The sequence below is a fragment of the Stenotrophomonas sp. STEN033 genome, assembly GCF_056856655.1.
In genome coordinates this window covers 56,384-171,726 of record NZ_JBXFWM010000001.1, presented here as the reverse complement: position 1 = coordinate 171,726, position 115,343 = coordinate 56,384, and the positions used below count along the sequence as shown (strand labels likewise).

Genomic DNA, 115,343 nt, shown 5'->3' with positions numbered 1-115,343 from the left:
CAGATCCGCATCCTGGAGATCCTCTCGGCGCAGTTCGGCCGTGTCTCCAACGAGCGCCTGGTCTGCGGCCCCGGCCTGGTCAATATCCATCGTGCGATCTGCGAGATCGCCGGCACCGACCCGGGCCTGCTGCAGCCGGCCGACGTCAGTGCCCGCGCTGCCGACGGCGATGCATTGGCAAGCCGTGCGGTTGAAGTGTTTCTTGAAATTTTCGGCGCCGTCGCCGGTGACGCAGTACTGGTGCAAGGCGCCTGGGACGGCGTGTTTCTCACCGGCGGACTGGTTCCGCGCCTGTTGCAGCAGCTGCAGCATTCCGGCTTCCGCCAACGCTTTGAGAGCAAGGGCCGGTTCGCCGCGACGATGTCGCAGATCCCCTCGATGGCCATCATCCACCCCTGCCCCGGGCTGCTGGGTGCCGCCGCTTATGCGCTGGACATGCAGCGCGCAACCCCTGGAGTGTCCGCATGAACGCCGCTGTTTCCGACCGCATCACACTTGTCCGCCACGCTGACGAAGAGGCCTGGACCGAAAGTGTCGCCAAGGAAATGGCAGCGCTGTTGAGTGCGGAAATCGCGCAACGCGGGCGCGCCCGCATGTTGCTGTCCGGCGGCACCACCCCGGCTCCCATCTACGAAACCTTGTCCGACCAGGGCCTGGAATGGGCACGGGTCGAGGTGGGCCTGGCCGATGAGCGCTGGCTCTCCCCGCAGGACAAGGACAGCAACGCCTGGCTGGTGCGCGACAGCTTCCTGCGCCATGCCGAAGGCGCGCATTTCGACCCGCTGGTGCGCGTTGGCCTGCCCATCGCCGAGTGCGTGCATACCGCCAATCTGCTTGCCACCCATTCGCAGCCGGCTTGCCTGGTGGTGCTGGGCATGGGCAATGACGGTCATACCGCGTCGCTGTTTCCCGGCTCGGCGGATCTAGCTCAGGCACTGCAGAGCAAACATCCCTACGCTGCTTTGGATGCGACCGGCTGTCCCGTCGCCAAGCATTGGCCACTGCGTATCACCCTGACCCCGCATGGCCTGGCTTCGGTCAACCAGCGCCTGCTGCTGCTACGTGGCAAGCAGAAGCTCGATGTGCTAAACGCCGCGCTCGCCTCCGGCGATGTCCTTGCCTACCCGATCCTTGCCGCCATCAATGCGCCCGGCAACAAGCTGCGCGTGCATTGGGCACCGTAACCCGGCAAATGGCGACTCGGGAATTGGGAATGGATAGCCCAGGTTGTTCCCCATCACCAGCGGCCTGATCCGACCGCAAACCCATCGTCCGAGCACTACCAGCAACCTCCCCCCATTCCCAGCCATAAAGCCATGCATCCTAAAATCCAAGCCATCACCGATCGCATCCGCCAGCGCAGCGCCCCGTCGCGCGCGGCTTATCTGGCCGGGATTGATGCCGCGCTGCGCGAAGGTCCGTTCCGCGCACGCCTGAGCTGCGGCAACCTGGCCCATGCCTTTGCCGCCTGCGGCCCGACCGACAAGGACCGCCTGCGCGGTGACGTGACGCCCAACCTCGGCATCATCACCTCGTACAACGACATGCTGTCGGCGCACCAGCCATTCGAGCATTACCCGGAGTTGATCCGCAATGCCGCACGCGAGCTCGGCGCTACCGCCCAGGTTGCCGGCGCGGTACCGGCGATGTGCGACGGCGTCACCCAGGGCCGTGGTGGCATGGAGCTGTCGCTGTTCTCGCGCGACGTGATTGCACAGGCAACGGCAATTGGCCTCAGCCACGACATGTTCGACGCCACCATCTATCTGGGCGTCTGCGACAAGATCGTGCCCGGCCTGTTGATCGGCGCCCTCGCCTTTGGTCACCTGCCGGCGGTGTTCGTGCCGGCCGGACCGATGACACCGGGCATCCCGAACAAGAAGAAAGCCGAAGTCCGCGAGCGCTACGCCGCCGGCGAAGCCAGCCGCGAAGAACTGCTGGAAGCCGAATCCGCCTCGTACCACGCGCCGGGCACCTGCACCTTCTATGGCACCGCCAACTCCAACCAAGTCCTGCTGGAAGCGATGGGCGTGCAGCTGCCGGGCGCCTCGTTCGTCAACCCGGAACTGCCGCTGCGCGACGCCCTCACCCGCGCCGCCACTGCACGCGCACTGGAAATCAGTGCACTGGGCAATGATTTCCGCCCGTTTGGCCATCTGATCGACGAACGCGCCATCGTCAACGCCGTGGTCGCCTTGATGGCCACCGGCGGCTCGACCAACCACACCATCCACTGGATCGCCGTCGCCCGTGCCGCAGGCATCGTGCTCACCTGGGACGACATGGACGAGCTCTCGCAGATCGTGCCGCTGTTGGCCCGCGTCTACCCGAACGGCGAAGCCGACGTGAACCGCTTTGCCGCTGCCGGTGGCCCGGGTTTCGTGTTCCGCGAACTGATGGACGCCGGCCTGATGCATGCCGATGCGACCACGATTGCAGAAGGCGGCATGCGCGCCTTCGCCCAGGAGCCGCGCCTCACCGACGGCAAGGTCAGCTACGTGCCCGCCGCTGAGGTCAGCGGTGACGAGGAGGTGGTGCGCCCCGCCTCCAATCCGTTCGAGGCCCAGGGCGGCCTGCGCCTGCTGCGCGGCAATATCGGCCGCTCGCTGATAAAGCTGTCGGCAGTGAAGCCGCAGTACCGCACCATCGAGGCGCCGGCCGTGGTCGTCGATGCGCCGCAGATCCTGAACAAGCTACACGCTGCCGGCGCGCTGCCGCAGGACTTCGTCGCCGTGGTGCGCTACCAGGGCCCACGTTCCAACGGCATGCCGGAACTGCATTCGCTGGCGCCGTTGCTGGGCCTGCTGCAGAACCAGGGGCGTCGTGTTGCACTGGTCACCGATGGCCGCCTGTCGGGCGCCTCCGGCAAGATCCCCGCCGCCATCCACGTCACCCCCGAAGCAGCACGCGGCGGCCCGATCGCACGCATCCGCGAAGGCGACCTCATTCGCCTGGACGGTGAAGCCGGCACGCTGGAAGTACTGGTCGATGCCGACGAATGGGCTGCGCGCGGCGTTGCCGCCAACACCGCGCCGGCCGGCTCGGACATGGGCCGCAACCTGTTCGCGATGAACCGCCGCATCGTCGGTCCTGCCGATCAGGGGGCTATCTCCATTTCCTGCGGCCCGGCCCGTCCCGATGGCAGCCTGTGGGACTACGACGCCGAATACGAGCTTGGCCACGACCACGCCGCAGCCGCTGCCCCCCACGAAGCCAACGACGCCTGAGATCCAGGATTCGCGAAGACTTTTATCAAAGAGGACTCCATGAACATCGCCCAATACCAGGACCGCGCCGAGCAGCTCTTGAGCGCCGCCGGCATCCTGCCAGTCGTTACCGTGCACACCCTCGACCAGGCGCGCGCGGTCAGCGCCGCCCTGCTCGAAGGCGGCCTGCCCGCGATTGAACTGACCCTGCGCACGCCGGTAGCAATGGAAGCGCTGGCCATGCTCAAGCGCGAACTGCCGGATGTGGTGGTTGGCGCAGGTACTGTATTGACCGTCGAGCAGATGCAGCGCTCGATCGACGCCGGTGCCGATTTCATCGTCACCCCGGGTACGCCCGCGCACATGGCCGACGCCTTGGCTGCCGCGCCGTTGCCGGTGGTTCCGGGCGCGGCCTCGCCGACCGAGTTGCTGGAACTGGTCGCGCGCGGCTTCCGCATCTGCAAGCTGTTCCCGGCCACGGCCGTCGGTGGCCTGGCAATGATCAAGGGCGTTGCCGGTCCGATCCCGGAGCTCAAGCTCTGCCCCACCGGCGGCATCACCGAAGCCACCGCAGGCGATTACCTGTCGCAGAAGAACGTGGTCTGCATCGGTGGCTCGTGGATGGTGCAGGACAGCTGGATCCGCAACGGTCAATGGGACGAAGTGAAGAAGTCCGCCGCCGCTGCCGCCGCCATCGTCACGCAGGCCCGCGCTGGCTGACACAAAGCAGCTTCTTTTGTAGGAGCGGCGTAAGCCGCGAAGCCGACAGCATCGAAACCACCTGCATCCACTTCCCCAGGTTCCGACCAGGAAGCGGGTACCGTGCCGGGCGTGATCTGCACGCAGCATCAGCTTCGCGGCTTACGCCGCTCCTGCAAGCATTTTCCGGGAAAGCCCCTGCCGAGCATGGCTCGGCACTACATCATTGCTCCCGACCTTTGGCCGCAAGCCAACGGGGGCGTGTTGGTTTCTTTTTTCAGACCCGACGGAAGTTCTTCCTCTCCCTCTCGTCGACTGGCCTGCGCCTCGGTATTCGAGGCGCAGTTTTTATTCCTCAACGCTTGCTGCGTTCACTGCGACGCAACTCGGCGGGAATTTCGATCTCGACTTTCGCAGGCAGGCTGCCGACATGCAGCTCATTGCCCAGCCACTGTGCCGGTTCGCCATTGATCGTCGCCTCTCCAGGCGAGCCCTCATAAGGCCATTGCAGCAACAGCCCAGCCGCTGGCAGGCGCAATCCTTCCGACACCTGCAAGGTCAGCTGCTTGTCACTGCGCTGCAGCGTGTAGCTCAACATCCCGTGCGAGGTATTCAAATCCTCTATGGCGATGCCCTTGCCCGTCAGCCAGCTGGCGGGCACGCCCGCAGCGAGCACGATCGGGCCGTCGACATCATGCTCGTACGCGAACATATCCAATGCCGAACGCACGAAATCCGAAGCCACCCAGGCATGCGGCAGGTCACCGACAAAGAACGGCTGGCGCGGCGTCGATGACACCACTTCGGCCCACTGGTTCCATGCCGGCGGCGCACGGTCCTTGAAGAAGAACTCGGTGGCTTCCCAGGCCCGTGCACGCCAGCCCAGGCGCACGAAGGCGCTCACGTTGCGCCACTCGTAGGGCGTGTAGTCCTTCCATTGCCGCTTGCCGTCTCGGCGTTCGACGAAGTTCTGCCAGTAACGCTCGAAGGTATTGTCCAGGGCGGGCTGCGGCAACCTGCCCTGCTCCCCCCCTGGCGCCAAGGCAATCGTGGTGGAGGTGGCGTCGAAGTCACCCAGCTCCACCGAGCCGGGCAGATAGTCGATCTTGTGTGCCGCCATTGCCGCCCGCAGTGAATCATCCAGGTCCTGGCGGAACTGGTCACGCGACGCAGCCATGGTCAGCGCTTCGCTTTCCAGACCCAAAGCAGCGGCCATGTCGGCTGCGTCCTTGTAACCGCGCAGCGCCCAGAAGTTGTCCCAGTACGAATGCACCGGCTTGGCCGAATAGCCTTCGTGGCTGATTGAAGCCGGCATCATGCCGTAGAAGCCGGTGTTGCGTTCACGGTTCTCCTCGGTACGCTCGCTCAGCCGCAGCTGCTCCATGTAGTTCCAGGCCTTCTGCACATGCGGCCACATCTGCTGCAGGAAGGCTGCGTCACCAGTGTGCCGCCAGTACTCCGCAATGGTGTAGATCAGCTCGCCATGACTGTCGTTCTCCGGCACCGGGTCGCTGCCGCGTGCATCCACGCAGCATGGCACCATGCCGCTCTCGAACTGATATGGCGCATACCAATCCACGTACTGGCGCACCGCATCGGCGCGCCCCATCCGCAACAGGCCTTCGGAAATCATCGCGCCATCGCGGATCCAGCTGCGCGCATAGGAACGTGTCCCGGGCTGCAGGCTGGGTCCAACCCGTGAGATCAGCATATGGGCGAGCGCGGTCCGCAGCGTATTTGCCAACGGCTGACCCGCCTCGGGCACGCGCAGCTTGAGCTGGTCGAGCTTCTGCCGCCACATCGTAGCAACCTGTTGCTGCGCCTTGTCGGCATCGAACCTGGCCGGCATCTGCCAACTGCCAGTCTGTGGCAGCACCAGCACTACTTCGCGACGCTGGCCCGGCTCCAGTTTCCAGTTGTAGACCAAAGCACCCGAAGCCAAGCCGGTGGCGTCGCGAACCTCCTGCGTGGTTGGCAAGTTCTTGTCAGCCAGATGGGTGACATCCAGCTTGCTGTCGAAACTGCTGGCAAAGCCCGTATCTGCCGGAAGCGAGGTATACACGCGCGGCTGGCCATTGACGCTTATCTGCCCGGTCCGCACGGCCAGATTGTCGATACGACTGACGCCACCGACCGTGTTGAGAAACTGGCTGGGTGGATTGACCTGGAACGGCCGCACCGCCAGCGCCAACCGGTACTCGTGCGCGACCTTGTCCGTATTGCGCAGCTCGTAACGCGCCACCAGCTGCGCCTGCTCCGGCCGGCCCTGCACGAAACCGCTCACGTTCAAACCAAATTGATCGTGCTGCCAGGCCACCGCCGGCATCGGCAGATACCCGTCCTGCAGACTCTGGCTGGACTTCACCTCCGCCCAACCGAGCACCTTACCATCGAGCACCACGAACGGCTCGATGCTGAAGCCCCCCTTCACCGCCTCCAGTGCGCCGTCCTCGCTGATCAGCGCCTGCTCGCGGCCGCCATCCAGGCCCAGAATGGTCCAGTACGGCTGCTCCCCACTGAAGCCACGCGGCAAGGAACCGCGCGGCAGATCAGCGGCGATAGAGCGGATGAAATCATTCGGTGTATTGGCAAACGACAAGGGCTTGAGGCTGATATCGCGGATGCCATAACGCCAGTTCGGGCCATCGACCAGATCGAAGCGCAGGTAGCGCGCCTCGGTTTCCGGCAATGCCAACCAATCCCTGCCGCCGCTGCCGCTGGTGACTTCACGCAGCGTCTTCCAGTCGCGGCCATCCGTGGACGAACGCACCACGTAGCGCGACGCTTCCAGGCCCGGTGCCCATTGCACCACCGCCCCGCCGAACTCGCGCACCTTGCCCAAGTCCAGGCTGACTGTCTGCTGCTTTACGCCGCCACTGATCCACAGCGTATCGGGCTTGCCATCAGCGATGCGCTGCTGCAGGGCGGTCGCGGTATCGGCGATCACCGTGGTGGTCAATGCCGAGTTGTCTTCCTTCGGCAGCGGCTGCAGGGTCAGCTGGTCAAAGCAGACCGTGCCGCGGCCGCCGACCTTGCTGTAGATGGTGAACTCCACTGCCGCACTGCGGCGCAGGGTCTTGTCCTGGTCTGGCCCCCAGGCTTTCTCGATATGCCGCTTGCGGTAGCTGATGCGGGTCCAGTTCTTCGGGAAGGTGAAACCTGGCCGATTCACCCACCAGACATTGTCGCCACTTGCATCGACCAGCTTGAACTGCAGGTCGTTGGCCGGCGAGTCACCGCGCAGGTCGAAAGACAGCTGGTAATTTTCCGGCCAGGTCACATCCAGCGGACGGCGGATACCGACGTAGCCGGAAACCTCATGGAAGTCATAGTCCAGGCACAGCGCGCGGCCGTTGTTGCCGGCAACCGGGCGCAAGGAGCCACTGACCTGCGGCGAGGTGATCAGCTGCCACGCAGCAATATCGTCGAACTTGGCCAACACGGCAGCGCTGGCCGGTTGCACCCACGCCAGTAGCAAACACAGCAGACCGAACGCGTAACGCATATTCATCACCAGAATCCTGATTCACCACCGGCAACAGCAGCCGGATTTTCGCAAAGATCAACGCCATTCGCGGCGGTATGTTTCGTACGGAAGTGCGGCGCTACGGCCCGGTGGCAGCTCGCTCCGCATCAACCCTTGACGCTGCCCAGCAACAGACCCTGGATGTAATAGCGCTGCAGCACCAGGAAAAGCAACAGCACCGGCAGCACCGTGACCACGGCACCAGCCATCATCATTTCCACGTCCATGATGTGCTCGCGCGACAGGCTGGCCAGCGCGACCGGCAAGGTGTAGTGCTCCTGGTCGGTCAGCACGATCAGCGGCCACATGAAATCGTTCCATGCCCCCATGAAGGTGAAGATCGCCAGCGTCACCAGCACTGGCTTGAGCATCGGCAGCACGATCTGGAAGAAGATCCGCGCCTCGCTGGCACCGTCGATACGCGCCGCTTCCAGCAGTTCGTCGGGAATCGAGCGCGCGTACTGGCGCACCAGGAAGATACCGAACACGCTGGCCAGTGCAGGAACCACCACGCCACCAAAGGTGTTCACCAAGCCCATCTGCTTCATCAGCAGGAACAACGGCAGCATCGCTACCTGCGCAGGGATGACCAACGCAGCAAGCAGCATCTGGAACAGCCGCTCACGGCCGGCAAAGCGCAGCTTGGCAAAGGCATAGCCGGCCAGGGTATTGAACAGCAGCGACCCCAGGGTGATTGCAATCGACACCAACAGGCTGTTGACGAAGTTGTTGCCCATGCCAGTGCGGGCGAACAGCGCCTGGTAGTTGGCCAACGTGGTGTGCGCCGGCAGCAACGGCGGCGGAAACTGCGATGCCTGCCCGCTGGGCATGAACGACACCGACAGCATCCACGCCAACGGCGCCAGGCTGATCACAGCCAACAGCAGCAGGCCGCCGTTCACCCACCACGCGTGCCAACGCGACTGCCCGATCTCCCGGCTTATACCTACCCGGCTCATACCAGCTCCCTGCGTTTACCGAAGCGCAACATCAACGTGGTCACCGCCAGGATGATCAGGAACAACAGGAAGGCCACGGCCGAGGCCCGGCCAAGGTTCCACCACTTGAAGCCTTCCTCGAACATGAAATACAGCACGCTCACCGTGCTTTGCAGCGGGTCCCCGCGGGTCATCACATAGGGCTCGGCGAACAACTGGAAGTAACCGGACACGGTTATCACACCAACCACCAGCAGCACCGGCCCCAGCATTGGCAGGGTGATATGCAGGAACTGCTGCCAGCGCGAGGCACCGTCGATGCGCGCCGCCTCGTACAGGTCCTTCGGGATCGCCTGCAGGCCGGCCAGGAAGATCACCATGTTGTAGCCGAAGTTCTTCCACACCGCGAAGCCGATGATGGTCGGCATCGCCCAGTTCGGGTCGCCCAGCCAATCGATCGGATTGATACCCATCTGGCCCAGCCCCCAGTTCACCAGCCCGTAGCGGGTGTGGAACAGGTAGCGCCAGATCACCGCCACCGCCACCAGCGTGGTCACCACCGGCGCGAACAATGCGGTGCGGAACAGCGCCTTGAAACGCGCGGCCGGGGCATTGAGCAAAAGCGCCGCCCCCAGCGAAACGGCTATCGACAAGGGCACCCCGGCCACCACGAAGTACGCGGTATTGCCCAGCGACTTCCAGAACATCGGTGTCTGCAGCAGGTCGATGTAGTTACCCAGACCGTTGAAGCGCAGGTTGTGCGGGTCAGCCAGGACATAGAGATCGAAGTCGGTCAGGCTCAAGGCCAGCGCCGACAACACGGGTAAACCAAAGAACACACCGATCACGATCAGCGCCGGTGCGGCAAATATCCAGCCAGCCAGCGAGCCGCGCCTCATGGTGCCGCCTTCGCGGCTGCATCGGTCTGCTGCTCGACGATCCAACGGCGCTTGGCGAGGATGTCGTCCACCTGCTGATCCAATTGTTCGACCGCCTTGTCCTGCGGCAAACCACCACGCACCACCTGCTCGGTCACCACCCGCATCTGCTGGGCGATGCGCTCCCACTCCAGAACCTTGGGTGTGGGTTTGACGCGCTCCAGCTGGTCGGCGAATGCGGCGGTCAGTGGATCATCCTGCAGCTCCGGCGACTGCCAGGCGCTGCGGCGCGGCGGCAGGTCACCGATGATCTTGTAGAAGCGCTGCTGGATCGCCGGCCGCGACAGGAACTCGATCAGCTTCCACGCCGCCTCTTTCTTCTGCGAGGAACGGAACACCACCAGACTGGTGCCACCGGCAATGCCCGCGCCAAGCCCGTCAGGACCAGGCAACGGCGTGGCGCCCCACTCGCCTTCCAGGCCAGGTGGCTGGCGCTGGCGGAACTCGCGGATATTCCACGGGCCCGACAGATAGAACGCGGTGAAGCCACGGAAGAACTCATCCCAGACGTTGGAGATCTGGGTCTCGGACATCTTCGGCGCCCAGCCCTGCTCGAACATGTTGTCGTAGAAGGCCAGCGTGCGCCGGAAGCCGGGACTGCGGAAGTTACCGCGGGTATCGCCATCGCGCAGCAGAGAATCCTCCTGCTGCAAGGCGAATGACAGCTGCGGCTCGAATTCGTTCAAGGGCATCAGCACCGGATAGCCACGCGTGCCCATGATCTTCTTCAGCGCCGCGTTCGCCTGTTCCCATTCGGCCCAGGTCTTCGGTGGCTGTGTGTAACCGGCCTGGCGCAGCAGGTCCTTGCGATAGAACAGCAGGCGCGTATCCACGTACCACGGGATACCAACCAGCTGACCATCGACGATATTGGTGTCCCAGATACCGGCGAAGTAGTCGGACTGATCGATGACGGTGGAGGTATCGACCAGTGGCTGCAGCGGCGTCAATGACTGCAGGGTCGCGAATTCGGCGATCCATGTATTGCCCAGCTGGCAGACATCGGGAAGTCCGTCAGCCGCATAAGCCGTCAACAGCTTCTCGTGCGCTGCGGTCCACGGAATGTTCTGCACATCAACACGGATTCCCGGATTCTCCGCCTCGAACTCGCGCACCAGTTCGCCGACCACTTCCGCTTCACGGCCCATCGCCCAGAACCGCAAGGTCGTTTCCTGTGCAGGCTTGGCGCAGCCTGCCAGCAACAGCAGTGACAGCAGTGACAGCAGTGACAGCGCGCGGATCATTGCACGCGCTTCACTGCTTCTTGCCCATCGGCGCCGCCGGCTGTTGGCTGGCGGCCTTCTGTTCTGCCGCTGCCGCCGCACGCGACTCGGCAATACCCGCGGCCCGTGCAGATGCGGCCTGTTCGTCCTTCTGCAGCGGCTGGAAGCTGTCCTCCGGCGCCAACCAGCCGCCGGTAAAGCCAGCCCGTTCCAAGCCTTTGCGGATGTACGGGTTCTTCTTCATCACCTCCCATACGAACTCATCGCGGTAGTTGGCGATGCCGGCCAGGATCGGCCCTTGGTCGATGGCGATGTAGTCGCTGGCCACCCAACCACGCTCGGGAATCAGGCGCCCGGTCTTGAGCGGAATGTCGTAACCGAAGCTGGGATTGAAGGAATCCAGGAAACCGTAACTGGAGTACAGGTAGTCGCCGTAGCGCTTGTGCATTTCCACCGTGGCCGGGATGACGACCTCCGGCGCGAACGGCAACGAGGAGATCGCTGCCGATGGCACGATGGTGCCATCGTCGAAGTTCTCACGCAGGCCCGCGCCGCGCGCCGAGTAATGGCGGAACTGGCGCTGCTCGCCCTTGTACTCCTGGGTGGTGTTCTGCGGTCCATCACCTGCGGTCAGACCCCAGACATTGGCGCTGTAATCCTTCCACTGCATCGGGTTCTCGATCGCGTACTCGCGCTGGGCCAGGGTGGCGCGGCGACTATTGAGGAAATAGTCGATGCCGCGCTCGCGCATGTACGGGTCCTGGATATCGCGGAAGTCGATCCAGACATGACTGTATTGGTGGCCGAACAGTGGCCCGAACGACAGGTACTCCTGCCCTTGGTACACCCCCCAATCGTTGTCATAGGTACGCGACCACACCGTCCATGCGTCGGGCTCGACCGGATGCGTCGGTGAACCCAGGGCCAGCACGTACAGCATCATCGCTTCGTTGTAGCCCATCCAGTCGTGCTGGATGAAACCGCTCTCCGGGAACCAGCCCATCGACACCAAGGGCTTGTTGCGTTGCAGCCACTGCCAGTCCACGCGCTTGTAGATCGTGTCGGCAATCTGCCGGATCTCCTTTTCGCGCGGATCGTCCTGATCGTAATAACTCTGCGCAAACAGCACGCCCATCAGCAACAGCGCGGTATCCACGCTGGAAAGCTCCACCCAGCTGTCATAGCGGCGGCCTTGCTGCATGTCCAGGAAGTGGTAATAGAAACCCTTGTAGCCGCCCTTGCCGGTGCGCTGCGGACCACTGGGCAGGTCACGGAAGAACTTCAACGTCACCAGGGTGCGCTCCACCGCCTGGTTGCGACTGACCCAACCGTTCTCGATGCCGATCGGATACGAGGTCAACGCAAATCCCACCGAAGCGATGCTGGCGAACGGCCGCGATGGATAACGGTCCGGCGTCAGCCCGTTCTGTTCGTTGGTCGTGTCCCAGAAGAACTGGAAGGTACGGCGCTCGATGTCGTCGAACAGCGGCGGCAGTTCCGGCTTCATCGGTCGTGGCGGCAGATCCGCCTCGATCAGGATCACCTGCGGCAATACCTTGGGCATCGGCGGCTCCGGCGCCTTGCCACAGCCTCCCAACAACGCCAGCCCGATACCGGCGAGAACACAGGCCAACAACTGCGGGGTACGTGACTTGCTCAAGGCGACATCCATCTTGAAAACATTGCACCACGTTCACGTGGCGAAGGCTTGCTGCATATAGGAAACGTCCCGGCCAGGCATGTGCCAGCCGGGACGATGACGCTTACCAGTCCAGGCCAAACGACAGCTTGAAGGTGCGGGTCGCGTACTGATCCCAGCTGTTGACCACGCCATTGTTCCAGTTGATGCCGTAACCACCCCAGTTGGTCCAGTTGAAGACGTTGATGACATCGGCACGGACCTTGAGCTTCAGGTCGGTGCCGGTATCCCAGGTTTTGGTCAGCGACATGTCGAACTGCTTGAACGCGCTGCCGCTCGCCTCCCAGCTGTGCGGGCGCTCGTAGCCGCCATAGGCCGCGGTACCGTCGATATCCCAGCGCTTGATCTTGCTGGCCAGGGTCAGCTTGCCGGACGCACTCATGCCCCACGGCAGATCGGTGAAGCCGCTGACCACCAAGCGGTGCTTCGGTGCCCAGGCGCCGTCGAACCAGCCACCCTGCTGGAAGTACCAGCCGTAGACCGGATCCTTTTCGTGGATGTTCTGCTTGGCATCGGTATAGGTGTAGGCAAGGTTGATGTTCCACGGACTTTCAGCCGTATACGGCTTGTCCAGGCTCAGCAGCAAGGCGGTGTTCTTCGATTCGAAGCCATTGGTCGCCACGATCAGCGAGCCGAGGCCCGGCAGGCCGGGTGCACTCCAGGGGCTCCCATTGGGACCATAGGCAGCACCATCTGCATAGCGATTGCCACGCGAGATCAGCAGGCCATCCTTGTAACGGGTGTGCTGGAGCGTGGCCGAGCTGTTCCAGTCCTGCCCGATCATGTTGAAGCTGCTGCGGATGCCCAGGCTGAACTGGTCGGAGTACGGCGTCTTCAACTTGTTGTCGAACATCCACACTTCGCGACCGGCCTCGGTCGAATCGATCAACGACATCAGGTAATCGCGGTCAAGCAGCTGTGGGCTCCACTCCAGGCAGTCACCGCCTACCACGCAGGCATGACCCGGCGAGTTGATCTTGAAACGACGGGTCGGGAAGGTTGCCTTGCTGCGCTCCAGCTGCAGGTAGTCGAACAGGTTACGGTCATAGGAACGACCGACGCCGCCGAACAGCACCAGGCGCTCATCACCACTCAGGTCATAGGAGAAACCAAGGCGCGGCTGGATGGCGTTCTTGAACGGCTTGCGGTTGTTTCCGGTGCTGATGTAACGGTTGACGTCGATACCGCCCAGCGCAAGCGTCTGCGCGTAAGTCTGTCCGGCTGCGGCATTGGGGTCCTGGCTCGCCAACGAGGCCAGCACATCCGGCGCGGTGGCGAAATCCAGGTACGACGGAGTCTTTTCATAATCCCAACGCAGGCCGAGGTTCAAGGTCAGGCGCTCGGTGACATCCCAGTCGTCCTGGATGTAGATGCCGAACTGCTTGTTCTTGGAAGTGACCGAGCCGCCATCGGTGCCGCCGGCCGGACTGCCAAAGCGCACGAAGTACGGAACGACGCCGCCCTGGTTGATGTCGTAGTAGAACTGCGGGTTGTAGGGTTGCTGTTCGATGGTGTCCAGATCGACCTGCTTGTACTTCACGCCGAACTTCAGCGTGTGCCCTTCCCAACCGAAGAAAGTGGTGTCGTTCTGGAACGACCAGCCCTTCTGGCCCTTGTCCTGCAGGCCACCTTCGCCGGCGCCGATGCGATAGATCTGCTTGCCGTCATCGCCACTGCCATCGGTCAGCACGGCACCGTTGCCGAAATTCACCGGTGCCTTGGTCCAGAACGCCTTTTCATAGGTGAGGTGCGAATCGCTGAGCCAGTTGGTGCTGGAGTACTGCCAGCGCAGGTCGTAGCGATCCTCGGTTACGCCGGTATCGGTGCCGTAGCTGCGTGCACTCTGCCCACCCACGTTGCCGATCTCGCTTTCCTCGCGGCGCTTGTAGGTGAATTCGAGCAGGTTGGCATCGTTCACCGACCAATCCAGCTTGCCGAAGTACAGGTCTTCCTTGAACGGCGTTGCGGTGGCACCAAGCTGGTCACGCCAGGCCTGCGGCAGATCGCCGGGCGAACGGCCCTCACCGGGCTTCAGATCCTGCGGCGCGTTGTATTCCTTGGCCTCATAGGTGACGAAAAAGTGCGCCTTGTCCTGCACGATGGGGCCACCGAAGCTGGCACCGTACTGTTTTTCACCGGAACGGGTCTTGCCGACGCCGTTCTTCTCGCTCTCGCGCGGCTCGCGCCAAGCCTGGTTGGTGTAGTCCCAGAAGAACGAGCCCTTGAACTCATTGGTACCGGACTTGGTCACCGCGGTCACCGCCGCCGAACTGATCTGGTCGTACTCGGCCTTGTAGTTCGAGGTGATGACCTTGTACTCGCCGATGGCCAGCTGCGGGAACGGATTACCGCGGCTGGCATCCTGACCGGTGATACCGCCCTGGGTGACGTAGTTCTTCTGTCCGACGCCATCGATGTAGACGTTGACGTTGTTGGCGCTCTGCACGCCACCACGCAACTTGGTCGAACCGTTGGCAGGGTTCTGCTCGAACGCCATGCCCGGCACGGTGTCGGCGAACGCCAGGAAGTTGCGCGTGCCCTGCGGCAGCGCCTGGATCTGCTGCGGCGTGATGTAAGTGGCGATTTCCGAGGTCTTGGTCTCGATCGGTGCCTGCGCGGTTACCTGCACCGCATCCAGCGTGGTTGCCGCCCCGCCACCGGTTTCGGCGACGCCGCCCACGCCCAGGTTGACCGTCGCGGTCTGCCCGACCTGCACGGTGATGTTCTGGCTGCTGCTCTTGCCGCCGGCATTGACGTCGACCTTGTAGGTACCCGGCGGCAGGCCGGCCAGCGAGTAGCTGCCATTGCCACTGCTCTGCACGCTGCGGCTCAAGCCGGTAGCGATGTTGGTCGCAGTGATCTGTGCCTGTGCGGCGGGGGCCGAGTCAGCCATGACCTGGCCACGGATGGTGGCACCGGTGCTCTGCGCGAATGCGGGTGCAGCGCCCAGCAGCAGGCAGGCAGTCAGCGCGCTGCTGAGCAGCTTGCGTGCGGGGGTGGGTTTGCGAGCGTTGTTGTTCATTCTTTACCTCTCCCGAAGCGGCGGCATAGGCCGCAAGGAACGTTTTTGTGGGGAACCGTCCCGGTCTATCGCCGGGTCAAGGAAGGTCGCACACGGCAGTGGAGTCGCGTACGACCAAGGTTGGGACCAGGGTTACGGCTGGCACTGTCTGCGCCTGCCCGCTATCGATCATCTGCACCAGGTGCAGCATCGCCCGCTCGCCCAACTCGGCGATGCTGACCTGCATCGTTGTCAACGCGGGGTGAACAAAACGCGCCAGGGGTATGTCATCAAAGCCTGCCAGCGCCACTTGTGCGGGCACGTTTACGCCTGCCTGCGAGAACGCGTACAGGCAACCCAGGGCCATCATGTCGTTGGCGGCAAACACCGCATCGGGCAGTGCCGGGGCTGCCAACAGCGCCAATCCGGCCTGATGCCCGGAGGCTTCGTCGAAATTGCCGGGCAGTTCGATGGCCTCCACCTCGCCATCGAAAGCCGCCATCGCCTCACGGAAACCAAGCAGGCGCTGCTGCGCATCGTGGTTGTGTACGGGCCCGGCAATGAAAGCGATGCGGCGATGGCCGGTTTCCAACAGATACCGGGTCATGCTCAGTGCGCCGGCATGGTCGTCGATGCTGAACACCGGATACTGCGCCTCGGCCAACGGCGTGTTGATCAACACCGTCGGCAGCGCAGGGGGCAGGTTGTCGACCAGGAAATCGGAGTCACCTGCGTAAGGCGACAGGACCAGCAGGCCATCAACGCGTCCACGCATGGCCTGTAGCACCGAGCCTTGTTGTTGCTGGTCGCCGTGATAGCTGGACACCAGCAGATGCCGGCGATGGGCGCTGGCCACGCCATCGATGCCGCGCATCAGCTCGGAAAAGAACTCGCCGTAGAGGTCGGGAAGTACCACACCGACTGTCTGGGTAGTGCGGCTACTGAGGCTGCGAGCGGCCGCATGCGGGGTATAGCGCAGCCGGCTGGCCACTTCCAGCACCAGCTTGCGCACCGGTGCGGCGACGTTGTCATGGCCATTGAGGGCGCGCGACACGGTCGCGACGGAGACGTTTGCCTCACGGGCAACATCCTTTATCGTGATTGCCGACTTCACCACTGGCCTACCCTCCGCAGTACAGGGTCGGGCGGACTGTAAACGTTTTCAAACGCGTTTGTAAACAGTTCGTTAGTTCAATTTGACGCCTCCGGACAACGGCTGTCCTGCCGGCTTCGGCAGGCACCCCGCAGCGCCCCTGGCCGTTCAGCCGGCGCCCCCCCGCTCCTGCGGCGTCAGCGCCTTGATCGACAGTGCATGGATGTCGGTTTCCATCATGTCACCGAGCGCAGCATAGACCGCGCGGTGGCGTGCCAACGGCAGCTTGCCGGCAAAGGCATCGCTGACCACCGTGACATTGAAGTGCCCCCGCCCATCACGGGCACCGGCATGACCGGCATGACGGTGGCTGTCGTCCTCAACCTCCAACTGCTGCGGTGCCAGGGCGGCCTGCAACGCCGCACGGATCCGCTCGACCCGGTTCATGGCAGCACCTTGCGGAAGGGGCGCACATCCACGCGCAGATAGACCCCGGCAGCCACATAGGGATCGGCATCCGCCCAGGCGCGCGCAGCGGCCAGGTCCTCGAAGCTGGCAATCACCACGCTGCCGCTGAAACCGGCCGGACCCGGGTCTTCGGCGTCAATCGCAGGACAAGGACCAGCCAAAAGCAGCCGCCCCTGGTCAACCAATGTCTGCAGCCGCGCCAGATGCGCCGCCCGTGCCTGCAGCCGCGCAGCCAGCACATCCTCTCCGTCATAGCCTTCAATCACGTACCACACTGGCCTTTCTCCGCTTGTCTGCTGAATGGAAGGATGCCAAGTCTAGCGTCACAAGGCTGGACACCGCCCTGCCCGGGCGATTACTCTTTAGTCCATTGCACGCAGCCGGCCAGTAGCCGCTCGGTGCGGTGGTGGGCCCAGACCCTGCCACCCAACCACCGAAGCACATCACTTCCCGGACCGCGTAGACGACCTCCTCGTAATGACGTTGCCGCTGATCCTGCGGCGCGCCTTGTTGTTCATGTGTGGAAGCGCGCCGAACAAGCGCGAGTAGCTCGCTATACAGGTGCTGGAACCCTTCCGGGCGGGAACCCGGGCGCGTCCAGCTCGCAATACCCCGAATGTCGACCTGATGACTTCCGAACTCGCGCACGACGCGAACCCGCCAGCGCCGCATCCCCTACCTCAGCAGCAGGAAATGCCGCTGGCGATGGTGCATGGCCAGCCGGTACTGCAGATCCCCCAGGATCTGTACATCCCGCCGGATGCACTGGAAGTCATCCTCGACGCCTTCGAGGGCCCGCTGGATCTATTGCTCTACCTGATCCGCCGGCAGAACCTGGACATCCTGGATATCCCGGTCGCCGAGATCACCAAGCAGTACGTGGAATACATCAACGTCATGCAGGAGCTGCGCTTCGAGCTGGCGGCCGAATACCTGGTGATGGCAGCCATCCTTGCTGAAGTGAAGTCGCGGATGTTGCTGCCGCGCCCACCCAGCATTGAAGGCGAGGAAGCAGACCCGCGCGCCGAGCTGGTGCGCCGCCTGCAGGAGTACGAACGTTTCAAGCAGGCCGCCGAGGATATCGACGCCCTGCCGCGGCAGGACCGCGACACCAGCCTGGCGCACGCCTTCGTGCCGGAGCGGGTGCTGGTCAAGACGCCGCCGCCGGTGGAACTGAAGGAAATGCTGTTGGCGCTGCACGACGTACTCAAGCGCGCCGAGCTCTTCAGCGGCCACGCGATCAAGCGCGAGGCATTGAGCGTGCGGCAACGCATGGGCGATGTGCTCGGCCTGCTGGAAGGCGACCGGTTTTATCGCTTTGAAAGCCTGTTCACCGCAGAGGAAGGCAAGCTCGGCGTCCTGGTCACCTTCCTCGCGATTCTGGAGCTGGCCAAGGAACAACTGCTGGATCTCGTGCAGGAAGCCCCGCTCGCCCCGATTTACGTGAAGTCCCTGGCCACTGGCAACACCAACGCACCGCTGCAGTTTTCCAGCGAGTTCGATGACGCTGATACCCCCGCCTGAGCAACCGACCCAACGCATGGATCAACCGCTGATCAACCGTATTGTCGAAGGTGCCCTGCTTGCCTCCAGCCAGCCGGTGACCTTGGCGCAGCTGCAGGGCCTGTTTCCCGAGGATGCGCCGGCGCCGCCGGGCAGCATCGAACGGGCACTGGAATTGCTGCGCGAAGGCTGTGCCGGGCGCGGGGTGGAACTGGTCGAAGTGGCCTCCGGCTACCGCTACCAGATCACCAGCGAGGTGCATGGCTGGGTGTCCCGGCTGTGGACCGAGCGCAAGACCCGCTACACCCGCGCCACCCTGGAAACCCTGGCCCTGATCGCCTACCGCCAGCCCATCACCCGCGGCGAGATTGAACAGGTACGCGGCGTGGCGGTGAGCAGCAACATCATCCAGGCACTGGAAGAACGCGAGTGGATCCGGGTCATCGGTCACCGCGACGTCCCGGGCAAGCCGGCGCTGTTCGGCACCACCAAGGGCTTCCTGGATTATTTCGGGCTCAAGCGCCTGGACGAACTGCCGCCGCTGTCCGAACTGCGCGATATCGGCGAGCTGGAACCGCAATTGCCGCTGGATGGCGACGGCCAACCCGCAGCCCCGCTGACCGCAGCCGCCGCCGCGCCGCAAGGCCTGGATGCCGCCAACGACAGCGATCCGATACCCGCATCCGAATCCAAGGATTCGGGCGCAACCACACCCCATACCGCCCTCACCGGCGAACCCGACGCCGCGCCGGGAGAGCGCGCGGCGGAAGTGGAACAAACTGAAAACAACGCCGTCGCGACGACGACCGTGGCTGTTGACGTAGCCGATTCCGAACCAGAGGCCGACGCGGAAAACGCCGGCCGGAGCCAAACAGATGAGTGACACCCCCCGTAAACCTTCGTTGAACAAGCTCTCGCTCAAGCGTGAAGCCGCCACCGAACAACAGCCCAAGCTCGAAGAGCGCCTGCACAAGGTGCTGGCACAGGCCGGCCTGGGCTCGCGCCGCGCACTGGAACAGCGCATCGCCGACGGCCTGGTCAAGGTCAACGGCGAAGTCGCACAGACCGGCATGTCGATCAAGAGCGGCGACAAGATCGACCTTGACGGTCGCAGCTTCGTCGCCAGCGCGCTGACCGACCCGTCGCGCGTGCTGATCTACAACAAGCCTGAAGGCGAAGTCACCACGCGTGACGACCCCGAAGGTCGCCCGACCGTATTCGAAGCGCTGCCGCCGTTGAAGGGCGCACGCTGGATCGCGATCGGCCGTCTCGACATCAACACCACCGGCCTGCTGCTGGCTACCACCGACGGCGAGCTCGCCAACGCGATGATGCACCCGTCGTTCGAGGTCGAGCGCGAGTACGTGGTGCGCGTGCGCGCGCCGGAAGGCGAGGAGAAGGTCTCCGACGCCATCATCGAGCGCCTTGGCCGCGGCGTGCTGCTGGAAGACGGCGGCGCGAAGTTCGACGAGATCGAGCGCATTGGCGGCACCGATTCGCATGACTGGTTCCGCGTGGTCGTCAAGGAAGGCCGCAATCGCGAAGTGCGCCGCCTGTGGGAATCGCAGGGCTGCCAGGTCAGCCGCCTGAAGCGTACCCGCTACGGCAAGATCGAACTGCCGCGCGAGTTGCTGCGCGGCCAGTCCTCCGAATTGAGCACCCAGCAGGTTGACGCGTTGCGCGCCCAGCTCAAGCTGGAAGAAGGCACGCCTTCGGCCCTGACCCTGCAGCCGGTGATCGGCCAGCGCAAGGCTGCCAAGACCACCCTGCGCGTCTCGCGCGAAGGCGGCCGCGGCAACGCCTACGTCAACGGCCACAACAGCGCCGATGAAGGCCGCGAACTGCGCCGCTTCGACAACGTACGCGAAGACCGTGGCGGCCGTGGCCGCGGCGGCAAGAGCGGCGGCGGATTCAAGGGCGGCCTGACGGTCAGCGGCGAAGCCGCAGCCAAGCAGTCGCAGAAGCCGTTCAAGCAGCGCAAGCCCGCCGGTGACCGCAGCCTGCCGGACGGCAACCCGGCCGCGTTCCGCACCTGGTATGTGCCGGACGGTGTCAGCACCGGTCCGAGCGGCCACCGCAATGCAGGTCCGGGCGCAGCACGCGGCCCGGGCGGTAATCGTGGTCCCGGTCGCGGTCCGGCCGCCGATGGTCAGGCCCGCCCCTACGGCAAGCCGCGTCCGGGCGGTGCCCCGGGTGCCAGCCGCGGCGGCCCCGGCCAGGGTCGTCCGCAGGGCGCAGGCGGTCAGGGCGCAGGCCAGGGTCAGCGCAAGCATCCCTACGGCCATCCGGGCAATGCACCGAGCTTCCCCTCCGATCACGCCACCCCGAGCTACAGCCCGTACGGCGCACGCCCGGCCGGCGGCCGCCCGAGTGGTGGCAACCGCGGCCCTGGCGGTCCCGGCGGTCGCCCCTCGGGTGGTCCGCGTCCGGGCGGTAACCGTCCCGGCGGCGCAGGCCGTCCGGGTGGCGGTCGTCCCGGTGGTGGCAACCGCGGTCCGCGCGGCGCCTGATCTGCGGCTCAACTGACGCGCTTCACCGCGCAACGTAGGTAAACAACGCCCGGTGCACCCAGCACCGGGCGTTTTGCGTTCTGGAGCAGCCGGGCAACGACAGGTGAACCGGTAGAGGTAAAATTACCAAAAATGGGAAATTTGGTATATTTTCCACCCATACAACTGGATGCCGCCATGGACCTGTCCCTGAATCTGTTGGATCTGGAAAAGACGCCCGCCAGCGACGTCAAGGCAAAAGGCTGGCCGGACCTGATGCGCAAGGTCGCCAGGCTTGGTGCCGTGGTGGTTACCAACCACAACCATCCGCAGGCGGTGGTGGTTTCCGCCGAGGAATACCAGCGCCTGGTCACCCAAGCTGCCGGCGTCACCGAGGCGGCACAACGCGCACAGTCGCTCAAGCAGTTGCAGGCCGAATTTGATGCCCATCTTGCTGTGCTTGATGACGGCAAGGCCTTGGACAAGGCCTTGAGCCGCCCGGCACGTCGCGGCCTGAAAATCATCCCTGGCAAATCGCGCTGACCGATGGCGCGCATCCTGGTATTGGCCGGCGTCAATGGCGCCGGCAAGAGTTCGCTGCTGGGCATGATGCTGGCGCACGACGGTGCCACCTGGTTCAACCCGGACGCCTTTACCCGGCAACTGGTCGAACGCGACTGGCCACTGGCGGAAGCCAACGCCTGCGCGTGGCAGGAAGGCACCCGACGCCTGCGCGATGCGATGCAATCCAATCGCGACTACGCCTTCGAAACCACACTCGGCGCCAGCACCATTCCCCGGTTGTTGCGCGAAGCCTGCGAGCAGCATGAAGTAACCGTCTGGTTCTGCGGCCTGGATAGCGTAGACCTGCATCTGCAACGTGTTGCCGAGCGCGTTGCTGCCGGTGGCCACGACATACCGGAGGACAAGATCCGCCAGCGCTACGACAGCTCGCGTATCAATCTGATTGAACTACTCCCACACCTGACCACATTGCACGTCTACGACAACAGCCGGCCACCCGATGCCGATGGCCTGGTGGAACCCTTGGTGGTCCTGGAAGTGGATAGGGGGCGGATCCTCTGCCCGGTCAGCCAGGAAGAGTTTGCACAGGTGCCCGAATGGGCCAAGCCGATAGTGTGGGCTGCGCTCAAGGCATTTCCAGCAGCTGCGGAAGATTGAGGCGCAAGGCCAGAAGCTTGGTGACGTGCCCTGCGCTGTGCATGGCTTGAACCGCAACCGTTGCACGTCCATCGCCCCGCATGCAGGGGGAGCGGGAGCGACAGATCGGTAGTTTGCGACGGGGGCGGAGCCTATCGGCTGCACACGCTCCCTCACTGCAAGAGCTCCCCTCATCCGCCCCTTTCGGGGCACCTTCTCCCGCCAGCGGGAGAAGGAAGCAGCGCACAAGCACCACTCTTGCCCAGCGACTTCTGTGCCTGCTTCAACGGTATCAGTCGCTCGGCTTTGGCCGCTGATTCGGCCTTGGACTTTGCCTCGGCCTTGGACTTCGCCTCGGCCTTGGACTTTGCTTCGGCCTTGGACTTTGCTTCGGCCTTGGACTTTGCTTCGGCCTTGGACTTTGCTTCGGCCTTGGACTTTGCTTCTATGCTTTCCCTTCTCCCGCAAGCGGGAGAAGGTGCCCCGCAGGGGCGGATGAGGGCAGGCTTCTGCTCTGCCGCCAGCCACCCTCGATCCAGGAAATCAGCGCCGTTCGATCACGAACTTGCCGAAACCAATGCCAAGGCTCCAGCCACGCCCGGTTCCGGCCAACGCCAACGAGATGTCACCCTTGGTCATTGCCTGCGCATCCGTGGCCCGCGAAGCGCTGGCGTGCACCTCGGCCGCTGCATAGGTGCCCAACAAATCGTTGAGCGTATAAGCCCCGGTAAAGCGGCCGCGACCATCGGTGATGGTGGTGCGCCCCACGGTCAGGCCGCCGCCCTTGGCGGTGATCTTGACCGGGATGCTGGCACCGTTGTCACAGGTAATCGTGCCGGTACCGCTGGAAGTCTTGTAGAACGCCGACCAACCGCTCAGGTTGTAGCGCAATTCACAGTCGATATTGCCTGCTGCCTGCGCCGCCGGGACCATTCCCAAGCCGAGCAACGCCATCATCGCCATCTTCTTCATCGCGCATCCTCTGCTTGATTGAGCCCGCTCCGAGCCTGACAGCCAGCCCGCCCATTGCAAAGAGCGGACGGGCACGGCGCGCGGCCAGCGTTCAGCGAACCACCACCGGACCAGCCAGGGTGAACGTATCGGCATCCAGCATCGCCGGGAAGCGCTCGCGATGCGTCGCCAGCGCCTGCGCCGAGATCGTCGTGGTGACCACCTGCTCGCGCTCACGAATCTCCAGCTGCGGCTGGCCGAGGAAATCGATCACCGCGCTGTCGCCGGAATAATGCAGACCATTTCCGTCCACGCCAATGCGGTTCACCACCGCCACATAACAGAGGTTCTCAATCGCCCGGGCACGCGCCAGCGTCTGCCACGCATAGGCACGCGCCGACGGCCAGTTGGCGACGAAGATCTGCAGGTCGAAATCCATCTGCCCTGCCCGCTCCACATCAAAGCGGTTGCGGCAGAACACCGGGAAACGCAGGTCGTAGCAGATCTGCGGATTGATCCGCCACCCCTTCCATTCCACGCACAAGCGCCCGTTGCCGGCGGCATAACGCTTGTGCTCGCCGCCAAAGCGGAACAGGTGGCGCTTGTCGTAGTAGTGCAGTTCGCCATCAGGCGTAGCCCACAGCAGGCGGTTGTAGACGCTTCCATCAACCCGCAGTTGCACGCTGCCGGTCACTACCGCACCCAGCGCGCGCGCCTGTTCGGCGATCCATGCAACAGTCGGGCCGTCCATGTCTTCGGCCTGGTCAATGGCGTCGTTGGAGAAGCCACTGGTAAAGGTCTCCGGCAGGATCACCAGATCGGTGTTTCCCGCCAGCGGCGCCAGCAGCGCACCGTAATAGTCGCGGTTACCCGCAGGGTCGTGCCAGCGGGTGTCACCCTGCACCAGGGAAATACGCAGGTCCTGCATTGTCGTCATCGTCCTGAAAGCCATGAAGAAAGAACAGCGCTGGTCGCCATGGCCGCGCCCAGTACCGGCACCCACCATTGCAGCCGCGCGATCCAACGATTGACCGGCAGGCACCGCTCGACATCATCAAGCAACGCCAGATATTCACGGGTATAGCGACCAAAGCTGCCACGAAACGCCAGGCGCCCCTCATCCACCGACACGCCACGCGCATGCAAGCCGGGCTGAACCACGGAAAGGAACAAATAGCCCTTCACCGCAACCGCAAGCAGGAACGTGCCGAACGCCACGAGGAAAACGACCAAGCCGGTATCCATGTTGGTTTCAAACATCAGAGCGCGCGCAGGCGCTCGATGGCTGCATCCAGCGTCGCATCGTTCTTGGCGAAACACAGCCGCACCAGACGCTGGCCGGCCGGCGGGGTTTCGTAGAACGGCGACAACGGAATCGCGGTAACGCCCTTCTCGATGGTCAGCCAGCGCACGAACTCATGGTCCGGCAAGTCACTGATCGCCGAATAATCCACCAACTGGAAGTAGCCGCCCGGCACCGGCAACGGCTTCAACCGCGTACCCAGCAACTGCTCGCGGAAGCGATCACGCTTGGCCTGGTAAAAAGCGCCCAGCTCCAGGTGATGCTCGGGCTCATCGCGGATCATCGCGGCAAAACCGTATTGCGCCGGGCTGTAGGTGGTGAAGGTGTTGTACTGGTGGACCTTGCGGAACTCGGCGGTCATTGCCGGCGGCGCGATGGCGTAGCCAATCTTCCAGCCGGTGCAGTGGTAGGTCTTGCCGAAGCTCGAGATGACGAACGCCCGTTCGCGCAGTTCCGGGTAACGCAATGCCGACTCGTGACGCGCGCCGTCGTAAATGATGTGTTCGTACACTTCATCGGAGATCAGGTAGATGTCAGTGCCGCGCAGCACGTCGGCCAGCGCCTGCATGTCATCGGCAGTCAACATCGCGCCGGATGGGTTGTGCGGCGTGTTGACCATCAACATGCGCGTCTTCGGGGTGATTGCCGCGCGTACGCGGTCCCAATCCACTGCGAAGGTCTGCGGGTCCAGCGGCACGTGTACAGCGCGCGCGCCAGCCAGGTCGATCGCCGGCTCGTAGCAGTCATAGGCCGGGTCCAGCACGATGACTTCCTCACCGGCCCGTACCACGGCATGGATGGCATTGAAGATCGCCTCGGTGCCGCCGGAGGTGACGGTGATCTCGCTGTCGGGATCCACCTGCGCGCCATAGCAGTCCAGCGCCTTCTGCGCGATCGCCTGCCGCAACGGCGCAACACCGGTCATCGGCGCGTACTGGTTCAGGCCCTCACGCATGGCCTTGGCGGTTTCGTCGATCAAGCGCTGCGGGGCGGAAAAGTCCGGAAATCCCTGGCCAAGATTGACCGCGCCGTGTTCGGCGGCCAGCTGCGACATCACGGTGAAGATGGTGGTGCCCACCTTGGGCAACTTGGTCTGCGGATGCATGGATAGGTACGTGCCGGGGGAGAAAACCCCGAGTGTACGCAAAGCCAGCGCTCCCGGCTGCCAATCAGCAGCTCAAACCGTGCCTGCACGGTGCGGGGCAACGACGGCCCGGCGCTATACTGCGCGCCCCGATGCGCTGCCCAGCCTGCGCCACCTCCCAAGGACGGAAGCGCCCGATCCGATGATTGAAACCGCGAACATCCCGCCGCTGCTGGCCGCACGCGACCTGCGTTTCACCCGCAATGACGATCCGGTATTCGGCCCGCTGGACCTGCATGTCGACGCAGGCGAAGCGCTGCTGGTGCAAGGAAGCAATGGCGCCGGCAAAACCACCCTGCTGCGTGTCCTGGCCGGGCTGCTGCGTCCGGAGCAAGGCCGCATCGAGATCGACGGACGGCCGGCGAGCAGTACCGACCGCTCCCGCTACATCGCCTACCTGAGCCATCTGAGCGCACTCAAGCAAGACCTTGGCACCCTGGAAAACCTGCATTTCCTGTGCGGCCTGCAAGGCCGCCGAGCGCGGCAGATGCCAGGCAACGCCTTGGCCATCGTTGGCCTCGCCGGATATGAGGACACCCTGGTACGGCAATTGTCCGCCGGGCAGAAAAAGCGCCTGTCGCTGGCCCGCATCTGGCTGTCGCCCGCCCCGATCTGGCTGCTGGATGAGCCCTACGCCAATCTCGACCTGGACGGGATCAACCTGGTCAACCGGATGATTTCCGCGCACCTGCGCAGCGGTGGCGGCGCCCTGGTAACCACGCACGGGGCCTATGCGGCACCACCGGTGCGCAACCGCACGCTCACCCTGGCCAGCCCTGCAGCACAGGAGGACGCGGCATGAGCCTGCCCGGTCCGCAGCCAACCCTGCTCTCCGCTGCCCGCGCCTTGCTCGCCCGTGACCTGAAGCTGCTGTGGCGCCGGCGGGGCGATGCCGCGCAGCCAATCCTGTTCGCACTATTGGTGGTTGCCCTGTTCGCCCTGGCCCTGGGGGCCGCGCCCAAACAACTGCAAAGCGTTGCCTCGGCGGTGCTTTGGCTGTCCATCCTGCTGGCCGGACTGCTCTCGCTGGACACCTTGTTCCGCAGCGACGCCGAAGATGGTTCGCTTGAGCAATGGCTGTTATCGCCGGTGCCACTGGCCTGGCTGGTGGCGGTGCGCGTGTTCTCGCATTGGCTGACTACTGCATTCCCGCTGGTACTGGTCAGCCCCTTGCTGGCCGAGCTGATGCATCTGCCGCGTGCGCAGTTGCCCGTGCTGCTTGCGGCACTGGCACTGGGCACCCCCTTGCTGAGCCTGCTGGGTGCCGTGGTCGCTGCGCTGACCGTAGGCATGCGCAGGGCCGGCATCCTGCTGGCGCTGCTGGTGCTGCCGCTCTACGTACCGGTACTGGTCTTCGGGGCCGGCGCGGTCGCGGCAGCCGCACAGGGCTTCGATGCCAGTGGCGCACTGCTGATGCTGGCGGCCGGCTTGCTGGTCAGCGCGGTGCTCGCCCCGCTGACCGCGGCAGCCGCAATCCGCATCGCCAACTCCTGAGCGCAAAACAGCGCTATTCTTGACGGTGACTTCACAAATCACACCAAGCACATGGCTGAGCGGCCCCACACGGAAGTCCCGAGCGTAGACAAGCCTACCTTGCCCCCCCGTCCCGTGGTCGAGCTGCAACGCCGCGGTGAACTGCGCGTGGAGAAGTTCCTGGCGGCCGCCACCGAAGTCTTCAATGAAAAGGGCTATCAGGCCGCGCGCCTGGCCGACATCGTCAAACGCGCTGGCGGCTCGATGGCGACGCTGTACCGTGCCTTCGGCGACAAGGAAGGCCTGATCCATGCGTTGATGGAGCAGAGCATCAACGACTTCGGCCGCAGCCTGGATACCTTGCTGCAGTCTCCGTTGCCGCCTACCGAGGCTTTGGAAGAGGCCGCCAGCCAGATGGCCGAGGAAGTCCTCTCGCCCGCCCGCCTGGCCTGCCATCGCGTGGTCATTTCCGAGGGCATGAACCAACCGGGGTTGCGTGATTGGTTCCATGCCCATGGCGTGGCCCCCATGGAGGTGCGGCTCAGCCAATACTTCGCCCGCGAAACCGCGGCCGGGCGGATGTACATCGAGAACCCCGAGCAAGCCGCACACTTCTTCTACATGGTGGTGATCGGCGGCTTGATCCTGCGCTCGGTCAATGGCCGCGTGATTGCCAGCGACCTGCCCCGCGCGCAGGAGCAGGCCCGCGCGGCGGTGCGCCTGTTCATGGCCGGGGCCCTGCCGCGAAGCTGAGCCACCTATTCCGCGTCCGGCGCCATCGAAGGGCTGGCACGCCAGCCCTGCCACGCTGTCGCCAAGCGAATCATCTGGCAACTTGGCCCCCCTGCAAACACCTCGCAGGCGATTGCAGCATTACCTCTTCCACGGGGCAGCCCCCGCCGCGCGGCGCTGGGACGTGCGGAGAAACCCTCTTCTTCAACGAACTCCTGGCTACCCGCCCGTTGCCTGAATTTGCGGTATCTTGCGCTAGTCTGAAAACAGCAACGGTGGTGCAAGCCGCACCACCCAGCCGGCCGGGCCGCCAATTGCGGCCCGGTCATCGTCTTCCTCAGCGAGCGAGCGGATGTTCAAAGGTTTAGTTGGTTGGTTTCACAAGCTGGGCTCCCCGCCCTACTTCGACACCTTCGCCGCCCGTTGGTCCACCTGGTGTTACATCGCCGCACTACCGCTGTTCGGCTTCGGCCTTTGGCAGGCCTTGGCAGTGGTGCCTGCCGACTACCAGCAAGGCGACAGCTTCCGCATCCTCTACATCCACGTCCCGTCGGCGTGGATGAGCCTGTTCGTATTCGGGTTGATGGCGTTCTACAGCGCCATCGCGCTGATCTGGCGGATCAAGCTCTGCGAGATACTGGCCATGGCCTGCGCGCCCATCGGCGCCGCATTCACCCTGATCACCCTGCTCACCGGCAGCATCTGGGGCAAGCCGATGTGGGGCACCTGGTGGGATTGGGACCCGCGCCTGACCACCGAACTGATCCTGTTGTTCATGTACCTGGGCGTGATGGGCCTGTACGGCGCCATCGATGATCGCCGCGCCGCCGCCCGCGCCGCTGGCCTGCTGGCGATTGTCGGGGTGGTGATGCTGCCGATCATCCGTTACTCGGTGGTGTGGTGGAACTCGCTGCACCAGGGCCAGACCATCCGCGTGTTCGGCGAGTCCAGCATGGACAGCAGCATGATCCTGCCGCTGTGGATCATGGTGCTGGCCACCAAGTTCTGGTTCGTCGGCTCACTGTTGGCGCGCGCCCGCGCCGACAACCTGCGGCGCGAAGTCGGCAAGGCCTGGCTGCGCGAGAAGCTGGAGAAATCGGCATGACCTACTTCAAGTACGTGGCGCTGGCCTATGCCGTGTTCTTCATCGTGCTGGCCTGGGATTTCATCGTGCCGCGCCTGCAGATCCGCCAGCAGTTGCGCGAGGCGCGTGCGCGCCTCACCCGCGCCAGCCGCGGCAGCGCAGCAGCCGTTGATGAGGAACTGAGCCGATGAGCCCGACCCAGCGTCGCCGGTTGCTGCTGGTCCTGCTGGTCGTGCTGGTTGCCGGCGCAGCGGTGGCCCTGGTCAGCACTGCCTTGCAGCGCAACATCGCTTATCTCTACACGCCAGCCGAGGTCAAGGCCGGCCAGGTCGCACCGGACGCACGTTTCCGGCTCGGCGGCATGGTTGCGAAGGGCTCGTTCAAACGCGAACCCGGCGCGCTGCTCGCACGCTTCGAGGTCACCGACGGCGACGCGGTGCTGCCCGTCACCTACGACCGCATCCTGCCCGACCTGTTCCGCGAAGGCCAGGCGGTAGTCGCCACCGGACGCATGGCCAACGGCGTATTCGTCGCCGAAGACGTGCTGGCCAAACACGACGAGACCTATATGCCCAAGGAGCTGGCCGACAAGATGGGCGTGGCGCACGACAAGCATCAGGTCCCGGTCACCACCCCAACGACGGAAACGCCCTGAGTGCTTGGTGAAATCGGACAGGTATTGCTGATCCTCGCCCTGCTGGCAGCCCTGCTGCAAAGCGTCCTGCCGCTGATTGGCGCCCAACGCGGCATCCCGGCACTCACCGCGATTGCACGCCCGGCAGCGCTGCTGCAGCTGACCATGGTGCTCGCCGCCTTCGTGGTGCTGACGATTGCCTTTGTGCGCCAGGACTTCTCGCTGCGCTATGTCGCCGACAACTCCAACTCGCTGTTGCCGATGATCTACCGCTACTCGGCGGTATGGGGTGCGCACGAAGGCTCGTTGCTGATGTGGTCGCTGGTGTTGGCGCTTTGGACCGCAGCGGTTGCGGCGTTCTCGCGACAGTTGCCGCCCGAGGTGATGGCGCGGGTGTTGGCGGTGATGGGCATGATCAGCGTTGGCTTCCTCGCCTTCCTGCTGTTCACCTCCAATCCGTTCGCGCGCCTGCTGCCAGCGCCTAGTGAAGGCCACGACCTCAATCCGCTGCTGCAGGACCCGGGCCTGATCATCCACCCGCCCCTGCTGTATCTGGGCTACGTCGGCTTCGCGGTGCCGTTCGCCTTCGCCATAGCGGCACTGATTGATGGCCGCATCGACGTGCGTTGGTTGCGCTGGACCCGGCCGTGGACCAACGCGGCCTGGGGCTTCCTGACCATCGGCATCGCGCTGGGCAGCTGGTGGGCGTACTACGAGCTGGGCTGGGGCGGTTGGTGGTTCTGGGACCCGGTGGAGAACGCCAGCTTCATGCCATGGCTGGTGGGCGCGGCCCTGCTGCATTCGCAGGCGGCCACCGAAAAACGCGGCGTGTTTGTCGGCTGGACCTTGCTGTTGGCGATCGCCGCGTTTGCGCTGTCCCTGCTCGGCACTTTCCTGGTGCGCTCGGGCGTGCTGACCAGCGTGCACTCGTTTGCCGCCGATCCCTCGCGCGGCCTGTTCATCCTGATCTTCCTGGGCGTCGTGGTCGGCGGCTCGCTGCTGCTCTATGCAATCCGTGCACCCGGCATGGGTGGAAACAGCGCCGACCCGCGTCGGGCGTTCACACTCAACTCCCGCGAAAGCCTGCTGCTGGCCAACAACCTGCTACTCAGCTGCGCCTGCGCCATGGTGCTGCTCGGCACCTTGTATCCACTGCTGGCCGATGCGCTGGATCTGGGCAAGGTCTCGGTGGGGCCGCCGTACTTCGGCACGCTGTTCGTGGTGTTGATGGCACCGATGATCGTGCTGCTGCCGTTTGGCCCGCTCAGCCGCTGGCAGCGCGAGCAGGGCTTGCGCACGCTGGCGCTGTTGGCGCCATGGGCCGGTTTGGCGATTGTGCTGGGCATCATTGGCTGGTGGATGGCACCACAGGGCAAGTTCAAGACCGGCATCGGTATTGCCGGGGCTGCATGGGTAGCTGGCGGCACCGGCTATTACCTGTGGATGCGCCTGCGCAAAAGTGGTCGGCCCAATGCCGAAACCTGGGGAATGCTGATCGCCCACTTCGGCGTCGCCGTCTTCCTGGTCGGCGCCTTGTTGGTGGAAGCGCTGCATGTGCAGCATGAAGTGGCGCTGGCACCGGGCAAATCCATCGACGCCGGCGGGTATACGCTACTGTTCGAAGGCGTGGATGCCAGCGATGGGCCGAACTATCACTCCGACCGCGGGCACCTGCAGGTGTTGCGTGGCGACACGCTGATTACCCGCCTGCACCCGGAAAAACGCATGTACGCCAGCGGCGGCCAGCCGATGACCGAAGCTGGCATCCATCCCACCCTGGGTGGCGATATCTACGTGGCGCTGGGAGAATCACTGGGCGATGGCTCCTGGGCCGTACGCGTACAGATCAAACCTTTTGTCCGCTGGATCTGGTTGGGCGCGGCGCTGATGGCGCTGGGCGGTTTCATCACCGCCGTCGACCGCCGTTTCCGCAGGCTGCCTGAGAAATCGAAATGAATAGTCCTGCACCCGAATCCAACACCAAGCATCGCCTGCCGCCGGTCGCCATCGTCCTCGGGGCATTGTTCTTCCTCGGCCTGATGGGCTTGATGCTGTACGGCGTCAGCCGCTCCGGCAAACCCGACCGCGACAGCCTGCCCTCGGCGCTGATCAACAAGCCCGCCCCCGCCTTCTCCCTGCCGGTGCTGCATGACCCCAGCGTGCATGTCACCGACAAGCAGCTGCGTGGCGCCCCCTACCTGCTCAATGTCTGGGGCAGCTGGTGCCCGACCTGCCGCGATGAGCACCCCATCCTCACCCGCTTCGCCGAGACCAAGCGCGTGCGCGTGATCGGCTACAACTGGAAGGACGAGCCCAGCGAAGCATTGCGCTGGCTGGAGCAGTTGGGCAACCCCTACATGGTGGTGCTGGCCGACCAGGAAGGCCGCACCGCCCTGGACTGGGGCATTGCTGCCGCACCGGAAACCTTCCTGGTCGATGGCAGCGGCATCGTGCGCTGGAAGTACAGCGGCGCCATTACCCAGCAGGTGATGGACGAACAGCTGATTCCGGCACTGGAAAAAGTCGAAGCCGCCGCCGGTGGCAAACACGGTGCACCGGACCTCGGGGCCGCCCGATGAAAGCCTGGGCTGTGGTCCTGCTATGGCTGTGCCTGGTGTTCGCCGCCAGCGCGCAGCCAGCCGGCGACCCCAGCCCACTGCAATACCGCGACCGCGCCGAGGAAGTGCGCTTCCACGCACTCACCGCCGAACTGCGCTGCGTGCAATGCCAGAATCAATCACTGGCTGACTCCAACGCGCAGATCGCCCACGACCTGCGCCGCGAAGTGCTCAAGCTGATGCACGAAGGCCGCAGCGATGCCGAGATCAAGCAGTTCCTGGTCGACCGTTACGGCGAGTTCGTGCTGTACCGTCCGCAGCTGGAAGCCGGCACCGCCCTGCTCTGGTTCGGACCTGGCCTGTTGTTGCTGGCCGGCGCCGTGCTGTTGATCGTGCATGTACGGCGGCGTGGCCGCACCGTTCCTGTTGCCAGCAATGACGACGCCAGTCAGGAAGAGCGCGAATGGTGAATGCCGGCTTCATGACAGGCGCTGCAGTGCTGGCGGTAGTGGCAACCGGCGTCACCTTGTGGCCACTGTGGCGCGCCGGCAAACGGCGGATCTGGGGCAGTCTGGTTGCGATGGCGCTGGTCGCCACGCTGGGCCTGTACCAGTTGTTGGGAACTCCGGCGGCGATGCAGCCGCAACCTGAACCCGCTGCCGCGCCGCAGACCATCGAAGAAGGCATCGCCCAGCTGCAGGATGCCTTGAAGCAGAACCCCGAGCGCGTTGACGGCTGGGTGCTGCTGGCCCGCTCGCAGCTGGAGATCGGCAAGGTCGCCGATGCCGCTGCGGCCTACCAGCGCGCCGTGCAGCTGGCGCCGGAAGAACCCGGCCTGCTGCTCGAAGCCGCACAGACCCGCGCCCAGGCCGATCCCAAATTCCTGTTCGACGACACCGCCCAACAGTGGCTTGCCCGCGCCCGCCAGATCGCACCGGACAACGAGCGGGTGATCTGGCTCACCGGCATCGTGCAGCGTCAGCAAGGCCAGAACGAACAGGCCGCGCAGACCTGGGAAAGCCTGCTACCAAGGTTGGAGCCCGCCGCCGCAAACGCGCTGAAGGCGCAGATCGATATCGCCCGTGGCAAGGCGCCGACCTCCGCGCAGGTTGGCACAGCAACAACAACGGCAGCAGCAAGCACTGCCGGCGGCGGCATCACCATAACGGTTACCCTGGCCCCTGCCTTGGCCGAACGCGCCGCTGCCGGCAAGGAAACCATGTTCGTCATCGCCCGCATCCCTGGTGGCCCACCAATGCCGGTCGCCGTCGAGCGCCACCCTGCGCAGGCAGCGCCACTGACCGTCACCCTTGACGACGACGACAGCCCGATGCCCACGCAGAAGCTGTCGGCGCTACAGGAAGTGGAAGTGTTCGCCCGCCTGTCCGCCAGTGGCAATGCGATGCGCGGCGAAGGCGACGTCGAGTCGGTACCGATCAAGGTCAAATTGCCGACTGACAAGCCGTTGGCGATCATGCTGGGTCAGTAACCCGCTGCAAGCTGTCTTGTGGGAGCGGCGTAAGCCGCGAAGCGAGCATATCCAGCAGATGACAGAGATGCCATGTGCTTGGGCAACTTTAGCTTCGCGGCTTACGCCGCTCCTACAAACAACCCACTCTGGCCGGCACCGACAGCACTGCGGCCGTGGCCGTTCAAGTACCGCCCCGTAGCCCGGGTAAGCGCAGCGCACCCGGGGGAACTCGGCACCACGCGTGAAGCTCACGCCCTTCGCCGCATTTAAAGCGAATTTCACCGTCTTCGGCCGGCCTTGCCTCCCGGGTGCGCTGCGCTTACCCGGACTACAGGGCTGGTTCGGCACGCAGCCCCGGCACGCTCCGCTGGCGCGCCCACCTCGCCGGAATAGCGTGATAACCACTGGTTATCATCCATGCGAAGATGCGCCCGGCATCCCCGTTAAAATTGGCAGATGACTGAATTCACCCCCGTCGGCAGCCGCTTCCATGCGCTGTCTTCCCCATTCCCGATGAAGCGCGGTGGCAGCCTTGTCGGCGCCCACGTCGCCTACGAAACCTGGGGCAATCTGGCCGCCGATGCCAGCAACGCCATCCTGATCGTCACCGGCCTGTCGCCGGATGCGCACGCCGCCAGCAATGCCGACAACCCCGCCAACGGCTGGTGGGAGCCGATGCTTGGCCCCGGCAAGCCAATTGATACCGACCGCTGGTTCGTCATCTGCGTGAACTCGCTGGGCAGCTGCAAGGGCTCTACCGGCCCGGCCTCGTTGGACCCGGCCACCGGCAAGACCTACCGGCTGTCCTTCCCCGAGTTGTCGATTGAAGACGTGGCCAACGCCGCCGCCGAAGTCGTGCGCGCACTTGGCATCACCCAACTGGCCTGCCTGATCGGCAACTCGATGGGCGGCATGACCGCACTGGCGGTGTTGCTGCAGCACCCGGGCATCGCCCGCAGCCACATCAACATCTCCGGCAGCGCCCGCGCCCTGCCGTTCTCGATCGCCATCCGTTCGCTGCAGCGCGAGGCCATCCGCCTCGATCCAGCCTGGAACAACGGCGATTACGACGAAGTGCATTACCCGGAATCGGGCATGCGCATGGCGCGAAAACTCGGCGTCATCACCTATCGCTCGGCGCTGGAATGGGATGGCCGCTTCGGCCGCGTGCGGCTGGACTCGGACCAGACCGCCGAAGACCCGTTCGGCCTGGAATTCCAGGTCGAGAGCTATCTGGAAGGCCACGCCCGCCGCTTCGTGCGCCACTTCGACCCGAACTGTTATCTCTACCTCGGTCGATCCATGGACTGGTTCGACCTGGCCGAATACGCCGATGGCGACGTATTGGCAGGGCTGGCGAAGATCCAGGTTGAGCGCGCGTTGGCCATCGGCGCCAACACCGACATCCTGTTCCCGGTGGAACAGCAGCAGCAAATCGCCGACGGCCTGCGCGCAGGTGGCGCCGACGCGCAGTTCATTGGTATGGATTCACCACAAGGCCATGACGCCTTCCTGGTGGATTACGACCGCTTCGGCCCTGCCGTGGCACAGTTCCTGCGGACACTTCCGACAGCCACGTAAACACCGCCCCGAACTCGGATGCAGGTGGCCGCTGATGGCCCCCTGCCCACTGCGCACAGCACCCTGAAGCCTCCGACAACCGGAGGTCAGCCATGTCGCGCCTGTTGCTGTTTCTGCTGCTCTTGCTCTGCGGTTCGCTCGCCGCCGCACCCGCCGCCGCGCCACCGTTGATGCTGGCCAGCAGTTGGCAGGACGGGCCGGATGTATCCCTCTATCTGGTCAGCGAGAAACTCGACGGCGTGCGCGCACGCTGGGACGGTCACGCGCTCTGGACCCGCGCCGGTCACCGCATCCCGACGCCGGCATGGTTTACCCAGGGCTGGCCCAAGCAGGCGATCGACGGCGAATTATGGATGGCACGCGGTCAGTTCGAAGCCACCAGCGGGCTCATCCGCAGCAGCCCAGCCGATGAGCAGCAGTGGCGCAAGCTCCGTTTCATGGCCTTCGATCTACCCCATGCCACCGCTGGCTTCGCCCGGCGCCATGCCCAGCTCAGCCGGATCATCGCCAATCAAGCCAACCCCTATCTGCTCGCCATAGAGCAACGCCGTCTGCCAGATACCGAAAGCCTGCACCGACACCTGCGCAGCATCGTCCAGGCTGGCGGCGAAGGCCTGATGCTGCATCACCAGGACAACCGCTACAGCGACGGCCGTAGCGCTGGCTTGTTCAAACTCAAACCGTACGACGATGCCGAAGCACGCGTGATCGGCCATGTACCAGGCAAGGGCAAGTATGCCGGCATGGTCGGCGCGCTGCTCGTGCGTGCCGACAGCGGTGCACAGTTCCGCCTCGGCAGCGGCCTGAGTGATGCGCAGCGTGCCGATCCACCGCCGATCGGCAGTCAGGTGACCTATCGCTACAACGGCCTGACCGTGCACGGCCTGCCCCGCTTTCCGCGTTTCCTGCGGGTACGAGATGATCGCTGATCAAAGCAATCATTCCTTGTAGGACCGGCGTAAGCCGCGAAGCACATACATCATCAGATGGCACACGCACATGGGGTCTCAGCATTGCCAGCTTCGCGGCTTACGCCGTTCCCACAAAAGCAGACCCGGTGCAGGGCTTCACAGCCGCTCATGTTTGCGCTGCAATGGCGGCAACAAACAAGGGCAAGCTCGATGCGCTATCAAGGCCGGCTGCAGGATTGGAACGATGACAAGGGCTTCGGATTCGTGATTCCGAACGGCGGTGGTGACCGCGCCTTCGTCCATATCAAAGCCTTCGAGCAGCGCACGCAACGTCCGACTGACGGCATGCTGATCAGCTATGCGCTGCGCAGGGACGAACGCGGCCGCTTCAATGCCATCGCGGTGCGCTCGGCAAGCGCCACCAAAACCGTCACTTCCAAGCCAAAGCGTCCTCCGTTTACCGCGCGCCTGCCGCACGTCCTGCTGGGTGCATGCGCCCTGCTCTGCATACTGGGACTATGGATTGCCAAGTTGATACCCGAATGGACCTTGCCGGTGATTGGCGGGATGAGCGTCTTAGCGCTGGGCTTCTATCTCCACGACAAGGGCGCAGCTGCACGCGGTGAGCAGCGCACGCCCGAAAACACCTTGCACCTGATCTCCCTGCTCGGGGGCTGGCCGGGCGCGCTGATCGGCCAGGGGCTGTTCCGCCACAAGACCAGCAAGTCCAGTTTCCAGGCCATGTTCTGGCTGACGGTCGTGCTCAATGTCACCGCAATCTGGCTCCTTGCCAGTGGCAGACTAAGCCTTCCCCACTAAGCACGCAGCCGCAATGCCAGCGCAGCCCGGCTAAGCGCAGCGTACCCGGGAACTCCGGCCGAGCCCCCAAAAGCAGCCACAGCATCCTCAGGCTTGAAGGTGCAACGCTTTCTCCGGGCCAGGAGTCGCTGACCATGCCAAAGGATTCCGCGACTTCCAGCCCAAGGAACGATCATGGCCTGGCTGTGTAGCCGAGCCGTGCAGATGCCGGTCGCTTATCATCTGCGCTCCCAAGCTCCAGCACGGCATCATGGATCGAGCCATTTTGAAATCCGCACTCCGCCTCGCTTACCTGCATCTTGTCGCCCTCAGCGCCGTCCTCCTCGCTGCGATGCCGAACGCGCTGGCGCAAACCGCACGCAAGCCGTCGTCCTATGAGGTCAGACAGGGCACCACCGCAGCTGCCATCGACAATGCCCAAGCCCCGGCGCAGTTGGCGCGCATCGCCAGTCGTGACGATTTCATGCGCCTGGCGCGGATTTACAACCCCGGCACGGCGCTGGAAATGCCGCACCTGATCTTCACCATCGACCGCCGTGACCCGGCCCGTATCTATTACATCAATACGCCACGCTACGAACTGCACGAGAACTTCGTGCGCCGCGAACGGCTGCTGCCACAGCTGGACAAGGCCACCCTCAACGCGCAGTACAAGGACCCGCAGCGGCGTTTCCTGTTCGGCACCGTAAGCTGGCAGCGCGATCTGCCCGGCTATACCTACGAGTTCTGGGAAGGCGACCAGCTGACACCGGCACTGCTCAGGCAGACCGATCAGCTGGTACGGGGATCGTTCTACGAGGCGATCCGCTTCAAGACCAATTCCACGTTGCACGAACAGACCGCCCGCTCCGCCGGCCTGCCCTTCACCACCCAGGAAGCACTGCTGCGCGAGCAATCCTTCCTGCCCTTGAACACGGGTATCGCCAGTGGCCGCCTGCGCATAGTCCGCTCGATCGAACAGGCAAGCGACCTGTCGCCGCAGGACATCGTGGTACTGGACGAGGTTCCGATCTCGCTGCCACCGGTTGCCGGCCTTGTTACCCAACGCCCATCGACGCTGTTGTCGCACGTCAACCTGCTGGCCAAGGGGTGGCGTATCCCCAACGTCTATGTCCGCGACGCGCAGGCTGCATTGCGCGTCTACGACGGACAATGGATCGAGCTGGAAGTCACAAACAACGATTACAAGGTGCGACCAGCCCTGCGTCCAACCCGCACGCCTCCCGGAACCACGCAAGCCGGGGTGCGCAATCTGCCGCGGCCCGACCTGTCGGTCACCACGCTGAAGCCGCTTTCGGCATTGCGCGCCAGGGACAGCAATCATTGCGGCGTCAAAGCGGCGAATCTGGGCACCCTCAGATCCGCGCTGCCGCCTTCGGCCCGCGTTCCCGACGGATTCTGCGTTCCCTTCTCGCAGTACCAATCGGCGATGCAGAAGCTGCGCATAAACGAGCGACTGGCCGCACTACAACAGCAGCCGGGTTTCGCCACCGATGCCAATGTCCGCCGCACTGCCCTCACCGCACTGCGTGCCGAGATCGCCAACGCCGTGCCGGACCCTGCGCTGGCGCGCAGCCTGCAATCGCAGTGGCAGAGCCAGCTGCAGGGCCGTGGCGTATTCGTGCGCAGCTCCTCCAACTCCGAGGACCTGCCCAACTTCAGCGGCGCCGGCCTGTACACGACGGTGCCCAATGTCGTCGGCACCGATGCGCTGGTGCGGGCCGTGCAGACGGTATGGGCGTCGGTCTACAACTTCGAGGCCTACGAAGCACGCCGCGCTGCTGGTTTGGGCCAGGACGCAGTGGCGATGGCGGTACTGGTGCAGCTGGCCGCGCCCTCGGACAGTTCCGGGGTGATGATCACCCGCGATCCATTTGATGCAGCACGTCGCCATATCACCTATATCTCGGCCAAGCGCGGCCTCGGCATCCGCGTGGTGGAAGGCAAGCGGCAGGCCGAGCAGGTGATGTATTCGAACTGGTCCAAGGCCGTGCAGGTGCTCAGCCGTTCCGCGGAGGACACCCAACTGGTCGCCAATGCCAGCGGCGGTGTTCGCGAAGTGGCGCTGACCGGCTCCCGCCAGGTGTTGACCGATGCGCTGATCGCGAGGCTGGCAGCGGTTGGCAGCCGCACCAAGCAGGCGTTGGGCGGAGTTGATCAGGACATCGAATGGGCAGTGGTTGGCGATGACATACTCATCCTGCAATCGCGGCCCTATGTGGATGGAAGCAGCCGCTAGGGACTGCCCCATCTTCTCCATCGCCCAGTACCAGCCGATTCGGACGTGCCCGTGGACAAGATCGATCTCAAGCGCCAGCTGAAGCAGCTCTACCAGCCCTCGGCCAAGGCCATTGCCGAGGTCGACGTGCCTGCCTTCAACTTCCTGATGATCGATGGCGCTGGCAATCCGAACACCGCGCAGGAGTACGGGGATGCCGTGGAAGCGCTGTTCTCCGTCGCCTACACCATCAAGTTCGCACTCAGGAAAGCCGGGCGGATGGACTACGCCGTGATGCCGCTGGAGGGTCTATGGTGGGCTGATGACATGGCGGCGTTCCAGCGCGATGAGAAGCAGCATTGGCTGTGGACCATGATGATCATGCAACCTTCGGAGGTGTGCCGGCAGGACGTGGAGTCCGCGGTCAACGCCTTGCAGAAGAAGTCCCTGCCTGGCCTGTCAAAGCTGCGCTTCGAGACATTTCACGAAGGACGATGTGCGCAGCTGCTGCATGCTTTCATCGGCGAGCGATCCGCATTGCGCGGCAAGCACCATGAGATCTACCTGAGCGACATCAGAAGAGCAGCACCGGAGAAGTGGAAAACCATCATCCGCCAGCCCATGCAATGAATCACAATGATGACCAACCCCGCCCTCAGCCCGAGTAACAGGAGCCCAGCATGACCTTCTGGCTGGTCGCAACAGCAGCCAGCATCGGCCTGGGCTTGGCGGCCGGCGCCTTGTGCCGACGAACCTGGCTTGCCGTGCTGCTTGCCGCCCTGCTCGGCGGACTGCTCGCACCCTATCTTGGCCTGCGCTTTGTCTGGGATGTGACCGGCCATCGCGATGCGCAGGATGGCCTGGCTTTCCTGTTCGGGCCGATGATCACCGTACCTGTTGCCAGCCTTGTCGCCTATGGTTTCAAGCGCTTGCGTAGAAACAAACGCAGCTGACGACGCACGCTTGTTCGTCGCAACCTGGAGGTTTCCAAAGCCGGGCATAGCCCGGCTCAAAGCTCGCTATTGCTGGGTCAAGCGCCCCTGCTGCAACCGGTACTCGCGCTGCACCACACCTTCAGGCAGTCGATCATGGGTGATCATCAACAGGCTGCGCTGCCCCAGCGCCGCCGCCAGATCGAGCAGCAGCGCATGCGCGGTATCCACGTCCAGGCCTTCGGTCGGCTCGTCCAGCACCATGATCGGCGCGTTGCGCAGCAAGGCACGCGCCAAGGCCAAACGCCGCGCCTGACCCGCCGACATGGTGGCACCGTTCTCACCCACCCATGCGGCGAGCCCGCCTTGTTGCTGCGCCCAATCGCTCAAGCGCACCTGCGCCAGTACCGCCCACAAGGCGTCGTCACCGGCCTGCGGATCACCCAACCGCAGATTGTCCGCAATGCTGCCGGCAAACACCGGTGCCCCTTGTGGCAACCAGGCAATCTGCCGATACCAATCATCCTGGACGAACTCACGCAGATCGACACCACCGAAGCGCACTGCCCCCTGCTGCGGGTCCCATAGCCGCAGCAGCAGGGCGGACAAGGTCGTCTTGCCGCAGCCGCTGTCGCCACGGATGGCGATGCGCTCACCCGGCGCCAGCTGCAGATCCACGCCATCCAGCAGACGCCGCGTCTCGCCCGGCCAGGCAAACACCACCTGCTCGAACACAACCGCGGCGGCATCCGCAACCACGGCGCGAGGCTGGACCGGGTCCTGCACGGCTGGCGCCTGATCAACAATCTGCCGCAGACGCTTGCCAGCCACCCGCGCCGACTGCAGGGCCTGCCAGGCAATGCCACTGCCTGCTGCGACCTCCAGCAGCGCAACGGTCAGGAACACCAGCGTTGCGGCGAATGGCGCCTCCACCTTGCCAGCCTGGAACGCCGTCAAGGCCAACCACAGCATCGCCAACAGGCCAAGCCCAGCCAGTGCCGAATGCAGCACGTTGCCACCGATAAGACGGCCGCGACGTCGTTGATCGCTGCGCGCCAACTGCTGCGCCGCTGCATCCACACGCAGCGCCCAATCATCGCGGGCATCCAGGGCGGTGAGATCAGCCGCGCCTTCCAGGCCTTCAAACGCCAAAGTACGCAGGCTGGCGCGCTGCTGCGCGCGCTCGGCCTCGACCGCGTCGCCACGGCGCACCGCGAACACCGGAACGCCAATTCCCACCAACACCGCGAGCACCAGTAACAACAGTGCCGCCGGCCAGTAAATGAATCCGGCCGCGACCACACTCGCCAGGGCGGCGCCCGCCAAGGCCAGCAAGGGACTGATCGCCCGCACCATCAAGCCGTCGACTTCGCCGATATCGGTGATCAGCCGTGCCAGCAACTCACCGGTACGACTGCTTCCCAATCGGGCAGGCGCCAACGGCAATGCACGCTGGAAGAACCACACGCGCAGGTCACGCGCAATCCGCAAGGTCGCATCGTGGCCTACGAGCTTTTCGAAGTAGCGCGAGACGATGCGCGCCATCGTCAAGGCGCGGATACCGGCCGACGGCGAGAAGAAGTTGAAAGTGCCGCCCATGCCCAAGGCACCGGCCAACGCTGCGGCGGTGAGGAAGCCACCGGACAAACCCAGCAGGCCAATCCCGGCCAGCATGGTGGTGAACAGCAGCACCGTCGCCAACGCCAGCCGCCAGCGGTGGCGCTTGAATACATCACGCATCGTCTGCGGGCTCATGCGCGCGCTCCCTGCACTGCAACCTGCACGCTGCCCTGCAGATCGACGATCTTGTCGGCCCAGCGCATCGCCGCCTCGCTATGGGTGGCCATCAGCACCGTGCGACCACGCGTATGCGCGGCCAGGGCCTGCAGCAGATCCCCCTCGGTCTGCGGATCAAGGAAGGCGGTGGGTTCGTCGAGCAGGAACAGATCCGGCTCCAGCAGCAATAGCCGCGCCAGTCCAATCCGCCGCGCTTCACCGCCAGACAGACCAAAGCCACGCTCACCGATCACCGTATTCAAGCCCAAGGGCAGATGCTGGGCAAAGCGCATCACCTGGGCCACTTCAGCCACCGCCTGCAGGCGCACAGCGCTTACTGCCGGGTCGGCCATGCGCAGGTTGTCGGCAATCGAGCCGTGGAACAGATAGGGACGCTGGCCTGCGTAGCCGATGCGCACGCCGTCCCGAAGCACGATGCGACCTTCGCGCGGCGGCAGCCAGCCGGCCAGGGCTTCCAGCAAGGTGCTTTTTCCACTGCCACTGGGGCCGATCAGGGCCAGGCGCTGACCGTCGCCGATCTCCAGCGAAAAATCCTTCAACACATCGTGGGTGGCGCCTTGGGGGCGCAGCACGACATTGCGCACCGACACCAGCGGCGCGTGCAACTGCGCCGGCTCCGTCGCTACCAGGGACGCAGCGACGGAAGTTGCCGCAGCAGCATCCTGATCGTCAGCCAGCAGGCGCTCGACTTCGGCCGCTGCCGCCAACGCATTGGCACGGTCGTGGTAGTGCGCGGCCAGGCGCCGCAGCGGCGCGTAGAACTCCGGCGCCAGCAGCAGGCAGAACATGCCGGTGCCCAAGGTCGGCACCACCGAGTGCAAGGACATCAACCCCAGATAGCTCAAACCCAGGTACAGGGCCACCATCGCCACGCTGACCGAGGCGAAGAATTCCAGCACCGTGGAGGACAGGAAGGCGATGCGCAGCACCTTCATGGTGCGTTCGCGCACGCCATCAGCGGCGGCGGCAACGCCTTCCAGCTCGGCCTCACCGCGCCCGTACAGGCGCAACAGTCCCAATCCCTTGATACGATCGGCAAAGTGGCCACTCATCCGCGCCAGCTCGCCCAGCTGTGCCCGACCCGCGGCCTCGGCACCCCAGCCGACCAGCATCATGAAGAACGGCACCAGCGGCGCGGTGAAGATGAAGATCAGCGCCACCACCCAGTCCACATAGGCCACGGCGGCGGCAATCAGCAGCGGCACCACCACCACTTCCACCCGCACCGGCTGGAATCCGGCGTAATAGCCCTCGATGGCATCGCCATGCGACAGCAGCAGCTCGCCCAGTTCACCCGTGCGCTGGCGGCGCAGCCACAGCGGTCCGCGTGCCAGCAAACGCCGGTAGACCTGCTCGCGCAGGGCCAGTTTGGCGCTGTCGGCGACCTTGCCGGCGGCGGTCTGCGCGACCCCGCCGAGCAGGCTGCGCAGCACCAGCACCGCCGCCAATATCCAGAAACCGTGAATTACCTGTACCCAATTCAGTCCTTCCACGACTATGCTCTGGATCAACCAGGCAATGGCGCCAGCCTGCACGATCAGCAGCGCACCTGAAGTACAGACGGCCAAGGCCGCCAAACGCTGCTGTGACCGGGCCCCGGACGCCAGCGCCGCCAGCCACTGCTGCTGTACGCGGCGTTGCTGCTGCACCGCGTTGGAATGTGGAACTTCGCTCAAGACTGACAACTCAGGTGAAGGAGATCTACGTGATTGTAAGCAAGCCGTACCCCGCCTGCCGGCCCTGCACGATCGGCGTTGGACAGCCAGCCCACATTGATCCAGATCAAGGCATTGGCAGGCCTGAACGGGGAGTATCGCTGCCATAGAACCCCTCCCAGCCACTCCATGACGCCCAATTCCCACGAGGTAGCCAGGCCATGATCGACTCAACAGTCGTAGAACTGTCACGTCTACAGTTCGCGCTGACCGCGATGTACCACTTCATTTTCGTCCCGCTCACGCTGGGGCTCTCTTTCATGATCGCGATCATGGAGAGCGTCTATGTGATGACCGGCAAGGATGTCTGGCGCCGCATGACCCTGTTCTGGGGCGTGCTGTTCGGCATCAACTTCGCCATGGGTGTGGGTACCGGTATCGTGATGGAGTTCCAGTTCGGCATGAACTGGTCCTATTACAGCCACTATGTGGGTGACATCTTCGGCGCACCGCTGGCCATCGAGGGCCTGATGGCGTTCTTCCTGGAGGCGACCTTCATCGGTCTGTTCTTCTTCGGCTGGGGCCGCCTGTCCAAGGTGCAGCATTTGACCGTGACCTGGTTGATGGCGCTGGGCACCAACCTGTCGGCACTGTGGATCCTGATCGCCAACGGCTGGATGCAGTACCCCGTGGGTGCGGTGTTCAATCCGGAAACGATGCGCATGGAGGTGGTGGATTTCGCCGCCGTGCTGCTGAACCCGGTGGCCCAGGCCAAGTTCGTGCATACCGTCTCGGCCGGTTATGTGGCTGGCGCGATGTTCGTGATGTCGATCTCGGCGTTCTTCATGCTGCGCGGCAAGCACCGCGAAATTGCCCGTCGCTCGTTCGCGGTGGCCTCGGCCTTCGGCCTGCTGGCATCGATCTCGGTTGCCGTGCTGGGTGATGAATCCGGTTACGCCACGGCCGAAAACCAGAAGATGAAGCTGGCTGCCATTGAGGGCATGTGGCATACCCATCCGGCTCCGGCACCGTTCACTGCATTCGGTATCCCGAACCAGCAGGAACAGCGCAACGACTTCGAAGTGCAGATCCCGTACGTGATGGGCCTGATCGCCACCCGCTCGCTGGATGAGGAGATCCCGGGCATCCTGGACCTGGTCAAGCAGGCCGAAGGTCGCGTCAAGGGGGGTCAGATCGCCTACGCCGCACTGGAACGCATCCGCGCCGACAAGAACGACGTTGAAGCCCGCGAGGTCTTTGACCGTCATTGGCAGGATCTGGGCCACGGCCTGCTGCTGAAGCGTTACCGCGACGACATCGAGAACGCCACCCCCGAGCAGATTGCACAGGCTGCGCTGGATACGGTGCCGACGGTTGGCCCGCTGTTCTGGACCTTCCGCGTCATGGTCGGCCTCGGCATCTACATGATTGGCTTCTTCGCCCTGGCCTTCTACTACTCCTGCCGCAACAACTTCGAGGACAAGCGCACCTTCCTGCGGGTTGCCCTGTGGTCGCTGCCGGCACCGTGGATCGCCATCGAATGCGGTTGGTTCATCGCCGAGTACGGCCGCCAGCCGTGGGCTGTTGATGGTGTGCTGCCGACGTTCTATGCCGCCTCGGGCCTGGCCGTCTACGAAATCCTGGCAACGCTGGTCGGCTTCACTGCGCTGTACACGGTGCTGCTGGTCATCGAAGTCAAGCTGATGCTCAAGGCCATCCGCAAGGGCCCGGACGACATCCTGCCCTCGCTGCAGCAGTCGGCCGTCGCAACCAACCACGCCAATGCCGCCGGCAACGGCCAGGCATAAGGCAGGAGAACACACATGGAATTCATTCTTCTGGACTACACGACGCTACGCGTGATCTGGTGGCTGCTGCTGGGCGTGCTGCTGATCGGCTTTGCGGTGATGGACGGTTTCGACCTCGGCGTTGGCACCTTGCTGCCGTTCGTGGCCAAGACCGATGAAGAGCGCCGCCTGGTGATCAACACCATCGGCCCGGTTTGGGAAGGTAACCAGGTGTGGCTGGTGCTCGGTGGCGGCGCGATCTTCGCCGCCTGGCCGCCGCTGTATGCGGTGAGCTTCTCCGGCTTCTACCTGGCGATGTTCCTGATCCTGTTCGCCCTGATCCTGCGCCCGGTCGGCTTCAAGTACCGCGGCAAGATGCCCAGCCAGCGCTGGCGCAACAACTGGGACAAGGCGCTGTTCATCGGCGGCTTCATCCCGGCGCTGATCATGGGCGTGGCGGTTGGCAACGTGCTGCTTGGCGTGCCGTACCACTTCGATGACACCCAGCGCGTGTTCTACACCGGCAACCTGCTCGGCCTGTTGACCCCGTTCGCCCTGCTGGCTGGCCTGGTCAGTGTGGCGATGCTGGTGTCGCACGGTGCGGCCATGCTGGTGCTCAAGACCAGCGGTCCGGTCGCTGAGCGTTCGGCAAAGATCGGCAGCATCGCCGCCATCGCCTCGTTCGTACTGTTCGCCCTTGCCGGTGCCTGGGTTGCCTTCGGCCTGCCGGGTTACCAGATCACCTCGCAGGTGGTTACCGATGGTGCCAGCAACCCGCTGTTGAAGACGGCTGAGTTCTCGCAGGCCGGCGGCTGGCTGCACAACTACAGCACCATGCCGGCCACGATCCTGGCGCCGGTGGTGGGCCTGCTGGGTGCACTGGCCAGTGCGGTGTTGTTGCGCAAGCGCCGTGGCGGCCTGGCCTTCATCGCCTCCGGTGCCTCCATTGCCGGCATCATCTTCACCGTTGGCTTTGCGATCTTCCCGTTCCTGCTGCCTTCCTCCACCCAGCCGGGCTCCAGCCTGACGGTGTGGGACGGCTCCTCCAGCCACCTGACCCTGTGGGTGATGCTGCTGGCCACCGTGATCTTCCTGCCGATCATCATCGCCTACACCACCTGGGTGTACCGCGTACTGAAGGGCAAGACCACGCTGGAAGAAATGGGTGAAAACCCGAACGCCTACTGATCCGCAACGACAACATCAAGGAGACAACTCATGTGGTATTTCGCTTGGATTCTGGGTGCTGGCCTCGCTGCGACGGTCGCCATCCTAAACGGCATGTGGTTTGAAGCGCGCGAAGCAAACAAGATCGATGCAAAGCGCTGAAAAACTGCGTGAAGGTATTGCCAAAACGCCGGACTGAGCGTATCTTTCCGGCTCCCTTCGCGGGGTGTAGCTCAGTCTGGTAGAGCGCTACGTTCGGGACGTAGAGGTCGCAGGTTCGAATCCTGTCTCCCCGACCAAAGGGTCGAAACTAGCCTGGAACAACGGCAACGTTGTCCAGGCTTTTTATTCGCCGGTACATGATTACCGGCAGCCAACGCACCACGCCTTGCAGGCAGCGCTGGCTGAACAAAAGAACTTGCAGGGCACGAGGTTCACCGCTATCATAGGCGGCTCCTTCGGGGTGTAGCTCAGTCTGGTAGAGCGCTACGTTCGGGACGTAGAGGTCGCAGGTTCGAATCCTGTCTCCCCGACCAATTTGACAAAAGCCGGCCTCTGGTCGGCTTTTGTTTTTGGTGGGTTTCAAACGACGCCACCCACCGCGTCGGAGTAAGCAATGTCCACGTCCGCCCAGCCCCTTCCCCGGCACCCCCTGCTCAAGGGCCGCCTGCTGGCATTCATCGCCATCGTGCTGGTCTCGGCCAACCTGCGCAGCGCGGTCACCTCGCTGACGCCACTGCTGGACCGGCTTGGCCACATCTTCGATTTCGGCAGCACCATGACCGGTGTGCTCGGCATGATGCCGACCGCCGCCTTCGCCGTATTCGGCCTGGCCACCCCGCGTATCACCCGCGCCATCGGCCTGGAGCGCACGGCAGTACTGACCATGGTGCTGGCTACCATCGGCCTGCTGTTGCGCGCCTTCTCCGGCAACGTCGGCATGCTGCTGCTGGGCTCAGCCATCGCCCTGGCCGGCATGGGCATGGGCAACGTGGTGGTGCCGCCGCTGGTAAAGCGCTATTTCGCCGACCGCGTCGGCACCTTGAGCACCATCTACATCACCGTATTGCAGGCCGGCACCATGGTGCCTGCGCTGCTGGCGGTACCGGTGGCTGATCAGTTCGATTGGCGCATCTCGCTGGGCATGTGGTCACTGCTGTCGCTGGCCGCGTTGCTGCCGTGGATCCTGCTGGCACGCAGCGCCCCACGCGCGGAAGCAACAACCACCACCAACGCCGAGCACGCCGCTGGCCGCGTCTGGAAGACGCAACTCGGCTGGGGCATGGCGCTGATGTTCGGCATGACCTCGCTGGGTACGTATTCCCTGTTCACCTGGTTGCCGAAGGTGATGGTGGAAGCCGGCGCCAGTGAATCCTTCGGCGGCGTGATGGTGGCGGTGTATTCGGCCATCGGCCTGCTGCCCTCGCTGCTGGTGCCCGCCCTGGCGGTGCGCATGCGCAACCCGTTCCCGATCGCGATGATGGTGTTCGTGCTGAACATGATCGCCTTCGCCGGCCTGCTGTGGGCACCGATGAGCGCACCCTTGCTGTGGGCGGTGATCGCCGGCCTGGGCCCGTCCACCTTCCCGCTCGGCCTTACCCTGATCAACCTGCGCACCCGCAGCCAGGCCGGCTCGGCGGCGCTGTCCGGCTTCATGCAGGGCGTGGGTTACAGCCTGGCCAGCCTGGGCCCGCTGCTGTTTGGCTGGCTGCATGGCCTGAGCAACGGCTGGACCTGGTCGTTCGCCTTCCTCGCCGTATGTTCCGGCGTGCTGCTGACCGGCGCCTGGTTTGCCTGCAAGCCACAGCAGTTGGAAGACCACTGGAAGTGAGCTGCCGTTGATACAGGAAAGCCGCCGATGTGAATCGGCGGCTTTTTCGTATTCGCGCAAGCAACGTAGCCCGGGTAAGCGCAGCGCACCCGGGGATTGCAATGGTCGAAGACCTGCAGCACCTTAACGCTACGTGCTCCCGGGTGCGCTGCGCTTACCCGGGCTACGATGGGGACTTACTTCAGCGGATGCCTGACCTGGCCTTCGCCGCGCACCACGAAGCGCTCCACCGTGAGTGCCTCCAGCCCCATCGGCCCGTAGGAATGCAGGCGCGTGGTGGAAATGCCGATCTCCGCCCCCAGCCCCAGTTCGCCGCCGTCGGAGAAGCGCGAAGAAGCATTGACCATCACCACCGCCGAGCGCAGTGCACGCACGAAGGCTTCGCCATGGGCGGGATCGCCGGTGGCGATCACCTCGGTATGGTCGGAGGTATAGGTCTGGATATGGGCGATGGCCGCCTGCATGTCCGGCACCACGCGGATGGCCAGGATCAGGTCCAGGTATTCGGCCGCGTAATCCTCCTCGGTGGCCGCGGCGATGCCGGGCAGCAGCGCCTGGCTGGCCGCATCACCGCGCAGTTCGACACCCCTCTCGCGCAGCGCGGCCGCGGCCAGCGGCAGGAAGCGTGGCGCGATGGCCTCATGCACCAGCAAGGTCTCCAGCGAATTGCAGGCCGCCGGGCGCGAGGTTTTGCCATCCACCAGCAGGTCCACTGCCAACTGCAGGTCAGCGCTGTCATCGACAAACAGGTGGCAGACGCCCTTGTAGTGCTTGATTACCGGCACCCGCGCGTGTTCGGCGACAAAGCGGATCAGCCCTTCGCCGCCGCGCGGAATAGCCAGGTCGATAAGGTCGTTGAGCTGCAGCAGCTCCAACATGGTCTCGCGGCGCAGGTCTTCGACCAGCGTGAGTGCCGCATCAGGCAAGCCGGCCTCGCGCAACGCACGCTTGAGGCTGGCAGCAATCGCCGTATTGGAATGGATGGCCTCCGAGCCACCGCGCAGGATCACGCCGTTGCCGGCCTTGATGCACAGCGCTGCGGCATCGGCAGTCACGTTCGGGCGTGCCTCGTAGATCATCGCGATCACGCCCAACGGCACCCGTACCTTCTGCACACGGATGCCATTGGGGCGGTCGTAGTCCCGGGTCACCTCGCCCACCGGATCCGGCAAGGCAGCGACTTCGCGCAGCGCATCGGCCACACCGCGCAGACGTTCCGGGTTCAAGGCCAGCCGATCCAGCATCGCCGAGCCCACCCCCTTGTCGCGTGCCGCCTGCAGGTCACGCGCGTTGGCGGCGAGGATGCTGCCTGCATCGGCTTCCAGCGCAGCAGCCATCGACTTCAGCAGCGCGCTGCGGGCCTGACTGGAAAGCAGGCCCAGTTGCTGCGCGGCATCGCGGCACTGCAATGCAAGGGTGCGGATATCACTCATGTTCTGTCCTGCCGATGATCAAAGGAAAACTCACAGCAACACCAGGTCGTCACGGTGGACCACGTTGTCGCCGTAGTTGTAGCCAAGGATGGATTCGATCTCACGGGTGTGGTGCTGGCTGATGCGGCGGATATCGACTGCCGAGTACTGGCTGACGCCGCGCGCCACCTGTTGCTGGCCCCGCGCATCGAACAGCCGCACCTCCACCATGTCACCACGGCGGAACTCGCCCTCCGCACCCACCACGCCCCCTGGCAGCAGCGAGGCGCCCTTGTCACGCAATGCGCGTGCCGCGCCGGCGTCGATCAGGATCGCACCCGGCTCCAGCGGCGCATGTTTCAGCCAATACTTGCGCGCGGCAATACGTGACTGCCCGGCATGCAGGCGGGTGCCGTACAAGCGCCCCTGTGCCAACCCGCGCACCACGTCGGCGCTGCGGCCATTGAACAGGAAGGTGTCGATGCCGGCTGCGCCAGCCTTGGCAGCGGCCTGCAGTTTGGTCTGCATGCCGCCGGTGCCTACCGCGCTGCCGCTGCCGCCGGCCATTGCAAGGACGTCCGGGGTCAATTCGGCGACCTCGTTGATCGGTTGCGCATCGGGATTGCTGCGCGGGTCGGCGGTGTACAACCCGTCGATGTCGGTGGCGATGAACAAGGCATCGGCATCGACCAGCGCGGCGACGATGGCGGCGAGGTTGTCGTTGTCACCAAGCTTGAGCTCATCCACCGATACGGTGTCGTTCTCGTTGATCACCGGCAAGGCGCCCAGTGCCAGCAACTCATTGAGCGTTGCGCGCGCATTGAGATAGCGCCGGCGATTGCGCAGGTCATCGTGGGTCAGCAGCACCTGCGCCACCGGGCGCTCGAAGAAGCGCTGCCACAAGGCGATCAGCTGCGCCTGCCCCAGCGCGGCCAGCGCCTGCCGCGCGGCCATGGCTGCACCGGCCTCCGCGGCCTTGGGAACGATGGCGCGGCCTGCGGCAACGGCGCCGGAGGAGACGATCACCACTTCGCGCCCGGCCAGCACATTGGCCGACACGAACTGCGCCAGCCCGAGCGCGAAGCGCGGGGTCAAGCCGCCACCATCGGCAGCCAGCAGACTACTGCCGACCTTGAGGACGGCGCGGCGCCATTGCGGTAGTGCTTGTTCGGTGAACGGAGAGAACGACGTCTGGATCATGGGATCAGCGGGTGTTCCACTCGTGGATGGTCAGCTCGGAGCTGCCCTGGATGGCCAAAGGGTCGCTGGCGACGATGGCCTTGGCGGCTTCGAGGGTGTCGACATTCTTCAGCACGTAGGCGCCGCCGGTACCGTCGCTGAAGCCACCGGTCAGGTGCAGCTGGTCCTTGCCGCTGAGTGCATCGAGAAAGGCTTTGTGCGGCGCAATTACCGCGTCGTCGAACGACGGCTTCCGCATTGCCAATACCAGGTAGAGCTTCATTGAATTCTCCTTTAGCTGCGTATGACACCACGCCGAAGCGGAAGGTGGTGCGATTGCTTTCGCATGGAACTTGCTTTGGCTTTGGCTTTGGCTTTGGCTTTGGCTTTGGCTTAAGCCCCTCTCCCGCCTGCGGGAGAGGGGTTGGGGTGAGGGCAAGCTTCTAGCTAAGCGAAAAATCAAAAGCCCCCCTCATCCGCCCTTTGGGCACCTTCTCCCGCAGGCGGGAGAAGGGACAGCCACAGCCAAAGCCAAAGCCAAAGCCACAGCCACAGCCAAAGCCACAGCAAGAGCCGGGCAAAAACCAATACGGGCGCCATCCGGCGCCCGCATCAGAACATCAGCCCTGCAGCGCGCTCCAGCGCGCACCAAGCTCTTCCAGTCGTAGATCCGCGGCCGCACCGGGCGACACGCGTGCCGCCAAGCTGCCCTCGGGTGTACGCCCCTGCCCTGCCGTATCCGATGCCGCTGCTGCGGCCTTGTACGCATCACGGAACGGCACGCCCGCCACCGCGGCTTCCACCGCAACGTCGGTCGCATACATCCCCGAATCAATCGCTGCGCGGATGTTGTCATCGCGCCAATCCAGGTTCGACAACAAGGCCGGCAGCAGTTCCAGCGCGGCAAGGCCACGGCCAAAGCCGTGCACGATGGCGCCCTTGGAGTTCTGCAGGTCACGCTGGTAGCCGGACGGCAGCGACAGCAGCTGCTCGATCTCGGTACGCGCGGCGGCAACGCTGGCATGGGTGGCACGCATCAACTCGATCACATCCGGGTTGCGCTTGTTCGGCATGATCGAGCTGCCGGTGGTGTACTGCGCCGGCAGCGCCACGAAGGCGAACTCACCGGTGGTGAACAGCGACAGGTCCCAGGCGATACGACGCAGGTCCAGTGTCGCCCCACCCAAGGCTTCCAATGCGGCCAGCTCGAACTTGCCGCGCGAAAGCTGCGCGTAGATCGGGCTGATCTGCATGCGCGAGAATGCCAGCGCCCTGGTGGTGTGCTCGCGGTCCAGCGGCAGGTTGACGCCATAACCAGCTGCCGTACCCAGCGGGTTGGTGTCGATCAGCGCGCGGGTGTCACGGGCACGAATGGCATTGTCGATGAAGGCCTCGGCCCAGCCGGCCCACCACATGCCCGCCGAGGACACCACGGCGCGCTGGATATGCGTGTAGCCCGGCAGCGGCTGCAGCGTTTCGGCCGCAGCACGATCCAAGGCGACCTTGGCAACTTCGGCGCTGATCTGCGCCACACGCTCCAGCTTGTCCTTCAGCCACAGACGCGTGGCGACCAGGATCTGATCGTTGCGGCTGCGGCCGGTATGGATCTTGCGGCCGGCATCGCCAAGACGCTCGGTCAGGCGTGCCTCGATGGCCGAATGGCAATCCTCGTACTGCTCGTCCAGCACGAAGCTGCCACTGCGGAAATCCTCGGCCAGGATGGCCAGCTCGCGCTTGAGCGCGCCCAACTCGTCGGCGCTGAGGATGCCGATGTGCTGCAGGCCCTCGGCGTGTGCGGTGCTGGCCTGGATGTCGTGCAGGAAAAACTCACGGTCCAGGATGACGTCGTCACCGGCCAGGAAGGTCTGGATCTTCGCATCAACCGCAACGCCGGGCTTCTGCCAAAGCAAATTTGTCATGTCGATCTCTCTCAATGCAGCCATGTAGGCGCGGCGTAAGCCGCGAAGCGGACAACCTCTCAGCCGCCGCTGCCCACCAGAATCAGTACGGAACCGCCATCAGTTCATCCAGCCCCAACGCCCGGTTGAGGTTCTGCAATGCCTGGGTAGCCGCGCCCTTGAGCAGGTTGTCGATGGTAGCCACCACTACCACGCGCTTGTTGCCCGGCGCCATGGTGAAGCCACCGATCTGTACACCATGCTTGCCGGCAATGCGGCTGACCCACGGCGCCTCATCCACTATTTCAACCAAAGGCTCGTTGGCATAGCGCTGCGCGTACAGCGCGACGATCTCTTCGCGGCTGCGCGGCTGCTGCAGCCACAGGTTGACGGTCATGGTAATGCCGCGGAAATGCGGGGCCACATGCGGCATGAACTCCACCGGCACGCCGAGCTGGGTCGACACCTCGCGCTCATGCACGTGGTTGGTCAAGGCGTAAGGCATCAGGTTGTCGCGCAGCAGCTCGGGGTTGTTCTTGTCCGACGGCGTGGTGCCGGCACCGGACCAGCCGGAGACGCCAAAGCAGGTCGGCGGACCGGCGAGCTGGCTCAGCAGCGGCGCGATCGCCAGCTGCATGGCCGTGGCATAGCAGCCCGGGTTGCTGATGCGCTTCTGCCCGGCATAGCGCGCGCGGGTCAGTTCCGGCAGGCCGTAATACCAGCTGTTGTCGAAACGGTAGTCGGCCGACAGGTCGACGATCACCGTGTCCGGTGCCGCCGCATCCAGCGCCGCCACGAACGGTTCGCCCTTGCCGTTGGGCAGGGCCAGCACCACCGCGTCCACGCCCTTGGCCGCTACCGCGTCCGGGCCCAGGCTTTCATAGCGCAGCTCGCCGGTATAGGCGCTGTTGTGGTCGGCCACGCGCTGCCCGTCCAGCTCGCGCGAGGACACGAAGGCCAGCTCGATGCGCGGATGTGCGGCCAGCAGGCGGATCAGTTCGGCACCGGTGTAACCGCGTGCGCCGACAATGCCTACCGAGAATTTCTTGTCAGTCATGAATGCGAATCCAGAAGGAATTGCAGGTGGGCTTTCACCGCCGGCCATTCCGTATCAATGATGGAGAACACCACGGTATCGCGGCGCGATCCGTCGGCATGACGCTTGTGGCTGCGCAGCACACCATCCTGCTTCGCACCGAGGCGGGCAATGGCGTTGCGCGAAGCCTGATTGAACCAGCTGGTCTCGAAGCCCACGCTGATGCAACCCAGGGTTTCAAAGGCGTGATGCAACAACAGCAACTTTGCTTCGGTGTTCAAACCGCTGCGCTGCACGCGCGGGTGGTACCAGGTGTAGCCGATGTTCAGACGCGGCACATCGGCTTCCAGCGCATAGAAACGCGTGCTGCCAACCACCTCGCCACCGGCATCGCGGACCACGAGAGCCAGCACCCTGCCCTGCGACTGCGCTTCCAGTGCGGCAACCACGTAGTGACCGGCGTGCTCGGGCGTGGGCACATTGGTGTACCAGCAGCGCGCCAACTCGCCTTCACCCAGGGCACGCTGCAGCGCCGGCACATGCGCCAGCTGCAGCGGCTCCAGGGTCACGTGCCGCCCCTTCAGGACTGGCACCTGACCCCAGTGTCCGGCAGCGGCAAGATCCATGCTCATCCCTGCAGGCTCGGTTTGCGCTCGCCGCAGTGCGCGACGTAGCCCTTGATACTGTCGAAGTCGTTGGCGCCGAACCAGAACACCTTCCAGTGGTCCAGCTTGTAGCAGCCGTCGGACTCGGAATAGTAGAAATGGTTGACCGGGTTGCCGTTGCGCGAGCGCCAGAACAGCTGCGGGGTTTCCTCCAGCATCACGTTCCACACCGCGCGCCCCAGCCCTTCGCCCTGGGCGTCGTCGAGCACGGCGAACTTGTCCAGATAAACGCCCTCGGCCTCGTTGGTGAGGATCACCGCGGTGCGGTAGTTCTCGCTGACATAGGCGCGCAGCAGCTTGGTCTTCTCGAAGTAGTCCGGCACCAGGGTGCGGCCGAAGCTGGATTCGATCAGCGACTTCAAGCGCGTGGTATCCAACTGGTCCCACGATGTCGCCTTCAGCACCTTCTCGCCGCGCCGCACCAGGGTGCCCGAGCCCTTGTGGGTGAACAATTCCTTGGCCAGGTCGGCCGGGCGCGTGATCGACACCGAGGATTCTTCCGGCAGCTTGTCCAGCAGGTCCTTGATCTGCTCGATCTTGACCCGCATGCCGCCGTGGATCCACGGTTGCTGCATCAGCTGGTCATACTCGGTGGACAGGTTGATCGAGTCGATCAGCTTGCCTTCCTCGTCGAGCAGGCCGCCGGTGCCGGTCAGGAAGATGATCTTGTACGGCTGCAGTTCCTGCACCAGCTCGTTGGCGGCGAAGTCTGCATTGACGTTGAGGATCTGCCCGCTCGGGGTTTCGCCCAGGCTGGTGATCACCGGGATGGAGCCGGCACGCAGGCTGGCTTCGATGGGCGCCAGATTGACCTTCTTCACCTCACCGACCAGACCGTAGGTGTCGACGTCCAGGTACTCGGCTTCGAATACGCCACCGGTGATCGAGGTTGCACGCGCACCGTTCTGCTGCAGGGCTTCAACCAGTTTCAGGTTGGACTGCTGGAACACCTTGCGCACGATCGCCAGGGCTTCTGGCGAGGTCACGCGCAGGCCGTCGATGGTCTGCTTCTCGATGCCGGCAGCGGACAATTCGGCATCGAGCTGCGGGCCGGCACCGTGCAGCACGATCGGGGTCAGGCCAACTTCCTGCAGGAAGGACAGCGACGAGGTCAGCGCTTCCAGATCGTCGCGCAACACCGCGCCACCGACCTTGACCACGGCAAAGCGCTTGGCATCAAGCTGCGAAAAGCGCTTGAGGTACTGGCTGATTTCCTTCGCGCTGGCCATGCTCGAAAGCAGGCGGACGATGGTCTGGCGGGTCTGGCGGTGCGGCTGCATGGCTGGGGACATTACTTGTATCTACATGGCGACGTTATGCGTCGCGGGAAGGAGCCGGCGGCAGGCCGCCGGGCCACGTGCGGCTCAGGCACCGCGTTGCAGGATCTGCAGCACCGATTCGGCGTAGCGCTGCAACTGCTCCAGCGTCACGAATTCATCGGCGGTGTGGGCCTGGGCGATATCGCCCGGGCCGTACACCATGGTTGTATAGCCACCGGCCGAGAACAGCGAGGCCTCGGTCCAGAAATCCACGGCATTGCCGATTGGCAAGCCCAGTTCATCGGCGATGTCGCGCGCAGCCAGACGGCGTTCCTCGGCGCGGGCGATATCACCGGATGGCAGGCTTGGGCCGCGGAAGGTTTCCTCGAAATGCGCGGCCTGCGGCTCGGCAAAGCCGGCGAAGGTGGCCAGCAGTGCATCGATATCCATCGACGGCAGCGGGCGGAAGCCAAAGCGCAGCTCGGCCTCGGGCGCGATCATATTGGTCTTGATGCCGCCTTCGACGCGGCCGATGTTGAAGCGCAGGCCGGTCAAGCCGCCAAAGCGTGCATGCGCCAGCGACTCAACGTGGCCCAGTGCCTTGCCGCCCCAGCGCATGGCCTGGTGCAGGGCGCTGGCGGACGGATCCTGCTTGCCCGAGGCGTGGCCGGCGCGGCCCTGGAACTTCATCAGCACCGAGCTGATGCCACGGTGCGCCAGCACGGCTTCGCTCATGGTCGGCTCGGCAACGATCACCGCTTCGTAGGGGATGCCACGCGCCAGGAAGGCGGCGATGCAGCGCGGATCGTTGGCTTCTTCGTCACTGGAGAACAGGAAGGCGGCGTCGCCGTCGCTCAGGTTGGCAGCGGCCACCAGCGCAGCAGCTGCGCCCTTGATGTCGCAGACACCGAGGCCGACCACGCGGTCGTCCAGGCGGCGCATCACATGCGGATCGGCCGACCAGTGCGGGGAGTCCGGCACGGTGTCCAGATGCACGTTGAACAGGTATTTGGGTGTGCCGCGCACCGCGTAGAAGCTGACCGCACCTGCGCCGTGGTCGATCACCTCGACATTGAAGCCCGGCAGGTTGTCGCGCAGGTAATCAAAGATGCCACCGGTGGTGATGGCACGCGGCGGATTGCGGGTGTCGTAGGACACCAGCTTTTCCAGGTGGTCGAGGGTGGATTGGAGCAGCTTGGTCATGGTTGCAGGCAGGTCATCACAGCAATGATCGGGGGAGCATCCCTTCTCCCGCTTGCGGGGGAAGGTGCCCGAAGGGCGGATGGGGGGAGCTTCTGATTTGCCTTCTGCCTTGTGAGCGAACAACGACAGAAGCAAAAGCTGCCCTCACCCCAACCCCTCTCCCGCAGGCGGGAGAGGGGCTTCAAGCGGCGAGCGTCATGCGCTTAGCGGTTGACCTGCGCGTACAGCGTCGAGCTCATGCCGAACAGCTTGATGAAGCCTTCGGCTTCTTCCACGCCCCAGTCGGCCGACTGCGCGTAGGTCGCGCCCTTGGCGTTGAGGATGTGCTCCGAACGCACGGCCACCGCGTCAACGCGGCCACCACGGGTTTCCAGCACCACTTCGCCGGTCACCTTGGACTGCGAGGACTTCAGGAAGGCTTCGATGTCGGCCTTCAGCGGGTCGTGGTAGAAGCCTTCGTACACCAGCTCCACCCACTTGCGCGCCACTTCCGGCTTGAAGCGGTTCTGCTGCTTGGTCAGCACCGCATCTTCCAGCGCGCGGTGCGCGGCCAGCAGCGAAACCAGGCCCGGGGCTTCGAACACGATGCGGCCCTTCAAGCCGATCACGGTGTCGCCGGTGTAAACGCCGCGGCCCACGCCGTACTGCGCGAACAGCTTGTTGAGCTTGGCCAGGATCTGCTCGCCCGGCAGTGCCTTGCCGTCCAGCGCGACGGCTTCGCCCTCGACGAACTTCAGGGTCACGGTCAGCGGCTCCACCGGCCAGGCGCTGCGCGGTGCGCACCAGCCACGGGCGCCCTCGCCCGGGGCTTCCCACTTGTCGATTTCGCCGCCGGACATGGTCAGGCCCAGCAGGTTCTCGTTGATGGTGTAGGCCTGCTGCTTGGCACGCACGCCGAAGCCACGCGCTTCCAGGTACTTCTGCTCGTAGGCGCGGGTCTGGGTGTGTTCCTTCTGGATTTCACGGATCGGCGCAACGATCTGGTAGTCGCCCTGGGCCTTCACTGCCAGGTCGAAACGCACCTGGTCGTTGCCCATGCCGGTGCAGCCGTGGGCGATGATGTTGGTGCCCAGTTCGGCGGCGCGCTTGAGCGCGGCGTCAACGATCAGGTAACGGTCGGAAACCAGCAGCGGGTACTGGCCCTGGTAGCCCTCGCCTGCCCATACGAACGGCTTGACGAAGCCATTCCAGATGGCCGGGCCACCGTCGACGGTGACGTGGCTGGTGACGCCCAGTTCGGCCGCACGCTTTTCGATGAAGTCACGCTCGTCGGCATCCACGCCGCCGGTGTCGGCAAACACGGTGTGCACGTTGTAGCCGCGCTCCTGCAGGTAAGGCACGCAGAAGCTGGTGTCGAGGCCGCCGGAGAAGGCGAGGACGATGTCTTTGCTCATGGGGAAGGAATCTCTGCTTTGGTTCTTGAGCCCCTCCCCCGCCGGGGGGAGGGGTTGGGGAGGGGGTAGGCGTATATGAGGATGCATCTGGAGTGAGGAGCTTTGCCCTCACCCCAACCCCTCTCCCGGAGGGAGAGGGGCTAGAGCGTTACTTGCCGATTACTGCCGCCATGATCGCCTTCTGCACATGCAGGCGATTCTCGGCCTCGTTGATGGCAATACACTGCGGCGAATCCATCACGCCGTCAGTGGCCTTTACATTGCGGCGCAGCGGCAGGCAGTGGCTGAACACGCCGTTGTTGGTCAGCGCCATCTTGGCTTCGTCAACGATGAAGTGCTTGTACTGGTCGCGGATCGGCTTTTCCGGCTCCCAGTTGCCGAAGAACGGCAGCGCGCCCCAGCTCTTGGCGTAGACCACGTCGGCGCCGGCATAGGCACTCTGGATGTCGTGGCTGACCTGCAGCGAACCGCCGCTCTCGGCGACGTTCTGCTCGGCCCAGCCCATGTAGCGCTCGTCCAGGATGTAATCCGGGGTCGGGCACAGCAGGGTCACGTCCATGCCCATGCGAGTTGCAATGGTCAGTGCCGAGTTGGCCACGGCGGTGTTCAACGGCTTGGGGTGGTAGGTCCAGGTCAGCACGTACTTCTTGCCGCGCAGGTCACTGGTACCGAAATGCTCCTGCAGCGCCAGGATATGCGCCAGCTCCTGGCAGGGATGGGTGATGGTCTCCATGTTGATGACCGGCACCGGCGAGTACTTGGCAAAGCTCTTCAGCACCTGGTCTTCGCGGTCCTTGCTCCAGTCCACGAACTTCGGGAACGCGCGCACGCCGATCAGGTCGACGTAGCGGCCCAGCACCTTGGCCACTTCGGCAATGTGCTCTTCGGTATCGCCGTCCATCACCGTGCCGAGGTTGAACTCGATCGGCCATGCGTCCTTGCCCGGCTGCAGCACCACCGCGTGGCCGCCCAGCTGGAATGCGCCCAGCTCGAAGCTGGTGCGGGTGCGCATGGACGGGTTGAAGAACACCAGGGCGATCGACTTGCCCTTCAGGTCGTCACCCAGCTTGTTCTGCTTGAACAAGGCTGCCTGGGTGAGCAGCGCGTCAAGTTCGGCGCGGCTCCAGTCCTGGGTGTTCAAAAAGTGCTTCAGAGACATCGATCCATCCTTTATTGCGGAGATCCACCGTTGCCGGTGGGCGGATGCGCATGCGCGCGGCTCATTGCGTTTGAAACTTTTGCCAAACCAGAAACGAAAAAACCCAGCCTGGGCTGGGTTTTCCGAACAGACAGCACGAAGCTCCGGTCACCCAGCGAATATGTGGGATTCCGGTCGGCGGGCACGGGACGTCATGCCGGAGGCCATCCGGGCGGTGCTGGATTCGTGCTGGAAGCTGGTGGCTTTCATCATCGGGCATACTCGCACGCGGGTCAGGCCGGCGCAAGTGTCGCGGTGCAACATCAGGGAACGCTGGTCGCCGCTGGCGGTGCCTGGCCGATATCCGGGGTGATCGACACCCTCAACTTGAGCCGGTTACCCGGGTCTTCGGGCAGACGCGAGCGGAACTTGATGCCCTTGTAGACGTAGTCCACGTCATAGGCGATAGGCCGGCGGAACTCACGGCCTACCTCGACAATCTTGCACTCGGGGGTCAGCAACGCGGAGGAAGCACTGGAACCCTGCGGAGCAAGCGCCATTTCCTCTTCCTGCTCCTGCCCTTCGCGTTGGCTGAACATGCCGCGCACCGAATCCCAGAAGCGGCGGAACCCACCCTTGTCCTCTTCGCCCTTGACCTGCACCGGTGCCAGCGTGCGGGTGGACACCGGCTCGCAGTGTTCCTCGGTACGGCTGGCCCGCAGGGTCTGGAACACCGGCTCGACATTGAGCACCTGCGCGTAGTCGTAGCGCACGTTTTCCATGATCACCACGCGATTGCGCTGCTCCGGTTCCTGCGCAAATGCGGGCACAGCGGCGCCAGCCAGAAGGCAGATCATCGACAGCAATGGAGCAGGTTTCATCAAGATATCGGCTGGAGCATTGGGCGCGGGTGGCGGGTACTAGTGTAGGCAGCACAGCTGCCCCGGGCCTGAACATTACCCATCCGTACGCGTATTGCCCAGCCCGGGGGTGCCCGACCCGGCCCGGACCGCTAGAATTGACCGGTTCGCTCACCCCCGGATTGCCATGACCCTGCGCCTGCACAACAACCTGACGCGGCAGCTGGAGCCGTTTGCTCCGCTCGACCCCGCCGCCCCCACCCTGTATGTGTGCGGCCCCACGGTCTACAACTATGTACATATCGGCAATGCGCGCGGCCCGGTGGTGTTCGGGGTGCTGGCCGACCTGCTGCGGCGCCGCTACGGCAAGCTGCGCTACGCCCGCAACATCACCGACGTTGACGACAAGATCAACGCCGCGGCCAAGGACCAGGGCGTGCCGATCTCGACCATCACCGACCGTTTTGCCGCCGCCTACCGCGAGGACATGGCCGCGCTGGGCGTGGTACCGCCGGATATCGAGCCGGAGGCCACCGCGCACATGCCGCAGATCATCACGATGATCGAGCAGCTGATCAGCACCGGCCACGCCTATGCTGCCGAGGGCCATGTGCTGTTCTCGGTCGCCAGCTTCGCCGACTACGGCAAGCTCTCGCGGCGCGACCCGGAGGAAATGCTGGCCGGCGCCCGCGTCGAGGTCGCCCCGTACAAGCGTGATGCCGGCGATTTCGTGCTGTGGAAGCCCTCCAGCGACGACCTGCCGGGCTGGGACTCGCCCTGGGGCCGTGGCCGCCCGGGCTGGCATATCGAGTGCTCGGCAATGGCCGCCGCCCACCTGGGCCCGACCATCGACATCCATGCCGGCGGCGTCGACCTGCAGTTCCCGCACCATGAGAACGAGATCGCGCAAAGCGTCTGCGCCCACGGCGGCCAGACCTTCGCCCGCTTCTGGCTGCACAACGGCATGCTCAACTTCGACGGCGGCAAGATGAGCAAGTCGATCGGCAATATCCAGCGTGTGCACGACCTGGTCCGCCAGCATCCGCCGGAAGCGCTGCGCTATGCGCTGTTGTCGGCGCATTACCGGCAGCCGCTGGAGTGGTCCGATGCGCTGATCGAGCAGTCGGTGCGCACCCTGGACCGGCTGTACGGCACGCTGCGTGATCTGGCCGATGTGGAGGCTGTTGCCAGCATTCCGGCCAGCGTCGAAGCCGCGCTGGACGACGACCTCAACACCCCGCTGGCCCTGGCCGAAGTGGCGCGCATTGCCAGCGAGGCGCGCAAGGCCGAGTCCGGCGACGACAAGCAGCGCCTGAAGCGCGAGCTGCTGGGCGCCGGCCTGGCCTTGGGGCTGCTGCAGCAGGCGCCGGCCGACTGGTTCGGGCGCGGTGCCGCCGAGGGCGACGACGCACGCATCCAGGCCCTGATCGACGAGCGTATCGCCGCCAAGCAGGCACGCGACTTCGCCCGCGCCGACGCCATCCGCGACCAGCTGGCGGCGGAGAACATCGTGCTGGAAGACACGCCGCAGGGCGTGCGCTGGAAGCGCGGGTAAGGCTTCCCCTCACCCCAACCCCTCTCCCGTGAACGGGAGAGGGGCTTAAGCGGAAGCTGCAATTGCATACATAGCGCCGGCTCGCGGCGCACTGAGCCCCTCTCCCTCCGGGAGAGGGGTTGGGGTGAGGGAGAGTCCTCCCAGCACCCCACCCAAAGCCCCTCACCACCAAGGCGAGCGGCCAAGCACAGGACCCACAATGACCAACTCCCCCTTCCCGCTCGAACCCACCGCCGCCGACGCCCAGGCCGCCATTGCCGAGGAATTCTCTTTCTTCGGTGACTGGTCCGAACGCTACCAGTACCTGATCGACCTCGGCCGCAAGCTGCTCACCTTCCCGGAAGAGTGGAAGACCGAAGAACACCGCCTGCTCGGCTGCCAGTCCATGGTCTGGATCGTGCCCGAAGGCGATGCCGACAAACTGGTCTTCCACGCCATCAGCGACTCGGCGATTGTCTCGGGCCTGATCTATCTGGCACTGCGCGTGTACTCGGGCCGCTCGGCCGCTGAGATCCTCGCCACCGATCCGGACTATGTGTCCGCCATCGGCCTGGCAAAGCACCTGTCGCCGACCCGCAGCAACGGCCTGGCCGCGATGCTGGCCTTCATCCGCGACACCGCCCAAGCCCGCCAGTGAGCCCCCCCGGCTCCATCGGCGAGCTGCTGCGCCAACCCGGCTACACCCGGCTGCTGCTGTACCGCATCGCCGGCATGCTGTCCTACCAGATCGTCGCGGTCACGGTCGGCTGGCATATCTATGAAGTCACCCGCAATCCGTTCTCGCTGGGCCTGATCGGCCTGGCCGAAGTGCTGCCGTATTTCTGCGTGGCGCCGTTTGCCGGCTACCTGGTCGATCACCTGCCACGCCGCAAGCTGGGCATGACCGCCTGCCTGGGCCTGATCGCCACCGCCTTGATGCTGGTCGCCGTCGCCAGCGGCTGGCTGCCGGTCAAGGGCGTGTGGCCGATCTACCTGGCCGTCGCGCTGACCGGCATGGTCCGCGCCTTCCTGTCGCCGGTCTACAACGCCTTGTTTGCACGCGTGCTCAAGCGTGAGCAGTTCGCGCGCGGCGCCGGCTTTGGCACGGTGGTGTTCCAGGCCGGCATGGTGCTCGGCCCCGCGCTGGGCGGCGTCTTGGTGGCCGTAGGCGGCAAGGGCCTGTCCTACGGCGTGGCCGCGGCAATGGCGGTGCTGGCACTGGTCGCCCTCGCCTCGCTCAAGGTCAACGAACCGGCACCCCCGCAGACTCGCGCGCCGATCTTTGCCAGCATCGCCGAGGGTGCACGCTTCGTGTTGTCCAACCAGATCATGCTGGGCGCGATGGCGCTGGACATGTTCTCGGTACTGCTGGGCGGCGTGGTGGCGATGCTGCCAGCCTTCATCCAGGACATCCTGCATTACGGCCCGGAAGGCCTGGGCATCCTGCGCGCGGCACCGGCCCTGGGCTCGATTGCGGTCGGCCTGTGGCTGGCCCGGCACCCGCTGCGCCGCAACGCCGGGCGCGTGCTGTTGTTCGCCGTCGCCGGCTTCGGCCTGTGCGTGATCGCCTTCGGGCTGTCGCGCAGCTTCTGGCTCTCGGCCGCCATCCTGGTGTTCTACGGCGCCTGCGATGGCGTTTCGGTGGTGGTGCGCTCGACCATCATGCAGTTGGTGACGCCCGATGAGATCCGCGGTCGGGTGTCGTCGATCAACGGCATTTTCATCAGCTCATCCAACGAGCTGGGCGCGTTCTACGGCGGCAGCATGGCGCGCCTGCTGGGGCTGGTGACCGCCGTGGTGATCGGCGGTTGTGCGGTGCTCGGCGTTGCGGCCATCACTGCATGGAAAGCACCGCAGCTGCGCAGGCTGGACAACCTTCAGGACCTGTAGGCAGGAGAGCGCCGGGGCTGCGAGGCACCGGCGCCCTCCCTCACAACGACGTTCGGATCACGGTGCGTATTCGCGCTCCTGGGCCCTCTCGAATGCCTGCTGCACACGGATGTCGCGTGAAGAAGCGCCAACGCGCAGGCTGTAGCTGCCGCGATCGGCGACCCAGCGCCCGCGGCCACTGTCGAACGAGGCCAGGTCCTTGCCCTCGATCTCGAACTGCAGCACCTGCGATTGCCCTGGCTGCAGCAGCGTCGTCTTGCCGAACGCGCGCAATTCCTGGGCCGGCTTCTGCAGCGTGGCACCCGGCGCACTGACATAGACCTGCGCCACTTCCTGGCCGGCAACACTCCCGGTATTGGTAATCCTCACGCTTGCCCGTACTGGCCCATCAGCGCTGGCATCCACCGTCAATGCGTCGTAGTCGAACGTGGTGTAGGACAGACCGAAACCAAACGGGTACGCCACCTCCACCTGACGTCTGTCAAAGTGCCGGTAGCCAACCCAGATACCATCGCTGTACTCCACTTCGGCGGCGCGTGCGATCTTGCTGAAGGGAAACTTCGCATTCGGATCCGGCCCCAACAGTTCCTTGCCCGGGAAACCCTGGCTGGCAGGATAGTCACTCAAGTGCAATGCGAATGTATCGGCCAGCTTGCCGGAAGGGTTCACAGCCCCGGACAACACATCGGCCATCGCATTGCCGGCCTCCTGGCCGGGCAACCAGGCCAGCAGGATCGCATCGACAAGCCCGCTCCAACTGGCGGTTTCTACCACACCTGCGATATTCAGTACGACAACCACCTTCTTGCCTTGGGCATGGAACGCCTTGGCCGTGCGCTCCAGCAGCTGCCGCTCGGCCGCAGTCAAAAGGAAATCACCTTCGACAGCACGATCCACCGATTCTCCCGAGCCACGGCCAATGCTCACCACCGCCACTTCCTGCTCCCGCGCCAGCCGCTGCAACCGCGCTTCCTCTACCGCCAGCTCGGGAATAAGCGGGGTGACCTGGTACCACTCCGCCTTTGGCAGCTTGGCCAGCTCCTTGTCGATGTAGGGGACATACAACTTCTCCAGCTCATCGGCATTGCGGTAGCCCGCATTCGCCATTCCACGCTGCAGATCGACCGAATACGCCTTGTTCACATCACCGCTGCCCGTGCCACCGGTAATGACCTGGTAGCTGCCATGCCCGAGCAGCGCCACCCGCGAAGCAGGCGGCAGTGGCAAAACAGCCCCTTCATTCTTCAACAACACCATGCTTTGCGCGCCCGCACTGCGCGACAGTTCCGCGCTCGCTTTCAAGTCCGGCGCATCCGAATGCGGCAACTGCTTGAAGGCACGGCTGCGCATTGCCAGTTCCAGTACCCGCGCCACATTGCGATCCAATACGACCAGGTCCAATTTGCCGGTTTCAACCGCGCCCTGAATGGCCCTGCGTTGCTTGCCGGTGCCCGGCATCAGCAGTTCGTTGCCCGCCTGCATCTGCGCGACCGCGTCCTGGCCACCAAACCAGTCCGTCATCACCAGCCCCTGGTATCCCCACTGCGAGCGCAGCACATCCGTCAGCAACCAAGCGTTCTCCGAGGCGTATGAACCGTTGAGCTTGTTGTAGGCGGACATGACCGTCCACGGCTGGCCTTTGCGAGCGGTGATTTCAAAGCCCTTGAGGTATAGCTCACGCAACGCCCGCTCATCCACCTTGACGTTGATGGTGTTGCGATTCCATTCCTGGTTGTTCACCGCAAAGTGCTTCATCGATGCCCCCACTCCTCTTTCCTGCAGCCCTCTCACCAAGGCTGCAGCTGTCTCGCCGCTGACCAACGGGTCTTCGGAGTAGTACTCGAAATTGCGCCCACCCAGGGGATAGCGATGGATGTTCTGCCCCGGTGCCAATACGACATCCACGCCATAAGCGGCGGCCTCATCGCCCATTGCCGCACCGACCCGCTGGACCAGAGACAGATCCCAGCTGCTTGCCAGCGCCGTGCCAATCGGGAATGCAGTTGCGTGGAAGGTCCGGCCCGGCGCGTCCTTGCGCGTGGCGGAAATACGCACGCCTGCGGGCCCATCCGCAAATACCAGCGACGGAATACCCAGCCGCGGTACCGCGACCGTCGCTCCCGCCGCGCCGTCCACCTTGTTCTCGATGGAGCCGACCACCGGCGCCTGCATATCGTCAGGCAGTCCCGGGAACACCATGCCCTGGCCGGTGACCAGCTCCACTTTTTCCTGCAGGGTCATGGCTGCGAGAACCTGCTCCAACGGCGCCTGCCCGAGCTGCGGGGGGCCGCCAGCCACGGCCAACGGGGTCAACAACGGGCTCACGGCCATGCCAATCAGCCAAGGCTCGAGCCCGTGCATGCTGCGCTTCATCACCATGTCGAACACTCCGGTTTCGGCCCCTGTCTGGAAGGGGCACTAGGGGCTGGGAACTAGCGCGCCCTTGTACGGAACACGCCTGAGTGCGATCGCGCCTGACAGCAGGCAGCGCGCCGGCGGGGATACCCCCTGGCGAGGTTGCTGTCCTGCAACGGCACGAACATCCGGCCAGCTATCGCGGCCGGGGACGATCTAGAACGAGAACGTCAGCTGGCTTTGCAGGGTCATAGCATCCGGGTGTTGCTGGGTGATCACCGGATTGCGCGTATAGCTCAAGGTATTGACCCAATAGATGCCACGTAGCGCCCGCAAGGCATAAGACACCGAAGCGGTGCTGCTGAAACGCACAGGCTCCATACCCATCGAGCCAAGGTAGTTCTGCGCATCCTTGCTGATCTTGTTGTAGGTATAGCCGATGGAAATCATGTCACCCGGACGCTTGGCGAAAGGCGCCAGGCTGTACAGCGTGGCCGCATAGTCCGCGGTGAAGATGTTGTGCTCCGGCGCCGCATAATTGGTCTTCAGATTGAAATACCAACCGCGGTAAGGCATCGATATATCAGGCTGGGTGAATTGATGATCGGCAATCAGATAGAACGCACGGTTGCTGCCCTTCGCACCAGCTTTGCTGAAATCCTGGTAAAGCGTGCGGTTGTATAGCGTGCCCTGACGTATCCAGGTCATGCGGCTATCGGCACTGGAGGCCACGCGGTAGCCGATTTCGTTCACGTAGATGGGCTTGGTGTCCTCCACGCTCCACTTCAGCCCTGTCGGATTGGCTTTGCTGTCAGCCAGAAATCCATCGGGGTGCTGTGAGCGGGCGACACCGAAATGGTCATAGAAACGGCCGTTCTTCGAGTACAGCCGCACGTCGACACCGGGTACCGGCTTGAACGCTGCCATGCCGGCAAGATTCGGAATGATGCTGGTGGGCCCCAACGCCGAGGAGGCGGTGCTGGCCCCCAGAAACAGGCCGATGAACTGCCCGAGCATGCCGTAGTAGCCGTACTGCAGACGCACGCGCCCGTCCTTGAACTCCTGCTCCACCGACAACTGCGAAACCGCAGCGTCATCATTCATGCCCGCATCGCGGTACGTGGTGCGCCAACTGTTCGCCTCGAAGGTCAATTGCGACTTCCTGCCCCACCAACCCAGCCGCGACAGGTCATAGGTGGTGATGGTGACCAAGGTGCCGCTGAAGCTGGGTCGCTGCCCGTTGTACACCTGTGGGCGCGCCTCCTGCCCCCGCAGATCATAGGTTTCCGCAGCACTATAGAAACCCATGAACATCCAACCGTTGTCGTACAGCTTCGGCCGCAGGCCCAATAGATCCGGGGACAGTGTTTCGCAGGTGGTGATGATGGGGGATTCCGAACCCCGACTTACGAAAGCATCGTAGTCACGACAACCCGGAACCGCAGCCTGCGTTGATGCAGGTTCGCCGGACGGCGGATCCTGCAGGTCGGCAACGGACAACCCGTCCGGCAGTGGTGCGCCGGCAGCGCCCTCGGTCGGCTGCGCGTTTGCAGCCGACGTGGCTGCGCCAAGAAAAACAAACGACAGCAGCGTGCTGAAGATGCTGCCCCTCCCGTTACGACAGTACGTGCGCATTGCTTCTCTCTCCCAGGGTGATGAAGAGCGGTCAGCGTCGCGACATCAGCCGACCGCACGGACACAGCAACTCGGCATGCACTGCGTGGGCGATTTCTCCCCTGCTGGCATTCCGGCATCGGCGTTCCGGCACGTTCTTCCTCGGCTGGAGTCGACCGCTCCGCTGCCATCGCGCTGGCAATGCGATGACTAGACCCGACTCAAAGCAGCCCCTTCCGGAGGGTGTTGCGGCTCTACCCGCAGTGACCGTTACGGCGACGCGGCGGCAGTAAACCTATCACTCGGTAGGTTTGTCAAAAACTGTGACGTGGGTACAGATCGATGGACGACAACGCCTGCCGTCGCGCCAGATACACTCCCGCTCATGCCATCGCCGGATCGCACTTTGCCAACCTCACCCCAGAACTCGACCATCGCCCGCGCACGCCGTCGTTCGCCCAAGGGCGAGCAACGACGTCAGCAGATTCTTGATGCGGCAATGCACGTATTCGCACGTACCGGCTTCAGCAACGCCTCCTTCGCCGAGGTTGCAAACCAGGTCGGCCTGACCCTGCCTGGCCTGCTGCATCATTTCCCCAGCAAGACGGAGATGCTGCTGGCGGTGCTTGAGGTGCGCGACCAGCGCAGCCCACGCCTGCCGGATTACCCGCACGATTACACGCTGAAGGAAGCGGCAGCGGGCCCGCCGCTTCCCTGGTCGCGGGTGCTGGAGCAACTGCGTCTGGTCAATCGCGCCAATGCCGAGCTCCCCGGCGTGATCAAGGCGTTTTCGCTACTCAACGCCGAAAGCCTGAGCGAGGATCATCCTGCACAGGACTGGTTCCATCGCCGTTCCGGCTTGATGCTCCAGTACATCGCCCACAGCCTGCGTCATGCCCAGCAGTGCGGTGAGGTAACGCCGACGGCGGATCCGGACCAGATCGCCGCCGAACTGATTGCGATGATGGATGGCCTGCAACTTCTGTGGCTGCGTCATCCGGGCAAGATCGACCTCGACAGGTATTTCGAAGACTATCTGCAACGGCTGCAGCAGTCGCTGCAGGTCACCTGAGCTCACCGCGGCAGCGCTTCAGCGTGCTGCCGCCCATTCGGCATACAAGCCCTGCTCGCCCTCGGGGCGCAGCACACGGAGCCCCGACCCAGGCGCCTGCGGCCCCAACGCCAGACGCGCGTAAACCGCGGCCGTGGACAGGCCGAATGGCTCTCCTTCCTCGTTCGAATAGGCGAACCATGCCTGCTCGATGCCACACAGATACATGGCAGCCAGGCACATCGGACAGGGGTGGCCACTGGCATAGACCACACATCCGTCCAGACGTGGCGATGCCAGCACCGCACTGGCATGGCGAATGGCGCGCATCTCCGCATGATCGGTGGGATCGTGGCTTGCATGGATGCTGTTGGCCGCTTCGGCCAATACCTGGCCATCCTTGACCAGCACCGCGCCGAACGGGCGCCCGCCTTCGGCGATATTGGCCCGGGCCAGCGCAACAGCACGGCGCATGAAGTCTTGTTGAGTGGACATGACGTCTCCGGAAAAGGAAAACCCCGCCTTGGCGGGGTTTCCGTGGATCAATGACGGCGCGGGTATCAGTCGCCCTGCTGCTTCTGCAAGTGTTCCCAACGTTCCTGCGCATCAATCGTACGCTCGGCGGTCAGGCGCGCCTCCAGGCGGTCGAGGCCGATGTCTTCGCCGGTATCGACGCAGAAACCGTAGTCGCCGGCTTCCAGGCGCTTGAGCGTGCTGTCGATCTTGCCGATCAGCTTGCGGTAGCGGTCGCGCGTGCGCAGTTCCAGCGAGTTCTCCGTTTCGCGGGTGGCACGTTCGGCCTCATCGCCGATGTCACGTACTTCGTCGCGCAGGTTTTCGATGGTCTGCTTCGATTCCTCGACCAGGTCCGCGCGCCAGTTGAGCAGGCGCTGGCGGAAGTACTCCTGCTGCAGCGTGCTCATGTACTCCTCATCCGCGCTCGGCTTGTAGCCGGCCGGCAGGATCGGACGGCCAGTGGCCTCGTCGATGTCGTACTCGACGACCTTGTACTTGCTGCGCGGTGCCGGGGCGGTCGAACGCGCGGTTACGGCGACTGCAACCTTGCCGACCGGACGGACGGCAACAGGAGCGGTGGATTTGACGGGAGCTTGGACGTTGGATTTCGAAACAGGCACGGGATTCTTGGATTGCGGGGTCTTGGCTGCGGCAGCCGGCTTGGCAGCAACCGGCGCAGGTGCCGGAGCTGGGGCCGTCTTGGCGACTTCGACCGGGACAGACTTGGCCGCCGCCGGCTTTGCAGCTGGCTTCGGTACGGACTTGACCACGGGTTTGACAGGTGTCTTCTGCGTCTTGGCAGCCACTGGTTCGGCTACCTTTTTAACCACCGGCTTGGCAGTTGGCTTGGCGGCCTTGGCAACCGGCGCAGCCGCCTTCTTGGCAACTGGCGCGGCAACCGGCTTGGTCACCTTTTTAACTGCGGCCTTCTTGGCAACGGGGGTCGCCTTTTTAGCGACTACCGTCTTAACCGCAGCCTTCTTGGCGGCGGGTTTGCTGGCAGGCGCTGCTGGCTTGACCGGCGTTTTCTTTGCAACCGCCTTGGTGGCGGGTGCCTTCTTCGCGGCCGGCTTGGCAGCCTTGGCCACCGGCTTGCTTGCAACCGGCTTGGACACCGCCTTCTTGACTACGGGCTTGGCGGTTTTCTTGGCGACCTTGACGGCCTTTTTTGCAGGTTTTTTAGCAGCCACGAAACGCTCTTCCTTGTTTCCCCCGGGGCCCGGGAAAGCGGGCCTTTATAGCCTACCCGACCAGCAGCAGCAACCGCGCCGGGCACCGTATCTGAACGGATGCCCGGCCCGTGCAGTTCGGGTCCGGTGGCGTCACCGGACCGTTTCGCGCAGTTCGGAACGTAACCAGGCGCGTCATCGCCCCTGGCTGGCAGCGGAAAGCACGTCGTCTTTACCGGTGCCATCCCGCATCCTGCGACAAATCCTGCTCGCTTGCCAAGTGGCTTATCATTAAGCAGTGATCGGCCGACTCCTCATTGCCGTACTGCGCTGCTACAAGCGCTTCATCAGCCCCCTGCTTGGGCCGCGCTGTCGTTTCTACCCCAGCTGCTCGGAATACTCCATGGATGCGATCCGTATACACGGTCCGCTACGGGGGTGTTGGCTTACCCTGCGCCGGCTGGGGCGCTGCCATCCGTTCCATCCGGGCGGACTTGATCCGGTTCCGGAGCGCGCCGATTCCCCCTCTTGCCGCTGCACAGGAAAACACTGACATGTCCTCCACCCTTATCCGCAATGCCCGCATGGTCAACGAAGGCCGCACCTTCGACGGCGACCTGCGCATCGAGAACGACCGTATCGCGCAGATCGGCAGCGGCCTGACCCCGCGCGATGGCGAACAGGTGGTGGATGCGGGCGGGCGCTGGCTGCTGCCCGGGATGATCGATGACCAGGTGCACTTCCGCGAACCGGGCCTCACCCACAAGGGCGATATCGCCAGCGAGTCGGCGGCCGCCGTGGCCGGCGGCCTGACCAGTTTCATGGACATGCCCAACACCAACCCGCCAACCCTGGACTCGACCATCCTGGAAGCCAAGTATGAACTGGCCAAGGGCCGCGCCTGGGCCAACTACGGCTTCTACCACGGCGCCAGCAACGACAACCTGGAAGCGATCCGCGTGCTCGACCCGAAGAAGGCGCCGGGCGTGAAGGTGTTCATGGGGGCCTCCACCGGCAACATGCTGGTCGACAACCCCGAAACCCTGGACGCGATCTTCCGCGAGTGCCCTACCCCGATCATCACGCACTGCGAAGACACGCCGATGATCGATGCCAACATGAAGGCCTTCCAGGAAAAATACGGCGACGCGTTGACCCCGGACATGCACCCGGACATCCGCTCGCGCGAGGCCTGCATCAAATCCACCCGCCTGGCAATGTCGCTGGCACGCAAGCACGGCACCCGCCTGCACGTGCTGCACATCTCCACCGCCGATGAGCTGGCGCTGTTCGAGAAGGGCCCGCTGATCCGCGCCGACGGCAGCCGCAAGCAGATCACCGCCGAGACCTGCGTGCACTTCCTGCATTTCGCGCGCCCGGATTACGCCACCAAGGGCAACCTGATCAAGTGCAACCCGGCAATCAAGGAAGTATCCGACCGCGAGGCCATCACCGCCGCGCTGGCCGATGACGTGCTCGACGTGCTGGCCACCGACCACGCCCCGCACACCTGGGAAGAGAAGCAGAAGCCCTACGCCCAGGCCCCGTCCGGCCTGCCGCTGGTGCAGTACGCGCTGGTCGCCGCGCTGGAGCGCGTGCACGAAGGCAAGCTGACCCGTGAACAGGTGGTGCAGAAGTTCGCCCACGCCCCGGCGCAGCTGTTCGATGTGGAAGAACGCGGCTTCCTGCGCGAGGGTTACTTCGCCGACCTGGTGCTGGTCGAGGACGTGCCGTTCACGGTCAAGCGTGAGGACGTGCTGTCCAAGTGCGGCTGGTCGCCGTTCGAGGGCACCACCTTCCGCTCGCGCATCGCCTCCACCTGGGTCAACGGCCAGCAGGTATGGGACGGCAGCAAGCTGGTGGGCGCACCGGCCGGCCAGCGCATGACCTACGACCGTTGATGCGTTCGGTCCTGATGATGGGTGCGCTGCTGCTGGCAGCGCCCCTGCTCACCGCCCTGCCCGCGCAGGCCCAGGATGGCATCGGCAACCTGCTCGACAACCGGGTCGTGTTCCCTGCCAGTGCCTCGCAGGGCGCGATGGTGATCGGCAAGGTACCGGCGGGCAGCACGGTCCACTACGCGGGCCGACAGCTGCGGGTCAGCAGCTACGGCAGCGTGGTATTCGGCATCGGCCGCGATGAGAAAGGCCCGCTGCAGGTACAGGTGCAGCGCCCCGATGGCGGCAGCGAGAGCGTTTCGATTGCGGTGACTGCGCGCGACTGGCCGGTGGAACGGGTCAACGGCGTACCGCCGAAAACCGTCAATCCGCCACCAGCCATCGCCGAGCGCATTGCCCGTGAGCAGGCACAGGTGACTGAATCGCGCAAGCGCGACGACAACCGCACCGACTTCACCCAGACCTTCATCTGGCCGGTGCAGGGCCGCATCAGCGGCCGCTTCGGCAATGCGCGGGTTTACAACGGGCAGCCGGGCAGCGGCCATTCCGGCATGGACATCGCCGTGCCCACCGGCACGCCGGTAAAGGCGCCGGCGGCCGGCGTGGTGACATTTGCGGGCCCGGATCTGTACCTGACTGGCGGTACGTTGGTGCTGGACCACGGCTTCGGCATCAGCTCCAACTTCCTGCACCTGTCACGGATCGACGTGAAGGTCGGCGACAGGATCGAGCAGGGGCAGAACATCGCCGCAGTGGGCGCAACCGGCCGCGCAACCGGCCCGCACCTGCACTGGGGCATGAACTGGTTCGACACCCGCATCGACCCGTTGCTGGTGCTGGAGCGCGGCAAATAGAGCAAAGCGACTGTAGTGCCGAGCCATGCTCGGCAAAAGCTTCACCTGTAGTGCCGAGCCATGCTCGGCATAGGCCTTACCGGTAGAGCCCCAGCCGAGCATGGCTCGGCTCTACAGGCACACCCCAACCACGCTTGTGGGAGCGGCGTAAGCCGCGAAGCTCGTAGAGCAACAGCGCAAAGCTCCCCTCATCCGCCCTTCGGGCACCTTCTCCCGCAAGCGGGAGAAGGGAGAGGCTCCGGCAATTTGTGCTCTACCGGCTCAGCCCCGCGCCGCCCACCAGCTGCGCCAAAGCAGGCCCGCCGGGCTCGGCTGGTACTCACCGCCACGAATGCGCGCCTGCTGGCGCCCACGCGCCAGCACCGCATAGACACGGCGCGGGCGCGGACCGGCCACGCGCGACGGCCAGGCCGCCTGCAAGGCCTTGTCCCATTCCATCTCATTGCTGAAGGCCTGCGGCACCGCCGCGGCATTTTCCTGCAGCCGCAGCGCCAGCATCTGCGTGGTCAGCGCCTCGGCAGCCGCCGGTGAAGGCTTGCTGCCAAACATCGCCGCCTCCACCGCCGCAGCCGCAGTCGCGTACTGCGCCAACACCTTGCGCGCCTGGGCACCATCGGCCACGCGATCACGCGCATCGATCAAGCTCGGCAAGGCATCAGCCAACTGCGACCACGGCGCCCGCACCGGCTCCAGCAAGCGACCCAGCGGGTGCCGGGAGCGCTGGCTGTCCCAACTACGCAACTCTTCGCCCCACCAGGCCAGCTTGGCATCCTGCGGCGTGGTGTCGCCGCTGGCATTGAGCATGTCATCGAATTCCTGCAGCAGCGCAAACCACGCCACGCTGCGGGCACGATCGGCCTCGTCGACAAAACGCTCCACGAAGGCCCATTCCGGCCAACGCTCCCGCCACTTGTCCAGGAAGCTGTCCAGCGCACTGCTCACATCAAACCTCTTTGTTGAATCAGGCCGAAGCCGGTTGGGTAGCTGGCCATGCGGCGGGCTGCCAGAGTTGTTGCGGTTGCTCGTACTGGCAGTCGGCCTGCCAGCTTTGCGGGTCGTCCGTATCCAGGCGGTAACCCCACAGCGCGGCCACCGACGGCATGCCGGCCGCGCGCGCGGCGATGATGTCGCGCTCGTCGTCGCCCACGTAGACGCAGGCACTGGCGGCGATGTCGATCCGCTGTGCGGCGACCTCCAGCGGCAAGGGGTGCGGCTTGCGCTCGGCCAGGGTGTCACCACCGATCAGCACCGCACAACGCTGCTCCCAGCCGAGCTGCGGCAGGATCAGGCGGGCCAGGTACTCCGGCTTGTTGGTCACGATGCCCCAAGTGGTGCCTGCCTCTTCCAGAGCCCGCAGCATGGTCTCAACGCCATCGAAGAGCGTCGCGTACTGGCCGATCAGCGCCTCGTAGATTTCGAGGAACTCCGGCACCAGCGCGTGCCGTTCGGCCTCGGCCATCTGCGGGAAGGCGACCGTCAGCATCGCCCGCGCGCCCTTGGATACCGCCGGCCGCAGCTGCTCCAGCGTAACCTCGCCCATGCCGCGTGCCTGCAGCATGCGGTTGGCGGTGACGACGAAATCCGGCGCGCTGTCCAGCAAGGTGCCGTCCAGGTCAAACAGCACCGCGGCCGGGAACGAGGTGCGGGTCATGCCTGTTCCGGCTTGACCGCGTAGGCCAGGTAATTGATGTCGGTGCGGCTGCTCAGGCGGGCGCGGTTGCGCCACGGCTCGTAGGCCATGCCGCTGACATCCTGCAGCGAGAGGTCGGCGGCACGCAGCCACGCGCCCAGCTCGGCCGGCTTGATGAATTCCTGGTAGTGGTGCGTGCCCTTGGGCAGCAGCCGGGCGATGTACTCGGCGCCGACAATGGCGACCGCAAATGCTGCCGGGGTGCGGTTGATGGTGGACAGGAACAGCTTGCCGCCCGGACGCAGCAGACGATGGCAGGCAGCGATGATGGCGCCCGGATCAGGCACGTGCTCCAGCATCTCCATGCAGGTCACCACGTCGTAGCTGCCCGGCTGTTCTGCGGCCAGGTCCTCGGCTGCCTGCACCCGGTAATCAACGCTGACGCCGGATTCCAGACCGTGCAAACGCGCGACCTTCACCAGCTCCGGGGCCAGATCGATGGCGGTCACCTGCGCCCCTTCCTTTGCCAGCGCTTCGCTGAGCAGGCCGCCGCCGCAGCCGATATCCAGCACTTTGGCACCGCGCAGGCTGGCGCGGTCGGCCACGTACTTCAGACGCACCGGGTTCAGCGCATGCAGCGGCTTCTGCGGGCCGTCGGCGTCCCACCAGCGGGTGGCCAAGGCGGCGAACTTGTCCAGTTCGGCCTGATCGAAATTGGTGGAAGTGGAAGCTGCGCTCATATCGGTTTCCTCGTGCGGCCGCGTGGGGCGGCCGGTTGCGCACTCAGGCGCGGATGGTACGGATGCGGTCGCGCCACTGGCGCGCATTGGCGGTGATCGCGGCGATGTCCATGTCGACCAGCTGACGCTGGACCAGCTTGGGCTTGCCGGCAATCCACACGTCGCTGACCTGATGGCGGCCGGCGGCATACACCAGCTGCGACAACACATGATGCAGCGGCTGGGTTTCCAGCGCAGACAGGTCCACGCAGGCCAGATCGGCCTGTTTGCCGACCTCGATCGAACCGATGCGGTCGCCGAAGCCCAAGGCACGGGCGCCACCCAGCGTCGATGCGCGCAGGGTGGTGGCCGCATCCAGCGCGGTCGCATCGTTGGCCACGGCCTTGGCGAGGATGGCGGCGGTGCGGTTTTCGCTGAACATGTCCAGGTCGTTGTTGCTGGCGCAGCCATCGGTGCCGATGGCCAGGTTGACCCCGGCGCGCACCAGCGCGCAGGCCGGGCAGAAGCCCGAGGCCAGCTTCAGGTTCGACTCCGGGCAATGCACCACGCTGACGCCGCGCTCGGCGCACAGGTGGATCTCGGCCTCGGTCAGCTGGGTCATGTGCACGGCGATCAGGCGGTCATTGACCAGACCCAGGCGGTCCAACCGCGCCAGCGGGCGCTGACCATGCAGGGCGATGGAATCACTGATTTCCTGCGCGGTCTCGTGCGTGTGCAGGTGCACCGGGATATCCAGCTGGTCGGACAGCATCCGCACCCGCTCGAAATTGGCATCGTTCACCGTATACGGCGCATGTGGCGCGAATGCGGTGCCGATCAGCGGGTCGCCACGCCAGGCATCATGCAGCTCAGTGGCGCGGGCGAAGTACTCGTCGTCGGTCCTGGCCCAGGCGCTGGGGAAATCGATCACCACCGAACCCACCAGCGCGCGGAAGCCGTGCTGCTTGTAGACGGCCGCCTGCACGTCGGCGAAGAAATAGTTTTCGTTGGCGCAGGTGGTGCCACCGCGCAACATCTCGGCGATGGCCAGGGTGGTGCCGTCGGCGACGAACTCCGGGCCAATCACTGCCGCTTCCACCGGCCAGATGTGCTCGCGCAGCCAGGTCATCAGCGGCAGGTCATCGGCAATGCCGCGCAGCAGCGTCATCGGGTTATGGGTGTGGGCATTGACCAGGCCGGGGATCAGCGCCGCTTCCGGGCGCGATACGACCTGCTTGGCGGTGAAACGTGCGCGGGCCTCGGCACGTGGCAGCACCGCGACGATAACGCCGTTGCTGATGGCTACCGCGTGGTCCTCAAGCACCACCGCATGCGGTTCTACCGGCACCACGTAACCGGCTTCGATCAACAGATCGCACTGCTGGGGTTGGATATCACTCACGCCGGTTCACCTCTGGATCTGTTGCTGTATTCATCCAGCCAAGGCTGGATGCGAAAAAGGCTCCGGGCTTCCGAAAGGTCGCCCGAAGCCCAATGTTACCTGCGCCCCCATCCCTGCCTTGGCGGGGATGGCGCAACGACAAAAGCAAATACCGGAGCCAGAGCGATCTCCGCCTGCGCGGGGATGACGTAATGGCAAAGGCGTTTGCCGGAGCCAGAGCGATCCCCGCCTGCGCGGGGATGACGTAATGGCAAAGGCGTTTGCGTTGGCGCAAACGCGCCATTACGTCACTTGACGCGAGCCGAGTATTCGCCCGAACGCGTGTCAACGCGGATGATTTCATCCTGGTTGACGAACAACGGGACGCGCACCACGGCGCCGGATTCCAGGGTGGCCGGCTTGCCGCCGCCGCCCGAGGTGTCACCGCGCACGCCCGGATCGGTCTCGACGATCTTCAGCTCGACGAAGTTCGGCGGGGTCACGTCGATCGGGGTGCCGTTCCACAGGGTCACCACGCAGGATTCTTCACCCTTCAGCCACTTCTCGGCGCCGTTCATGCCGGCCTTGTCAGCCTGCACCTGCTCGAAGGTTTCCGGGTCCATGAAGTGCCAGTACTCGCCATCGCTGTACATGAAGTTCATGTCGGTATCGACCACGTCCGCTGCATCCAGCGAATCGGTCGACTTCATGGTCACTTCCTGCGTGCGGCCATCCTTGATCAGGCGGTACTTCACGCGGGTGAAGGCCTGGCCCTTGCCCGGCTTGACGTATTCGGTGTCGATGATGACAGCCGGTTGGTTGTTGACCAGGATTTTCATCCCGTTCTTTACGTCGTTCATGCCGTAACTGGCCATGCTGAAACTCCTGGATTGGCAAAACCGCCGCGTATTGCGGACGGCCGGATTAGAATGGAACGCCCGCCGTGTGGTGGGCCATCTGTTTTTCTGACCGCCAATGATAACCGCAGCCCCCGCCCTCACTCCAGAAAAAGCCATCCTGCCCCTGCCCGACGACCGCTGGCAGGCGCACTGGCGCCAGGCCGTCCGCGATCCGGCCGAGCTGCTGGCGCTGCTGGGGCTGGATGGCCAGGCGCTGGGCGTATCGGCCGAGGCGCTGGCCCAGTTCGCCCTGCGGGTGCCGCGCAGCTTCGTCGCCCGCATGCGCCATGGCGACCCGGCCGACCCGCTCTTGCGGCAGGTGCTGCCGATCAACGAGGAAATGCGCATCGTGCCCGGGTTCAGCTTCGACGCAGTGGGCGACGGCGCAGCCAAGAAGGCCACCGGGGTGATCCAGAAGTACCGCGGGCGCGCCCTGCTGGTGACTACCGGCAGCTGTGCGATCAACTGCCGCTACTGCTTCCGCCGCCACTTCGACTACGCCGGTGAAAATGCGGCCAAGGGCGGCTGGCAGGAAGCCGTCGCCGTGATCGCCGCCGACCCGGGCATCGACGAAGTCATCCTCTCCGGCGGCGACCCGCTGTCACTGAACACCTCCAAGCTGGCCGAGCTGACCGAGGCGCTGGCCGCTATCCCGCATATCAAGCGCCTGCGCATCCACAGCCGCCTGCCGGTGGTGCTGCCCGAGCGCGTCGACGACGCCTTCGTGCAATGGCTGGCCGGCCTGCCGTGGCCGGTGGCTTTCGTACTGCATGCCAACCATGCCAATGAGTTCAATGCCCAGGTGGATGCCGTGCTGGCACGCATCCGCGGCACCGGTGCACAGCTGCTCAACCAGGCCGTACTGCTGCGCGGGGTCAATGACGACCTGGACGCGTTGGCCGCACTGAGCGAGCGCAGCTTTGCCGCCGGGGTGATGCCCTACTACCTGTACCAGTTGGACAAAGTACAAGGCGCGGCACACTTCGAGGTCAGCGACGAACGCGCCCTGGCCCTGCATGCCGGGCTGATGGCACGGCTTTCCGGTTATCTGGTGCCCAAGCTGGTGCGCGAGATCGCTGGCGACACCAGCAAGCGACCGCTCTAGCCCGCGCAGCAGGCCGGGGGCGACGGCATCAACGCATTGCCGCCATCGCCCCCTGCTCCAGCAGCCCCACCAGGCCGGGCGCGTCCAAGGGGCGCCCCAGCCAATAACCTTGTACCAGGTCACAGCCGCGCTGGCTGAGCAGCTCGAACTGCGCCTCCTGCTCCACGCCTTCGGCCACCACCGTGATGCCCAATGCATGCGCCATCGCGATGATGGCGGTGGTGAGCGCCAGGTCGTCGGCATCGCGCTCCATGTCGGCGACAAAACTGCGGTCGATCTTGACCCCGTCCACCGGCACCTGGCGCAGGTGGCTGAGCCCGGAAAAACCCGTGCCGAAGTCATCCAGCCACACCTTCACCCCTGCCCGATGCAGCTTCTCCAGCAACGATACCGCCAGCATCTCATCGCCGATGACCGCCGTTTCGGTCAGTTCCAGGTGCAAGCGCGATGCCGCCAGACCGGAGCCATGCAGGCTCGCCTCGACCGCCTGCAGCAGATCGCCATTGCGCAACTGCTTGGGTGAGACATTGACCGAGATGAACAGCTCCTCACCATTCAGATTGCGCGGCCACTGCCTGGCCTGTTCGCAGGCCATGCGCAGCACCTTCGGGCCCAGCACCTGGATCAGGCCACTCTGTTCGGCCACGTCGATGAACAAGGCCGGCGGAATCGCCCCCAGCACCGGGTGATCCCAGCGCAGCAACACCTCCGCGCCGCACAGCATGCGGTCGCGGGTACGGAAGATGGGCTGGTAAACCAATCGCAGCTCGTTGCGCTCCCATGCGCCACGCAGCTCCTGTTCCAGGTGCAAACGCCGCTCCACCGCATGGTCCATGGCCCGGCTGTAGTAGCGGAAGCAGTTCTTGCCGGCCAATTTGGCCTGGTACATCGCGATGTCGCCATTTTTCAACAACGCAGTGGCGTCGGTGGCGTCTTCCGGGAACAAGGTGATGCCGATCGAGCTGCCCAGGAAGATCTCGCGCTGCTGTACCTGCAGCGGCTTGGCAAGATCGATCACCAGCCGATCGGCCAGCTGCTTGGCGATCTCGGCGGCACTGCGCGCGCCCTGACTGATCAGGATGACGAACTCATCGCCACCAAAACGGGCCAGCAAGGCGTCGTCGCCACCAATCTCCTCGACCGCGGCGGCAATATGCTGTGCGAACTGCAGCAGCGCATCGTCGCCGGCCTCGTGGCCCAAGGTGTCATTGACCCGCTTGAATTCGTCGATATCGATGAACAGCAGCGCCAGACCACGCCCGGCAGCGCGCGCGCCCAGCAGGCGGTGGTCCAAGGCCTCGCGGAAGGCGAGCCGGTTGGTCAGGCCCGTCAACGCGTCGGTATACGCCATCTGGCGTACATCACGGTCATGCCGGGCGATGCTTTGGCTCATGCGGTCGAAAGTACGCAACAGTTCGCCGATCTCATCGCCGCGTCGGGTCGATTGCGCCTCGATGAGGTAGTCACCGCGTTCGATGCGCCGCGCCGCCGCGCCCAGCCAGCGGATCGGCCTAACCAGCGTGTATTGCACATAGAACGCCATCACGCAGGCGAAGCCGATCAACAGCAGCATCAGCGCCATCGCCCAGCCCAGCTCGCGTCGCTGCGCATCCTGCACGCGCTGCTCCAGGGCCTGCATGGACCTGGCCTCCTGTGCGCGTACCGGCGCCAGGTTCATGCCCACGCGCAGGCCGCCCAGGCGCTGTTCGCCTATCGACAGTGGCACATCCACCTCCAGGATCGACGGCGATTCCTGCACCTGCAACTTGTCTGTCGCGACCGCAGCGGCAGCCAGCGGATCCTGCATCGGCTGCCCGTAACCGGCCACGTCGAAGGAACCGTCATGGATCAGCCGGCCCTCGGGGTCATACACCAATACATAGCTGACCGACTCCTGCCTGGCGGTATTGCGTACCAGCGTGCCAATGGCCGATAGATCGGAGTAATACAGCGGATTGACCAGGGTATCGGCCAAGGCATTGGCCAACGCCGTGCCACGCTCGCGCACGCCCTGGTCAAACACCTGGGCGAGCACCTCACCGCTGTTGCGCAAGGCCTCCCGCTGCGCCGAAGCCTGGCGCACCAACATCAGAGAAACGATCGCCAGCACCACCAGCAGCGCTGCACCACTGGCCAGCAGGAAACGGGCCTGCAATCCAAACCGGGGCCTGCTCATTCCACCTCCATCCGGATCCGGGCCAAACCCCGCCGCAACCGTTCGAGCGCGCGCAGATTGTCCGGGTCCACCGGGTGAAAACCGGTGGTACCGAAGAATTTGGCCAGTGCCGGACCGGCCAGCGGATCACTGCTGGCCTGCAACAGCACCTGCTGCAAGCGGTCACGCACCAGCGGATCCAGGTCGGCGCGCACCATTTCCACCGCGCGCGGAATGGGCTCGCTGCGGTACAGCACCCGCATGTCCTGGCGGAACGCCGGCGGCATGGCCTGGTTGTCGCTCCAGTCGATGCTGCTGATCACCCCGGCATCCACCACGCGCTTGTGCACATAGGTGGAGATATTCAGCTCCGAGCGCACAAACACATAGCCGACCGAGTCCTCGACCGGCGTGTCACGCGGGTCGAGCAGGATCTCGGGCTGCACATCATGGTCGAGCAGCTCCATCGCGGGCACCAGGTAGGCACTGGTGGACAACGCGCTCTGCATCGCCAGGGTGCGCCCCCGCAAACCTTCCAGGCTTGTAACCGGACTGTCGCGGCGCACGAAGAACACGCTGTGATAGCTGCCCACGCCATTGCGTTCAGTCAGCAGCAAAGGCCTGGCACCGGCCCGTTGGCCCAGCGCCATCGCCGTGCCGGCCGTCTCGGTAACCCAGTCCACCCGGCCGCGGCGCAGATAGCTGCCCATCTGCTGCGCGTCCTTGGCCATCAGGATGCGTCCTTCGACGATCCCGACTTCGCGCATGCGTGGCACCACATAATCCAGCAGTGGCTTGAGTTGGTCGTAGTGCGCCTTCGGATCATCACTGATCCGCCCCAATACCAACACCGAACGATCAACCGCCCCGACTGCCACAGGCTGCAGTGCAACCAGTGTCAGTACGGCTCCCCAAAGCCATCGCAAGACACCCAAAACGACACCCCCCGCTGATCCATCCCCACAGAGTACTGGTTTTTACAAACCGTGATGCGTTACTCAGTTTTTTTCTGTCCAGCCAATCGCGCCATACGCTGGGCATCCGACAGGATGCCACGCATCAGCCGCACCTCCTGCTCCGAGAGCTCCGCCTTCATGAACAGACGGCGCAACTTGCGCATGGCCGACTCGGGTGCGCGGCCCTTGTGGAAGTCGATCTGGTCCAGGGTGTCGCCGAACTGGCCGAACAAGCCCTCCAGCTGGGCATGACTGGCCGGGGCCTCGCCATGACCCAGTTCAACCGGCGCCGGCGCGGACGCCTCGGCCTCGAGCGCGGCCATCCGCACTTCGTAGGCCAGGACCTGCACCGCCGCAGCCAGGTTCAGCGAGCTGAATTCAGGGTCGGACGGGATATGTACGGCGGCATGGCAGAGCTGCAACTCCTCATTGGTCAGACCGGTGCGCTCGCGACCGAACACGAACGCCACTTCGGCCGGCTCGGCAGCCTTGGCCACCGCACGCTGGCCGGCCACTTCCGGCAGCAGTTCCTCCAGCTGCACGCGCCGCGCGCGCGCGGTGCAGCCCATCACCAGCCGGCAATCGGCCACCGCCTCCGCAAGGCTCGCGAACACCGGCGCATCCCCCAATACATCCTCGGCACCCGCCGAGCGCCGGAAAGCCACATCATCCAGCGGCTTTTCCGGGGCCACCAGGACCAGCCGTGCCAGCCCCATGGTCTTCATCGCACGGGCCGCCGCGCCGATGTTGCCGGGGTGCTGGGTGCCAACAAGAACGAAGCGAATATGAGCAGAAACGGACATGGCGTTAAAAAATCAGGAGCGAGACAGCTGTAGATGGTAAACTGCGCGGCCGGTCAATGCGCCGGACCCGCTCTTTTCCCCCGCCAATCCGATCTCTGCCTTCACGGGAGCCTTTCGCCATGCAGAAACCCGCCGTAACCGTCATGGTCAAGGCCGCCCGCCTCGCCGGCAACGTCCTGCTCCGCAACATCAACAAGCTTGAAGCCCTGAACGTCGTGCAGAAGGGTCGGATGGATTACGCCAGCGAAGTCGATGCCGACGCTGAGAAGGTAATCGTCAAGGAACTCAAGCGCGCCTATCCGGAATACGGCATCTTCGGTGAAGAGGGCGGTATCCAGGGCGTCAACCGCATGATGTGGGTGATCGACCCGCTCGACGGCACCAGCAACTACCTGCGCGGCTTCCCGCACTACTGTGTCTCCATTGCCCTGGTTGAAAACGGCGAGCCGACCGACGCGGTGATCTTCGACCCGCTGCGCAACGAGCTGTTCACCGCCTCCAAGGGCAACGGTGCCGTGCTCAACGACCGTCGCCTGCGCGTGGCAGACCGCAAGGACCTGGAAGGCACCATGATCCACACCGGCTTCGCCCCGCGCGAACGCAGCCGCGCCAGCACCCAGCTCAAGACCGTGGACACCCTGCTGGTGCAGGCCGAGGATGTGCGCCGCACCGGCTCCGCCGCGCTGGACCTGGCCTACGTGGCCTGCGGCCGCGCCGACGCCTACTTCGAGGCTGGCGTGAAGGCATGGGACATTGCTGCTGGCGTGCTGCTGGTACGCGAAGCCGGCGGCAAGGTCTGCAACTACCGCGGCGCCACCCTGGACCGCATGGACTCGCGCGGCCCGGAGACCCAGCAGGTCGTGGCCGGCAACATCAAGGTGTGCGAAGCCCTGCAGAAGGTCATCGTCAACACCGGCTACGCCGCCGAGTTCGACCCGAAGTTCTGATTCAGCTGCCATCGCAGTGAGTCATCCGAAAACCGATGCCAGCGTTCTGGCATCGGTTTTTTTGTGGGCAAAGCGCGGTGCACCGATTTTCCTGTGGGAGCGGCGCAAGCCGCGAAGCAGGAAATCCATCAGATGACACAGGCCGCCGGCGCCCCGGCAATGCCAGCTTCGCGGCTTACGCCGCTTCCACAAAAACGTCAGGCCGGCTCAGCCAGCGGATACAGCGGGAACCACCGCAGCGCCGACAACCGGCTGCCGGCCCCAGCCATATCGGCTGGCCAGCCAGATCTCCAGCAATACCAGCGCCATCACGATCAGCAGCGGCAGCAGCAAGCCAAAATAGATACCCGGCATCATCGAGCCGATCTGCGCCTTCAGCAGGCGGATCACCCCCTTGGTATGCAGCAACTCGCTCATGCGCATGCCCAGCGCTTCGCGGAACACGGCCTTATCCAGCCCGCTGCGCCCGCCCACCTGCTCGACCAGGCTGTCCTCCACCCACCGCAGCATCACCTCGCTGCGCAGGTGCTCGATGCCCTTGCGCGCCCAGCGTTGCGGCAGGCTCTCGCCCTTGAGCACGCTGACATCGGCCAGGCGGCGTTCGCTGAGATAGGACTCCACCGCAATGCGCGCAGCTTCGTGTGCGGAAACATCATCGCGCAGCATCGCCTCCAGCTCCGGCGTATCCAGCGAATTCTTGAAATCCACCAGCCAATGCTCGGTGGCGGCCTGCAGGTGCGGCTGGAAGTGATCGATCTGCTTGTACAAAGCGCGCTGGCCGCCCGCGACCAGGCCCAACTGCAGGCCGATGAAGGCAAACAGCAGCGGCAACACCACCACATAGCTGGCAATCAGCCAGTGATGCCAGCGCCGTCGCCGCGCAAGGCCACCGCGGCGCGCCAGCAGCACCCACACCGCCACTCCCAGCGCCAACCCCACCACCGTTCCCAGTACCGAGCCGCCGATCAAATCCAGCACGCTCAGCCCGTTCCAGAACTCCATCGCCCAATAGTGTGCGTCCTGCACTGCCCGCTCTCCGTTTGTCTGCAAGGTCCTGAGGGTAGCCACAAACCGGCGCAGGGTGAAGGCCACCGTCCGATTTCACCGGACAGAAAATCACCGAACCGCCTTCGCCCGCGGCCATCGGCAATACACATCCGTCCGTGCCATCCATGCAAAAAGACAACGCCCCTTGCGGGGCGTTGTCTTCGATCAATCCTGTACCAAGGGGGCCAGGGTGGCGGCACGATGCCGTGCGCCCACCAAGCCTCGCAGAACCCGGCTCAGGCCACCGTCGAGGCACGCAGCGCGGCGATGCGCTCATCCAGCGGCGGATGGCTGAGGAACAGCTTCTTGGCCGCCGAGCCGGCGATACCGAAAGCGGCAATCTGGGTCGGCAAGGTGCTCTGGCCATGATTGAGCTTCAGACGCTCCAGTGCGGCGATCATCTTCTGCCGGCCGGCCAGCGAGGCACCGCCCTGATCAGCGCGGAACTCACGATGGCGCGAGAACCACATCGCGATCATCGTCGCGAACAGGCCGAACACCATTTCCAGCACGAACACGATGATGTAGTAGGCAAAACCACGGCCGCCGCCTTCGCGGTTACCCGACAGCGCGCTGTCGATGACACCACCGACCACACGTGCCAACACGATCACGAAGGTGTTCAACACGCCTTGCAGCAGCGCCATGGTGATCATGTCGCCGTTTGCGACGTGCGCGATCTCATGGCCCAGCACCGCTTCGGCCTCGTCTTCGCTCATGTTGTGCAGCAGGCCGGTGGACACCGCCACCAGCGCGTTGTTGCGGTTGGCACCGGTGGCGAACGCGTTGATTTCCGGCGCGTCATACACCGCCACTTCCGGCATGCCGATACCGGCCGCCTTGGCCTGGCGGGCCACGGTGTCCAGCAGCCAGCGTTCGGTCGGGTTACGTGGTTCGGTGATGACGACGGCGCCCGTGCCGCGCTTGGCCATGAACTTGGACAGCAGCAGCGAGATGATCGAGCCACCGAAGCCAAAGATGGCCGCCATGACCAGCAAGCCGCTCATCTGCGAGGAATTCACGCCCAGAAGGGACATGACGACGCTGGCCAGGATCAGCACCGCGACGTTGGTCAGAAGAAACAGCCCGATACGGGTAAACATGGGAAACAGATCCGTGAGGATGGGAGATACAGTCAATTTGCGGCGCAGACAGCTTGAATTCAAGCATTAATCTGACCGACGATTCAGCTTCGATGCCAGCTACTCCCTACCTCGGCCGCTTCGCGCCCTCCCCGACCGGCCCTTTGCATTTGGGCTCCCTGCTGGCCGCCTTCGGCAGTTGGCTGCTGGCTCGCCATGCCGGCGGCCAATGGCTGGTGCGGATCGAAGATATCGACCCGCCGCGGGAAGTGCCCGGGGCGGTCGATTCGCAGCTGGCCACACTGGCCGCGTTCGGCCTGAACTCGGACCTGCCGGTACAGTACCAGAGCCGACGCAGCCATCTTTATCAAACCGCCATTGCGCAATTGTTGGCACAGGACAAGGCATTTGCCTGCCATTGCAGCCGCGCCGACCTGTCCAGCCAAGGGGGCATTCATCGCCGCTGTGTCGCCAGCCAGCAGCGCCCGCAGGCAGCGCTCCGCCTGCGCGTGGCCGATGGCAGCCATGTCAGCTTCGACGATGCCCTCCAGGGGCTGCAGCAACAGGACGTGGACCGTGAGGTCGGCGACGTGGTCCTGTTGCGCGCCGATGGTTATTGGGCTTATCAGCTGGCAGTGGTGGTGGACGACGCCGAGCAGGGCATTACCCATGTGGTGCGCGGTGCCGACCTGATCGAATCGACCGCACGGCAGATCCTGCTGCAGCAGGCCCTGGGGCTGCCAACCCCGGGTTATCTGCACCTGCCGCTGCTGCTGGACAGCGACGGCCAGAAACTCTCCAAGTCACAGGCTGCCGTACCCGTGGACAGTGCCCAACCGGTGCCCGTGCTGCGTTGGCTGTGGGCCGCACTGGGCCAATCGCCGACAGCGCTGGAGACCAGTACCAGCGTTGCCGAGACCTTGCAGCAGGCGGCCGCCGCCTTTGTGCCGGCGCGGCTGCAAAAAACCTCGGTGCGCGCGCCTCTGCAGCCCCCGGGCTGAGCGCAGTTTCATTAGAATCATGGGCTGCCCTGCACATCTGCCCTGGAGTTGAGCCCATGACATCGCGCGTCGCACTGGTCACCGGTGGTACCGGCGGCATTGGTACCGCCATCTGCCAACGCCTCGCCGACCAAGGGCACCGGGTCGCCACCAACTTCCGCAATGCCGAAAAGGCCCAGCAGTGGCAGCAGCGCATGCGCGAGAAGGGCTACGACATCGCCCTGTTCGAGGGCGATGTGGCTGACCCGGACAGTGGCCGCAGCCTGATCCAGGCTACCGAGGCCGCGTTGGGGCCGGTGGAGATCCTGGTCAACAACGCCGGCATCACCCGCGATACCACCTTCCATCGGATGAGCCCGGAGCAATGGCATGAGGTGATCAACACCAATCTCAACTCGGTGTTCAACGTCACCCGCCCGGTGATCGAGGGCATGCGCAAGCGCGGTTGGGGCCGGGTCATCCAGATCAGCTCTATCAACGGCCTGAAGGGCCAGTATGGCCAGGCCAACTACGCCGCCGCCAAGGCCGGCATGCACGGTTTCACCATTTCCCTGGCCCGTGAGAACGCCGGCTTCGGCATCACTGTCAACACCATCTCGCCGGGCTACGTGGCCACCGACATGGTGATGGCGGTGCCCGAGGAGGTGCGGGCCAAGATCATTGCCGACATCCCCACCGGGCGCCTGGGCAAGCCGGAGGAAATCGCCTATGCGGTCGCCTTCCTGGTCGCCGAGGAGGCCAGTTGGATCACCGGCTCCAATCTGGATATCAACGGCGGCCACCACATGGGTTGGTGACCGCCCACGCCATGTTGCACAACATGGCGATTCATGCTGCGCAACAAACCTAGAGTTCTCCGATGCTTGCAACCTGTACTAATGGCGGTTGCAAGCCCTGCTGCACTGCGCCATGCTGCGCACCTACCGTGACGAGTGACTGCTTAATGGCTGCGACCCGCATCATCAAGAAGTATCCGAATCGCCGGCTCTACGACACCGAGATTTCCAGCTACATCACCATCGAAGACGTGCGCCAGTTGATTCTTGACGGCGAGGAGTTCGAGGTCCGTGACGCCAAGAGCGGCGACGACCTGACCCGCTCGGTGCTGCTGCAGATCATCGCGGACAAGGAGCAGGACGGCGAACCGATGCTGTCCACCCAGCTGTTGAGCCAGTTGATCCGCTTCTACGGGGATTCGTTGCAGGGCTTCATGGGCAATTACCTGGAGCGCAGCATGCAGGTATTCCTGGACCAGCAGCAGCAGTTCCGCCAGCAGATGGGCAATCTGCTCGGGCAGACCCCGTGGGCGATGATGAACCAGTTGACCGAGCGCAACCTGGAGCTGTGGCAGGAATTCCAGCGCAACATGGGCGCCGGCTTTGGCGGCACCCGTCCGCCGGCAGGCGGCAGCAAACCGACGGAGCCACCGCCGCCCAGCAGCGGCAGCAAGACCCGCAGCGGTCGCTGAGGGCAACGAAAAGGCCGACGCATGCGGCGGCCTTTTGCTTTGGGGAGCCCTGCTTTTTTGCAGGAGCGGCGTAAGCCGCGAAGCTCCTGCTGCATCAGACTTCAGTGGCTTCGCGGCTTACGCTGCTCCTGCAACAAGCCAAGGCACTCAACGTTTGCAGGCGCTGCAGATCCGCTCGACCTTGTAGCCCTGCGCGCGCAGTTTCTCGACCACGCCATCGCTGCCCAGCAGGTGCAACGCCCCCACCACCACCAGCGTATTTCCGCGACCGGGCTGCAACCACTGCTGCAGGCTGGGCAACCAGGCGTTGTTGCGATCCACATTGATCCGCTGGTACAGCCCCGGGTACTCGCGCTTCATCTGCGCGGCCATGTCCCGCCACAGCATCACATCGTCACCACGACGCCAGGCATCGTGCAGTTGCCGGCTCTGTTCGTCGCCCTTGTCTACCTGCTCCAGGGCTTCACGCAGCAGCTGACGCTGCTCGTCGATGCTCATGCTGTCGAGCATGGTGATCTGCGACGATGCACTTTCCAGGCCGACGGCGGGCTTGTTGGCCTGCGCGGCACGATCCATCAGGTGCCGGTCCAGCCCGGACTTGGGATCCAGGCCCTGGCGGGTCATCTGCGCGATGCTGATGGTCAGCCCCACGAACCACGGCTCGAGCCCCGCCAGCCGGTCAACCGGCATGTTGTTGGCAGCACCCCAGGCCTCCAGTTGCTGCCAGGTCGCCGGGTCCAGGTCGTCCTTGAGCTGCCGGCCATCACGGCGCAGCGCCGCCTGCATCATCTGCGCTGCCAACTGCGGCGAGTTCATCTCCTCCGGTGACAGTTCGAACAACAGGCGCTGCGCACCCGCGAAAGCGCGGTCCACGTCAGCGGACAGCGGATAGTCATCGGCCTTGAGCAGATGAAAGGAGCCCAGCAGGTAGAGCTCACTGCCCTGCCCGCCGCTGACCTTCCACAGCAGCGGTACCGGCGGCTGCTTCGCTGGCGACTTTGGTGCTGCAGCGCCTGCCAGCAGCGGCGTCACTGCGAGCAGGCCGGCAACCAGCAGCAGGCCCATGCGCTTGATCCAGCTCATGCGGCCGGCTCCTTGGACTTGGCGTAAGCCTTTTCACCAGCCTCCACCGCCATGTCCAGGCGGTTCTCCGGCGGTGGCAACGGACAGGTGGCGAACGCGGTGAAGGCACACGGCGGGTTATAGGCCCGGTTGAAGTCGATCACTACCTCACTCTTCGCGTTCGGCACCTCGATATCGATATAGCGCCCGGCCGCATAGCTGCCACGGCCACTGGTGCGATCAGCGAAGATCACCTGCAGCGGGCGTCCAACATCGCCCAGCGCCTCCAGACGCCAGGTGCGTCCATCGCGCTCGAACTCGATTGCGCCGGCGTTGGCCAACTCGGTGGTCAATCCAGTGATATCGACAATCGGAATGGTCTTGTTGACGTCATGCGGCACGAAGCGCGCGGTGATGCGCCAGCTCGGATCCGCCGGCCAATATTCCAGATGACTGAAGTTCACCCGCGCCGGTGCGTCAGCATGCTTGACCCGCAGGCCGAAGCGTTCGCCGCGTTCGATCAGGCTGATGATGCCCTTGTCGTCGTCGAAGTGGATCAGCGTCGGTACTTCGGCATGGTCGCTATGCAAAGGAATCCTTCCCTTCACCACCTGCCCATCGACCTTGACCGAGACACCGGGCTCCGGCGCGAAAAACCATGCCTTGCCCTCGCGCGTCACCAGACCCATGCGCGGAGGCCCCACCGCCAAGCGGATTCCACTGGTGCTGCCACTGCCGATGTAATGCGCCTTCAGGTCCAGCCAATGCAGGCCGACCAGGCTGGTCCAGCCATCGGGTGCCAGCAGCTCTACCAGGCGCTGCTCGCGCCACAGTTCGTTGTCATGCGCGAACGTGGGGTCCGCCTGTACTACCGGCCCGGTGTTCTTCGCATCATCTCCGCAGCCACCGAGCAGCATCGCGGCAATCAAGGCCGCGCCCCCCAATACGTGTCTCATCAACGCCCCCGCAGGAACCAGCGATCAATTTCAGCCAAGGAGAAGCGCGCCCAGGTCGGGCGGCCGTGATTGCACTGCCCCGAGCGCTCGGTGATCTCCATGTCGCGCAGCAAGGCATTCATTTCCGGGAGGGTCAGCCGTCGATTGGCGCGCACCGCGCCGTGGCAGGCCATCGTCGACAACAGTTCGTCGCGCGCGGTGGCGATGCGGCGGCTTTGGCCGTGTTCGCGCAGATCGCCAAGCACATCGCGCAGCAGGCCTTCCGGCTCGGCGTTGGCCAGCAGCGCCGGAATGCTGCGCACATGCAGCGAGCCCGGGCCGGAACGGGTGACCTCGAAGCCCAGCGCAGCCAGTGTTGCCGCCTCGCGCTCGGCGGTATCCGCGTCACGCTCGCCCACCGCCAGGGTCATCGGCACCAGCAACGGCTGCGCATGCAGGCCGATACCGTCGTGCGCGTTCTTCAGGCGTTCGTAGCCGATGCGCTCGTGGGCGGCATGCATGTCCACCACGATCAGGCCTTCGGCGTTCTCGGCCAGGATGTAGATGCCGTGCAACTGGGCGATCGCGTAGCCCAGCGGCGGCACGCCGGCCTCATTGGAGGTCGGCGGCAGGGATGGGCCCGCATCCATCTGCCGCGGCAGATCCGCATCGCCATTCACGGATGAGTACAGCGCCGCATATGCCGAGGGCGCTTCTGCCACCTGCAGGCCCAGCGGCGACTGCCGCGCCTGCCAATTGCCATTGCCACCGCCACCTGCACTGCCGCCAGGGCGCGACAGCATGTACCCACCTGCGCTGTAACCGGGCGTTGGCTGCGCCTGTGGGTCAGCCGGATGCGATTGCCCTGCGGCGGGCTCCATGCCGGCACGGGTCTCCGCCAGTGCATCCTTCAAGGTGCGATAGACGAAATCATGGATCAGGCGCGAATCACGGAAGCGCACTTCGTGCTTGGCCGGATGCACGTTGACGTCGACACGGGTTGGATCCAGCTCCAGGAACAGGACGTAGGCCGGCTGTCGGCCGTGGTACAGCACATCGCCATAAGCCATCTTCACCGCATGGCTGACACTGCGATCACGCACCGAGCGGCCGTTGACGTAGAGATACTGCTGATCCGCGCTGGCCCGCGAATACTGCGGCTGGGCGATCCAGCCATGCAGGCGCAGGCCGGCAGCACTGTGATCCACGCGCAAGGCCTGGCGTGCGAAGTCCTCGCCCAGGGTTTCGCCCAATCGTACATCCGAATAGAGATCACCGGGCTTGTAGCGCCGCGAGGGCTTGCCGTTGTGCGAGACACGCAGCTCCACGTCCGGACGCGCCAACGCCAGTGAACGCAGCCATTCCTCGATGTGGCCAAGCTCGGTGCGCTCGGCGCGCAGGAACTTGCGCCGTGCCGGCACGTTGTAGAACAGCTCGCGCACTTCCACGGTGGTACCGGGCGCGTGCGCACGTGGGGTGACGTCGCCGAGCTTGCCGCCCTCGATCTGCAGCGCCGAGCCATGCTCGTCGTCGGCACGCCGCGAAGCCAGGGTGAAACGGCTGACCGAGGCAATCGACGGCAGGGCTTCGCCGCGGAAGCCGAGCGTGGCCACCGACTCCAGATCGTCCAGGCTGGCAATCTTGCTGGTGGCATGCCGCGACACGGCCAAGGGCAGCTGCTCGGCAGCGATGCCACCACCGTTGTCGCGGATGCGGATCAGGCGCACGCCGCCTTCTTCCAGATCGATGTCCACGCGGGTCGCACCGGCATCGAGTGCGTTCTCGACCAGTTCCTTGACCACCGAGGCGGGACGCTCAACCACTTCGCCGGCGGCGATCTGGTTGATCAGGATTTCCGGCAGCGGACGGATCGCATTCATGCCGCACCGCCAGAGGTTTGCAGCGCCTTGGCGGGGGACGGAAACAAGGATTGATGGGGGATCAGGCTGACGTCATGCATGCCCACGATGATAGCCGAGCATGGGCCGAACACCGCGATCAGAGCGCCAATCCCTTCCCCCTTCGGGAGAAGGTGCCCCGAAGGGGCCGATAAGGGGAGGCCAGCCGACATTGCCAGCATGCAGCAGAAAGAACCGGACAAGAACTGGTAGTTCATCGATCCGACTTCGCCCTGCCCTCACCCCAACCCCTCTCCCGCGGGGAGAGGGGCTCAAAGCAGGCGCTGTGTTACTTGCTACCACCCGCAACGGTGCCAGCAGCTGCATCCATCTCGGCCTGGGCGCGGGCGGCGAACAGGGTGCCCGGCGGCGGCTGCCGGCTGAAGAAGGTGTGCACGCCATCCAGTACCGCACCGGCGATGCGGCGCTGGTAGGCCGGATCAATCAGGCGACGCTCTTCATCCGGGTTGGAGATGAACGCGGTTTCGACCAACATCGCCGGCATGTCCGAGGTGCGCAGCACGGCGAAGTTGGCCCGCTCAAGGTTGGGCTTGTGGTTGTTGCCGATCCGCTTGAGGCCGCCGAGCACGTGCCCGGCCGCGTCTTCCGACGCCTTCATGTTGCCGCTCTGGGCCAGATCCAGCAGCACGTTGGCCAAGGTGCCTTCGGTACGGCTGAGGCTGACGCCACCAATGAGGTCGGCGGCATTTTCCTTGTCCGCCAGCCAGCGCGCACGCTGCGAGGACGCGCCCTTGGTCGACAGCACATAGACCGAAGACCCCGTCGCCGAACGGTTTTCAGCCGCATCGGCGTGGATCGAGATGAAGATGTCAGCCCTGGCCGCACGTGCACGCTGGGCGCGCATCGGCAGCGGGATGAACACGTCGGTGTCGCGGGTCAGGAACGCGCGCAGGCCCGGCGTTGCGTTGACCTGGCGGGCAAGTTCACGTGCAACCGCCAACGTCACGTCCTTCTCGCGCTTGCCAGTGGGGCCGACAGCACCCGGATCCTGGCCACCGTGGCCCGGATCGATGGCAACCACCAGATTGCGCATGCCCGGCGCCATCCGAATTCGTGACGCGTCACTTGGCATGACCGGACGCGGCGCAGGCGCCGGCGTTGCCGCAACCGGTGCGGCAGCCGCTGGAGCCGGCACGATGGGAGTAGGCACGCCGGTGGCGATGGTGGTGCGGACCGGCGCGCCCTGTCCATTGAGGATGGCTGCCGGCGAGGACGAAGAAGACCCCGTCGGCGGGTTGCCGGCTGCAGCCACGACCGCCGTGGCGGTTGCTGGGGCTGGATTTGCTACGGCCGGGGCCGGCGCTGGCGTAGCGGCCTGCTGGCGTACCGCAGCCGTCAAGGCAGCGGTAGCACGGGCCGCCTCGGCACGCGCCTGCTCGGGGGTTATCGTCGGCGGCGTTGCCGGCGGCACAGATGCGGGCGGCGTGCTTGTGCTTGCCACCGGTGCAGCCGTTGCGCGCGGCGCGGTTTCACCCGGCCATTCGATCAGCAACTTGGATTCGGCGCCCTGCCCCTGCATCTGCGGCTTGAACGCGGCCACCGATTCGGCCAGGTCAAAGACGATGCGGAACGTGCCCGGCACCGGGTTACCGGTGCGCACGGCGGTGACCACACCCGCTGGCGCAGGCAACTTGAGGCCGCGCACGCCGGTGGATTCGGGAAAATCGATGACCAGCCGATTGGGACCGGCCAGGCTGATGGTCTTGTAGCTGCCACCGCCCGCCAGCTGGATTTCGGCACGGGTGCCAGTGGCGCCGGCGCTCAAACCCAGCCCGCGGATCTCACCGGCCCACGCGGAAGCGCTGGCCAGGCACAGGCCGGCGACGGCAACAGACAATGCAAACAGGCGGTTTCCCGTAGTCATGGGCGGATTCAATCACCGGAATTCGGTAATTGCAACATTTTTTCCCTTAATAATCCGCAACCTGCCGTAACTTCCTGTAGTCACAGGGCAGAAAGCCCCTGCAAGTGGGGCGTTTTGCGCAACTGCTGCAGCCAGGCCTCCCCCACCGGACTCTGCGCCTGTAACCGCGCACGGCGACCATGGCCGTCGATCTCCAGCGCCACCAGCAGGTCCACCGGCGGCAGCCCACCCGCCCCGCGCTCGGGCCATTCGATCAGCCACAGGTCGGCGCCGGCATCATCCAGACCGAGGAAATCCAGCTCGCCGGCATTGCCGATCCGGTAAAGGTCCAGATGCCAAGCCTCGCCGGTATCCAGCGGGTAGCGCTCGATCAAGGTGTAGGTAGGGCTGCGGATCGGTCCCTGCACGCCCAGCGCGCGCAACAAAGCACGGGCAAGGGTGGATTTTCCGGCCCCCAGATCACCATGCAGATGAACCACCGCCTGCGCGGGCCGGGTCTGTGCCAAGGCCTGACCCAGCAGGTCGGTGCTCTCGGCTTGGGGCAATGACAATTCGATCATGGGAGACATTATGGATTGGCCAGCGCCCGCAAGTGCGGCAATAGATCGCGCGGCAACAGCCCGCGCTCACCTTCGGCGGCCGCTGCATCGCCGGCCAGGCTGTGCAGCAAGGCGCCAGTGCTGGCCGCATCAAACAGCGACAGGCCCTGCGCCACTACGGCGGCGATGGCGCCGGTCAGCAGATCACCCATGCCGCCGACCGCCATGCCCGGATTGCCCGCGGCAATCACCCGCGGCAGCTGCCCGGGTGCGGCGATCACCGTACCAGCGCCCTTGAGCACCACCACTGCCGCATAACGCGTTGCCAAGGCATGCGCTGCGGCAAAGCGATCTCGCTGGATGCTGGCAATATCGGTGCCGAGCAGGCGCGCGGCCTCACCCGGATGCGGGGTGAGAATCGCCTGCGGCAGCGGCCGCGGATCGGCGGCCAGCAGATTCAAACCATCGGCATCCAGTACCAGCGGCTTGCCGCTGGCCAGCACCGCCGACCACAAGGCATGCGCCCAATCATCCTGGCCCAGTCCCGGCCCCAGCGCGATGACAGTAGCGCGTGCCAGCAATGGCGCGAAGTCCTCGGAACTGTCGACAGCGTGCACCATCGCTTCGGGACAGCGCGCCAACAACGGCGCCACATGCAGCGCACGTGTCGCCACACTGCACAGACCGGCACCACCGCGCAGCGCAGCCTCGGCAGCAAGCATCACCGCGCCGCCGCTACCATGGTTGCCGCCGACGCACAGCACATGCCCGGACTCACCTTTATGGGTATTGAGCCGACGTGGTGGCAGCATCCGCAGCAACTGCGGCCTGGCCCAGCGCAGCGCGCTCGCGCTGACACCCTCAAAGGCGACCGCGGGCACCTCCAGATCAGCCAGCAAGCGCTGCCCGGCATGCTCCAACGCCGCGCCCGTGTGCAGGCCCTGATGTGGCACGATGAACTGCAATACCCGCGCTGCACGCACCGCGGCGCCCATTACGTTACCGCTGAGCGCATCAACGCCACTGGGCACATCCAGCGCGAATACCGGCGCCGGTGCAGCATTCATTTCTGCAATCAGGGCTGCATCATCGGTATCTGGCGCGCGGCTGAAGCCGATGCCATACAGCGCGTCGACGATCAGATCGGCTTGTTGCAGGCATTGCGACGCAATCTCAACGTGGCCGCCAACGGCCAGATAATCCGTGCAGGCGCGCTGCGCCAAGGCTGTGCGCGGCGACGCGTCCGGCAAATGCAGCACGCTGACGTCACGCCCGGACTGGCGGGCGTGGCGGGCCAGCACATAGCCGTCGCCACCATTGTTGCCGGGCCCGCACACCACCACGATGCGCCGCGCCTGCGGCCAATACTGCAGCGCGGTCTGCCAGGCAGCATGGCCGGCGCGCTGCATCAGCAGGTAAGCATCGCCACCCAGGGCAGCGGTCGCTTGCCCATCAATCTGGCGGGCAGCGGCGATATCGAACAATTCGACGGGCTCTGACATGCCGGCAATTCTATACTTGCGCCATGTCTGAAGCCGTTACCGCCGCAAATCCGGCGCAGTTGTCGCTGCGCATCCGCCAGCTTGCCCGTGAGGCGGGCTTCCAGCGCTGCGGGGTCAGTGGCATCGAGCTGGGCGAGGATGAAGCACACCTGGCCGACTGGCTGGGCAAGGGCTTGTATGGAACGATGGAATGGATGGCCCGCCACGGCACCTTGCGGGCGCGCCCACAGGAACTGCTGCCCGGCACGCTGCGGGTGATCTCGGTCGGCCTGGATTACGGCCACAAGGACGACGCCGAAGCCTGGGCAACCTTGAATGATGGCGAGCGCGCCTATGTGGCGCGCTACGCGCTGGGCCGCGATTACCACAAGCTGATGCGCAACCGCCTGCAGAAGCTGGCCGAGCGCATCGCCGGCGAGATTGGCCAGTTCGGCTACCGGGTCTTCGTCGACTCGGCGCCGGTGCTTGAGCGTGCACTGGCGCGCAATGCCGGGCTGGGCTGGATCGGCAAACACACCTGCCTGATCGACCGCAACGGCGGCTCCTGGTTCTTCCTCGGCGAGATCTACGTTGACCTGCCATTGCCGGTGGATGTGCCGGCCACCGCGCACTGCGGCAGTTGCACGCGCTGCATCGATGTCTGCCCCACTGCCGCCATCATCGCCCCGCATCGGCTGGATGCGCGCCGTTGCATCTCCTATCTGACCATCGAGCATGAAGGCGCGATTCCGCTGGAAATGCGCCCCCTGATGGGCAACCGCATCTATGGCTGCGATGACTGCCAGCTGGTGTGCCCGTGGAACAAGTTCGCCCGGCGCACCGACGAGCCGGACTTCCGCGCCCGCAACAATCTGGACACCGCCACCCTGCCCGAGCTGTTCGCCTGGGAAGAAGACGAGTTCCTGCGCCGCACCGAGGGCAGCCCGATCCGTCGCAGCGGCCACGAACGCTGGCTGCGCAACATCGCCGTGGCGCTGGGCAATGCCGCGCCCTCTCCCGCCGCAGAGCAAGCGCTGCAAAGCCGCCAGACGCATGCATCCGACGTGGTGCGCGAACATGTGCAGTGGGCCTTGCAGCGGCATGCCGACACCACGCAGAAGTCCTGACCCCGCTCCAACATCGCCGGCCAGCGCAATCGCTCCCGTAAGATAGGGACCGTCAGCTCGCCTGCGCCCCGGCGCGGACCGGCGCCCTATCGGCATAGCAGTTGAACCATGACCTCCAGCAACGACGTCCTCACCCCCAACCAGCTCAACACCCTGGCGCGCGATCTTCTGGAGAGCACGTTCCCGATGGTCTGGGTGGAAGGCGAGCTGGGCAGTGTCAGCCGGCCCGCCTCCGGGCACCTGTACTTCACCCTGAAAGACGCGCGCGCACAGGTGCGTGCGGCGATGTTCAAACCCAAGAGCCAGTGGCTGAAGTTCCTCCCGCGCGAAGGCATGCGCGTGCTGGTGCGCGGTCGTTTGACGCTGTACGAAGCACGCGGCGACTACCAGCTGATCCTCGACCACATGGAAGAAGCCGGCGAAGGTGCGCTGCGCCGTGCCTACGACGAACTCAAGGCCCGGCTCGAAGCCGAGGGCCTTTTTGACCCGGCGCGCAAGCGTCCGCTGCCAGCGCACGTGCGCCGGCTGGCGGTGATCACCTCGCCCAGCGGCGCGGCGGTGCGTGACGTACTGAGCGTGCTGGAGCGGCGTTTCCCGATGCTGGAAGTCGAGCTGCTGCCGTCGCTGGTACAGGGCGCCACCGCCGCACCGCAGATCACCTCGCTGCTGCGCCAGGCCGATGCCAGTGGCCGTTACGACGTGATCCTGCTGACCCGCGGCGGTGGCTCGCTGGAAGACCTGTGGGCCTTCAACGATGAACAGCTGGCGCGTGCAGTCGCCGCCAGCAACACACCGGTGGTCTCGGCGGTAGGCCACGAAACCGACTTCAGCCTGAGCGACTTCGCCGCCGATCTGCGCGCACCGACGCCTTCCGTGGCCGCCGAGCTGCTGGTCCCGGACCAGCGCGATCTTGTGCTGCGGGTACGCCGCTTGGCGCAACGCCTGCAGCAGCTGCAGGTCCACGCAATGAGCCAGGCCATGCAGCGCGCCGACCGTGCTGCCTTGCGGCTGCAGGCACATAGCCCGCAGGCACGCCTGAACCTGCTCAAGCATCGCCAGGAAGCTGCCTTCGCACGCCTGCACGCCACCTGGCAACAGCAACAGGAACGTCGCGCATCTCGACTCCGCCACGCTGCCACCGTGCTGCGCAGCACCCAGCCACAGCGCCGCTTGAATGCATTGGCCGAGAAGCTGGCAACCCTGGCACCGCGCGCCCATGCGGCGATGGCGCGCCAGTTGCAGCGCGATGCATTGCGTCTGCGCGGCGTCGCCCGCTCACTGGAAGCGGTGAGCCCCCTGGCTACCGTGGCGCGTGGTTATTCGATACTGACCAGGCTTGAGGACGGCGCCCTGGTCCGCAGCGCCGGGCAGGTCAAGCCCGGCGAACAGCTGCGCGCCCGTCTGGCAGAAGGCGAGCTGCAATTGAGGGTTGAACAGATCAGCACCAAGCCAGCACCCGGCGATTCCACTCAGGGCTGAGCCGGCGCCGCATCCCAACGATCGACAATGATCCGCGCCAGCTTGCCCGGATCACGATCGAAGTGATGCCCACCGGGGAGCTCAACCACCTGCATGTGCGCATCACCTCGCAGGTCGCGGCAAAGGCTGTCCTTCTCATCCACCCCGTAAACACACTGGTGCGCGACCGGCTGCAAGCCGGCCAACGCAGGCTGCACAGGCACTTCCTGGGCCCGGAACCAGCCCAGCCAGCCGCCTACCCGCACCTCGAAATCCGCACCGTGGGCAAGCCCCAACAAGGACACCAGCCGTACCGCGCTGCGTTGCTCCCCGCTGAGCAGCGGATAGGCGAAGGGCAGCACATCGGCGCCAAACGAATAGCCAACCAGCGCCACGTCGTCAGCCTGCCAACGCTGCCGATAAGTGCGCACCACATTGTCCAGATCGGCACCTGTCTGTGCAGCGGTACGTTTCTTCCAGAAGTAACGCAGGCTGTTCCAGCCGACCACGGAAATGCCGCGTTGGTTGAGTTCGTGCGCCAGCCCCTTGTCCAGGTCACGCCAGCCGCCGTCACCGGAAATCAACACCACCAGCCGCTTGCTGCCTGCAGCCGGCATCTCGACCAAGGGCAGCGTCGCCACGCCCTGTACAGGTGCGGCGTTCAGCGCCGCCGATACCGCCGCCAACAACGCATCCTCCGGCAAGGACTTGACCTGCACAGCTACCGTTCCGCCAACGCAGCTGGCATTGCTTAATGCTGCGCCGTCCGCGGTAACCAAGGCCGCGGCAAACTCGCCAGGTGCGGCACCGGCCGCGCTGTCGCGCACCAAACCGGCACTGCTGCCCTGGCCGACCAGCACCGGCAGGTAGAACTGCCCGGCACGCTCGCGCTTGAGCAGCTTCTGGGCAAGCAACGCCGCATCATCGGCCATCGCCCGGCAGCTGCCATTGCCCTTCTGCAGCCGCTGTCGATAACGCGCTGCGTCCACCACCGACACCCATGCGCCTGCGTGTGCCAGCCGCCCGGCAAACTGCCTGCGCTGCGTCCGCGACAAGGCAGGGTCGGCAAAGTAGATCACCAGACCACGCGGCGCGACCGGCGGCTCCACCACCTGCACGCGGCCGTAGCGGCCTGCGGACAGCTGTCCGGCATGTGCCGCCCAGCCCCAGCCGACCGCCACCATGATCAACAGCACGCCCAACACCGGCAACGCTCCACGTCGCATCCGCAACCTCTGGCCACACAGCAGGAACGCCGGCGAGCATCCACCGGCGTTCGTTACGTGCTTGTGCAGTACGTCGCGGCCGGTGCTAGCGGGCGGCTGCGCCGGCCGTGCAGTAGCGCTGCCGGTACTCCAGTGCCTTGGGCATCAGCGCCTGCAGATTCTGGATGCGGGTGCCCGGATTGGGGTGCGTGGAAGAGAACTCCGGTGGCGCCTGGCCACCGCTGGCCTGGCTCATGCGCTGCCACAGCGGCACCGCTTCTTCGGGATTGAAGCAAGCCGCGGCTGCCAGCATCAGTCCAACCTCATCGGCCTGGGTTTCGTGCGAGCGTGCATACGGCAGCAGATAGCCATAACCCATCGCCGACATCATCATCTGTTGCTGCTGGACATCCATGCCACTGGCAGCACCAGCCATCTGCCCGATCTGGGTCAGCTTCTGCTGGGCCATGCGTTGGGCACCATGCCGCAACAAGGCATGGGCGATTTCGTGCCCCATCACCACCGCCAGCGCATCGGCATTCTGCGCGACCGGAATCAAGCCGGTATACACCGCCATCTTGCCGCCAGGCAGGCAGAACGCATTGGCTTCATCGGACTGCAGCACGTTCACGTCCCACTCGAAGTCCTTGGCGAAGTGCTGCGGCTGCAGGCCGTGCTCCTGCGCCAGCGAGGTTTCCACCACGTCGACCTTGGCGATCAGGCGACTGGCGATCTCGCGCACCTGGCGGGCGATCTGCGAGTTCGGATCGACCGGCCGCTCCTGTGCCAGGATCTCCTGATAGGCCTGCAAGCCCATCGCCTTCTCTTCATTGGCGTCCAGCGAACTGTCGATCAGCACCTTCTCGCCGGTATACGGGTCCACCGAGCGGTTGCCAAAGTAGTAGCAGCCCCCATAAACCGCAAAGCCCAGCAGGATCACCCAGCGGATATTGCCGAACAGACCACCGCCACGCCGGCGCTGTCCGCCATTGCCTTGGTTACCGAAAGGATCTTGTCGCATGGTTGGATTCCGTCTGGACCGGGCTGGCCTTGGCCGATGGTACCGCTAGCGTACGCCGCGGCGAGGTCAAATTCCGCGTACCAGGCGGAAGCCGATACGCGCCGAGGTGACGTCCGAGTCCTGTGACTGCCGCCACGCCGCACGGGTCTGCTCCGGCGCATTGGCCCAGTTGCCGCCACGGATCACCCGTTGCCGGCACCCCGGGTTGAACCAGGCCGCGCCATCGGCTGGTGCACGCCGGTAGCTGGCGTGCCAGCAATCGGCCACCCACTCGCTGACATTGCCGCTGATGTCATGCAGGCCCCAGGCATTGGCACGGAACATGGCGACCGGCGCCGTGCCCCAGAAACCATCGCCGTAGCCGATGAAGGCATTGTTCCAGTGCCGGCCGCTGGGCGACACGTCCAGACTGCCGGTGAAGTTGCCGCTGTTCTCCGGTGGCGTCATCGACCGCCCCCACGGATAGCGACCTTCGCTGCCAGCACGCAGCGCGTATTCGAACTCCGACTCGCTGGGCAGCCGGTAGTAACGCCCGGTCTGCTCGGACAACCAGGCCGCATAGGCTTCGGCATCACGCACACTGACATGCATCACCGGGCTGTTGGGCGCGGCCTTGACGCCGTTGTAGTCGGACTGCCAATCCACCCCGCTGCGGCGGATGAAATTGCCGCTACGCTCGTCATAGACGATGGAATGACCGCGGCGTGTTGCACGCGGGCGCGCCTTGGCCGCTTCCACGAAACGGCGGAACTCGGCCACGGTGACCTCGGTGATCGACATCGCAAAGCCACGCTCGAAGCGCACCAGATGCTGCGGACGCTCGGCATCGCTGCTGCCGATCTCGCCCTCGGCCACACCCATCTGGAAGCTGCCATACGGCACTACCACCATCTGCGGCCCGCGGCTGCCATCGCTCAGGGCATCACTGAACACCTGCCCGGGACGGAAGCTGCCGTAATGGGTGACCAGCTCGATACGCTCGCGCAGCAAGGCCACGGTGCGATCCCCGGGCAATGCGATCCGCTCGGCCTGTGCCAGTTTCAGGCGTGCATCCTTCAAGCCCTTGGACGAGACCAGGTCACGCAGGCCACCTTCGCGCAGGGCATCGAGCTGGGCGGTGCGAATGCCCTCGATACGCGTACGGGCATCTTTCAGCGTCACCGCCTCGCCGCGGATGGTGGTGGCCTTGTCCAGCCATCGCGCTGCGGCGGCGAAGTCCGAATCCACTGCCGCGGCGCGCTCGGCGCGACGGATCAAGCCGCTCTCGACCGCCGCCAGCCCCTGCCGGGCACGACTGTTGAGCGGGTCGGCAGCCAGTACTTCACGGAACGCCGCCTGTGCACCACCGCCGTCCTCACCAAACTGGTGCTGGCGCAGCGCCTGCTCCCCTGCGCGGTTGAGCGCCAACAGACGCCGGGCAACCGCGATACGTTGCTGCAAGGCCTGTTCGGCCTTCCCTTCCGGCGCCAATGCCACCGCCACCCCGGCGATTTCGGCAGCCTGCGCCAGTGCCTGTCGCTGGTTCTCCGGTTGCGCCATCAGGGCCGTGGCCTGTGCCCGCAGACGCTGCCGGGCCTTCTCCAGGCCGCGCTGGGCGCCGCGGTCCTGCGGCTGCTCGGCCAGGATCGCCAGATACAGCGGGATGGCATCCTGCGCATCGCGGTACAGCCGGTCCTCGGCCAGCGCCTTGTCGGCCGCCTTGCGTGCTTCGGCCAACTGCCCGGGCTGCAGGCTCACCTCCGGCGCGTTCCACACCGGCAGCGCGATGCTCTCCACCTGCGGAGCAGGATCCGGCGTCGCTGCCCCCACCTCCGCCTTGGCGGCAGCTGCCGCTTCGGCCTTGGCTTCGGCACGCGCTTCGGCACGGGCTCCCAGCCGCTCGACCAGACCCGGGCTCTTTGAAGGTTCGGCATTGGGCGCAGCCGGAGGCGGTTGCGGCGCGCCGCCGCCACAGCCCGCCAGCGCCAACAACAGCACCGTCAAACCCAACAATTGGCCGGTTCTACCCAAAAACGCCTCCATTACCTTGCACACTTTCCCGGGAGCGGCCCGACGTTAGGCTATTCTCGCCTGCCTGAGCAAACCCTGCAGTTGACGGAACCCCACGTGGCTTACTGGATCAAACACCCGGCGGAGTTGGAAGAACGCTACCGCCAGCGCCCGAACCGGATCGGGCTGGACACCGAGTTCATCCGCGAACGTACCTATTGGCCGCAGCTGGCCTTGGTACAGATGGCGGTCGGCGATGAAATCCTGCTGATCGACCCGCTGATACCGGGCATGTGCGAGGCCTTGAAGCCCTGGCTGACCGACGCCTCGATCACCAAGGTCATGCACAGCGCCAGCGAGGACCTGGTCGCCTTCAAGTGTGCATGCGACGCACTGCCACGCCCACTGTTCGATACCCAGATCGGTGCCGCACTGGCCGGCATCGGCGGCGGCATGGGCTACCAGAAGCTGGTCGCCGAGGTTACCGGCGTCACCCTGCCCAAGGGCGAGACCCGCTCGGACTGGCTCAAGCGCCCGCTCAGCGACGCGCAGCTGGAATACGCCGCCGACGACGTCGAATATCTGTTCGCCCTGCACGACACCATCAGCGCCAAGCTGCAGGCCTCAGGCCGCACGCAGTGGCTGCAGGATGACGGCGAGCGTCTGCTGGCCAGCGTCGAAGGCGATGAAGGCGAGCATTGGCCACACCTGTCGATGCGCTCCTCGCAGGCACTGGAGCGCGATGCGCAGCTGCGGCTGCTGCGGCTGCTGCGCTGGCGTGACCAGCAGGCACGCAGCAGTGACAAGCCACGCAGCTGGATTCTGGACAACGAACTGGCCAACCTGCTGGCACGCAACCCACCAGCCGACTACGACGCCATGCTGAAAGTTTTCGGCCGCTTCCCCAAGGCTCCGCGCAAGCTGGCCCAGCAGGTATGGGAAGCACTGAACACCCCGCTTGCCGACGAAGCCGATGCACCGATGGCACTGCAGGCCACCGACAGCAACAAGAGCGCGCTCAAGCGCCTGCAGGACGCCGTCAGCAAGCGCACAGCGGAACTGGAACTGCCCGAAGGCCTGCTGGCCTCACGCAAGCACCTGGAAGCACTGCTGGAAAGCGGCAACTGGCCGACCGCCCTGGCCGGCTGGCGCCGCGAACAGCTGGAGCCCGTACTGCGCCCATTGCTGCCAAGCAACTGAGCACCCAAGCCCCGACCAGGTCGGGGCCGCGTTAGCTGTAGTGCCGAGCCATGCTCGGCAAAAACCACCAAAGAACGCATGCACACGTGCATGCACGTGTGGGAGCGGCGTAAGCCGCGAAGCAAACGACCCACAAGATCGCAGCCTCCCCTGCAATTTTGGCAACCTCAGCCTCGCGGCTAACGCCGCTCCTACAAACCGCAAACGCAAAGCACCAAGACAATCGCAACCGGCACAAATCCGCCGAAAACAAACAACAAAAAAGGGCTCGCATTTCTGCGAGCCCTTGAAATTTTTGGTGGCCGAGGACGGAATCGAACCGCCGACACGGGGATTTTCAATCCCCTGCTCTACCAACTGAGCTACTCGGCCACTTTTGTTTTGTTTTCGTCGGCGTTGCTGCCGTCGAGGAGGCGTATATTACGGAGCTATTTCGGTTTCGGCAAGCCAATTTCACAAAAATTTTCACATCCGCCGAAAATTCCTCGAAATGCCTTGTGTAGCGAGGCTTCACACGCAGAAGCCGCGCCGCCACATGGCGAAAAATTCGCCAAACCACCTATTCCCAGCGCAAAAACGCAAAGAAGCCGCATCATCCAATGCGGCTTCTTTGCTTGAAGACTTGGTGGAGCGGAGGAGGATCGAACTCCCGACCTTCGCATTGCGAACGCGACGCTCTCCCAGCTGAGCTACCGCCCCACACGGTGAACCGAGCATAGCGCTGTTGCCCGCGTCACGCAAAACGCCCAGCCCGGATCGAACACGAACGGCGACCCGATGGAGGGGATCGGGTCGCCGCCCGAGGGCGCGATGGGCTACCCAGCAACATCACTCCGGCCGCCACCTTGCCCACGCAGCGGTGAAGCCCGCGTAGAACCAAGATTGCAATCGCGCGACAGCGTGCCTCAGTCCTTGGTCTTGCGCCGGTAGTCCAGCGGCGGCGCATCCCGCTGCAGCAGCGGCACATAGCGGAAGCCTGCGCCGCGGCGCTCGTCGAACTCCTGCTTGGCCTTGGCTACCAACTCCGGCGACTGCAGCAGCTGCACGCCGGCCAGGGCCATTACCTTGGCGGCATTCAACGCTCCTTTGGAACCGATCGACATCCCCGATGCCGCTACTGCCTGCCAGCTGTGCGCTGGGGTTCCGGGCACCCAGGTGGCTGTACTGACGCCGGCCGTGGGGACGTTCCAGCTGACGTCGCCAACATCGGTGGATGCGCTGCCCGCCTGATCCGCACGGTAGGGCTGCAGCTGTGTTGCCACCTGCAGGTCCGGGCGCTTTTCCAGGCTCTCCTGCAGCTTCTTAGCGAATGCCTGCTCGGCCGGATCGTACTGCACGCCGCCAACCTGCTGCAGCGCTGTCTGCATCACCTGCCCAAGCGTGTCACTGGGCAACAGCGAGTACACGCCACCGGTCGGCTCGAATTCGACCGTGGTACCCGTGCCCATTGCTGCGCCTTCGGCTGCCTTCTGCAGGCGCTCGATGACGTCGCGTACGACTGCCGGGTCGGTGTGGCGAACGTAGTAGTAGGCCTCAGCGGCATCCGGCACCACGTTGGGTGCGGCGCCACCGTTGCTGATCACGTAATGGATGCGGGTGCCATCGGGCACGTGCTCGCGCATCAGGTTGACCATGTAATTGAAGGCTTCCACGCCATCCAGCGCGGAGCGGCCGCGCTCGGGGGCGATGGCGGCGTGGGCGGCACGCCCGTGGAAACGGAACTTGCCGCTGATGTTGGCCAGCGTCGTGCCCTGCGCAGCGGAGTTTTCGGCGGACGGGTGCCAATGCAGCACCACATCCACATCATCGAACAGCCCCGCCTTGGCCATGTATACCTTGCCGGAGCCGCCCTCCTCCGCCGGCGTTCCGTACAGCCGCACTTCGCCGGGCGCACCGGTCTGCTGCATCCACTGCGCCAAGGCACGTGCTGCGCCCACCGATGCCGCACCAAACAGATTGTGCCCGCAGGCCTGACCCGCAACCTGGCCGGCGATGACGCTGCGCACCGGCGCCGCCGCCTGGGCCATGCCAGGCAGCGCATCCATCTCTGCCAGCAGCCCGATCACCGGCCCCTTGCTGCCATTGCGGAAGCTTGCGACGAAGGCCGTCGGCATGCCTGCGATATTGGCCTGGATATGGAAGCCCGCCTGCTGTAGTTCCTTCTGCAGCAAGGCCGAGGATGCATGTTCCAGATAGCCGAGCTCAGGCTGCTGCCACAACTGCTGCCCAACCTCAGCCTGCCGCTGCGCATAGCTGTCCAACGTACTGATCACGTCCGCGGCAAGTGTGGTTCCTGCAAGAGGAAGCAACGCTGCCAGCAGAGCGGCACGCAGATAACGGGTCTCCATCCAGCCAGCCTCACGCATCAATAGAAACTGACGTTGTCGATCTCGAACCACAGCTTGCTGCCGGGTTCGCCGCTGCCGGAGACAACCAGTTGCTGCAGGTCATCGCCCTTCCACACCGCCACGGGTGCCTTGGCGCGATACGGGGGCTGGCCCTGCAGTGCGGTGAACGGAATCTCCACCGTCTGCCATTGCGCCCCGGCCTGCAGTGGCGCAATGAAACGACGGTTGCCCAAGGCCCGCACTTCCAGTCGCAATTCCGGTGCGCTGCCGCGCAGCTCCAAGCGGATGCCGCGATAGGCACGCGCATCCACCGGCGCCACCGAACCACGGCTCAGCGGCAGGATGGCCGCAGCAAAAGCAGTGTCCTTGCTGGACAGCTTGGCCTGGGTCGCCAGTGCGTTGCCGCCGGTTTCGCGTGCGACGATCTCGGTGACCTGCGCGGTGCGGTCATTGCCACCGTCGGCCTCGTCCACGCGCAGCGTGTCCAGGGCGGTACGGCCATCGCTGCGCTCGAAGTCATCAACCAGTGACTGCACCGGCTGCGCTGGCAAGGCCAAGGCCTTGTTGCCGACCGGCAACACCGCGCCCTTGCCTTGCACCTGGCGACCAGCCACGTATACCTGCTGCGTATTGCGAACGTCGCCGATGCGCTCCCACGGGCGACCGCTTACCAGCAACAGATCCGCACGCTTGCCGACCTCGATGCTGCCGCGGTCATTCACGCCCAGCGCCTTGGCGCTGGCCGACGTACCCGCCAGCAGCGCCTCGCTCGGGGTCAGCCCGGCCTGCACCAGCAGCTCCAGTTCGCGCAAGGTCGAGGTACCGTGTGGGGTACCGGTCATGCCTGCATCGGTGCCCACCACTACCGGGATACCGGCATCGTGCAGCGTCTTGACGTTGTGCAACGCGTTGGCGAAGTTCTGCTCGCGCTGGGCCAGCACATCCGGCTTGCCATTGCTACGTCCGCTGCCATCGACGCGTTCGGGCAGATACACCGCCAGCGAAGGTGCATAGGCGGTACCGTGCTCGCGCATCAATGCGACCAACTCGTCGTCAACCGCACCGTCCTGCACGCTGTGTGCGATCACGTCCACGCCCGCACGTGCGGCAGCCTTGCCGCGCTTGACCATCACCGTATGGGTGAACACCTTGAGACCGTTCTTGTGCGCCTCGTCGACCAGTGCGGTGAGGGTTTCCTCGTCCATGCTGCTGTTGTCGGCGGCATTGGAATAGCGCCAGCCATCGGTGAAGGCCTTGATGAAATCCGGCTTGTAGGCAGCCACCGCACGCACGCCTGCACGCGCGGCCTCGGGTGAGTTCACCCAGCGGGTGGTGTTCTCGTCACCCCAATCCGCGCCATGGCCGAGCGGTGTGCTCATGCGCGCGGCGAACTTGACGTCGGGTGCGGCAATCGAGGCCAGCCATGCACGGCGCGGCGCATAGGCTTCTGGTGGCTCGTGGAAATCGCTGACTGTGGTGACGCCGGCCGCCATGTAAAGGTTCGCTACCTGCGGCAATTCCGACGGCGTGGCGTTCGGCGTCCAGTGCGTGTGCAGATCGAACAGACCCGGCAGCAACGCCTGGCCCCCTGCATTGACAACGCGTGCGCCCTTGGGGGCTGCCAGCTCGGCGCCGATGGCAGCAATGCGACCGTCCTCGACCAGCACGCTGGCCGCATAGGGAGCGCGGCCGGTGCCATCGAAGACCATGGCATCGCGGATCAACACGGCTTTGTCGCCGGCAGTAGCGGCCACGCAGGCCTGCCCTGCTCCCAGTAGTGCCGCGGTCAGCACCGCCAAGGCGAAACCACGCTTGCTGTTGTAATGCATGTTCTTATCCGGATTCATTGCATGGACCGCGCCGCCCGCGGCGCGGCATCAGGGGAGCTCAGCCGCACCACGTCTCCGCGCTGCTGCACCACCAGGCCAAGGCTCAAGGCGACGCTGTTGGCGAAACCGCGCGGGTCACTGGCCGAATACAGGCCAACGATACGGCGGCTGCCCACCAGCGGGTCATCGATGACGATGCGGGTATCGCTATAGCGCAGGAACTGCGCTGCCGCCACCGACAAGGTGTCGCCGTTGAACGACAACATGCCTTCACGCCAGGCCAGTTGCTGGTCCACGTCATCCGTGGGCACCGCCTCGATGCGGATGCCGTGGCTGCGGTTGGCCAGCGCGCGGTAGTTGGCTACCAGCCGCGCAGGGGCGACCGCACCCTGGGTATCGGCCACATCGACGATGCCCTCGCGCACCAGCACTTCCACACCGCCGCTGCGGCGCTCGGTGAGGCTGACCGCGAAACTGGTGCCTACCGCGGTGATATCGGTTTCCTCCGCGCGCACCACGAATGGACGTTGCGGATTCTTGGCCACATCGAACAAAGCCTCGCCCTGCAGCAGATGGATATCACGGCGGGTCGCGCTGAACTGCACCCGCACCTGCGAGTCCGAATCCAGCGTGATTGCCGAGCCGTCCTGCAGCGGCACGCGCAGAATCTCGCCCTTGCGGGTGGCGAAGTACTCGGCCCCATCGTCCTGGCGTTGTACGCCGATGGCGAGCACGCCAACCACGGCGGCCAGACCCATTGCCCAGCGCAGTACGCGCCGCGCCCGTCGTGGCGCGCGTGCGGTGAATGCACGGTCCATTTCGCCGGCCGACAGCGCGCGTGCGCGGTCGGTACGTGCCAGCACTGCATGGGCGCGGGCATAAGCGCCAAAGTGGCGCGTATCGGCTTCCAGCCAGGCATCACGTTGCGCACGTTCCTCCACCGTGAGTTGCGCGCGGTCTTCGCGCGCCACCCAACTGGCGGCTACATCATCAATACTCGCATCAGCGCCGACGCGCATGCCTTGCTCCTTCCGCGGCGAACCGCTCACTACTCTTCTGCATTACGTCGTCATCACGCTTCATCGAATCCATCAATACCCGGATTCCCTTGCAGATGTGTTTCTCCACGGTGTTCTCGCTGATCTGCATGCGTTCGGCAATCTCGCGCTGCGAGTAGCCCTCCACACGCCGCAGCACGAAGGCCTGCCGACACTTGTCCGGCAGGCTTTCGATCAAGGCGCCGATGCGTGCCAGCTCCTGTCGTGACGACGCCATCCGCTCCGGGCTGACTTCGTCACCGATGATGGCGACACGGTCGATCTCGGCCACCGCCTCGATCGACACCACCTGCGCGCGCCGCAACTGCTGCAGCACCACCGAGTGGGCGACCGAGTACACGTAGGCCTTGGGCTGCAGGATGTGCGATACATCCGCCATTCCGGCGAGGATGGCGTAGGTTTCCTGGATCACGTCATCCACATCCTGGCGCAGCGACAGGCGCCGCCGCAGCCAGTCCCGCAGCGCGGGCTCGCAAGGCAATATGTGCTCGGCCAACCAGCCGGCACGCTCCCGCGCAAGCGCCGCGTTCATCGCGGCACCTGCCCGGCTCCCGCGACATGGCGGAATGGAACGTTTTTCTGCATCAGAACGCCTTGCTCACGTTGACGTACCAGTAACGCGGATTGGCCTGGTAGACACCCGACGGGTAACCGAACACATCGTCGGAGATCGGCGGGCGCTTGTTGGCGATGTTGTTGGCACCGACCTTGACTGCCACGTTGTTGAGCCAGCCTTCGCGCGCGAAGTCATACTTGACGAAGGCATTGGCCAGCGTCTGCGACTTCACCGTCCACGGCGTCCCATCGGCGAGGGTCAGGCCATTCTCGACATAGGAACTGGCATAACGCGCGCTCGCACCCACCGACAGCTGCTGGTAACGCCAGGTCAGCGTGCCGGACCACTTCCACTCCGGGTTGCCGCCATTGCCGATCAGGTCACCGCCACCGGTGATGCGGATCGACGGATCCACCAGCCCTGCGGACTTGGCATCTTCCAGCGCCTGCAGTGCCGGCGAACGCTGGCGGTAGAACTCGATCAGATGGGTACCGGTGACCGAAAGATCGAAGCGGCCGATCGCGGTTTCCGGCGAGTTCCAGCTGAAGTTGTAGTCAACGCCACGCAAGGTCTGCGGCTCCAGGTTGACGTACTGGTCGGTGACGTACAGCACCTTGCCGGCAGCATCCAGACCTGTGCCTGCGAAACGGGCGATGTCGTCAGCAGTCGCATCTGCACGCACCACCGCCGAGTTGCTACCGCCCTGCTGGCGCAGCATGTAGTCCAGGATCAGCGCATTGCCTTCGCCGAACAGGCCGATGATGCCTTCCTGTTCGTACTTGTAGTAGTCAACGGCGAAGGTGAAGCGGCCGTAGTTCTCCGGGATGAAGCGCGGCTGGAAGACCAGGCCGGCGCTGGTATTGGTCGAGGTTTCCGGTTTCAGGTCCGGGTTGCCCGAGCGACGCGCGGTGGTGGAGTAGCTGTAGCCGCCGCAGTTGGCGAACGCCGGCTGTGCACCGCTGCGTTTGTCCGCCTCGCACTGGATGTAATCGGTGCGGGTGTTGGAACGGCTCACCACCGTGGCGTTGATCTGCTCCAGGTTGGGCGCACGGAAGCCCTTGGCCCAGGACGAACGCAGGGTCAGGCCATCAAACACCTGCCAGCCCAGCGCCAGCTTCGGCTTGGCGACATTGCCGAAATCGTTGTAGCGCTCAGCGCGGCCGGCCACCTGCAGGTCCAGCGAGCGCACCAGCGGGATGTTCATTTCCGGCGATACCAGCGGCACCGAGAACTCGGCGAACAGGCCGGCGACGGTGCGCGAACCATAGGTGTCCGGGGTCGGGCTGACGCCGTACATGTCGCTGGGATAGGCAACGCCGGTGATCGCATCGGTGAAGGTCACCGAGCCATCGACGCGTGCATCACGGTCATCGCGCTGGGTTTCGTGGCGCACCTCCAGGCCCGCGGCCATGCCGACATCGCCGGCCCAGGTCTTGAACAGGTCTGCGCGCGAGGCCTTGAAGTCCCACAGGAACAGCTCGGTCTTGCTCTGGCGCTGTGCCTTGTAGAAGAACTGGTCCAGCTTGTCCCAATCATTGCAGCCACCGCAGAACGGGTTGTAGGCCGAGGCGGTGGGATTGGCCAGGGCCTGCTGGAACAACGACATGCTCACTGCATCCTGCGTGTCCTTGACCCTGGCCGCCGAGTACAGCGCGGCGCTTTCCCAGTCGAAGCCGTAGTGGAAGCCACGCAGCCCGGCCAAGGCGCGCACCTGGGTATTGTTGACCTCAATGCGGGTCGGCCGCTCGAAGCGGTAGCTGGTGATGGTCACCGGCACGCCGTTGGCGCCGATGTTCAATCCCTGCAGGCGGTTCGGGTTGAGCGAGCCATCGGGCAGGTACATCGCGCCGAACGGGTTCCAGTAGTTGCTGGCTGCCACCGTCATCGGCAAGGCGGTGATGGTGTTGACGCCGTTCTGCAGGCTGTAGGCGCGCGAGTTATAGACGCCGGCTTCGCTGAAGAACGACAGGCCGTTGTCGAAATCATGCTTGCCGGTGACGAACAGATTCAAACGACGCACGTCCGGGCTGATCGACAACGGATACTGACCCTGCTGGTTGTCGCGCAGGTTGGCGTCGGCACCGGAAGTCGCCTTGCTGCCGGACTGCACGCACAGGCCATCGGCGATGGTTGCCGCGCAACCGCTGTTGCTGGTGGGCTGCACATGGAAGGCACCGGCGGTGGTGGTCAACCAGGTGCCGTTCTTGGACACGCGCGGGCCAACCACGGTGAAGTTGCCCCACGGGCTGTTGGTGTTGCGATTGTCGGTGCCGGCCAGGCCTTCAAACGGCGTGCCGAGGAAGTCGGCCGCACGGTTGCCGTTCTTGGTCCAGTCCTGGTCCAGCGAGTTCAAGCCGGTGGTGTTGTAGTAATTGAAGGCGATGGTGATATTGGAGCGCAGGTCTTCGGAATTCTTGCCCCACATGCCGTTGACGCCGATATCGCGCAGGTCGGTGCCTTCACCGAAGCCCTTCTGCACGCTGATGGTGCCGCCGTCCATGTCGTCGCGCAGTACGTTGTTGACCACACCGGCCACCGCGTCGGTACCGTAGATGGCAGCCGCGCCGTCCAGCAGCACTTCAACACGGCGCAGGTTGGATACCGGCACCGCATTGGCGTTGTAGGTCAGCACCGGCACCAGGTTGCCGTCGGCCTGGCTGGTGGGATGGACCACGGTGCGGCGGCCGTTGATCAGCAGCAGGGTGTTGCCCACGCCAAGGCCGCGCAGGTTGACCGAGGCGATGTCGCCGCGCGCGTAGTTGGAACTGTTGCCGCCATTGGTGCCACTGAACGAGACATCGCCCATCTGCGGGATGGAACGGTACAGCTCGTCGCCGGATACGGCGCCGGTGGCCTCGATCTGCTCAGCCTGCAAGGTCGCCACCGGCAGGATCGCGGCGGTCTTGGCGCCCTTGATCTGGCTGCCGACCACGGTGATCTGGTCCAGCGTGCTGACGCTGGGGCTGGCCGCTGCCGGCATGGGCTCGACAACCTCCTGCGGCGCCGCCGGAGCTGCGGCCTGCCCTGCGGCCAGGCCACCCAACCCACCGAGCGAAGCCAGCATCGGCGTTGCCGCGCGCAGGGTGATGGTGCGGCCGTCGTCCGAGGCCACGCTCAGGCCGGTGCCGGTGAGCAGTCGGGCCAGCGCCTGGCGCGGCTCCATCTGCCCTTTCAACTCGGCGACCTCGATGCGCTGGGCGCCACCTGAATGCGCCGGGGCGATGATCTGCACGCCGGCCTGGCGGGCAAATTCAGGCAATACATCCTCGATGTTGCCTGCTTGAAGGTCGAACTGCGGCGGCGCTGCCAGCGCCGGAACGGAGGCGCAGAGCGCCACAACTGCCAAACCGCCGCGGATAGCGCTAGCAAGCGGCAACAACTTGAATGAACGCATGGATGAATCCCCAGAAAATGACGCGAATGACGGCAACCTCTGCCCCCTTGCATCACTTGATGCATGACCGCGCCGGTTCCGCCATTCCATCGTCATAGTGGCTGATCTTGCAGACCTGTACCCAACAGGCCGCCATACGCCGTAGTATTCTTGGGAGATAAGCTCAGGACCCGAGGACCACGCCCCATGCGTTTTCGCCCCCAGTACGCCCTGATGGCCGTACTCGCACTTGTACTTACCGCCTGCGGCAATGGCCCGGTGAAGCGCGTCTCTGAACCTGCCGCCAGCATCCAGCAGCTGAGCGTCGGCAATGACGGCAACTGGGAAGTGGAACTGCGCCTGCGCAACTACAGCTCCATGCCGATGCGCTTTGACAACGTGTCGCTGGCGGTGAAGGTTGGCGATGAAGCCGCCGGCACGCTCAGCGCCAGCCCGGCGCTGTCGATCGGCCCGGAATCGGCCGACGTCATCAAGGTCCACCTGCAGCCCTCGTCTTCGGCACGCATCGTCGTGGCCGATGCCCTAGCCGGTGGCCGCTCGCTGTTCTACGAACTGGAAGGCAGCGTCAGCGCCACCCCGGAAGAAAAGAAGCAACGCAGTTTCGACATCAAATCGCGCAACAGCCTCAACCAGGCCCCGGGCCTGCCCGGCGTGCTGCGCTGATCCCCCACCCGTTCCCGCATTGTTCGAGAGCCGCCTGATGAGCAACTACAAAGCCCCTGTTACCGATCTCCGTTTCGCCCTGCACGACGTCTTGAAGGCCGAGTCCCTGTTTGCATCGATGGGTTTCGAAGACGCCAGCGCCGATCTGATCGACGCGGTACTGGAAGAAGCCGGCCGTTTCAGCACCAGCGTGCTGGCCCCGCTCAATGCGATCGGCGACCAGACCGGCTGCAAGCTCGACAAGGCCACCAACGAAGTCACCACCGCACCGGGCTTCAAGGAAGCCTATGCGCAGTTCGTCGAAGGTGGCTGGACCGGCCTGACCGCATCGCCGGACTTCGGCGGCCAGGGCATGCCGGAAACCATGGGCATGGCATTGAGCGAAATGGTGTCCTCGGCCAACTTGGCCTGGAGCCTGTTCCCGATGCTGTCGCACGGTGCGGTTGAAGCGCTCAAGCACTACGGCGAAGACTGGCAGAAGGAAGCCTTCCTCAAGCCGCTGGTGGCCGGCAACTGGACCGGCACCATGTGCCTGACCGAGCCGCACGCCGGCACCGACCTGGGCCTGCTCAAGACCCGCGCCGAGCCGAACGCCGACGGCAGCTATTCGATCACCGGCACCAAGATATTCATCACCGCCGGCGAGCATGACCTCGCCGACAACATCGTGCACCTGGTGTTGGCCAAGCTGCCCGACGCACCGGCCGGCCCGAAGGGCATCTCGCTGTTCGTCACCCCGAAGTACAAGGTCGACCGCGACGGCAAGCAGGGCGAGCGCAACGAACTGCATTGCGGCGCGCTGGAGCACAAGATGGGCATCCATGGTTCGTCCACCTGCGTGATGAACTTCGACGGCGCCCAGGGCTACCTCGTCGGCCAGCCGCACAAGGGCCTGCAGGCGATGTTCGTGATGATGAACTCCGCCCGCCTTGGCGTTGGCGTGCAGGGCCTGGCGCAGTCCGAGCGTGCCTACCAGGGCGCACTGGCCTATGCCCGCGAGCGCCTGCAGTCACGCGCACCCAAGGGTGCCGTGCAGCCGGACAAGCCGGCCGATCCGATCATCGCCCAGCCCGATGTGCGCCGCATGCTGCTGACCACCAAGGCACTGACCGAAGGTGGCCGCCTGCTCGCCGCACACGCTTACACCCAGCTCGATGCCGCACACAGCAGCGCCGATGCGCAGGCACGCGCCGACGCCGACACGCTGGTCAGCTTCCTCACCCCCATCGTCAAGGCCTGCCTGACCGAGTGGAGCATCGAAGCGACCTACAACGGCCAGCAGGTGTTCGGCGGCCACGGCTACATCGCCGAGCACGGCATGGAGCAGTACGCCCGCGACGCCCGCATCACCACCTTGTACGAAGGCACCACCGGCATCCAGGCGCTGGACCTGATCGGCCGCAAGACCGCCGCCTCGCAGGGCGCCGGCCTGAAGCTGTTCCTGGCCGAGATCGAGCAGTTCATCGCCGCCAATGCCAGCAACCCAGCCGTCGCCGAGTTCCTGCCGGTGTTGGGCGGCAAGGCCAAGGAATGGGGCAAGCTGACCATTGACGTACTGCAGCGCGCCGCCGCCAACCCGGAAGAA

Annotated in this window: 100 protein-coding genes and 4 tRNA genes (2 of these 104 running past the window's edge); 48 read left to right on the top strand and 56 right to left on the bottom strand. The window is 64.8% G+C overall.

The genetic code is table 11. The annotated features are described in order from the left end of the window. The 4 genes from glk to eda all read left to right on the top strand — a co-directional run. On the top strand, nt 1–468 hold the end of the coding sequence (gene glk / locus AC1VXC_RS00810; RefSeq protein ID WP_313169730.1) for a glucokinase. Its footprint begins 540 nt before the window's first position; only the last 468 of its 1,008 coding nucleotides appear in the window; the start codon falls outside the window, past its left edge; the stop codon is at nt 466–468. Further along, on the top strand, nt 465–1,184 hold the full coding sequence (pgl, locus tag AC1VXC_RS00805) for a 6-phosphogluconolactonase (RefSeq protein ID WP_313169729.1): 720 nt from the start codon (nt 465–467) through the stop codon (nt 1,182–1,184). The genes glk and pgl overlap by 4 nt, the downstream gene beginning before the upstream one ends. 132 nt (nt 1,185–1,316) lie before the next feature. Further along, entirely contained in the window at nt 1,317–3,227 is a 1,911-nt protein-coding gene (gene edd, locus AC1VXC_RS00800) for a phosphogluconate dehydratase (RefSeq protein WP_481539236.1), read from the top strand. 39 nt (nt 3,228–3,266) lie between these two features. Continuing rightward, nucleotides 3,267–3,926 (top strand): bifunctional 4-hydroxy-2-oxoglutarate aldolase/2-dehydro-3-deoxy-phosphogluconate aldolase, encoded by a 660-nt coding sequence (gene eda / locus AC1VXC_RS00795; protein WP_481539235.1) that lies wholly within the window; start codon nt 3,267–3,269, stop codon nt 3,924–3,926. 334 nt (nt 3,927–4,260) lie between these two features. On the opposite strand, the gene AC1VXC_RS00790 is transcribed toward eda, so the two are convergent. The 9 genes from AC1VXC_RS00790 to AC1VXC_RS00750 form a co-directional block, all read right to left on the bottom strand. Beyond that, nucleotides 4,261–7,410 carry a discoidin domain-containing protein gene (locus tag AC1VXC_RS00790; protein ID WP_481539238.1) on the bottom strand — a complete coding sequence of 1,050 codons (3,150 nt, stop codon included), beginning with the start codon at nt 7,408–7,410 and terminating at the stop codon, nt 4,261–4,263. A 128-nt stretch (nt 7,411–7,538) separates the two neighbouring features. Next, nucleotides 7,539–8,375 (bottom strand): carbohydrate ABC transporter permease, encoded by an 837-nt coding sequence (locus AC1VXC_RS00785; protein ID WP_303750027.1) that lies wholly within the window; start codon nt 8,373–8,375, stop codon nt 7,539–7,541. 11 nt (nt 8,376–8,386) lie between these two features. Then, complete coding sequence (locus tag AC1VXC_RS00780; protein WP_481539234.1) at nt 8,387–9,268, bottom strand: carbohydrate ABC transporter permease; 882 nt, start codon at nt 9,266–9,268, stop codon at nt 8,387–8,389. Next, entirely contained in the window at nt 9,265–10,548 is a 1,284-nt protein-coding gene (locus AC1VXC_RS00775; RefSeq protein ID WP_481539237.1) for a sugar ABC transporter substrate-binding protein, read from the bottom strand. The genes AC1VXC_RS00780 and AC1VXC_RS00775 overlap by 4 nt, the downstream gene beginning before the upstream one ends. Before the next feature lie 13 nt (nt 10,549–10,561). Beyond that, nucleotides 10,562–12,136: a glucoamylase family protein gene (locus AC1VXC_RS00770; protein WP_481527916.1), complete on the bottom strand. Its 1,575-nt coding sequence runs from the start codon at nt 12,134–12,136 to the stop codon at nt 10,562–10,564. Between the two features lie 157 nt (nt 12,137–12,293). Beyond that, complete coding sequence (locus tag AC1VXC_RS00765; protein WP_313169719.1) at nt 12,294–15,251, bottom strand: TonB-dependent receptor; 2,958 nt, start codon at nt 15,249–15,251, stop codon at nt 12,294–12,296. A 76-nt stretch (nt 15,252–15,327) separates the two neighbouring features. Then, nucleotides 15,328–16,347, bottom strand: coding sequence for a LacI family DNA-binding transcriptional regulator (locus AC1VXC_RS00760; RefSeq protein WP_313169717.1), 1,020 nt, complete (start codon nt 16,345–16,347; stop codon nt 15,328–15,330). Between the two features lie 144 nt (nt 16,348–16,491). Further along, complete coding sequence (locus AC1VXC_RS00755; protein WP_313169715.1) at nt 16,492–16,770, bottom strand: BolA family protein; 279 nt, start codon at nt 16,768–16,770, stop codon at nt 16,492–16,494. Further along, nucleotides 16,767–17,066, bottom strand: a complete 300-nt coding sequence (locus tag AC1VXC_RS00750; RefSeq protein ID WP_313169713.1) for a YciI family protein — start codon at nt 17,064–17,066, stop codon at nt 16,767–16,769. The genes AC1VXC_RS00755 and AC1VXC_RS00750 overlap by 4 nt, the downstream gene beginning before the upstream one ends. Nucleotides 17,067–17,418: 352 nt before the next feature. Here AC1VXC_RS00750 and AC1VXC_RS00745 point away from each other — a divergent pair, with 352 nt between their 5' ends. The 5 genes from AC1VXC_RS00745 to AC1VXC_RS00725 all read left to right on the top strand — a co-directional run bounded on the left by AC1VXC_RS00745 (nt 17,419) and on the right by AC1VXC_RS00725 (nt 21,965). Continuing rightward, on the top strand, nt 17,419–18,315 hold the full coding sequence (locus AC1VXC_RS00745; RefSeq protein WP_313169711.1) for a segregation and condensation protein A: 897 nt from the start codon (nt 17,419–17,421) through the stop codon (nt 18,313–18,315). 16 nt (nt 18,316–18,331) lie between these two features. Further along, on the top strand, nt 18,332–19,177 hold the full coding sequence (scpB, locus tag AC1VXC_RS00740) for an SMC-Scp complex subunit ScpB (RefSeq protein WP_481539233.1): 846 nt from the start codon (nt 18,332–18,334) through the stop codon (nt 19,175–19,177). Beyond that, entirely contained in the window at nt 19,170–20,804 is a 1,635-nt protein-coding gene (locus tag AC1VXC_RS00735) for a pseudouridine synthase (protein WP_313169707.1), read from the top strand. The genes scpB and AC1VXC_RS00735 overlap by 8 nt, the downstream gene beginning before the upstream one ends. Nucleotides 20,805–20,981: 177 nt before the next feature. Then, the gene (locus tag AC1VXC_RS00730; RefSeq protein ID WP_313169705.1) at nt 20,982–21,326 is read left to right on the top strand and encodes a type II toxin-antitoxin system prevent-host-death family antitoxin; all 345 of its coding nucleotides are present in this window, start codon (nt 20,982–20,984) and stop codon (nt 21,324–21,326) included. Nucleotides 21,327–21,329: 3 nt separating this feature from the next. Continuing rightward, nucleotides 21,330–21,965, top strand: coding sequence for an ATPase (locus AC1VXC_RS00725; RefSeq protein WP_313169703.1), 636 nt, complete (start codon nt 21,330–21,332; stop codon nt 21,963–21,965). 522 nt (nt 21,966–22,487) lie between these two features. Here AC1VXC_RS00725 and AC1VXC_RS00720 read toward each other — a convergent pair. The 4 genes from AC1VXC_RS00720 to AC1VXC_RS00705 form a co-directional block, all read right to left on the bottom strand. Next, a complete protein-coding gene (locus AC1VXC_RS00720) occupies nt 22,488–22,916 on the bottom strand; it encodes a peptidase associated/transthyretin-like domain-containing protein (RefSeq protein WP_313169701.1) in 429 nt (142 codons plus the stop codon). 91 nt (nt 22,917–23,007) lie between these two features. Then, nucleotides 23,008–23,823, bottom strand: coding sequence for an amidohydrolase (locus AC1VXC_RS00715; protein ID WP_313170206.1), 816 nt, complete (start codon nt 23,821–23,823; stop codon nt 23,008–23,010). A 5-nt stretch (nt 23,824–23,828) separates the two neighbouring features. Further along, nucleotides 23,829–24,155 (bottom strand): hypothetical protein, encoded by a 327-nt coding sequence (locus tag AC1VXC_RS00710; protein ID WP_481539148.1) that lies wholly within the window; start codon nt 24,153–24,155, stop codon nt 23,829–23,831. Continuing rightward, nucleotides 24,155–25,303 (bottom strand): pyridoxal phosphate-dependent aminotransferase, encoded by a 1,149-nt coding sequence (locus AC1VXC_RS00705; protein WP_282273094.1) that lies wholly within the window; start codon nt 25,301–25,303, stop codon nt 24,155–24,157. The genes AC1VXC_RS00710 and AC1VXC_RS00705 overlap by 1 nt, the downstream gene beginning before the upstream one ends. A 181-nt stretch (nt 25,304–25,484) precedes the next feature. Between AC1VXC_RS00705 and ccmA the strand changes: the two genes are divergently transcribed. The 16 genes from ccmA to AC1VXC_RS00625 all read left to right on the top strand — a co-directional run bounded on the left by ccmA (nt 25,485) and on the right by AC1VXC_RS00625 (nt 39,776). Then, complete coding sequence (ccmA, locus tag AC1VXC_RS00700; RefSeq protein WP_313169696.1) at nt 25,485–26,144, top strand: heme ABC exporter ATP-binding protein CcmA; 660 nt, start codon at nt 25,485–25,487, stop codon at nt 26,142–26,144. After that, nucleotides 26,141–26,836 (top strand): heme exporter protein CcmB, encoded by a 696-nt coding sequence (gene ccmB, locus AC1VXC_RS00695; protein WP_313169694.1) that lies wholly within the window; start codon nt 26,141–26,143, stop codon nt 26,834–26,836. The genes ccmA and ccmB overlap by 4 nt, the downstream gene beginning before the upstream one ends. A 99-nt stretch (nt 26,837–26,935) precedes the next feature. Beyond that, nucleotides 26,936–27,568 (top strand): TetR/AcrR family transcriptional regulator, encoded by a 633-nt coding sequence (locus tag AC1VXC_RS00690; RefSeq protein WP_313169693.1) that lies wholly within the window; start codon nt 26,936–26,938, stop codon nt 27,566–27,568. A 331-nt stretch (nt 27,569–27,899) separates the two neighbouring features. Continuing rightward, nucleotides 27,900–28,652 (top strand): heme ABC transporter permease CcmC, encoded by a 753-nt coding sequence (gene ccmC / locus AC1VXC_RS00685; RefSeq protein WP_313169691.1) that lies wholly within the window; start codon nt 27,900–27,902, stop codon nt 28,650–28,652. Beyond that, complete coding sequence (ccmD, locus tag AC1VXC_RS00680) at nt 28,649–28,822, top strand: heme exporter protein CcmD (RefSeq protein ID WP_481539149.1); 174 nt, start codon at nt 28,649–28,651, stop codon at nt 28,820–28,822. Before ccmC ends, ccmD begins: the two co-directional genes overlap by 4 nt. Further along, a complete protein-coding gene (ccmE, locus tag AC1VXC_RS00675; RefSeq protein WP_313494968.1) occupies nt 28,819–29,286 on the top strand; it encodes a cytochrome c maturation protein CcmE in 468 nt (155 codons plus the stop codon). The genes ccmD and ccmE overlap by 4 nt, the downstream gene beginning before the upstream one ends. Next, the gene (locus tag AC1VXC_RS00670; protein ID WP_313169686.1) at nt 29,287–31,221 is read left to right on the top strand and encodes a heme lyase CcmF/NrfE family subunit; all 1,935 of its coding nucleotides are present in this window, start codon (nt 29,287–29,289) and stop codon (nt 31,219–31,221) included. Further along, the gene (locus AC1VXC_RS00665) at nt 31,218–31,844 is read left to right on the top strand and encodes a DsbE family thiol:disulfide interchange protein (protein WP_313169684.1); all 627 of its coding nucleotides are present in this window, start codon (nt 31,218–31,220) and stop codon (nt 31,842–31,844) included. The genes AC1VXC_RS00670 and AC1VXC_RS00665 overlap by 4 nt, the downstream gene beginning before the upstream one ends. Beyond that, nucleotides 31,841–32,293, top strand: a complete 453-nt coding sequence (locus AC1VXC_RS00660) for a cytochrome c-type biogenesis protein (RefSeq protein WP_313169682.1) — start codon at nt 31,841–31,843, stop codon at nt 32,291–32,293. The genes AC1VXC_RS00665 and AC1VXC_RS00660 overlap by 4 nt, the downstream gene beginning before the upstream one ends. Beyond that, a complete protein-coding gene (locus AC1VXC_RS00655) occupies nt 32,287–33,312 on the top strand; it encodes a tetratricopeptide repeat protein (protein WP_482994987.1) in 1,026 nt (341 codons plus the stop codon). Before AC1VXC_RS00660 ends, AC1VXC_RS00655 begins: the two co-directional genes overlap by 7 nt. A 438-nt stretch (nt 33,313–33,750) precedes the next feature. Next, nucleotides 33,751–34,875 carry a homoserine O-acetyltransferase MetX gene (gene metX, locus AC1VXC_RS00650; RefSeq protein WP_481539151.1) on the top strand — a complete coding sequence of 375 codons (1,125 nt, stop codon included), beginning with the start codon at nt 33,751–33,753 and terminating at the stop codon, nt 34,873–34,875. A 92-nt stretch (nt 34,876–34,967) separates the two neighbouring features. Continuing rightward, nucleotides 34,968–35,804: a DNA ligase gene (locus AC1VXC_RS00645; RefSeq protein ID WP_313169676.1), complete on the top strand. Its 837-nt coding sequence runs from the start codon at nt 34,968–34,970 to the stop codon at nt 35,802–35,804. Nucleotides 35,805–35,996: 192 nt separating this feature from the next. Beyond that, nucleotides 35,997–36,605 (top strand): DUF1294 domain-containing protein, encoded by a 609-nt coding sequence (locus AC1VXC_RS00640; protein WP_481539159.1) that lies wholly within the window; start codon nt 35,997–35,999, stop codon nt 36,603–36,605. Nucleotides 36,606–36,870: 265 nt separating this feature from the next. Continuing rightward, nucleotides 36,871–38,844 carry a PEP/pyruvate-binding domain-containing protein gene (locus AC1VXC_RS00635; RefSeq protein ID WP_313494976.1) on the top strand — a complete coding sequence of 658 codons (1,974 nt, stop codon included), beginning with the start codon at nt 36,871–36,873 and terminating at the stop codon, nt 38,842–38,844. 51 nt (nt 38,845–38,895) lie between these two features. Next, nucleotides 38,896–39,453: a GyrI-like domain-containing protein gene (locus AC1VXC_RS00630; protein WP_481539152.1), complete on the top strand. Its 558-nt coding sequence runs from the start codon at nt 38,896–38,898 to the stop codon at nt 39,451–39,453. 50 nt (nt 39,454–39,503) lie between these two features. After that, a complete protein-coding gene (locus tag AC1VXC_RS00625; RefSeq protein ID WP_481539153.1) occupies nt 39,504–39,776 on the top strand; it encodes a hypothetical protein in 273 nt (90 codons plus the stop codon). A 66-nt stretch (nt 39,777–39,842) separates the two neighbouring features. Here the strand turns inward: AC1VXC_RS00625 and cydC are convergent, their stop codons facing one another. Both cydC and cydD read right to left on the bottom strand, forming a co-directional pair. Further along, nucleotides 39,843–41,510: a thiol reductant ABC exporter subunit CydC gene (gene cydC, locus AC1VXC_RS00620; RefSeq protein WP_481539154.1), complete on the bottom strand. Its 1,668-nt coding sequence runs from the start codon at nt 41,508–41,510 to the stop codon at nt 39,843–39,845. Then, complete coding sequence (cydD, locus tag AC1VXC_RS00615; RefSeq protein WP_481539155.1) at nt 41,507–43,228, bottom strand: thiol reductant ABC exporter subunit CydD; 1,722 nt, start codon at nt 43,226–43,228, stop codon at nt 41,507–41,509. Before cydD ends, cydC begins: the two co-directional genes overlap by 4 nt. Nucleotides 43,229–43,428: 200 nt before the next feature. Between cydD and AC1VXC_RS00610 the strand changes: the two genes are divergently transcribed. The 6 genes from AC1VXC_RS00610 to AC1VXC_RS00585 all read left to right on the top strand — a co-directional run bounded on the left by AC1VXC_RS00610 (nt 43,429) and on the right by AC1VXC_RS00585 (nt 47,992). After that, on the top strand, nt 43,429–45,015 hold the full coding sequence (locus AC1VXC_RS00610; protein WP_313169663.1) for a cytochrome ubiquinol oxidase subunit I: 1,587 nt from the start codon (nt 43,429–43,431) through the stop codon (nt 45,013–45,015). A 15-nt stretch (nt 45,016–45,030) separates the two neighbouring features. Continuing rightward, entirely contained in the window at nt 45,031–46,182 is a 1,152-nt protein-coding gene (cydB, locus tag AC1VXC_RS00605) for a cytochrome d ubiquinol oxidase subunit II (protein WP_313169661.1), read from the top strand. Between the two features lie 30 nt (nt 46,183–46,212). After that, nucleotides 46,213–46,323 (top strand): cytochrome bd-I oxidase subunit CydX, encoded by a 111-nt coding sequence (gene cydX, locus AC1VXC_RS00600; protein ID WP_282269734.1) that lies wholly within the window; start codon nt 46,213–46,215, stop codon nt 46,321–46,323. 60 nt (nt 46,324–46,383) lie between these two features. Next, nucleotides 46,384–46,460: transfer RNA gene (locus AC1VXC_RS00595), tRNA-Pro, on the top strand. 160 nt (nt 46,461–46,620) lie between these two features. Next, nucleotides 46,621–46,697, top strand: a tRNA-Pro gene (locus AC1VXC_RS00590). A gap of 80 nt (nt 46,698–46,777) precedes the next feature. Further along, on the top strand, nt 46,778–47,992 hold the full coding sequence (locus AC1VXC_RS00585; protein WP_481539156.1) for a CynX/NimT family MFS transporter: 1,215 nt from the start codon (nt 46,778–46,780) through the stop codon (nt 47,990–47,992). Nucleotides 47,993–48,168: 176 nt separating this feature from the next. Here AC1VXC_RS00585 and AC1VXC_RS00580 read toward each other — a convergent pair whose 3' ends face one another. The 11 genes from AC1VXC_RS00580 to AC1VXC_RS00530 form a co-directional block, all read right to left on the bottom strand. Further along, entirely contained in the window at nt 48,169–49,425 is a 1,257-nt protein-coding gene (locus AC1VXC_RS00580) for a glutamate-5-semialdehyde dehydrogenase (protein WP_481539157.1), read from the bottom strand. 30 nt (nt 49,426–49,455) lie between these two features. Then, a complete protein-coding gene (gene proB, locus AC1VXC_RS00575) occupies nt 49,456–50,604 on the bottom strand; it encodes a glutamate 5-kinase (RefSeq protein ID WP_481539158.1) in 1,149 nt (382 codons plus the stop codon). A gap of 4 nt (nt 50,605–50,608) precedes the next feature. Then, nucleotides 50,609–50,866 (bottom strand): YciI family protein, encoded by a 258-nt coding sequence (locus AC1VXC_RS00570; protein WP_313169654.1) that lies wholly within the window; start codon nt 50,864–50,866, stop codon nt 50,609–50,611. A 337-nt stretch (nt 50,867–51,203) separates the two neighbouring features. Further along, nucleotides 51,204–52,502, bottom strand: coding sequence for an argininosuccinate lyase (locus tag AC1VXC_RS00565; protein ID WP_313169653.1), 1,299 nt, complete (start codon nt 52,500–52,502; stop codon nt 51,204–51,206). Nucleotides 52,503–52,584: 82 nt separating this feature from the next. Further along, on the bottom strand, nt 52,585–53,538 hold the full coding sequence (argC, locus tag AC1VXC_RS00560) for an N-acetyl-gamma-glutamyl-phosphate reductase (protein WP_313169651.1): 954 nt from the start codon (nt 53,536–53,538) through the stop codon (nt 52,585–52,587). Next, nucleotides 53,535–54,143: a GNAT family N-acetyltransferase gene (locus AC1VXC_RS00555; RefSeq protein WP_481538360.1), complete on the bottom strand. Its 609-nt coding sequence runs from the start codon at nt 54,141–54,143 to the stop codon at nt 53,535–53,537. The genes argC and AC1VXC_RS00555 overlap by 4 nt, the downstream gene beginning before the upstream one ends. Nucleotides 54,144–54,145: 2 nt before the next feature. After that, nucleotides 54,146–55,474, bottom strand: coding sequence for an acetylglutamate kinase (locus tag AC1VXC_RS00550; protein WP_313493546.1), 1,329 nt, complete (start codon nt 55,472–55,474; stop codon nt 54,146–54,148). 72 nt (nt 55,475–55,546) lie between these two features. Next, on the bottom strand, nt 55,547–56,644 hold the full coding sequence (locus tag AC1VXC_RS00545) for an acetylornithine deacetylase (protein ID WP_481538338.1): 1,098 nt from the start codon (nt 56,642–56,644) through the stop codon (nt 55,547–55,549). A 203-nt stretch (nt 56,645–56,847) separates the two neighbouring features. After that, entirely contained in the window at nt 56,848–58,038 is a 1,191-nt protein-coding gene (locus tag AC1VXC_RS00540; RefSeq protein ID WP_313169647.1) for an argininosuccinate synthase, read from the bottom strand. Nucleotides 58,039–58,186: 148 nt separating this feature from the next. Continuing rightward, a complete protein-coding gene (locus AC1VXC_RS00535; RefSeq protein WP_293713989.1) occupies nt 58,187–59,197 on the bottom strand; it encodes an N-acetylornithine carbamoyltransferase in 1,011 nt (336 codons plus the stop codon). Between the two features lie 302 nt (nt 59,198–59,499). Then, entirely contained in the window at nt 59,500–60,057 is a 558-nt protein-coding gene (locus tag AC1VXC_RS00530) for a hypothetical protein (protein WP_313169645.1), read from the bottom strand. A 166-nt stretch (nt 60,058–60,223) separates the two neighbouring features. Here AC1VXC_RS00530 and cysS point away from each other — a divergent pair, with 166 nt between their 5' ends. From cysS to AC1VXC_RS00515, 3 genes are all read left to right on the top strand, one after another. Continuing rightward, on the top strand, nt 60,224–61,591 hold the full coding sequence (gene cysS, locus AC1VXC_RS00525) for a cysteine--tRNA ligase (protein WP_313169643.1): 1,368 nt from the start codon (nt 60,224–60,226) through the stop codon (nt 61,589–61,591). Between the two features lie 199 nt (nt 61,592–61,790). Beyond that, nucleotides 61,791–62,228 carry a SufE family protein gene (locus tag AC1VXC_RS00520; protein WP_481538339.1) on the top strand — a complete coding sequence of 146 codons (438 nt, stop codon included), beginning with the start codon at nt 61,791–61,793 and terminating at the stop codon, nt 62,226–62,228. After that, nucleotides 62,225–63,460 carry an MFS transporter gene (locus AC1VXC_RS00515; RefSeq protein ID WP_481538340.1) on the top strand — a complete coding sequence of 412 codons (1,236 nt, stop codon included), beginning with the start codon at nt 62,225–62,227 and terminating at the stop codon, nt 63,458–63,460. The genes AC1VXC_RS00520 and AC1VXC_RS00515 overlap by 4 nt, the downstream gene beginning before the upstream one ends. A 57-nt stretch (nt 63,461–63,517) precedes the next feature. Here AC1VXC_RS00515 and AC1VXC_RS00510 read toward each other — a convergent pair whose 3' ends face one another. Both AC1VXC_RS00510 and AC1VXC_RS00505 read right to left on the bottom strand, forming a co-directional pair. Beyond that, the gene (locus AC1VXC_RS00510) at nt 63,518–65,839 is read right to left on the bottom strand and encodes a beta-glucosidase (protein WP_481538341.1); all 2,322 of its coding nucleotides are present in this window, start codon (nt 65,837–65,839) and stop codon (nt 63,518–63,520) included. A 192-nt stretch (nt 65,840–66,031) separates the two neighbouring features. Beyond that, nucleotides 66,032–67,450: a carbohydrate porin gene (locus tag AC1VXC_RS00505; protein ID WP_313493539.1), complete on the bottom strand. Its 1,419-nt coding sequence runs from the start codon at nt 67,448–67,450 to the stop codon at nt 66,032–66,034. A 385-nt stretch (nt 67,451–67,835) separates the two neighbouring features. On the opposite strand from AC1VXC_RS00505, the gene AC1VXC_RS00500 reads away from it, so the two are divergent. After that, complete coding sequence (locus AC1VXC_RS00500; protein WP_313169637.1) at nt 67,836–68,501, top strand: TetR/AcrR family transcriptional regulator; 666 nt, start codon at nt 67,836–67,838, stop codon at nt 68,499–68,501. An 18-nt stretch (nt 68,502–68,519) separates the two neighbouring features. Here the strand turns inward: AC1VXC_RS00500 and AC1VXC_RS00495 are convergent, their stop codons facing one another. Beyond that, nucleotides 68,520–68,975 carry a nucleoside deaminase gene (locus AC1VXC_RS00495; RefSeq protein WP_481538342.1) on the bottom strand — a complete coding sequence of 152 codons (456 nt, stop codon included), beginning with the start codon at nt 68,973–68,975 and terminating at the stop codon, nt 68,520–68,522. A 65-nt stretch (nt 68,976–69,040) separates the two neighbouring features. After that, complete coding sequence (gene dksA, locus AC1VXC_RS00490; RefSeq protein ID WP_481538343.1) at nt 69,041–70,186, bottom strand: RNA polymerase-binding protein DksA; 1,146 nt, start codon at nt 70,184–70,186, stop codon at nt 69,041–69,043. A 277-nt stretch (nt 70,187–70,463) separates the two neighbouring features. Here dksA and yidD point away from each other — a divergent pair, with 277 nt between their 5' ends. From yidD to AC1VXC_RS00475, 3 genes are read left to right on the top strand one after another with little or no spacing between them, the layout of a single operon-like run. After that, complete coding sequence (gene yidD, locus AC1VXC_RS00485) at nt 70,464–70,718, top strand: membrane protein insertion efficiency factor YidD (protein WP_083491069.1); 255 nt, start codon at nt 70,464–70,466, stop codon at nt 70,716–70,718. A 1-nt stretch (nt 70,719) separates the two neighbouring features. Beyond that, nucleotides 70,720–72,066, top strand: a complete 1,347-nt coding sequence (locus tag AC1VXC_RS00480; protein WP_481527904.1) for a dihydroorotase — start codon at nt 70,720–70,722, stop codon at nt 72,064–72,066. Continuing rightward, nucleotides 72,066–72,917 carry a M23 family metallopeptidase gene (locus AC1VXC_RS00475; RefSeq protein ID WP_481538344.1) on the top strand — a complete coding sequence of 284 codons (852 nt, stop codon included), beginning with the start codon at nt 72,066–72,068 and terminating at the stop codon, nt 72,915–72,917. Before AC1VXC_RS00480 ends, AC1VXC_RS00475 begins: the two co-directional genes overlap by 1 nt. 261 nt (nt 72,918–73,178) lie before the next feature. Here AC1VXC_RS00475 and AC1VXC_RS00470 read toward each other — a convergent pair whose 3' ends face one another. The 5 genes from AC1VXC_RS00470 to efp all read right to left on the bottom strand — a co-directional run bounded on the left by AC1VXC_RS00470 (nt 73,179) and on the right by efp (nt 77,522). After that, entirely contained in the window at nt 73,179–73,859 is a 681-nt protein-coding gene (locus tag AC1VXC_RS00470) for an isoprenoid biosynthesis enzyme family protein (RefSeq protein ID WP_313493530.1), read from the bottom strand. A 19-nt stretch (nt 73,860–73,878) separates the two neighbouring features. Then, nucleotides 73,879–74,568, bottom strand: coding sequence for a phosphoglycolate phosphatase (locus AC1VXC_RS00465; protein WP_313169626.1), 690 nt, complete (start codon nt 74,566–74,568; stop codon nt 73,879–73,881). Beyond that, nucleotides 74,565–75,287 (bottom strand): bifunctional 2-polyprenyl-6-hydroxyphenol methylase/3-demethylubiquinol 3-O-methyltransferase UbiG, encoded by a 723-nt coding sequence (gene ubiG, locus AC1VXC_RS00460; protein ID WP_313169624.1) that lies wholly within the window; start codon nt 75,285–75,287, stop codon nt 74,565–74,567. The genes AC1VXC_RS00465 and ubiG overlap by 4 nt, the downstream gene beginning before the upstream one ends. 43 nt (nt 75,288–75,330) lie before the next feature. Next, nucleotides 75,331–76,668: a TRZ/ATZ family hydrolase gene (locus AC1VXC_RS00455; RefSeq protein ID WP_313169623.1), complete on the bottom strand. Its 1,338-nt coding sequence runs from the start codon at nt 76,666–76,668 to the stop codon at nt 75,331–75,333. 287 nt (nt 76,669–76,955) lie between these two features. Next, nucleotides 76,956–77,522 carry an elongation factor P gene (gene efp / locus AC1VXC_RS00450; RefSeq protein ID WP_313169621.1) on the bottom strand — a complete coding sequence of 189 codons (567 nt, stop codon included), beginning with the start codon at nt 77,520–77,522 and terminating at the stop codon, nt 76,956–76,958. 100 nt (nt 77,523–77,622) lie between these two features. Here efp and epmB point away from each other — a divergent pair, with 100 nt between their 5' ends. Continuing rightward, complete coding sequence (gene epmB / locus AC1VXC_RS00445) at nt 77,623–78,651, top strand: EF-P beta-lysylation protein EpmB (protein ID WP_313493528.1); 1,029 nt, start codon at nt 77,623–77,625, stop codon at nt 78,649–78,651. A 28-nt stretch (nt 78,652–78,679) separates the two neighbouring features. Here epmB and AC1VXC_RS00440 read toward each other — a convergent pair whose 3' ends face one another. From AC1VXC_RS00440 to AC1VXC_RS00430, 3 genes are read right to left on the bottom strand one after another with little or no spacing between them, the layout of a single operon-like run. Further along, the gene (locus AC1VXC_RS00440) at nt 78,680–80,827 is read right to left on the bottom strand and encodes a putative bifunctional diguanylate cyclase/phosphodiesterase (RefSeq protein ID WP_313493527.1); all 2,148 of its coding nucleotides are present in this window, start codon (nt 80,825–80,827) and stop codon (nt 78,680–78,682) included. Continuing rightward, nucleotides 80,824–81,741, bottom strand: coding sequence for a phosphate/phosphite/phosphonate ABC transporter substrate-binding protein (locus tag AC1VXC_RS00435; protein WP_481538345.1), 918 nt, complete (start codon nt 81,739–81,741; stop codon nt 80,824–80,826). Before AC1VXC_RS00435 ends, AC1VXC_RS00440 begins: the two co-directional genes overlap by 4 nt. A 59-nt stretch (nt 81,742–81,800) precedes the next feature. Further along, nucleotides 81,801–82,565, bottom strand: coding sequence for an RNA methyltransferase (locus tag AC1VXC_RS00430; protein WP_313169616.1), 765 nt, complete (start codon nt 82,563–82,565; stop codon nt 81,801–81,803). A 119-nt stretch (nt 82,566–82,684) separates the two neighbouring features. Between AC1VXC_RS00430 and AC1VXC_RS00425 the strand changes: the two genes are divergently transcribed. After that, entirely contained in the window at nt 82,685–83,512 is an 828-nt protein-coding gene (locus AC1VXC_RS00425; RefSeq protein ID WP_313169615.1) for an inositol monophosphatase family protein, read from the top strand. A 207-nt stretch (nt 83,513–83,719) separates the two neighbouring features. On the opposite strand, the gene AC1VXC_RS00420 is transcribed toward AC1VXC_RS00425, so the two are convergent. Both AC1VXC_RS00420 and htpX read right to left on the bottom strand, forming a co-directional pair. Next, nucleotides 83,720–84,538 carry a hypothetical protein gene (locus tag AC1VXC_RS00420; RefSeq protein ID WP_481527911.1) on the bottom strand — a complete coding sequence of 273 codons (819 nt, stop codon included), beginning with the start codon at nt 84,536–84,538 and terminating at the stop codon, nt 83,720–83,722. Nucleotides 84,539–84,795: 257 nt separating this feature from the next. Beyond that, entirely contained in the window at nt 84,796–85,662 is an 867-nt protein-coding gene (gene htpX, locus AC1VXC_RS00415) for a protease HtpX (protein WP_313169611.1), read from the bottom strand. Nucleotides 85,663–85,754: 92 nt separating this feature from the next. Here htpX and gluQRS point away from each other — a divergent pair, with 92 nt between their 5' ends. The 3 genes from gluQRS (at nt 85,755) to phaR (ending at nt 88,110) form a co-directional block, all read left to right on the top strand. Then, nucleotides 85,755–86,642, top strand: coding sequence for a tRNA glutamyl-Q(34) synthetase GluQRS (gluQRS, locus tag AC1VXC_RS00410; RefSeq protein ID WP_313493523.1), 888 nt, complete (start codon nt 85,755–85,757; stop codon nt 86,640–86,642). A gap of 56 nt (nt 86,643–86,698) precedes the next feature. Beyond that, the gene (gene phbB / locus AC1VXC_RS00405) at nt 86,699–87,439 is read left to right on the top strand and encodes a beta-ketoacyl-ACP reductase (protein ID WP_313169608.1); all 741 of its coding nucleotides are present in this window, start codon (nt 86,699–86,701) and stop codon (nt 87,437–87,439) included. Between the two features lie 146 nt (nt 87,440–87,585). Next, on the top strand, nt 87,586–88,110 hold the full coding sequence (gene phaR / locus AC1VXC_RS00400) for a polyhydroxyalkanoate synthesis repressor PhaR (protein WP_313169606.1): 525 nt from the start codon (nt 87,586–87,588) through the stop codon (nt 88,108–88,110). Between the two features lie 147 nt (nt 88,111–88,257). Here phaR and AC1VXC_RS00395 read toward each other — a convergent pair whose 3' ends face one another. From AC1VXC_RS00395 to AC1VXC_RS00370, 6 genes are all read right to left on the bottom strand, one after another. Continuing rightward, nucleotides 88,258–89,193 carry a TraB/GumN family protein gene (locus AC1VXC_RS00395; RefSeq protein ID WP_313493520.1) on the bottom strand — a complete coding sequence of 312 codons (936 nt, stop codon included), beginning with the start codon at nt 89,191–89,193 and terminating at the stop codon, nt 88,258–88,260. Then, the gene (locus AC1VXC_RS00390; RefSeq protein ID WP_481538346.1) at nt 89,190–90,128 is read right to left on the bottom strand and encodes a DUF1684 domain-containing protein; all 939 of its coding nucleotides are present in this window, start codon (nt 90,126–90,128) and stop codon (nt 89,190–89,192) included. The genes AC1VXC_RS00395 and AC1VXC_RS00390 overlap by 4 nt, the downstream gene beginning before the upstream one ends. After that, nucleotides 90,128–91,987 carry a DNA mismatch repair endonuclease MutL gene (mutL, locus tag AC1VXC_RS00385; protein WP_481538347.1) on the bottom strand — a complete coding sequence of 620 codons (1,860 nt, stop codon included), beginning with the start codon at nt 91,985–91,987 and terminating at the stop codon, nt 90,128–90,130. The genes AC1VXC_RS00390 and mutL overlap by 1 nt, the downstream gene beginning before the upstream one ends. 307 nt (nt 91,988–92,294) lie before the next feature. Next, nucleotides 92,295–93,890 (bottom strand): N-acetylmuramoyl-L-alanine amidase, encoded by a 1,596-nt coding sequence (locus tag AC1VXC_RS00380; protein ID WP_313169598.1) that lies wholly within the window; start codon nt 93,888–93,890, stop codon nt 92,295–92,297. Nucleotides 93,891–93,970: 80 nt separating this feature from the next. Continuing rightward, nucleotides 93,971–94,450, bottom strand: coding sequence for a tRNA (adenosine(37)-N6)-threonylcarbamoyltransferase complex ATPase subunit type 1 TsaE (gene tsaE / locus AC1VXC_RS00375; protein WP_481538348.1), 480 nt, complete (start codon nt 94,448–94,450; stop codon nt 93,971–93,973). 8 nt (nt 94,451–94,458) lie between these two features. Further along, nucleotides 94,459–95,931, bottom strand: coding sequence for an NAD(P)H-hydrate dehydratase (locus tag AC1VXC_RS00370; protein ID WP_481538349.1), 1,473 nt, complete (start codon nt 95,929–95,931; stop codon nt 94,459–94,461). A 23-nt stretch (nt 95,932–95,954) separates the two neighbouring features. On the opposite strand from AC1VXC_RS00370, the gene queG reads away from it, so the two are divergent. Further along, nucleotides 95,955–97,037, top strand: a complete 1,083-nt coding sequence (gene queG, locus AC1VXC_RS00365) for a tRNA epoxyqueuosine(34) reductase QueG (protein ID WP_481538350.1) — start codon at nt 95,955–95,957, stop codon at nt 97,035–97,037. Nucleotides 97,038–97,145: 108 nt separating this feature from the next. Further along, entirely contained in the window at nt 97,146–98,516 is a 1,371-nt protein-coding gene (xseA, locus tag AC1VXC_RS00360; protein WP_481538351.1) for an exodeoxyribonuclease VII large subunit, read from the top strand. Here xseA and AC1VXC_RS00355 read toward each other — a convergent pair. From AC1VXC_RS00355 to AC1VXC_RS00345, 3 genes are all read right to left on the bottom strand, one after another. Next, nucleotides 98,507–99,721, bottom strand: a complete 1,215-nt coding sequence (locus AC1VXC_RS00355; protein WP_481538352.1) for a virulence factor family protein — start codon at nt 99,719–99,721, stop codon at nt 98,507–98,509. The two genes, xseA and AC1VXC_RS00355, sit on opposite strands and share 10 nt — an antisense overlap. 85 nt (nt 99,722–99,806) lie before the next feature. Then, complete coding sequence (locus AC1VXC_RS00350) at nt 99,807–100,721, bottom strand: M48 family metallopeptidase (protein WP_313169586.1); 915 nt, start codon at nt 100,719–100,721, stop codon at nt 99,807–99,809. A 66-nt stretch (nt 100,722–100,787) separates the two neighbouring features. Further along, nucleotides 100,788–102,743 carry an SUMF1/EgtB/PvdO family nonheme iron enzyme gene (locus tag AC1VXC_RS00345; RefSeq protein WP_482994986.1) on the bottom strand — a complete coding sequence of 652 codons (1,956 nt, stop codon included), beginning with the start codon at nt 102,741–102,743 and terminating at the stop codon, nt 100,788–100,790. An 84-nt stretch (nt 102,744–102,827) separates the two neighbouring features. Between AC1VXC_RS00345 and rnd the strand changes: the two genes are divergently transcribed. Further along, nucleotides 102,828–103,910, top strand: a complete 1,083-nt coding sequence (rnd, locus tag AC1VXC_RS00340) for a ribonuclease D (RefSeq protein WP_481538354.1) — start codon at nt 102,828–102,830, stop codon at nt 103,908–103,910. Between the two features lie 296 nt (nt 103,911–104,206). Here rnd and AC1VXC_RS00335 read toward each other — a convergent pair. From AC1VXC_RS00335 to AC1VXC_RS00305, 7 genes are all read right to left on the bottom strand, one after another. Then, nucleotides 104,207–104,282: transfer RNA gene (locus AC1VXC_RS00335), tRNA-Phe, on the bottom strand. A gap of 251 nt (nt 104,283–104,533) precedes the next feature. Then, nucleotides 104,534–104,609, bottom strand: a tRNA-Ala gene (locus tag AC1VXC_RS00330). Nucleotides 104,610–104,815: 206 nt separating this feature from the next. Continuing rightward, nucleotides 104,816–106,258, bottom strand: a complete 1,443-nt coding sequence (locus AC1VXC_RS00325) for an amidohydrolase (protein ID WP_481538355.1) — start codon at nt 106,256–106,258, stop codon at nt 104,816–104,818. A 17-nt stretch (nt 106,259–106,275) separates the two neighbouring features. After that, complete coding sequence (locus tag AC1VXC_RS00320) at nt 106,276–108,087, bottom strand: amidohydrolase family protein (RefSeq protein ID WP_481538356.1); 1,812 nt, start codon at nt 108,085–108,087, stop codon at nt 106,276–106,278. Nucleotides 108,088–108,101: 14 nt separating this feature from the next. Next, on the bottom strand, nt 108,102–109,106 hold the full coding sequence (locus AC1VXC_RS00315; RefSeq protein WP_481538357.1) for a FecR family protein: 1,005 nt from the start codon (nt 109,104–109,106) through the stop codon (nt 108,102–108,104). After that, nucleotides 109,090–109,677 (bottom strand): RNA polymerase sigma factor, encoded by a 588-nt coding sequence (locus AC1VXC_RS00310; RefSeq protein ID WP_313493508.1) that lies wholly within the window; start codon nt 109,675–109,677, stop codon nt 109,090–109,092. The genes AC1VXC_RS00315 and AC1VXC_RS00310 overlap by 17 nt, the downstream gene beginning before the upstream one ends. Nucleotides 109,678–109,729: 52 nt before the next feature. Beyond that, complete coding sequence (locus tag AC1VXC_RS00305) at nt 109,730–113,095, bottom strand: TonB-dependent receptor (RefSeq protein ID WP_481538358.1); 3,366 nt, start codon at nt 113,093–113,095, stop codon at nt 109,730–109,732. A 186-nt stretch (nt 113,096–113,281) separates the two neighbouring features. On the opposite strand from AC1VXC_RS00305, the gene AC1VXC_RS00300 reads away from it, so the two are divergent. Next, nucleotides 113,282–113,758 (top strand): LEA/WHy family protein, encoded by a 477-nt coding sequence (locus AC1VXC_RS00300; RefSeq protein ID WP_313169576.1) that lies wholly within the window; start codon nt 113,282–113,284, stop codon nt 113,756–113,758. Nucleotides 113,759–113,795: 37 nt separating this feature from the next. Beyond that, nucleotides 113,796–115,343: the 5' portion of an acyl-CoA dehydrogenase C-terminal domain-containing protein gene (locus AC1VXC_RS00295; RefSeq protein WP_313169574.1), read on the top strand. The gene runs 243 nt beyond the window's last position; 1,548 of the gene's 1,791 nt are visible here — the first part of the coding sequence; it begins with the start codon at nt 113,796–113,798; the stop codon falls past the right edge of the window.

Bases quoted from the DNA above. Each gene is read 5' to 3' on its own strand.
- AC1VXC_RS00645 (WP_313169676.1), top strand. From the start codon at position 34,968: ATGTCGCGCCTGTTGCTGTTTCTGCTGCTCTTGCTCTGCGGTTCGCTC.
- AC1VXC_RS00380 (WP_313169598.1), bottom strand. From the start codon at position 93,890: ATGACTACGGGAAACCGCCTGTTTGCATTGTCTGTTGCCGTCGCCGGC.
- AC1VXC_RS00780 (WP_481539234.1), bottom strand. From the start codon at position 9,268: ATGAGGCGCGGCTCGCTGGCTGGCTGGATATTTGCCGCACCGGCGCTG.
- edd (WP_481539236.1), top strand. From the start codon at position 1,317: ATGCATCCTAAAATCCAAGCCATCACCGATCGCATCCGCCAGCGCAGC.
- AC1VXC_RS00440 (WP_313493527.1), bottom strand. From the start codon at position 80,827: ATGAGCAGGCCCCGGTTTGGATTGCAGGCCCGTTTCCTGCTGGCCAGT.
- gluQRS (WP_313493523.1), top strand. From the start codon at position 85,755: ATGCCAGCTACTCCCTACCTCGGCCGCTTCGCGCCCTCCCCGACCGGC.
- queG (WP_481538350.1), top strand. From the start codon at position 95,955: ATGTCTGAAGCCGTTACCGCCGCAAATCCGGCGCAGTTGTCGCTGCGC.
- AC1VXC_RS00705 (WP_282273094.1), bottom strand. From the start codon at position 25,303: ATGCATCCGCAGACCAAGTTGCCCAAGGTGGGCACCACCATCTTCACC.
- AC1VXC_RS00325 (WP_481538355.1), bottom strand. From the start codon at position 106,258: ATGGAGACCCGTTATCTGCGTGCCGCTCTGCTGGCAGCGTTGCTTCCT.
- phbB (WP_313169608.1), top strand. From the start codon at position 86,699: ATGACATCGCGCGTCGCACTGGTCACCGGTGGTACCGGCGGCATTGGT.
- efp (WP_313169621.1), bottom strand. From the start codon at position 77,522: ATGGCCAGTTACGGCATGAACGACGTAAAGAACGGGATGAAAATCCTG.
- AC1VXC_RS00660 (WP_313169682.1), top strand. From the start codon at position 31,841: ATGAAAGCCTGGGCTGTGGTCCTGCTATGGCTGTGCCTGGTGTTCGCC.
- htpX (WP_313169611.1), bottom strand. From the start codon at position 85,662: ATGTTTACCCGTATCGGGCTGTTTCTTCTGACCAACGTCGCGGTGCTG.
- AC1VXC_RS00640 (WP_481539159.1), top strand. From the start codon at position 35,997: ATGCGCTATCAAGGCCGGCTGCAGGATTGGAACGATGACAAGGGCTTC.
- AC1VXC_RS00545 (WP_481538338.1), bottom strand. From the start codon at position 56,644: ATGACCAAGCTGCTCCAATCCACCCTCGACCACCTGGAAAAGCTGGTG.
- AC1VXC_RS00655 (WP_482994987.1), top strand. From the start codon at position 32,287: ATGGTGAATGCCGGCTTCATGACAGGCGCTGCAGTGCTGGCGGTAGTG.
- mutL (WP_481538347.1), bottom strand. From the start codon at position 91,987: ATGAATGCGATCCGTCCGCTGCCGGAAATCCTGATCAACCAGATCGCC.
- argC (WP_313169651.1), bottom strand. From the start codon at position 53,538: ATGACTGACAAGAAATTCTCGGTAGGCATTGTCGGCGCACGCGGTTAC.
- AC1VXC_RS00425 (WP_313169615.1), top strand. From the start codon at position 82,685: ATGCAGAAACCCGCCGTAACCGTCATGGTCAAGGCCGCCCGCCTCGCC.
- epmB (WP_313493528.1), top strand. From the start codon at position 77,623: ATGATAACCGCAGCCCCCGCCCTCACTCCAGAAAAAGCCATCCTGCCC.
- phaR (WP_313169606.1), top strand. From the start codon at position 87,586: ATGGCTGCGACCCGCATCATCAAGAAGTATCCGAATCGCCGGCTCTAC.
- AC1VXC_RS00540 (WP_313169647.1), bottom strand. From the start codon at position 58,038: ATGAGCAAAGACATCGTCCTCGCCTTCTCCGGCGGCCTCGACACCAGC.
- AC1VXC_RS00495 (WP_481538342.1), bottom strand. From the start codon at position 68,975: ATGTCCACTCAACAAGACTTCATGCGCCGTGCTGTTGCGCTGGCCCGG.
- AC1VXC_RS00305 (WP_481538358.1), bottom strand. From the start codon at position 113,095: ATGCGTTCATTCAAGTTGTTGCCGCTTGCTAGCGCTATCCGCGGCGGT.
- AC1VXC_RS00390 (WP_481538346.1), bottom strand. From the start codon at position 90,128: ATGAGACACGTATTGGGGGGCGCGGCCTTGATTGCCGCGATGCTGCTC.
- AC1VXC_RS00765 (WP_313169719.1), bottom strand. From the start codon at position 15,251: ATGAACAACAACGCTCGCAAACCCACCCCCGCACGCAAGCTGCTCAGC.
- AC1VXC_RS00570 (WP_313169654.1), bottom strand. From the start codon at position 50,866: ATGAAGCTCTACCTGGTATTGGCAATGCGGAAGCCGTCGTTCGACGAC.
- AC1VXC_RS00465 (WP_313169626.1), bottom strand. From the start codon at position 74,568: ATGACCCGCACCTCGTTCCCGGCCGCGGTGCTGTTTGACCTGGACGGC.
- eda (WP_481539235.1), top strand. From the start codon at position 3,267: ATGAACATCGCCCAATACCAGGACCGCGCCGAGCAGCTCTTGAGCGCC.
- AC1VXC_RS00430 (WP_313169616.1), bottom strand. From the start codon at position 82,565: ATGTCCGTTTCTGCTCATATTCGCTTCGTTCTTGTTGGCACCCAGCAC.
- AC1VXC_RS00355 (WP_481538352.1), bottom strand. From the start codon at position 99,721: ATGCGACGTGGAGCGTTGCCGGTGTTGGGCGTGCTGTTGATCATGGTG.
- AC1VXC_RS00725 (WP_313169703.1), top strand. From the start codon at position 21,330: ATGGCGCGCATCCTGGTATTGGCCGGCGTCAATGGCGCCGGCAAGAGT.
- AC1VXC_RS00610 (WP_313169663.1), top strand. From the start codon at position 43,429: ATGATCGACTCAACAGTCGTAGAACTGTCACGTCTACAGTTCGCGCTG.
- AC1VXC_RS00665 (WP_313169684.1), top strand. From the start codon at position 31,218: ATGAATAGTCCTGCACCCGAATCCAACACCAAGCATCGCCTGCCGCCG.
- proB (WP_481539158.1), bottom strand. From the start codon at position 50,604: ATGATCCAGACGTCGTTCTCTCCGTTCACCGAACAAGCACTACCGCAA.
- AC1VXC_RS00510 (WP_481538341.1), bottom strand. From the start codon at position 65,839: ATGGTGATGAAGCGCAGCATGCACGGGCTCGAGCCTTGGCTGATTGGC.
- AC1VXC_RS00310 (WP_313493508.1), bottom strand. From the start codon at position 109,677: ATGAACGCGGCGCTTGCGCGGGAGCGTGCCGGCTGGTTGGCCGAGCAC.
- AC1VXC_RS00530 (WP_313169645.1), bottom strand. From the start codon at position 60,057: ATGAAACCTGCTCCATTGCTGTCGATGATCTGCCTTCTGGCTGGCGCC.
- AC1VXC_RS00555 (WP_481538360.1), bottom strand. From the start codon at position 54,143: ATGGATCTTGCCGCTGCCGGACACTGGGGTCAGGTGCCAGTCCTGAAG.
- metX (WP_481539151.1), top strand. From the start codon at position 33,751: ATGACTGAATTCACCCCCGTCGGCAGCCGCTTCCATGCGCTGTCTTCC.
- AC1VXC_RS00790 (WP_481539238.1), bottom strand. From the start codon at position 7,410: ATGCGTTACGCGTTCGGTCTGCTGTGTTTGCTACTGGCGTGGGTGCAA.
- ccmC (WP_313169691.1), top strand. From the start codon at position 27,900: ATGTTCAAAGGTTTAGTTGGTTGGTTTCACAAGCTGGGCTCCCCGCCC.
- AC1VXC_RS00300 (WP_313169576.1), top strand. From the start codon at position 113,282: ATGCGTTTTCGCCCCCAGTACGCCCTGATGGCCGTACTCGCACTTGTA.
- AC1VXC_RS00320 (WP_481538356.1), bottom strand. From the start codon at position 108,087: ATGCATTACAACAGCAAGCGTGGTTTCGCCTTGGCGGTGCTGACCGCG.
- AC1VXC_RS00565 (WP_313169653.1), bottom strand. From the start codon at position 52,502: ATGACAAATTTGCTTTGGCAGAAGCCCGGCGTTGCGGTTGATGCGAAG.
- AC1VXC_RS00580 (WP_481539157.1), bottom strand. From the start codon at position 49,425: ATGAGTGATATCCGCACCCTTGCATTGCAGTGCCGCGATGCCGCGCAG.
- AC1VXC_RS00315 (WP_481538357.1), bottom strand. From the start codon at position 109,106: ATGCGCGTCGGCGCTGATGCGAGTATTGATGATGTAGCCGCCAGTTGG.
- AC1VXC_RS00345 (WP_482994986.1), bottom strand. From the start codon at position 102,743: ATGGAGGCGTTTTTGGGTAGAACCGGCCAATTGTTGGGTTTGACGGTG.
- xseA (WP_481538351.1), top strand. From the start codon at position 97,146: ATGACCTCCAGCAACGACGTCCTCACCCCCAACCAGCTCAACACCCTG.
- ccmE (WP_313494968.1), top strand. From the start codon at position 28,819: ATGAGCCCGACCCAGCGTCGCCGGTTGCTGCTGGTCCTGCTGGTCGTG.
- ccmA (WP_313169696.1), top strand. From the start codon at position 25,485: ATGATTGAAACCGCGAACATCCCGCCGCTGCTGGCCGCACGCGACCTG.
- AC1VXC_RS00585 (WP_481539156.1), top strand. From the start codon at position 46,778: ATGTCCACGTCCGCCCAGCCCCTTCCCCGGCACCCCCTGCTCAAGGGC.
- scpB (WP_481539233.1), top strand. From the start codon at position 18,332: ATGGATCAACCGCTGATCAACCGTATTGTCGAAGGTGCCCTGCTTGCC.
- AC1VXC_RS00625 (WP_481539153.1), top strand. From the start codon at position 39,504: ATGACCTTCTGGCTGGTCGCAACAGCAGCCAGCATCGGCCTGGGCTTG.
- AC1VXC_RS00350 (WP_313169586.1), bottom strand. From the start codon at position 100,721: ATGCGACAAGATCCTTTCGGTAACCAAGGCAATGGCGGACAGCGCCGG.
- AC1VXC_RS00475 (WP_481538344.1), top strand. From the start codon at position 72,066: ATGCGTTCGGTCCTGATGATGGGTGCGCTGCTGCTGGCAGCGCCCCTG.
- AC1VXC_RS00715 (WP_313170206.1), bottom strand. From the start codon at position 23,823: ATGCAGGACCTGCGTATTTCCCTGGTGCAGGGTGACACCCGCTGGCAC.
- tsaE (WP_481538348.1), bottom strand. From the start codon at position 94,450: ATGATCGAATTGTCATTGCCCCAAGCCGAGAGCACCGACCTGCTGGGT.
- AC1VXC_RS00720 (WP_313169701.1), bottom strand. From the start codon at position 22,916: ATGAAGAAGATGGCGATGATGGCGTTGCTCGGCTTGGGAATGGTCCCG.
- AC1VXC_RS00370 (WP_481538349.1), bottom strand. From the start codon at position 95,931: ATGTCAGAGCCCGTCGAATTGTTCGATATCGCCGCTGCCCGCCAGATT.
- ccmB (WP_313169694.1), top strand. From the start codon at position 26,141: ATGAGCCTGCCCGGTCCGCAGCCAACCCTGCTCTCCGCTGCCCGCGCC.
- AC1VXC_RS00505 (WP_313493539.1), bottom strand. From the start codon at position 67,450: ATGCGCACGTACTGTCGTAACGGGAGGGGCAGCATCTTCAGCACGCTG.
- AC1VXC_RS00550 (WP_313493546.1), bottom strand. From the start codon at position 55,474: ATGTCCCCAGCCATGCAGCCGCACCGCCAGACCCGCCAGACCATCGTC.
- AC1VXC_RS00730 (WP_313169705.1), top strand. From the start codon at position 20,982: ATGGACCTGTCCCTGAATCTGTTGGATCTGGAAAAGACGCCCGCCAGC.
- AC1VXC_RS00745 (WP_313169711.1), top strand. From the start codon at position 17,419: ATGACTTCCGAACTCGCGCACGACGCGAACCCGCCAGCGCCGCATCCC.
- AC1VXC_RS00480 (WP_481527904.1), top strand. From the start codon at position 70,720: ATGTCCTCCACCCTTATCCGCAATGCCCGCATGGTCAACGAAGGCCGC.
- AC1VXC_RS00520 (WP_481538339.1), top strand. From the start codon at position 61,791: ATGACCAACTCCCCCTTCCCGCTCGAACCCACCGCCGCCGACGCCCAG.
- ubiG (WP_313169624.1), bottom strand. From the start codon at position 75,287: ATGAGCGCAGCTTCCACTTCCACCAATTTCGATCAGGCCGAACTGGAC.
- AC1VXC_RS00710 (WP_481539148.1), bottom strand. From the start codon at position 24,155: ATGTTTGAAACCAACATGGATACCGGCTTGGTCGTTTTCCTCGTGGCG.
- AC1VXC_RS00735 (WP_313169707.1), top strand. From the start codon at position 19,170: ATGAGTGACACCCCCCGTAAACCTTCGTTGAACAAGCTCTCGCTCAAG.
- ccmD (WP_481539149.1), top strand. From the start codon at position 28,649: ATGACCTACTTCAAGTACGTGGCGCTGGCCTATGCCGTGTTCTTCATC.
- AC1VXC_RS00755 (WP_313169715.1), bottom strand. From the start codon at position 16,770: ATGAACCGGGTCGAGCGGATCCGTGCGGCGTTGCAGGCCGCCCTGGCA.
- cydB (WP_313169661.1), top strand. From the start codon at position 45,031: ATGGAATTCATTCTTCTGGACTACACGACGCTACGCGTGATCTGGTGG.
- cydC (WP_481539154.1), bottom strand. From the start codon at position 41,510: ATGAGCCCGCAGACGATGCGTGATGTATTCAAGCGCCACCGCTGGCGG.
- cydX (WP_282269734.1), top strand. From the start codon at position 46,213: ATGTGGTATTTCGCTTGGATTCTGGGTGCTGGCCTCGCTGCGACGGTC.
- pgl (WP_313169729.1), top strand. From the start codon at position 465: ATGAACGCCGCTGTTTCCGACCGCATCACACTTGTCCGCCACGCTGAC.
- cysS (WP_313169643.1), top strand. From the start codon at position 60,224: ATGACCCTGCGCCTGCACAACAACCTGACGCGGCAGCTGGAGCCGTTT.
- AC1VXC_RS00395 (WP_313493520.1), bottom strand. From the start codon at position 89,193: ATGAGCTGGATCAAGCGCATGGGCCTGCTGCTGGTTGCCGGCCTGCTC.
- AC1VXC_RS00535 (WP_293713989.1), bottom strand. From the start codon at position 59,197: ATGTCTCTGAAGCACTTTTTGAACACCCAGGACTGGAGCCGCGCCGAA.